Genomic DNA, 110,339 nt, shown 5'->3' on the forward strand with positions numbered 1-110,339 from the left:
GGCCCTCCGCCCAGGCGGCCGCGGCGGCGTCCGGGGCCGCCTGGGCGACCCCGTTGGAGCCGCTGCCCGCCGCCGTCCCGGCCGCGCTCGCGCCGTACTACGCGCAACACCTGGCCTGGCAGCCCTGCGACAGCGGGTTCGAGTGCACCACGTTCCGGGTGCCGCTGGACTACGACCACCCGGGGGACGGCGACCTCACCCTGGCGGCCGCCCGCGCGGCGGCGGAAGCCGCCTCCTCCGCTTCCCCTTCCGCCTCCCCGGGCGCGCGGCTCGGCTCCCTGCTGCTCAATCCGGGCGGGCCCGGCGGCTCGGCGATCGAGTACCTGGAGGCCGCCGCTCGGACGTACGACCACGGGGTGCGCGCCCGGTACGACCTGGTCGGCCTCGACCCGCGCGGGGTGGGCCGCAGCAGCCCCGTCAGCTGCCTGAGCGGCGACCGGATGGACGCCTACACCGCCGTCGACCTGACCCCCGGCGACCAGCACGGGATCGACGCGCTGATCGCGGCCGACAAGGAGTTCGCCGAGGGCTGCCGGAAGCAGGCCGGGGCGGCGCTCGGCCACCTCGGCACCGTCGAGGGCGCCCGCGACATGGACGTGCTGCGCGCCCTGCTCGGCGACGAGAAGCTGAACTACGTCGGCAAGTCCTACGGCACCTTCCTCGGTGCCACCTACGCCGGGCTGTTCCCGAGCCGGGCCGGACGGCTGGTGCTGGACGGCGCGATGGACCCGGCGCTCGACTCCGCCACCGGCAACCGCACCCAGGCGGGCGGCTTCGAGACCGCCTGGGCCGCCTTCGCCCGGGACTGCGCCACGCGCGAGGACTGCCCGCTCGGCCGCACCGAGCAGCAGGTCGGCGAGCAGCTCACCGCCCTGCTGGAGGGCGTCCGCGCCGCCGCGTTGTCCACCACCGAGAGCGGCCGTCGGCTCACCGGGTCCCAGGCGACCACCGGCGTCATCCAGGCCATGTACGCCGACTTCCTCTGGCCCAAGCTGCGCGCCGCGCTCGCCGACGCCACGGCGGGCGACGGCACCGGTCTGCTGAAGCTCTCCGACGACTACTACGGGCGCGAGGCGGACGGCTCGTACCCCAACCTGATGTTCGCCAACACCGCGGTGAACTGCCTCGACCTGCCCGCCCCGTTCCGCGGGCCGGAGGACGTCCAGCGGGCCGTGCCGGAGTTCGAACGGGTCTCGCCGCACTTCGGGCGCGACATGGCCTGGATGGCCCTGACCTGCACGTACTGGCCGGTCCGGGCCACCGGTACGGCGCACACCATCCGCGCGGCCGGCGCCGCCCCGATCGTCGTCATCGGCACCACCCGCGACCCGGCCACCCCGTACGCCTGGGCCCGGTCGCTGGCCGACCAGCTGGAGTCAGGCCGCCTGCTCACCTTCGACGGCGACGGCCACACCGCGTACGGCCGGCACAGCACCTGCGTGGACGGAGCGGTGAACCGCTTCCTGCTGACCGGGGAGGCCCCGGAACAGGGCAAGCGCTGCGACCGGTAGGGCGTGCCCGGAGCCGGGAGACCGACAGGTGGTTCTCACTTCAACCGATTACCGGTACGACGTTACGATGAGCGCCCCCTGCCACCCTCCCCTGCACCGGAGCTCATCGTGCTCGGAGTCAACGACCTGGCGACGTACGTCCTCGGCGCCCTCGTCATCATCCTGCTGCCCGGCCCCAACTCCCTGTACGTGCTGTCCGTCGCGGCCCGCAAGGGCATCCGCACCGGCTACCGAGCCGCGGCCGGCGTCTTCATCGGCGACCTCACCCTGATCAGCCTCACCTCGCTGGGCGCGGCCTCCCTGCTCAAGGCCAACCCGGCCGTCTTCGCCGTGGTCAAGTTCGGCGGCGCCGCCTACCTGCTCTGGATCGGCTACGGCATGCTCCGCGCCGCCCGCCAACTCTGGCGCGACCGCCGCGCCGCGGCCGACCCCACCGCCGAAGCCGCCCCCGAATCCACCGAGAACCCCTTCCGCCGGGCCCTGGTGATCAGCCTCCTCAACCCGAAGGCCATCCTCTTCCTGCTCTCCTTCTTCACCCAGTTCGTCGACCCCGCCTACGGAGAGCCCGCCCTCTCCTTCGCCCTCCTCGGCGGCATCCTCCAGACCTTCAGCTTCCTCTACCTCTCCCTCCTCATCTTCGCGGGCACCACCCTCGCCACCGCCTTCAGCCGCCGCAAGCGCCTCTCCGCCACCCTCACCAGCGGCGTCGCCGTCCTCTTCGCCGGCTTCGCCGCCAAACTCGCCGTCTCCTCCGCCTGACCACCGCCCCCGGATACCGGGTACGGATCACCCGCGAACCTGTGTAGACTGGCCCGCGTTGCCGCCACACACGGCAGCGGTGCCGCCTTAGCTCAGTTGGCCAGAGCAACGCACTCGTAATGCGTAGGTCGCGGGTTCGAATCCCGCAGGCGGCTCAGTGAAGGCCCAGGTCATCTAGCCCATGACCTGGGCCTTTTGCCGTTCCGTGACCTTCGCTGGTTGGTATGCGTGAGCTGGAAGGGGTCCATGATCGCTCCCGGTGGACAATCGGTGGACAACCGTGCAGCGGGCGTGCAAGCCGGTGGACAGGGGGCTCGCCTCCGTCACCGTTGCGATGTGCGGCCTGTTGTGGAGGGTCTACAGATCCGGTGGTCATGTCAGCAAATCAACCAGGTGCCCAAACTGCCGAGTGTGTCGACCAGTGCGCCGGTTCGGGGGAGCAGCAACCTTCTGGGCGCCAAATTGGGCGTGCGCCCGGTTTCACCCCCGCTTCAGCGTCCTCTCGCACTCGCGGCACCGCCTGTCCTCTAGCTCTGGCGGGTACCACGGTTCCCCGTAGGCGGCCCGGTAGTGCGAGTGCACCAGGGGATCGGTGGAGATCCCGCACAGCGTGGCTGGCAACGGGTCATCTGGCACGTCGGGATCGCTCGCGGCGGCATGGACGCCCCGGACGAAAGCGGGGTCCGGATCGTCGGCCTCGAACCCCTCCACGACCTCCAGCAGCACCAGCAGGCCCATACCTCGACCGTGCACCCGCCGCCGGTACGGCGCACCCCGGAACCTCGCCCACCTCGCCCAGTCAGCCATCGCCGCTTACGGTCGGGACCATGACCTGGTCCGACTTCGTGGAGAAGATCGCGCTGGAGCGGGACACCCTCCACCGCGCGACGCCACTGATCCCTGCTTCGTCCACCGGAGAGTCGCGCGGCATCCTCGATGTTGCTGCGGACCGGATTGAAGCCTTCGTCGGGGCTCAGGACGCATCGCTGACGCCAGAGAAATGTGTCGTCCTCCTCGGCATCCGCCCCCTGCTGTTCGGGACCGCCTGGAAGGTCATCGACATCTTCCTCGAAGAGGTCTTCACAGTGGCCGGCGAGGAACCGGACCAGGGCCGGGGCTTCACGATCAAGAAGAAGCGCAGGCTCGCACGGAACGGCATCGAGCCGCCGGACTTCCTGCCGAAGGATGTCTGGAAGGCGATCGGGCACACCTACGACCAGACAGCCGAGTACCGCGACAGCCTGGTCCACCGGAAGGCATACACGGACGACTCGGGTGCCCTCATCGGGCATGAGAGGGGCGGAGCGGAGCTCCAGCCCGTGAGCACCGATGAGCAGGATGCGTTTGTTCATGTCGCGCTCCGCTTGGTAGAGGCTGCGGAACGACAGGAGTCCGAAGCCCGCACTGACGGGGACCTCCGTGCCCGTCTGGATGACTTGAAGGGCATCCACAAGCAGGAGATCCTCGGCGGCGTGACGTTGAAGCGCGTCCCCGAGCTGATCGTCCTCCTCCCCGCTGGTCAGGGGGGCGGCTATGTCTTCGACGTGCCGTACGTCCGGCGGCGGTCGCCTTGGAGCGCGGAGCGGTACTGCGATCTCGTGGTTCAGTTCCACGACCGACCAGGGGTCAACCTGCGGGGCCGGCTGGAGGACGCACCAGACCAGCAGGTTTCGATCGACCCTGACCAGCCGCCAGAATGGCTGAGCTGAGCTTCCGAGACCTCATCGGCTCCGCGGGCTACCTATGGACCCTGACCGCGGCCCGCGCCTTTTCCAGAACGGTGACCTGGTTCGATCCGATCCAGCCCGGGTGCTCTGTCAGGTGGTGAACAGAGTGTCTTGGTAGCCGGGGTTTGCTTGGGCGCGGTGTCCGGGCAGACCGCCCCCCTCGTCGGCGAGGGCTTGCTGTTGGGCTAGATGGCCGGGTAGGGGGACGCGCGTCTCCGAGGCTGGGCATAGAACGAGTTGGCGGCGCTGCTGCTTGTGGTCGGTGATTGCGCCGAGGCCGATAGCATCCACCGGCACGACGGCGACGGACCTGCCGCAGGAGGGGCAGTCGATCCGGGGCATTCTCATAGGCAGATGATCCCGCAAGGGAGTGACAGCGCGAGGGCCCGAGACCAAGAGAAGCCGACGGCTGGACGCCCGCGAGAGGTCGAGGTCCCGATCAGGCTGGTGTGCTCGATCGTGTAGTCTTAGCTCAGACTTCAGAGCTTGGCGCTGGTTTCGGCCGGCGCCGGACTTTCGGTGGTCATAGCGAGAGGGAAACGCCCGGTTACATTCCGAACCCGGAAGCTAAGCCTTTCAGCGCCGATGGTACTGCAGAGGGGACTCTGTGGGAGAGTAGGACGTCGCCGAAATCCTTTTCAGCCCGCCCGGCACTCGAACGAGTGCCGGGCGGGCTGCTTTGCATAATGCACTATCAGGCTACGCTTTCAGCTCGCCGACTCGTTCCATTCGAGGAGGCCCTTCTCCTCGTTTGCGAACCATGCGAACGAGCCACTGGCGAGCCGAGGGAGGCACTTCTTTGCTTCTGAGCCAGTGCGCGACTCAAATGCCGTGAGAAAGCGACACTTCTCGGGGGGAAGGCCAACCTCGGCTGCCCAGGCCAGGATGTCGGCCTTTCGTTTGTCATGCACTGGGCCGTCCGTGGCAACTACCTCGACGAACCAGAATTCACCACGAGCCGGATCGGTGTCGGCGATAACGCAGTCGGGAAGAAGGATCTTGGGGTCTATCTCCATGCCGAGCTGTGCAAGGACCTCGGCGTCCGCAATATCGACTTTCTTGCCGGACTGTGAAATGAACAGAACGCTTGGCTCCGAGAGATACCGCTTTGTGAAACTCTCGATGACACCCTTGAGGATCTCGTTGCTCTTCCCCTTGAGGAGGTCCCGGGTGCCGGCACCTGGCATCTTGACGGGGATACTGGTGCTGTATTGGGACTTCTTCCGATTGAAGAGCGCTCGTGTCAGCCCGGCCTTGGATAGGTTCTTGTTCTGCCACTCGACGATCGCATCGTCAAGGGCTTGCCCCTCAAGCGCTGGGTCGAGGAGAGCGGCGAACTCGGTAGTGAATGTGTACCTTGGGGATGAGGCCGTCGTATCCACCCCGGGCGTTTCTATCACGGCGCCGTTTTCGCCCAGGATGCTAAGCGTGTCATCTCGAATCGACTCGCGGGTGTTTGCCTTATACCAGCTCTTCCCGCGCTCGAATTCCTCGGATTCGCAGTACTGGTCTACCGAGTCCTCTTTTTTGAGGGCGGCATGGTAGTAGCCAAGACGCTGAGAATCTTCCCGCCGTTCTGCCACCGCGTCGCTCATCCAAACAACGGTCGATGGCCGAATGGGGTTCTTTCCGTTGATGGCGCCGACATACATCATGACGAAGGCAGTCGCGGAGGCCGCAGGATTCGCCGTGTGCGTGCTGCCCGTCAGTGATGAGGGGACGATTTTCTCAAGGCGCTCCTGGTAGTCCTTCCTTGTGGGGAGGAGGGCAGGCAAGGGCGGCGGCGTGGCGTCGGGACTGGTCACGAAGACAGACCATATACGCCCTCGATAGCTGCATGCAGGTCTTCAGCAGAAAGCGCTGACCACCCCTGGAGCACGGAGGCGCTTGGAAGTGGAAGTGCGTTCAGTTCGTAGGCCGAGACAGCAACGGAGCCTGTGAGGCACCGATAGAGGCGGTCAACAGCTTCGGAGTCGAGGAGCGCGGTCAGCAAGGCCGGCGTCAACGGGCTGTCGTCCTGGCTCGCCGTCAGCACGTTTACGTGGTTCTCGACGGCCACTCGGCCGCCCCAGCGGGCCAGGGCCTCCTGGTCCAAGGCAGCAGCTAGCAGCCGACGTGGCTGTTCAGGGGCAGTCGTTCGCTGGACCAAGACGGCGGGGCGGTCCAGCACGAGGACGGCCTCGTCCTTCGGCCGGAGGGCCACGTAACGGAGATCATCACGATTGGGGTCCTGGTGCAGTTCACCGCCGTCCAGGTCACCAGCCCAGACGATCTTGATTGACGTGGCCTTGGGCTTGCTCGACAGCTGATCCTTGTGCCGGTTCCAGACCAGCGGGCCAGTTGAGACAGTCCAGTGATAGTCCGCCAAACGGTGCGGCATCGTCTGCGCTGCCTTGATGAGGGAGTGGTCCTTGGGATCGCGCGGCAGAAGCCACGGTCCGTCGCCCTGGTCCGGCAGCCGTCCCTTGCCGACGCTCTCCCGTGTAACGGAGCCGTTGACGGTCAGGCGCTCGCAGGTGGCTTCGTTCTTCGCACTGTTCCGCTGGAACGTGGCGAGCACGGTCTCCTGAAGGACGCCCGTGGAGAACACGCCGGTTCGATCCGTGACGTGCGTCAGGTGCGTCAGCGGAGCCGTGGTGGACAGGTAGGCGCGAAGACGCTGGAAGTACGAGCCACCGAGCCAGCCGGCGGGGACCAGAGCGGACATCACACCGCCCGGAGCTAGGCACTCTGCGGCGGCAGCCATGAAGAGGCCATAGCGGTTTGCATGCCCGTAAAGGACGTGACTCCACCTCTTGCGGTCCGCATCGGTGAGGCGGACGCGGCCATACGGGGGGTTGAGGATGCAGACCTGTACCGGGCGTGGCGGCGGCGTCAGCCCGTCCCCGACTCCGATCAGCGCGGGCAGGGTGCTCCGCCGAGCTGCTGGGAGTTGCGCCCAGGCGGGAAGGAGCTCGGCTGCCAGGATGGCGTTGCCAAGCCAGACGGCAGCGGCGTCCAGGTCACGACCGCCTATTGCGGAAGTGACCTCGCGGAGGACTTCGGCAGGAGAACGGTCTGCCTGCGCAGCCAGCCAGTCACGGAGAGCTGGTAGCAGCAGCATCCCGGCTCCGCTCGCAGGATCCCAAACGAGACCAGCGGGCGTCTCGCCCAGGGTCGCGACGGCTTGGTCATAAAGCGCCGTGGCCAGCGTCGGCGGGGTGTAATGCCGCCCATCGGCGGTCCGGACAGAGCTGTCGAGAGCCGTGACGTAGGCGTTGGCAAGGGTCTCCGGCGAAGCGTCGAGGAGGTCTTCCCGCGGGGCGATGCCGATCAAGAGACTCTGGTCGAAGCCAGATTGCTCGACTGCCTCTTCGAGTCGTAGAGCACGGGTCGCTCTGAGCCGTACGGCTGCCGCGCGTCGTTCCCACCAGGCTGGCACGGTGGCGAGCACCTGCAGCGCCTTCGGGGACAGGTCTTTGGTGCCGTTCGCTTCCATCACTGCGCGTTGGGCACGATTCGTCCTGGCCGCCGGAACCGGTGCTGCCTCGACGTCAGTCACCTGAGAGATCCTCCCGCTGTCGTTGCTTGATCGTTGCTGCTCGGCTCGGCCTGCCGAGCTGCTCAGGTGTCCAGCCGCAGGCCGCCGACCCGCCGTTTCTCCGGAGCGACCCGTTTCGGTACCTTGCGAGGATGCCACATCCGCCTCTTCGGGATGAGATGGTCTGCGCCTTCGCATGTCTGCGTCGACGGACCAGTGGGTTGGAAGAGAAGTGAGCAGCGTCCACCCTGTCTGGTGGATGGACGCCGCTGTGCGGTGACCAGGCGCCGCTATGCCGACTGCTCGTCGCTTGCTGGCTCAGCGGCCTTCCGCGGAGGCGCGAGCCTCGGGAGACGTAGATCACCGTTGTCGGAGACCACCGCCAGCGTCGGGCGGCGGCTGTGGGGGACAAGCTGGACGACCTTCTCGGCTGCGTCCTTCGCCAGGTCGTCGAGGACGGTCTGGTACGTGTCGCGGGTGATCCGGGTGTCCGAGTGGCCGAGGGTCTCGGATACGACCTTGATGTCGACCCCGGCGGCGAGCATGAGCGTCGCGGCGACGTGGCGGAGGTCGTGCAGGCGGATCGGAGGCAGGCCGGCGGCTTCGACAAGGCGCTCGAACAAGTCGGACATCTTGCCCGGGTGGATGATCGAGCCGTCCTCGTTGGTGAAGACGCGGCCGGTGTCCTGCCAGGCGTCACCCCACTCCAGCTTCTCCTGCTGCTGACGTTCCCACTGGAGGTCGAGGAGCTGGTCGGTCTCGTCGTCGAGCGCGAGCCAGCGGACGCCGGAGCTGGTCTTCGGTGCGCCTTCGTAGACGTCCCAGCCGTCCTGGATGAGCTGGGTCGCGACGGCGATGGCCTTCGCCGCCTTGTTGCGGTCCTCCCAGCGGAGGCCGCAGGTCTCGCCTCGCCGGGTGCCTCGGAAGGCGATGGTTCGGTAGTAGAGGTAGAAGCGGTGCTCGGCGATGAAGTCGAGGAAGTCGGCGGTCTGATCCGGCGTCCAGACCATGACGGGGCTCGGCTTCTCGCCCGTCTCCTTCCACCGAGCGATCCGCTCGGCGGTCCAGACGAGGGCCTTCGGCTTGGTGCCGGGCAGCAGCTCGACGTGTGCCGCCGGGTTGAACGGCGGCATCTCCTGCTGAGCGATGGCCACGTTGATCGCCGCGCGCAGGGTGTCCCGGATGTGGGGCTGGGTGTTGAGGCCGGTGGGGCGTCGGAAGGGCGGCATCTGGTCGAGCTGGGCCTTCAACCACTTGCGCCGGGCCCGGTTCTCCGCGCCCTTCCACGGAGTGGCGTCCAGCTCGGCCTTGACCGCACGGCGCTGCTCGTTCTGCTCTTGGACCTCGATGTTCCGCTCGTTGATGTCGTCGAACATCTTGCTGACGTGGTGGACGCGGAGCTTGTCGAGCCGGACATGGCCGAGGTGGGGCTTGAGGTGGTTGCGGATATCGCAGTCGTAGCGCTTCCAGCCGCCCCGGCTGAGCCGCTTGCGGCCTTCGAGCCAGGTGTCGAGCCACTCCGCTACGGTGATCTTGGTGTTGAGAGGCTGGCCCGTGGCGATCCGGCGGCGGACCTCGTCGTAGTCCGGGACCGGCGCCTTCTCCTTGAGGCAGTTCTCCAGCAGGTCGCTCAGCTGGAGTTTGGCCCAGGCGTCGTCCTCTTCGGGTATCGCGAGGAGGGCGCGGACCTTGTCGAGCTCTTCCTGCGCCTTGGTGGAGCTCTCGAAGCCACCCCGGCGGAATCGGCGACGGCGGCCTTCCTGGTCGGGCTCCAGCTCCTGGAAGACCGTCCAGACGCCGTGGCGGCGGGACGATTTGAGCTTGGGGCAGGCGGCCCCGTACTCCTTGCCGGTACCGGGATCAACGCACCGGCACCGGCGGGAGATCGTGCCGTTCTTCACTCTCTGTCCTCTACGTGTGCTTTGTCCTCGGCCTGATCGACGACCGCCAGGTCGCCGGGGAGGGCGGGCGGGACGAGACCCCGTTCACGCATCCGCTCCCGGAAGGAGGCCAGCTCCTTGCGGTCGGCGTCCGCGTACTCCTCATAACCAGCGGCCAGCTCCAGAAGGGCGGCCTTGCGATCCGGGGCTGGTGTCGTGCTGGCCGCCCGGCGCCGGTCCGTCGCCAGCGAAGCGGATGCTCTGGCAGCGGCTACGAGGTCGGCGTGCGCCCGGAAGGTGTCCAGCACTTCGCGAGCGCTTCCTGGTGGCGCCGGGTCTGCGGTCGGCGTCTCCCCGGTGAACCAGGCGAGCGCGTCCCAGGTGGGCACCTCCCGGTCGGGCAACGGCTCGACCGTCTCGGCTGTACCCAGGGGGAACAGCAGGGTGATCGGGGGCGCGCCGAGCACGTCCGCCAAGACCAGGAAATCCGTGAGCGTGATACTGGTCCGGCGGCCCGATTCCAGGTTCTTGATCGTCTGGTCGGTGATATCCGGCAGGCCGCGTTTGGCGCAGCCCTCCGCGACAGCCGCCATGGTGAGGCCGGCCGCCTTGCGTGCCTCACGCAGGGAGCGCACGACCTGGGCGGTGAACGCCGCCGGCCAAGAGTCTGAGGTCATGCATGCACTTTACGGTCCAGAAAAGTGCTGCCGCAACTCCGTGATACAACGATTCGCGTCACAGCAGCACGAACATCGACTAGGAGAGCGTCGTGGCCGCACCTTCCTCTGGTGGCATGACCGCCGACGAACTGCTCGCACTTCCGGTGGCCATCGACCTCGACACCGCCAACCGGGCACTCGGGATCGGCCGCTCTACCGGTTACGGGCTGGCCAAGGCAGGGGAGTACCCGGTCACGGTTCTGCGGTTGGGCAGTGCCTACCGGGTAGTGACGTCTGAGCTTCTGAAGCTGCTCGGCATGGAACGCCGCCCCGACGCCCCGGCTGCGGCCGGCGCCGGGGCGGGACACGAGCTCTGCGCGTAGGTGGCGAACGCCTCCGGGGCCTCGAACTCGCCGACCTCTACCGACTTCGTTGACCTCCCGGTCCCGGACCGGGCGTTGGATGTGGGGCTGAATGAGGGGTCAGGCGCTGGCGGTGGTCGGGGTGGCCTGGTGGGGCAGGCGGTCGCCGAGGTCGTACTGAGCGGCCTGGAGGAGATAGGACTCGCGGTAGCGCGTGGCTGGCTCATGGGTCATCAGCTCGGAGTGGCTCCCCTGTTCTACGAGGCGGCCGTGGTCGAGGACGAAGATGCGGTCGGCCTTGGCGGTGGCGCCGAGGCGGTGGGTGATGAGGACGACGGTGACGCCGAGGGCGGTGAGCTGACGGATCTGCTCGAACGCCTCGACCTCGGTTTCCGGGTCCATCGCGGACGTCGGCTCGTCGACCACCACGAGGGCGGGAAGCCGACCATGGGCATCCGACGTGGTCAGGCGCAGGCGGGTGCGGGCGAGGGCTACCTTCTGCCACTGGCCGCCCGAGAGGCCGACTCCGCCCTCGAAGCCCTTGGCGACGAGGGTGTCCCAGCCGCGTGGCAACTCCTCGATCACCGGGTGAAGGTCGGCGTAGTCGGCGGCGGCCTCCAGCTGTTGCTGCTCGCAGGAGACTTCGGGGCGGCCGAGGAGCAGGTTGGCGCGCAGGGTGAAGGACCAGCGCTGGAAACTTTGGGCGAGCAGGGCGACGCTGCTGAAGAGCTGGTCGCGGTCGGCGGTCGCGGTGTCGATGCCGTCCCACCGGACGCGGCCGTGGTGCGGCTGGTAGACCCCACACAGGATGTTGGCCAAAGTGGACTTGCCCGAACCGTTGGCGCCGACCAGCGCGATGACCTTGCCCCGGGGGATCGTCAGGGTGACCTTGTCCAGCGCCGGGGTGTCGCGGCCATCGTAGGTGAAGGACACGTCCTCGACGGTGATCGTCTCGGGTCGCTCGGGCAGCGGTGTGCCGCCGGTGGGGATCGCCCGGCGGTGGCCCTCGCGGCGCAGCTGGTCGAGGTCGCGGACGAACAGCGACTCCTCATACAGCTGGTTGATCTGGGAGACGAGGCCGCCGATGCTCGCCGAGCCGGTGCGGATAGCCACCACGGCGGTCCCGGCGGCAGCGAGCGGGATCGCACCGCTCATGACGAGCGAGCCCAGCAAGGCGAAGGCGCAGACGGTGGCGGCGCCGGCCAGCGCTGCGGAGAGCAGGTCCGTGCGGGCCCGAGCCCCGGCGAGGCGGCCCTGCTCCTGCTCGGCGGCACGGGCCATCTGCTCGTAGTGGTGGAGGATGAACGGCCCGCACGCGTGCACCCGAAGCTCGGCCGCGGAGTACGGGCGGATCAGCATGTCCGCCAGAGCGCTGCTGGCCCGGGAGTGCTGGAGCCAGGCCCGCCTGGAAGCGTAGTGGCGCCGGGCGGTCCGCACAGCACCCCAGCCGCGCGGAGCGGTGATCAGCAGCAGCATCGGCAGCAGGGCGGGGTGGAGGACGGACAGGACGCCGGCTGCGGAGACGAGGCCGAAGGTGGCGGTGAGGACGGAGGTGGCCTGGCCGATGATGCGCTGCAGGGACATCGCGCCCCAGCGAGCGCTGTCCACCTCGGCGAGGAACTCCGGGTCCTCGATCGCCTCCAGCTCGGAGCGGCCGACGATGCCCAGGAACTCGATCGTGGCCTGGCGGAAGACCGCCGGTTCCAGCCGTCCACCGGCCCAGCCCGAGGCCGCGGACAGCACCGACGACAGGCCCGCGACCAATCCGACCGCCACGATCGCCGGCATAGCGGCCCGCAGCACGTCGGCGACATCTCCTGGGGCGAGCAGTGCGGTCAGAGCATGGTTGGTGGCGATCAGCGCGAAGGCCGCGGCTAGGCCACGCAGGACCTCAGCGCCGACCAGGGTCAGCAGCGCCGCGCGGTCGGCCTGCCACGCCATCCGCCCGGCCAGGCGCAGGAAGTGCGGCATCTGCCGCGCCACCGCCCAGAACGCCACCTCGCCGCTGGCCATCTCGTGCTTGGCCCAGCCGTAGTCGTAGCGCATCGGCCCGCCGAACAACAGCTGCTCACTGTCCGGCACCGGGTCCGTCGATGTCTTGGGTGCGCTGGTCACATACTCCCTTTCTCAGAGGGGGAACGCGGTGGTTGGGCGCCAGTGCCGTCAGGGGCTGGTGTAGCCGTGGGGCGACCGGTGCGGACCGGGCCGGGCGGGCTGGCCGGCACTATGCCGGGCGGGCGCACTCGCCCGGCATAGTGCCTGCGGGCGCCGGTCACGTCTCGACGAGCTGCCGTTGTCCGGAGGCGGGGTCGAATCCGTGGGTGGAGAACGCGGGCCCGCCGGCCAGGTACGCCTCCACCGCGGCCTTGGAGGTTGGGAACATCGGGCTCGGCAGGACGGCGGTGGCGGGGTGCCAGCGCACCTCCAGGTGCTTGTCCGGCTCGACGTTGGCCAACTCGCCCGTGAACTCACTGGTGGCGAAGACGAACAGCACGAACCCGCCGCGCCCGTCCCAGCCCTCCTTGGCCTGGATGGTGTGCACCAGACGCAGGTCGCACGGCCGGGCGATGAGCCCGGCTTCCTCACGCAGTTCCCGGGCGGCGGCGTCGGGGATCTCCTCCCCAGGGTCGACCTTCCCGCCGGGGATTGACCACGCGGGTCCGGGGGTGAAACTGCGCTTGCCGTAGAGGAGGGTGGCGATCCGGTCGGTGTTCAAATCGTGGGCGATGACGCAGACCGACAGCCTGCTCGTCTCGTGCATCAGGGGTGCTCCTGGTTGAAGTGGGACGGGTCAATGGCGCGGACACGGCGGTCGAGCGACTGCTTCTAGGTGTCGCGCGCGGGCAACTCCGAGAGCGCGGTCTCGCGCATGATGCGGTCGACCGTGTCGCGGAGCGTGCTGTCGCTGCCGATGACGGTCTCGATGCCGCCGGGAAGAACGTCGTGCTCGCGGTACCAGTCGCGCAGTTCCCGCTCGGTGACGGCAGACAGGTACTCGCGATCGGCCTTCGAGGCGTGCCGGACTAGCGTCTCGTCGATCGGGATGTCGAGGTAGTAGCAGCGGGTGACGCCGCGATGGTCTCCCACCAGGCGCTGGAGCATCTCGCCGTAGTGATCGGCGTACAGGATGCCTTCGATGACGACGTGGTAGCCGGCGCCCAGCGCGTACCGTGCCACGGTGTCGATCAGACCGATGTTCGCGCCGCCGGGCCGGTCCCGCTCGCGCAGCACGACGCGGCGGAGGTTGTCCTGCGCGACCACGGCCAAGCCCCGACCGAACCGGTCACGGATGCCCGCAGCCACTGACGACTTGCCCGACGCCGAGTTACCCCGAACGACCACGAGCCGGGTCTCCGCGCTCCCGGCAGGCACCCCGGCCCCCGGGAACCCCGGGTGGCTCGTGGCGCTCATGCCGACCATCCGACGACGGACAGCGGGCGGCCGGCGGTGATCTGCGCGAGCGCGTCCGCGGTGTAACCGACGATCGGATCCGGAAGCCCGTCCAGCGGCCAGAAGCGGAGGGCGGCGCACTTGTCCGGTTCGCGGTTGGTGATCGTGCCGGTGTACGCGCGCGGGGCGAAGAACAGCTGGAGGCGTCCGGCACCGTCGTCGGCGTCGAGGTGGTGGAGGGTGTGGACCAGGTCGAGGTCCTCCTCCCGGATGGTGATGCCGAGTTCCTCGTCGGCCTCGCGAGCCATGCCAGCCAGGACGGACTCTCCCGCTTCGAGGTGGCCAGCCGGAGCGTGCCAATGCTGGGAGGCGAAGGTGGTGTTGGCACGCTGTCCGAGCAGCACCCGGCCGTTCTCGATCAGGACCAGGTGCACTCCCACAACCAGCGTGTGCGGCACGGGACGTCTCCTTCCAGGGGGCAGGGAACTGGCGCGGGGAGTGCGGCCGGTTCAGGGCATGGCGAAGCTGCGATCAAACTGGTGATCGTTCGTCGTACGTGAGTGCGTAGGCAGGTGTCCCACCGTAGGCGGCCCGGCTGGGCCGCGTCGGCGTGTCGCAGCAGAAGCCACACGATCCGGTGAACAGCCCCAACTCGTCATACTGGTAGGGCGGTTGCTGGTCGAACATGGCAGTGTGCCACGGGGTACTGACAATCGCGCCGTACTCGGCGGGAGACAGGCGTTCACACCTCCGCCAGCGCGGGGATCGGGCTCTGAGGCACGCGATGTCGCGGGTGCTTCCGAGGCTCTCGTACTGCCCGAGGCTCGCGGTGTACGCGGCGTCCGGGTGGCCGAGCGTTCGACGGCCTGCCCGAGGAGGTCGGCGGCGTAGGTCGAGTGCGCCAATCTGAGGAAGGCCCGGGCCCCGGCCACGTTCAGCCGACGCACCTCGCTGCTGCCCACTACGCCACCACGGCTGCGGGGAGCGCCTGGTCGACGACGGCGCGCGGCCTCGGCGGCGCCGGGCACCGGGCTTGCGGTCGGGTGGCCAGGCGGACAGCCGTGTCCGCCAGGCTCCAGTGGGAGAAGCCCTGCGGGTAGTTCCCGAGCTGTCGGCGGGCGAGGGGGTCGTACTCCTCGGCGAGGAGCCCGAGATCGCTGCGCAGGGTGAGCAGCCGGCCGAACAGCTCGCGGGCTTCGGCGTGCCGGCCGATGACGGCAAGGCTCTCGGCTAGCCAGAACGAGCAGGCGAGGAAGGCGCCCTCGTGGCCGGCGAGCCCGTCAACGTTGCCGGCATCCTCTCGAGTGGCGTAGCGCAGCACCAACCCGTGCTCGGTGAGTTCGCGCTGGACGGCCTCGACGGTGCGGATGACGCGCTTGTCGTCCGGCGGCAGGAAGCCGACCAGCGGCAGGAGCAGCAGGGAGGCATCGAGGGCCCAGCTGCCGTAGGACTGGGTGAAGGTGTCGGTCTCGGAGTTGAAGCCGCGCGTGCACACGTCGGTGTGGATCTCCGAGCGCAGGCGGGCGAGCCGGACGAGGACAGCAGGGTCGATGGCGCTCCGGCGTTCCAGCAGCCGCAGCGTCCGGTCCACGGCTACCCAACACATGACCTTGGAGTGGGTGAAGTGCCGTGCCGGGCCACGGATTTCCCAGATGCCCTCGTCAGGCTCCCGCCAGCGCTGCTCCAGCTGTCCGACGAGCGCCAGGAGCAGGGCGTCGCACTTCGGGGACGGTGGGAGGCCGGCGTCCTCGGCGAGCAGCAGAGTGTCGGCGAGTTCGCCGTAGACGTCGAGCTGGAGCTGGTCGGCGGCGCCGTTGCCGATGCGTACTGGCCGGGAGCCGTCGTAGCCGGGCAGGTGGTCCAGGGTCTCCTCGTCGAGGTCGGCGTCGCCGTTGACGCGGTAGATTGGCTGGAGACGCTCGGGGTTGACGGTGTCGACCAGCCAGTTGCGCCACTGGCGGGCCTCGTCGAGGAAGCCGAGTCGCAGCAGCGCGGCGATGGTCAGCGCGCTGTCGCGCAGCCAGACGTAGCGGTAGTCCCAGTTCCGTTCGCCACCGAGCTGCTCGGGCAGGGAGGTGGTGGGCGCGGCGATGACACCGCCGCCTGGGTGGCAGAGCGCCTTGAGGGTGAGGGCGGAGCGCACCACCGCCTCGCGGTCCGAGCCGCGGTGGGAGCAGCTGGCTGCCCACTGCTCCCAGAACTCCGCGGTGGCGTCGAGCTCGGCGAAGGCGTCGGGCGGAACAGGCGCGGGACGGTGAGAGGGAGTCCAGGTGAGGGCGAGTACGACGATCTGGCCGGCGTGGACGGTGAATTCGGCCCGGCACACGCCCCGCCCGTTGGCGGTGTGCTGGGGGCCGTCGAGCCAGTACGAGTCCGGGTGGGCGGCCACCCACAGCCGCGAGCCTCCGCGGGTGATCCGCTCGACGCGTGGCCTGGTGGCGCCGTAGCCGGGACGGGGGCGGAACATGCTGGCGACGTGGACCGTGCCGCTGATGCCTTCGACGATGCGGATGATCTGGGGCTCCGCGTGGTCGCTGACCGTGGGCGCTGGCATGAAGTCGGTGACGGCCACCGTACCGGAGGAGGTGTCCCACTCCTGGCGCAGGACCAGGGAGTTGCCCACGTAGTGGCGGCGGTCGGCCGCCGGGGGCGGTGTGCCGTCGTAGACGGCCGGGCCGACGCGCCACAGGCCGTGATCGGCGGTGCCGAGCAGCGAGGCGAACACCGCCGGCGAATCGAAGCCGGGTAGGCAGGCCCAGTTGATGGAGCCGTCCGGGCGGACCAGAGCGGCGGACGCGGTGTTGCCGAGGAGCGCGTGGTCCTCGATTCGGGAAGGGGCGGTGGTGGCGCGCATGAGGTCCTGACGTGGGTGGGTGGTCAGCGGTGAGCGGGGGCAGGGGCCGCGAGCGCGGCGAGGGCGGCGGCGACGGTGTCGGCGAGGGTGTCGGCCACCGGCAACCACGGCATGAGGCTCGCGAGTAGCACGCGGTTGGCCCGCTGGACGGGATCGGCCGGGTCGCAGCCGACGACCACCGTCCCGCCGTACGGGGAGAACAGACCGGCCTCGTAGCAGTCGTGTACGCGCACGTGCCCGATCGGGTTCCAGAACAGGACGACGTCGGTGCGCCGGATGTTGCGGTCCTGCCAGCCGAACGGCTGCCACGCGAGGTAGGGGTCGGTGGCCGGGTTGCGTGACGGTCGGGGGTTGAGCACCGTTCCGTCGAAGCCTGCGGTCGCGAACAGGTGGACCGCGTTGCTCTGCCAGTCCGGGCAGCCAACGGTTGCTCCGGCGAGGAACACCGCTGGGCGGCCGTTTGGCTCGTACGGGTGCGGTGCCTCGACGTATCGAAGGTTCACCGGGCGCCGCCGGAGGGAGTAGGTCCGTGGAGGACGGTGGGGGTGATCATCTGTTCTCTGAGCTCGAAGGGGTGCGGCCCTGGCCCGAACGGCCGCCATGGGTTGCTGCGGTTGTGCTGTTCAGCCGGACCGGCGGCGGTCGCCAGGACGATCCGGGTCGTTCGGGGGCGGCGCGCGGTGGCCCACCAAGCGGTCGGCCACGCCGAGGGTGCACAGGGCGACGACGGCGAAGATGCCCAGGTAGAGCGGCTGCCTGAAGGCGGCGCGGTGCTCCAGCAGGTAGATGGCGCCGCCTCCAACCAGAACGCCGAGCAGGAAGCAGAGCGCGGCGAGCCCGATTCGCCTGATGCCTCGGTGAGCGCTCACGGGGCCACCGCCTGCGGTTCTGCGGTGGGAAGGAGTGGGCTGGCCGGCCAGGCAGGGTCGATGCAGTTCAGCCAGACGAGCTGGGCAAGGACGCCGACGACGACGGCCTGGGGCTGGGAGTCGACGTTCAACTGGCTGAGCAGGCTCTTGGAGTAGGTGCGCATCGTGCTCGGCGCGATGCCGAAGTCGGCGGTCAGCTCGGGCGTGCTGCGCCCGCCCGCCCAGCCGCGCAGGATCTGCAACAACCGCGGGGCCAGCTGGGGGTTGATGGTCAGCGCCCCGCTGGGGTGCAGTGGCTGGGTGACGATCCGGTGGGCGGTGGCCCAGGCGGCGAGGTGCAGCACGGTGCGGGTACCGGTGGTGACGAGCACCGTCTCGATTGCGCTGCGTACGTCGTCCGGTTGCAGCTTCGTGTCGGGGTCGGCGGCGATCTGGTCGTGTCTGGCGCCGGCGGCGACCAGGACGATCAGCCGGCGCTCGGAGGCGGTGAGGGCGGGCAGGGGGCCGATGGCCACGGCGTAGTCTCCAGCGGGATGGTGCGGGCGGGTCACAGTTGCTGAGGGATCGGCACGGCGGGGGCAGCGAGGTGGAACAGCAGCCTCGGACCGAGCCGCTCGGCCTGGCCGGTGCCGATGACCAGGACGAGGTCGCCCTCGGTGGTCATCTCGAAGATCCGCTGCTCCGGGGCGGGTTCGCACGGCCCGAGGCGGATGCGGTGGACCGCGCCCTGTCCGAGCTTGTGATGTGCGGCCTGCTCGACGGCATCCAGCGGGTCGGGTTCGGCGTTCTCGGTCAGCGGGGTGCTGACCGGCAGCAGCACCGCGTGATCGGCGTCGCCGAGGGCGGCGCCGATTTCGACGGCGTGCGCGCCGGTGCGGGCGATGCCGTCCGGTTCCAGAACGACGACCAGCGAACCCTCGGTGAGCATCCGCGCGGCCGTGACGTCCTGCGCGATCTCGCGCGGGTGCCGGGCACGGGAGTCCACGACAGTGATGCCGTCCTGAGCGCCGAGCACAGCCAACGACCGCTCGGCCCCGCGGAAGCTGCCGGCGCGCTGGGCGACGGCCTGCGGGTCCTCCCCGGCGACGAGGGCGGTGGCGATGGCTCCGCACACCGCCAGGGCGTGGTGTCGGCCGGCGATCGGCACGGTGAACTGGTGCCGCTCACCCCGGTAGTGGAGGGTCAGGAGGTACTCGGTGCCCAGCCAGCGGGGCGGGAGGACCCACACGTCGGCGCTCTCCTCCAGACCGACCGTCACCACGGTGGGGCCGGGACGATCGCTGAGCCGCTCGTGCACGATCTTGACGCCCTTGTCCCACAGCGGCAGCACCACCGTGGCGGAATCACGCGCGAGGGCGGTGGCGGCGTCCAGAGCCTCGAGGGTGTCCGCGAAGTGCGGGGCGTTCATCGCGGCGGTGGTGATCAGCGCCACGGTTGGGGTCACCCTGTGGACGGGCTGCGGGCCGTGCGGGAGGCGGCTCCGGGAGGCCGCCTCGTGCGTGCCGGCGTCCGGGCACAGGTCCACGACCAGGCGTCGCCCCTGGATGCCCTGTCCGGGAACACCGCCATGGGTCGGAGTGGTGAGAATCCAGGAGGTGCGGCCGTCGTCGAGGACTGTAGCCAGGGCCGCTGCCGCGGTGGCGGTGTCGTGGCTGCCGTAGACGGCCACCAGCGGCTCGCCATATTCCCCGGTCAGAGTGGCGAGGGCGAGCGCGCGCGTGAGGACTGGCAGCCCCAGAGCCTGGGCTTGGTTGAGTTCCGGGAACGGGCCCATCGTGCCGGACCACACCACGGCGGTTCGGTCGGACTGGACGTGCTCGGCGTCGAAGCCAACGGCGACCTTCACGCCGGCCGTGCGCAGCCGGGCGGCGGCCGGGCTGTCCTGCTCGGCGTGGGTGATGCTGGCGGTGATGTCCAGCTGGCGCGTGGCCAGCCACAGCGCGAGGCCCTCCATGCCGGGGGCGGTGGCGTTGACCAGGTGGGCCCGGGTCAGCAGATCGGCCCCGGTGGGCCGCGGGCTCGTATGGGTTGCGGGGCGGGTAGTGGTGTCCATAGGAAGGGCTTCCTCGGCAGGGTCGGGGACAGAGGAGTGGGGGTTGGAACCGGGCCGGTCGCGGGTCTCGGGGGTTTGGCGCCGCGACCGGCCCGGGGCTCATGCCTGGGTGAGACCGCGCTCCAGCTCGACATCGCTCACGGCGGCGGCGTGGTGGTCCAGGTCCAGGCGGGCGACGGCGGCCAGGTGGGCGACGACGTGCTCGTCGAGCAGCTCGCTGGCCAGCGGGCTGGTCTCGAACGCGGCAACGGCCTCGGCCAGTGACTGCGGTACGGGCTCGGCCTCGCGGTCCAGGTAGGCGTCGCCGCGGGTGGCGGCAGGGGGCTTGAGTCCGGCTTCGATGCCGTGCCGGATTCCGGCCAGGACCGCAGCCAGCGCCAGGTAGGGGTTGGCGTCGGCACCGGGCAACCGCACCTCCAGGCGCAGGCTGCGGCCGTGACCGACCACCCGAACCGCGCACGACCTGTTGTCCCGCCCCCAGGTGAGGCGGGTGGGGGCGAAGGAGTGGTCCCGCAGGCGCTTGTAGCTGTTCACGTACGGCGCCCACAGCGGGCCGAGGGCGGGAAGGGCCGTCAGGAGTCCGGCCACTGCCTGCTCACCCAGCTCCGACAGGCCGCTGCCGTACTCGGGGCCGGCCAGCAGGACCGGCTGGTCGTCGACGTCGTGCAGTGAGACGTGCAGGTGCATTCCGCTGCCGATCCCGCCCGGCAGGGCCGCCATGAATGACGCCGTCATGCCCTGCTCGTCCGCGACGGCTTTCGCGGCGTGCTTGAACAGCACGTGCTGCTCGCACGCTGTCGTCACCACCCTGTAGGGGAAGGTGACTTCGACCTGGCCCGGCGCGCCCTCGCCTTTCACGGCCTCGACGGGAAGGCCGGCGTCGGCGAGGCCCTGCCGCAGGCGCCTGCTGAACTCCCTTACCGGCAGCGGCTGGTCGAGGGCGTAGTCGCGGTTGTCCCAGACGGCGGGGCGAAGTCCGCAGAAGCCGGCCGCCGCCGCGTCCCGGGCGGTGCGCTCGAAGAGGACAAACTCCGTCTCCACCCCTACCTTCGCCGTCAGCCCGAGCCCGGCCAGGCGCTGCTCCTGCTCGGCGAGCACGGTGACCGGGGAGAGCGGGTGCGGCAGGCCCACGCTGATCGGCTCCGCGAGCACCAGGGCGGTGGACGGCAGCCAGGGCAGGACGCGTGCGTGCTGGTTGTCGGGCAGCAGCGCGACGTCCCCGAACCCGGACTTCCAGGAGAACGACCCGCTGCTCGGAGCCGTCATCCCCAAGTCGGTACCGAGCACGTACCCGCACATCTCCGGCGAGAGCTCACCCGAGCGCAGCCGCTGGACCAGCGAGGCCGCGTCGAACTCCTTGCCCTTGAGGCGGCCCTGCACGTCGACGGCCGCGAGCAGCACCGTCGTGATGCCGAAGGCATTCACCAACTGGTGCAGCGGCCTGATCGGCGAGGCCGCCACCGGAGAGTTGCCGGCGGTGCGGTACCGGGCGGCCCGCATCGTCGCCGTACGGCCCGGGCGTCGGCGGCCGGTCACACGACCTCCTCGGTCAGTTCGACCAACTCGGCCGACTGCTGGACCGGAGGCGCATACGAGCGCCCCGCCTTGAGCCACCACGCCCAGGCCAGCAGCAGCACCACCGCCAAGGCCACCGGCGCGTAGTTGAAGGTGTCGACCGTCACCGGCGAGGACTGTGGCAGGCACACCAGCACGCTCACCACGGCCACCCAGCCGACCGCGATCCACCCGATCACCGGCCCCCGGCGGCCCAGGTTCCACGGGCCGGGCTTGAAACGGCGGCCCTTGCGCAGCCGGAGGTAGACCGGCACCGCGTACGCCGGCGTCATCCCCACCACGTTGACCGCGGTCACCGCGCCGTATGCGGTCGCGCTGTACAACGACGGCAGCGCGAGCACGAGCGCCGCCCCGAGCGACAGCCACACCCCGGCCACCGGCGTCCCGGTGCGCTCCGACACCCGGCTCCACAGAACCGATCCGGGAAGCGCTCCGTCCCGGGAGAACGCGAACACCATCCTCGAGGCCGCCGCCGTCTCCGCGTTGCCGCAGAACACCTGCGCCACGATCACCACGGCCAGGAGCACCTTCGCCCCGGTCGTCCCGAGCGCGTCGATGAAGATCTGCGCGGGCGGCACGCCGGTGGACGAGTTGAGGACGCCGTCGTAGTCCTGGACGGCGAACAACATGCCGGCCAGCAGGACGGCGCCAGCGATCCAGCTCACCCAGATCGAGCGGACGATCCCGCGGGGCGCCGACACCGACGCCTTGGTGGTCTCCTCGCTCATGTGCGCGGAGGCGTCGTAGCCCGAGAAGGTGTACTGGGCGAGCAACAGCCCAACCGCGCTCACGTAGATCGGGTTGCTCCAACCGGTGTTGTTGACGAAGTGCCCGACCACCCAGCTGACGTCCCGGTGTTGGGCGGGCACGAGCGCGAGCGCTCCGACGATCAGCACCACACCGCCGATGTGCCACCACACCGAGATGCCGTTGAGCACCGACACCAGCCGGACGCTGCGCAGGTTCAGCACCGCGTGGAGCAGCAGTATCGCGGCGAAGATCCCGAACAGCCCGGCAGGCGTCGGCGAGTACCCGAACTGCATGTTGAGGAAGGCGCCGACGAAGCTCGCCGCACCGTAGTCGATGCCGCAGATGCCACCCACCAGTCCGAGCAGGTTGAGCCAGCCGGTCATCCAGCCCCACCGGGGGCCGCCGAGCTGGTGGGCCATGAAGTACAGCGCCCCACTGGTCGGGTAGGCGCTGGTGACCTCGGCGAGGGCGAGGCCGACGAACATGACCAGGCCACCGACGCCGATCCAGCCCCAGATGATCACCGCCGGTCCGCCGGTGTTCAGACCGAACGCGAGCATCGTCATGCATCCGGACAGGATGCTGATGACGGAGAAGGAGCTGGCGAAGTTGCCGAACTCACCTATTCTCCGCCGGAGTTTGGGCTGGTAGCCGAGTTGGCGCAGCCGTTCCTCGTCGGTCGGTGGTGCGGCCTGGGCGCGGGACATCGGGACAACCTCCATGCGGAAATCGAGTGATGGGAACGGGAGTGGCTGGGGTCAGGCCAGCGCGGTCGCGCGGCCGGCAAGAGCCTGGTCCCTGGCGATCAGCAGCAGGGCCTCCGCCTGCTCGCGGGAGTCGGCGACGTAGGTCCACGGCGCCTTGGACGCGAACTGGCCGAGTGCGCTGAACACCTCGACGGCGGCAGCCATCTGGGCCGATGCCCACAGCGCGTGGGCGAGGTAGCTGAGATCGACGACCGGCCACGTCCCCGGTTCCGCCACGGACCAGCTCTCGTAGGCGCGCTGAGCACGGGAGAAGTGGGGCTCCCGAAGCCACTGCCGCAGCACGACTGCGTTGCGTGTCGGCTCGTTGCGGTAGTAGTCGACCGATAGGTACAGCGGCAGGGCGGCAAGCGGTGATCCGGCCGGCGCCATCGACAGGACGACGTTCACGAAGTCGGCCGCCGCAGGCCGGTAGAGCCGCTGCCAGTAGCGAAGCATGCGGTGGTGGGCCTCCCGATTGCCAGGATCACGCGTGAGTGCTTCGTCGAGCAGCCCCCACGGCCCGGCCGGGAGCATCGGATCTGACGAGCCCCGCTGGTGCTCGGGGCGGACCTTGGATCGGTCCAGCACCGCGAGCGCTAGGAGACACACCCACGGCACAGGGTCAGCGGGCACAGCCTGAGCAGCGGCCCAGCACGACTCCCGCGCCTCCTGCTCCAAGGGCTCGGCCCTCGGCGAGCGGGCCTCGGCTGCTGCCAAGGCGTGCTCGACCATCACCCGAGTCCGCAGGATGGCAAGCGCCGGGTCGTCCGGCTCCTCGCGCCCCCAGTCGGCAAGCACCGTCGACCGGGCCGCGACCAGCGCCAACACCTGCGTACGAGAGGTCCGCAGGCCGACGTTCTGCGTCGAGGCCAGCAACCGCTGCGTCGATAACCAGCGTCCGGCCCGTAGGTCGTCCACCGCGGTCCGGAGCGCGTCGTCGAACCCGGCAGGGTGATAAGCCGGCCTGGGCTGTGCACCGGCATTGAGCGCGGGTGGCATGACCTGTTCCCCCTTCATGGTCCGCCGAGACTTCAATCCGCTTGCCGCCTGCGGGAGCCCGAGCACGTCAGCGTCAAGCTCGGTGGACAGCTGAGCGCAGCCGGCGGTCGGGAAGACGAGCGAGAAGTGACTCGCTCACTTCGCGGACTGCGATTAAGTGATCGGCCACCTACTGTCGCGTCCTGGCCGAAACAGCGCTACGACACCCGGGTGTCATCTGACGCCTTGCGTAGCCATCACCCTGTCATCGGGGTGTCATCTCGTCAGATACAGCTCTGAGAAGCGCTCTTGTCGGGTATGGCTGGACCAGGTCCTCCGCGCACAGGTGGCGGCTGGGCCGGCGTCGAGACCATAGGGGGCGGAGGCATGCGGAATGGCGAGTAAGACGCTACTGGGTGCTCTGGTTGAGAAGGCGGGATGGGAATTCCCGGACTTCCACAGGGAACTGAAAAGCGCCGGCAACGAACTGGCCCGCACCCTCAAGGACCCACGGTTTCGCGACCTGGACATGTCGGAGGCGACGTACCGGCGATGGGTCGCCGGGACGGTGAGTCGGCCGACCTCCGTCTTCACCCAGACGATCCAGCACCTGTTCGACAGGACGATCGCCGACCTCCTCGCACCGCCGAGTGAGGGAGATCCTGCGGCAATATCCCAGCAAGACCTCGAAAGAGAACTCGCGATGACCGCACGCGAAGCATCCGACCACGCCGCTTCCGTGGCGTCCGCCTTCCTCTCAGACCTGTCCATTGACCAGGTCCAGGACGACGTTCGCCACCTCGCCCGCACCTACAACAACCGGTCACCCTTCGAGGTGCTCCGTGAAGGCCGGCAGCTTCGGACGAATGCCGAAGGTCTTCTGGACCGCACCCACATCCCCGAGCAGAGGCAGCTGCTGCTGATCGCGATCGGCCAGACGACGGCGCTGCTGTCCCTGGCCGCCTTCGGACTCGGCTCCCTTGGCGAGGCCAGCCGGCTGGCCCGTTCCGCGGGCATGTACGCCGAGGTCACCCGCTTCACCCCGCTGGCCGCGTTCGCGGCCGGCACGCTCGGCATGTTCGCCTACTGGGAAGGGCGGCCGGGTGAGGCGATCCGCTTCATCCGGCAGGCGCAGTCGTTCCCCGGTGTCGGTACGGCCGGCCAAGCACGCATCGCTTCGATCGAGGCCAGAGCTTACGGGCACCTCGGCGACCAGCGCAGGGCCGCAGCGGCGGTCGCGCGCTTCCTCGACGTGGACACCGTCGAACGAGACGACCTCCACGACGATGTGGCCGGCGAGTTCCTACACGGTCCGGACCGGCTCGCCCGGTCGCACGGCACCACGTTCGTGCTCCTGCGTGATGGCGCCAGCGCACTGGAGCACACCCGGCGGGTGCTGGAGCTGCAAGCCAGCCTGCCTGTTGGGCAGAGGATTCCCCGGATCGACGCCGAAGCCAGGACGGACCTCGCCGCAGCGTTGATCCTCAACGGTGAGGTGGAGGAAGCAGCCGAAGTCCTCAAGCCCATCGCGGACCTTGCACCCGACCGGCGCGCCAAGGGCCTCGTCGAGCGGGTCGTCCACGTCGGCAAGCTGCTCACCACCGAGTCCGTCCGGACGTCACCGGTCGCTGCCGCCCTTCGAGAGGGACTGGAGGAGTACACCCGAGTCGCGGCCCCGCGACAGTTCGGGGGCGCCGCCGCGCGGCTGGCCATCGAGTAGCACATCACAACCGCGACGGACGGGGCGACCGATACCATGGCGGTCGGCCCGTCCGTCGCATCCTGCTCAGCGAAGAGATCCGGCAGCCGCCAGAATCGCCTGTTCCCGGTCCGCGTCGATTCCGAGAGCGGCTGCCCGCGCGTGCGGGACCGGGGCATTGCCGGCTTGGAGCCACTCCCAGGTGTCCCGGACCGTCTCCTCCAACGGGCGGCACCGGAACCCGGCCGCGTACGCCGGGCCGGAGTCGACCAGCCAGACGCCCTTGCCCGTCCGCCACAGCGGCACTTCCGTCCACTGCCGGACACCGTGCTCCAGCAGCACCTCATCCGGCACCCACCGCAGTTCGCCCTGACCGCCCGTCACCGCGAGACAGGCCCCCAGGAAATCGCCCATCGTGTCCCGGCCGATCGGCGCAGTGGCATTGAAGACGCCCCCGCCGGGCCGTTCAGCGAGATCGAGGGCAAAGCGGGCGACATCGCGGACATCGACCGGCTGGATGCCTTTGCTCGCAGACCCGGGCGCCAGGATCTGCCCGCCTCGCTCCGCCCGCCGCAGCCACCACGGGAGCCGCCCGACATACTCGCGCGGGCCGAGGATCACGCCAGGGCGAACCAGCCAGGACCGCTGTGCACCGAAGGTCTCAACAACCGCCCGCTCGGTGCCGGCCTTCTGCCGCCCATAGTGCAGGTTGGGGCCTCGCCAGCCCTCCGGGTTCCTGCCGTACTCGCGGTCGGCGTCGGCAGGACCGTCCAGCACCGGATCGCCCACCTCGAGCGGGTGGTCCGGCCATCCCGCGTACACCGACACCGTCGAGATGTAGACGTAGCGCTCGGTGGCGCTCTCCAGCGCCCTCGCCCCAGCGAGCACCACGTTCGGCGGTTGCTCGGCAGCCGACGTGTCGATCACTGCATCCCACGGACCCTGCGCGGCCAGCCGGGCCAGATCCTCGACCGACGTGCGGTCGCCTATGACGTGCCGCACGCCGGGCAGGAGCGTGCCGGATCGCCCTCGGTTGAACGTCGTCACGCCCCAGCCGCGCCCCAGTGCCTCCTCAATCACGGCCGTGCCCAGAAACCAGCCTCCGCCGATCACCAAGATGTCCATGCCCGGAATCCTGCCCAGGACGGGGGCCCGTTGGCCACCCCGTCGTAGTGGCGAAGCCGAGACGCCGCAGCTCGTGGCCGTGATCGTGGTGAAGATGACACCCCGATGACACTTGCGTGCGAATCAACCCGCGAGATGACAGCTGGACGACATGGCCCTGCCACGCCCAGCTCGGAACACTGGGGCACTCAGCCGCTGCGACACCTTCCGGTCCCTGGAACGGCCGAGCAGCGCCAGGAGGAGAGGAGATCCGATGGAGAGCATCGCATCCGCGGTCCAGCCGGAGGAGGAGGGCGGCCTGCTGGTCGGCGTCCGCAACATCCGGGCCGCGCGTTCGCGGGCCGACGTGCCGTCCGACAACACGGGCGGCAAGTCCGACCAGAACGACACCTGAGAGACCGCCCACGATGCATGAGACCGCCTCGTGGGCGGTGCGCCTGGGTGGGGACCAGTTCCTCACCCAGGCGCTCCACCGCTCCTACGCCGTGATCCCCGCGGGGGGCGCCGACACCGCTCCCCTCTTGTCCTGGGACGATCTGAACACCATCCTCGCCACTCACCGCATCGACCCGCCGCGGCTGCGGCTATCGATGGACGGGCAGACCGTTCCTGTCGGCCGGTACTCGACCCCGGCGGCCAATCGCCGTGGGGTGACCTGGAATCGGCTGCACCCCGCGCAGCTCCACGCTCAGCTCGCCGAGGGTGCCTCGCTCGTGGTGGACGCGATCGACGAGATCCACCCGCCGATCCGCACCGTTGCCGAAGCGTTGGAACGCTTCATCGGCACGCCCGTGCAGACCAACCTCTACGCTTCCTGGACGGAGAAGGAGGGTTTCGGTCGGCACTGGGACGATCACGACGTGGTCGTGGTCCAGCAGTACGGGGCGAAGCGCTGGCGGCTGTGGGAGCCGACCCGGCAGGCCCCGACCTTCCGCGACGTGGATTCCCCGGAGGAACCCGAGGGCGAGCCGGTCGCGGACGTCGTCCTTCACCCGGGCGACGTCCTGTACCTGCCGCGTGGCTGGTGGCACAGCGTCACTGCTGACCAGGGCAGCGAGTCGCTGCACCTCACCTTCGGACTCGTCGCCCAGACCGGCGCCACGCTCCTGGGCTGGCTGGTGGACGAGCTGCACGAGAGCCCCGCCGTGCGGAAGGACGTGCCGCTCCACGCCGGAGCAGACGAGAAGGCCGCCTACCTGGCCGATCTCAGGGCTGCGGTGCTTACCGCGCTCTCGGACCCTGACCTGATCGACCGCTGGGCCACGGCCTCCGGTACCACCCACTTCGGCCGACCGACCCCGTCCCTGCCCTTCGTGGACGCCCTCCCTGCAGACCCGGAGATCAAGGTGCGGATCACCGCCCCTCGCTCCGAACTCACCAGCGACCCCACCGCCCGGACCGTCACCCTGTCCGCCGCCGGAACCGCATGGGACTTCTCCGAGCGGGTCGAGCCCGCCCTGCAAACCCTGCTGACCGGAGACCCGGTCAGCATCGGGGAACTCGCCGAAGCCGCCGGCCTGGAGGTCAAGGACGTAGCCAGCGTCCTCACCGTCCTCGTCCAGGGCCAGGCCCTCGCCGTGGTCGGGGTCGGCCGGTGAGCCCGGAGCTCGGCCTGGGGACCTACCGGGTGCGCGCCGCCGGCGAAGCGGCGCGCACCGCCCTCACGGCCGGGGCGAAGTGGATCGACACCGCCCCCAACTACGGCCACGGCCGAGCACACCACGACCTGGCCCCGGTGCTCGCCGAGCACTCGACTGCCAAGGTGACGACGAAGACCGGCTTCTACCCGGACGGCCGCCACAGCATCGCCCCTGTGGACGTCCGCGCCCAGACCGAGGAATCGCTCGCGGCCCTCGGTCGTGCGGACATTGTCTTCGTTCACAACCCCGAACGGTCCGACCACGACCGGCAGCAGCTGCACCACAACCTCCGCGCCGCGTTCGCCGTGCTGGAGGAGTTCGCGCAGGCCGGCCGCATCGGGGGGTACGGCGTCGCCACCTGGGCTGGCTTCGCCAACCAGGCGTTCACCGTCGCCGAACTGATCGCTCTGGCTGGCGAAGCAGCCGGGTCGGCGAACCACCACCTCGCTGGTGTCCAGCTGCCGGTCAGCCTCGTCATGGCCGAGCCGATCGCCCAGGCCCTCGACGGAGCCGGGCCGCTCGTCCACGCGCGCGACGCCGGGATTACGACGTTCGCCTCCGCGCCCTTGCACGGCGGTGAACTGCCGGGCCTGATGACACCCGAACTGGTGAACCTCATCCAGCCGGGATCGACCCCGCACAGCGCCGCGTTGCAGCTCATCGGTGCCTGCCCTGCGCTGGACGTCGTCCTCACCTCGACCAGCACCCTCCAGCACTGGGAGGATGCCCGGGACGCTCTCGCCCAGCCGATCCCCGACGCACGACTCAGGACGGTGCTCGATGTCCTTTCAGCCGGATGACGACACCCGGCACGACCTGACGGGAGCGCACCAGAAGGCCGCCGGATTCCTCGGCCTGGTGTGCACCGGACCGCCGGTTTTCGGCACCTCCGGAACCACTGTCGGCCGCCGGGCCGAGAACGTCTGGCTTCGGGTCTCCAGAAGCAGCCGCCGCAGGGCACCCCGGCCGACCGGCCAGGGCGCCCTCGGCGCTGAGCAGCTCGTCCCTGCCTCCGTCCCGCGCCCCCGGCTCCACGACACCCTCGACTGGACCGAGGCCGGCTGGTTCTACCAGGCCGACGTCTTCGACCTGGTAGGTTCCGCGGTCTCCTCGACCCCGGACCTCCGCGATGACCCCGGCCTGGACGATGGCTGGTGGACCGGGCTGCGGAACGCGCTGGCTGCCATTGCGGAAGCGCCGGGCACGAAGATCACTCTGCGCCAGGCGTGGGTCGAAGAGGTCTTCCCGAAGTATCTCGGCATCCCGGCCCCGGGCGAGGTCGAGCGGACCACCGGGCACGGTGATCTCCAGTGGGCCAACCTGACCGCCCGGCCGCTCATGATCCTCGACTGGGAGCGCTGGGGCCTGGTGCCGGTCGGCTACGACCCTGCGGTCCTGTGGGTCAGCAGCCTCCTCGTGCCCGAGGCCGCCGACCGCATCCGTACGGAGTTCGCCGACAGCCTCGACACCCCGGCCGGACGCGTCGGTCAGCTCATCGCTATTGCGGAGATGCTCCAGGCCGTTGACCGTGGGTACTACCCGGAACTCGCCCCTCTGCTCGCTGACCGGGCACGTGAGCTGACCGGTGTCACCCCACCGCAGGGCACCGCCGCTGGCCTCGTCCGGTAGACCATGGACCTCCGGCAGGAGCCCGTCGATCACGTCCTGGACCAGGTGGAGCAGCGCCTCGGCACGAGGTTGGACCGGCGCAGCGTGGTGCGCAAGCGCCGGACGCTCGGAGCCGGCACCGACCGAGGCAGCTGGGTCAGGGTCGAGCGCCGCCCCTGGGCGCGAGCGCGGGAACAGGGCTGGGGCGGATTCGAAGCCGCAGCGGTGTTGGCTGGCGTGGCGATGCCACGCTGGTACGGGTCGACGACATGGCAGGACCCGGACGACCGGGCGATTTGGCACGTGGACGAGACCTCGCTGCTGCCCGAGCTCCCGGTCGGGGCCGCGGTGGTGACCGTCGACCCGGAGCTGTCCGATGGGTGGTGGTGCTCGTTGAACGCCTCGCTGGCAGTGCTGGCCGCTCAGCACACGGCCCGGGTAGCGGCCCCGGACACCGAACAGATCACGCAGCGGCTGGTCGACGACACGATCAAGGCCGCCTTCCCCGGAGCGCACGAAACTCGGGTGGAGCAGTGGTGTCCTGCTCACGCCGACCTGAACTGGGCGAACGTCACCGGCCCTGGTGAGTTCTGCATGTTCGACTGGGAGGACTGGGGAATGGCGCCACGCGGACTCGACTCGGCGTCGTTGCACGCCGCCTCCCTCGCCGTACCTGCGCTTGCGGACCGGGTACGCAGGGAGCGCCGGGCAGACCTTGAGAGCCGGGACGGGATGGTGATGCAGCTGTTCGTGCTGGCGAAGATCGTCGGACCACATGCCGGTCCGAACGACCCGCGAACGGGGCCGGCGCACCGGGAGGCCGCGCGGCTGATCCACGCTCTTCAAGGGGACTGAACGTCACCCTGCCAACGTCAGCGAGCTGAGAAGGAGCACGCATGGACCCCAACACGCGCCGTCCGGCCGGCCGCGACGCCGAGGACATCGCGAGCGCGAAGGAACGAGGCTGGAGCGATCTGGCACCCATCGACGACGCGTACCAGGCCGGCGAGATCACGGCCACCGAGTGGCACGCCGCCGTCCTGGGCGTCATCGAACCGGCCTACCTCAACGGCGACAACCCGCGGGCCCAGTCCGGCCACAGCGGCGACGAAACCCGCTGGCGAGAAGCCCGCAGCCTGCTCGTCAACCTGCTCCCGCCCCACGGTGGGACGTTCCTCGACATCGGATGCGCCAACGGCCACCTGATGGAGAGCCTGACCGACTGGGCGGCCGAAGTCGGGATCATCATCGAGCCCTACGGGGTGGAGATCTCCACCGCCCTCGCCGGCCTCGCCCGAACCCGCTGCCCGAAGTGGGCGCGTCGAATCTGGACCGCCAACGCGATGGGCTGGAAGCCTCCGCATCGCTTCGACGCCGTCCGCACCGGCGTGGACTACGTGCCGGCGGACCTGCGTGGAGCGTACGTAGCCCATCTGCTTGACCATGTCGTCGCCCCGGGCGGCCGATTGATCATCGGCGTCTACAACGAGGAACGAGACCAAGCCACAACGGCAAACCTGCTGCGGTCCTGCGGCTACACCCCGGCCGGTACCACCACACGAGACCACCGGCACCCGAAGATCCAGTACAAGGGTCTGTGGCTGGCCAACGCTTGAGTAAGCGCATCGCTGCCGGCGCGCGTCACCCCGTCACAGGGCACCGAACCCGGCCTCGTCTGGTAGACCATGGACCTCCGGCAGGAGCCGGTCCATCAGAAGGTCAGCGCCTTCCGCCCACCTCCCAGCGACCGCCGCATCGCGTTGACCAGTCGCGTCTGCGCCTGAGCCACCTCCGTGCTGGCCGCCCGGAACTCCTCTTCGCCGAGCGGAGGACGGGCCGGATCGGCTTCTCCCACGACGCGGTCCAAGAAGCGGTCTACCGACTGACCAAAGCTGTCGACCTCTCCCGCAACCTCTGCGGGAGCGATCAAGCTGACCCGCGTCAGAGCGGCGCTCCACTCGGCCCAGTCGTAGTCCCAGCCTCGACGGTCGGTGCGTGCGCGCTTGATCTCCATCGTGAACTTGGCATAGTGGCTGAGGAGTTCCTGGTAAGCAACCAGCTGCTGATCCCGCAAGCACTGATGGCCCCTGCCCCGTCTGGTGATGATCCCGCCTACCAGCACTCCCACGGTCGCCGAGGCCGCTCCCGTAACGGTCGTGATCAGCGCTTCCAGCAAAGCCACCCCAACCCCGTGCCCAGCAACTACCGTTCGATCCGCGATCGGAACATAGCACTGTCGGCGGTCGACAGAGCATGCGATGACATCGGTGGCTGGCAGACGCCTTTGAATCACGCCCTAGCGTGCTCCGTGCCGTGCAGAAACAGCTGAGGGCCGGGTCGTCCCGGATCGACGGGCTGTTCGGCTACACCTCGGCGGATGTCGTGAGGTTCTCCACGCGGTGACGGCCTCGTCGACTCACGTGACGGGCGAGCTGAGCGCGGCTCACCAGTCGAGGGGCTTGCGCTCATAGAAGAGACCGCCGGTGGGGCCGTCGTCGGGGAGGGTGGCGAGCCAGACTGGGGTGTCGGCCGCCTCTTCGGGGGTGCGGTCGGTTTCGCCGTAGGCCATGCGGGTGTTGGTACGGCCGGGGGAGGCGGCGTTGACGAGGATGCCGGTGCCGGTGAGTTCGGCGGCGAGGATCTGGGTGAGCGCGTTGAGACCGGCCTTGGAGACGCGGTAACTCACGTTCCCGGCACCCATGTTGCTCTGGGAACCGAGGTGGCTGGTGATGTTGACGATCCGGCCGTAGCCGTTCTTTCGCATCTCCGGTACGGCGGCTGCGGCGAGGCGCCAGGCACCAAGCAGGTTGGTGTCGATGGTCGCGCGGACCCGTTCGAAGTCGGGTGCGGAGGCGGCCTGGCCGCGGTCGACGGCAACGGCGGCGTTGTTGACGAGTACGTCGAGGCGTCCGAGCGGGGCGGCTGTGTCGGCGACGGCGCGGGCGACGCTCGCCGGGTCGGTGACGTCCAGTTCGTGGGAGTGCACGAAGAGCCCCTTGCTGGCGAGGGCGGCCTCGGCCTCGCGACCGGCGAGGCGGTCGCGCACGCCGAGGACGACGTGCATGCCATGTTCAGCGAGTCGGGCGGCGATGGCGAGTCCGAGGCCACGGTTTCCGCCGGAGACGAGGGCGACTCGCTGGTCGCGGTGTGTGGTCATGCGGACAGTGTGGCGAGCAGTTGGTCGAGCCGCTGGACTTTCGGGTGCTTCCTGGCCATTGGGAGTTCGGCTCGGGCCGCGAGCGCTCGAGCCGTGTTGCGCTGGGATGGGGCGTCGGCGGCTAACTCGAGAGCAGTTTCCAGGAGATGGACGGCGTGGTCGGCGTGGCCGAGGGCGATGTGGGTGCGGGCGCTCTGGATCGTGTAGGTGGCCAGGTCGCGTGCCTTGGAGGAGGGCATGAGGTCCAGCGCGGTGGTGAAGTAGGTCTCGGCGTGCCAGGGGAGGCGTAGGTCCGCGTAGCAGGTGGCGGTTTGGGCATAGAAGTCCGCTGTGTCGAAGTAGCCAGTCCAGGCCGGGTCGTCGTCCGTGGTGGCGGAGCGGGCCATCAGGGTTTCGGCTTCGGATAGCAGGCGTTCGCAGGCGGCTCGGTTGTTGCAGGCGGCTTCGGCGCGGGCCTGTCGCAGCAGGAGCATGGCCCGGGTTCTGGGGGTGACGTCACCGGCGCCTTCGACGGCGGCGCTTGCGAGCGCGAGCGCGGCGCCGGTGAGGCCGTGGTCGTAGCACTGGAGGCTGAGCGATTTGAGGATGTTGGCGCCCAACGCTCGGTCATCGGCGGCGTGGGCGGCTCGCAGTCCGGTGGTCCAGTAGCGCTGGGCGGCGCTATCGAGTCCGGCGTCGAAGCTGGCGAAGCCGGCGAGGCGGGCGAGCTCGGCGTCGAGGCGAAGAAGGCGTTGGCCGACCTTCTCGGTGTACGACGACTCCTTGAGGAGGTTGGTGACCGTGGCCAGCTCGGTGTGGAGGAGGCGTCGGGCCCGTTGACCGCCGAGGGCGGCCTCCAGTCGTCGCAGGCGGGGGAGCCCGCCCTCCAGGTCTTCGAGGAGCCGCTCGTCGACCTTGCCGCCGGCCAGCGCGGCAGCCAGGGCGCCAGGCTCCTGGGTAAGCCACTGGTTGGCGAGAAGGGTGAGCGCCTGTCCGCCGAGCTTCATGAATCCGCGCCGGTCGGGCATCGCGTGCTCCAGAGTGTCGTCCAGTGCATCGAGCGTCCCCGCCGCGGTCCAGGGGAAATCCGTGCGAACCGGCCCACCGTCCGGCAGCCACCCCGGCCACCCGAGCCGGTGCACCTCCCGCAGCGGCACGCCGAGCGCCGCCGCCAGGGCCTCCTGGCTCTCGGCGTCCGGCTCGACCCCCCAGTTCTCCCACTTCCACGCCTTGCGCCGATCGGACGACCGCTTGGTGGATTTGGCGACGATGTCGACGACGTCCTGGAAGGTCCAGCCCTGCTCGTCCCGGACCACGCTGAGCGGGTGGACCAGCCGTATGTCTGCGCGTAAGCCGTTTGATCGGCCCATCAGCAACCCCCCGATGTGTTCACCGGATTGTAGCCATTTGGCGACTGTGTGCTGATGTTTCTCGTGGGGCGGCTGGGGTCGGAATACGACACGAAGACGACAAAAGCGCTCTTCACAAGGGGAGTTGAGCGGGAGTTAGCTAGTGCTCCCCCTGAAGGGTGCCCGGCCGCTGGTCTGCGGCGGGGCACCCGGGGTGCAGCCGGGGACCGCCTCATGACCCGGCCGCGCAGCGAGAAGACGTCACGTGGACGGACCACTCGCACCGATCGCCGAGAGCACGGCACGCCAGCCGTGCTCGCACCTGCTCACCTGCACACCGATCCGTCCGCCGTGCGCCGTCGCGCCGCCGGGCGAGGCCGACGTGCCCAACCACTTGAGGAGCCTCATGTCCCGAAGGACCGCCGTCGTGACTGGCGGGGCCGGCTTCATCGGCTCCCACCTGTGCGATGTGCTGACCCGCACCGGGTTCGCCGTCGTCTGCGTGGACAACTTCCTGACCGGCAGCCGCAACAACATCGAGCACCTGCGCGGCACGGAGCACTTCGAGCTGATCGAGCAGGACGTCAACGACAAGCTGGCCATCGCCGCCGAGGTGGACGTGGTCTACCACCTGGCCTCCCCGGCCTCCCCCGCCGACTATCTGCGCCATCCCATCCCGACCCTGTCAGTTGGCTCCATCGGCACGCTGAACGCGCTGGAGCTGGCCAAGGAACGCGGCGCCCGGTTTGTCCTCGCCTCCACCTCCGAGGTGTACGGCGACCCCCACCAGCACCCGCAGACCGAGTCGTACTGGGGCAACGTCAACCCGATCGGCCCGCGCAGCGTCTACGACGAGGCCAAGCGCTTCGCCGAGGCCGCCACCGCCGCCTACCGCCGCGAGTACGGCACCAACACCGCGATCACGCGGATCTTCAACACCTACGGCCCCCGGATGCGCACCGACGACGGCCGCGCCGTGCCGGCCTTCGTCACCCGGGCGCTGGCCGGGCAGCCCCTACAGGTCGCCGGGGACGGCAGCCAGAGCCGCTCGCTGTGCTACGTCGACGACACCGTGGCGGGGCTGCTGGCCGTCGCCGAGAGCAGCCACCCGGGGCCGGTCAACCTGGGCACCGAGGACGAGCGCACCGTGCTGGACATCGCCCAGCTCGTCCTCGGCCTCACCGGCTCCACCGCCGGGATCGAGTTCGTCGATCTGCCGCAGGACGATCCTGTGCGCCGGCGCCCCGACACCACCGTGGCCCGCGAGGCGTTCGGGTGGGAGCCCCGAACCACGGCCGAGGACGGCCTGGCCGCCACCATCGCCTGGTTCACCCGCCAGCTGACCTCCGGAGCGGTGCGATGAGCGCCCCGGCGGCCACCAGGCTCGACCGACTGCGGACGCGCGGATTCACGGTGGTCCCCGCCGTTGTCACCGACGTGCTGCTGGAGCGGCTGCGTGCGGAGGCCGACGCCCTGGTGGCCTCCTTCGAGGACGGCCACCGAGCGGAGGACTTCTGGCACTTCACCCGCGAGGGCGAGAGCGCCCCGGTGCTCTACCGCGTCCACAACCTCCAGCGTCAGCTCGGCGCCCCGCTCGCGGCCGGCCTGTTCGCCACCGGCCCGCTCCACCACCTCGCCGAGACGCTGCTCGGCCGCCCGGCCACGGCCCGGGTCATCGCGATGATCGTCAAGATGCCGCACGTGGCCGCCGCCGTGCCCTGGCACCGCGACCGCACCGACGCCGCCCCAGGCACCGCGATCAATCTGAGCCTGTTCCTGGACGACTCGGACGCCGACAACGGCTGCCTGGAGTTCGTCCCCGGCAGCCACCGCCTCGACGACGACGCGGACATCGAGCAGGTCCGCGACGCCGGGCCGGTCCTGCCGGTTGCCGCGAAGGCTGGCGACGTCGCTGCGCACGACGTACGGGTCGTCCACGCGTCGCGCCCCAACTCCTCAGCCCGGCCCCGCCGCAGCATCGTCATCGAATTCGTCCCCGCCGACATGGAGTCACCGTGACCAGCCCCGCACCTGCCCACCGCCCGAAGGTCGCCACCATCACGGTCGGCACCAACGAGTCCCGGTGGCTGCCCGCCTGCCTGTCCACCCTGCTCGCCAGCCACACTCCCGACCTCGAGCTCACCGTCTGGTACATCGACAACGCCTCCACCGACTGCAGCACCGCGCTCGTGCGCGACAACCACCCACAGGCGCGGATCATCCAGAACGACAGCAACCTCGGCTTCGCCCAGGCCAACAACGTCGGCATGCGCGCGGCGCTGGCGGACGGCGCCGACTACGTCTTCCTCGTCAACCCGGACACCCGCACCCCGCCGGACCTGATCCAGCAGCTGACCGCCTTCATGGAGCGCTGGCCCGAGTACGGCATCTGTGGCCCCATGCAGTACACCTACAGGGAAGACGGGCCGGTCGTCCTGGACGAGTACAACGACTGGTCGCGCACCGCCGTGCGCTGCGGGGAGGCGGACGGCTTCGCCGCAGACCGGCCCGGCCGCCCCTCACCGGCCGGACCCGCCGCAGGCCGCGCCCCCGACACGCTGGAACATGCCTACGTCCAGGGCGCCGCGTTCTTCGTCCGCGCTGAACTCCTGCGTTCCGTTGGGCTGTTCGACCGCGTGTTCCACACCTACTACGAGGAGACCGACCTGTGCCGCCGGGCCCGCTGGGCGGGCTGGCGCGTCGCGCTCAACCTCGGCCTCGGCATTCAGCACTTCGGTGGCGGCGGGACCGGAGCGAGTACCTACCGCCGGGTGCAGATGCGCCGCAACCGGTACTACTTCCTCCTCACCGACATCACCTGGAGCTGGCCGGCCGCGGTGAGCCTGGCCGGGCGGTGGCTGCGCGAGGACCTGCTCGGCCGCTCCGTAGGTGGTACCACCACCCCGGTGCGCGGGTGGGTGGAGACGGCAGCCGCCGCCTGGTGGCTGCTGCGCCTCGCCCCGACCATCGCCCGTCGCCGCCGGGCCCACCGCCGCCTGCGCTCTGCCCGCCCGGCCGCCCGCACCGGCAAGGGGGCACCGTGACCAGGCTGCTGATCGCCGGGGACTTCCACTGGCAGGCCGGGTCGGCCCACATGATCGCCGAGTACGTGACGGCCGCGCCCGCGCTCGACTGCGAGGTCGCCCTCGCTGGTCCCCTGTGCCGGCTGGACGAGCAGGTCCCCCTGCTGCTGCCGGTCGTCGACGACCTCTACTGGGGTACCCACCTCGTCCTGGTCTTCGAAGGGCGTCAGTTCCTCGACGAGAAGCGCCTGGAGCTGTGCGAGCGCTTCCCCCGCGAGCGCCGGATCGTCCTCGACCCGGACGCCCACTGGGGTGAGCACACCATGCTCGGCGTCGACGACTCCGCCGGAACCTACGGCCACGAGCAGTGGCAGCAGCTGTACCGGCACCTCAGCGACCTCGTCCTCCAGCCCCGACTGGGCCCCCTTCCTGACGGCGCCCGGTTCTTCCCCTACTTCGGGATGCCCAAGCCGGTACGCCGACCCGAGCACGCCCCCGCGCAACTGCCCTACGAGATGCAGTACGTCGGCGCGAACTGGTGGCGCTGGGACGCCCTGGCCCGTCTCGTCGGAGCCGCCCGGACGGCCCGCCCACCGCTGGCGCGCCTGCGGGTGGCTGGCCGCTGGTGGACCGGCGACCCCCACCCCGACCACCCCGCCGCCACTGCCAACCAGCCCGGATGGCTGGCCGAACGCGGGGTCCACGTCACCGGCCCCGTTCCCTTCGGCACGGTCCTGACCCAGATGGCCAAGGCCGAGATCACCCCGGTCCTGGCTCGCCCCCTGCTCGCCCGTCAACACCTGCTCACCCCCCGCATGTTCGAGACCATCGCAGCTGGCACCATGCCCGCCCTGCCGCCCGAACTCGCCTACACCACCGATCTCTACGGCGAGAACATCGCTCCCTTCCTCCTCGGCGACCACCCCGCCGAGGACCTTGCCCGGCTGCTGCGCGACGCCACTGCCAACCGCCGCCGCCTGGGCCGCGTCCAGGACGACCTGCGCCGCCGCTTCAACTACCGGCGCGTCCTGGGCCAACTCCTCGCCTTCACCAACTAGCCGGGAGGACCAACGTGCCCAACATCCTGATCACCGGGATCACCAGCTGCGAGAGCCGCGGAGTCGAGGCGCTTGCCCGCTCACTCGCCACCGAACTGACCACGGCACCGGACACCACCGTCACCGTGCTCACCCAGACCCCCGACCTCGACGCCGAAGCGCTCAGGGGCACCGGAGCCAATTGCACCGCCGACCCGTTCGTCGTCTCCCGCTCCTGGGCCACGATGCGCCCGGTCGAGACCGAGCCGAACCGCCGCGCCCGCGCGCAGCGCCTCCTCCAGCACGCCGACCTGGTCCTCGCCACGGGCGGCGACCTACACACCTCCGACTACGGCGTCTCCACCTCCTATCTCGCGGTCCTCGACCGCGCCCAGCAGCTCGGCGTCCCCACCGCGATGATCGGCCAGTCCATCGGCCCCTTCACCGACCCCGCCGAGACCGCGGCGTTCACTGCCACCGCCAATGGGCTCGACCTGCTGACCGTCCGCGAGACCACCAGCATGAGCTACCTCACCGACCAACTTGGCCTCCCCGCAGCGCGGGTGGTGCTGTCCGCCGACCCCGCCTTCCTCCTCCAGCCCTCCTCCCCGCAGCGCGCCGAGCAACTGCTCGCCGACGTCGGCCTGGCAGGCCACCAGCCGTACGTGTGCCTGGTGCCGAGCCGCGGCGTCACCCGCTACAGCACCATCAGCGACGCCGACCACTTGGTGGCGCTGACCTGCCTCGCCGACACCCTGTGGCGCGTACGCCGCCGACCGCTGGTGCTCGTCCCGCACTGCCATGACTCCCGAGCGCACAACGACGACCGCATCCTGGCCCGGCAGATCGCCGACCGCCTACCCGGCACGCCTGTGCACGTGCTGGACCGCGACGGCACCGGGGCCGGCGAGTACAAGGCCGTGCTCGCCGGAGCCGAACTGGTCGTCTCCGAGCGCCTGCACGCCTCGATCGGCGCCCTGTCCAGCGGTACCCCCGCCGTCGCCATCGGCCACAGCCCGAAGTTCCATGGCGTCCTCGCCGACACGTACGGATCCGCCATCTCCGTCACGGACATCCACCGCGACGTCGCCGCGTTCACCACCGACCCGGCCGCCGCTGAGCAGCTAGCCCTCCTGGACACCGACAAGCTCCGCGACCACCTCGCCACCCGGCTCCCGGCAATCACGGCACTCGCCGCCGCCGACCTCGCCCGCGTGCGCGCCCTCCTCAAGTCCTGACCCCGCCAACCCGATCGGAGCACCACATGGCCCTTCACCTGGTCACCGGTGGCGCCGGATTCATCGGCTCCCACCTCACCGACCGCCTCCTGGCCGCCGGACACGACGTCGTGGTCCTCGACAACCTCGACGGCGGCAAGCGCGAGAACGTCCCCCGCGGCGCCACCCTCGTCACCGGGTCCATCGCCGACCGCACCGCCGTCGACGAGCTCTTCGCCAGCCACACCTTCGACAGCGTCTTCCACCTGGCCGCGTTCGCTGCCGAGGGCATCAGCCACGCCGTCAAGGCGCACAACTACGAGGTCAACGTCCTGGGCAGCATCCACCTGATCAACGCCGCCCTGCGCACCAGCGTCCGGTACTTCTCCTACGCCTCCTCCGTCGCCGTCTACGGCACCGGCCGTGTCCCCATGCACGAGGACGACCACCCGCAGCCCGCCGACAGCTACGGCAACGCCAAGCTCACCATCGAGCGCGAGCTCGCCATCACCGCCCACCTCCAAGGGCTGCCGTTCACCGCCCTGCGGATGCACAACGTCTACGGCGAGCGGCAGAACATGGCCGACCCCCTGCGCAACGCGGTGGCGATCTTCCTCAACCAGATCATGCGCGGCGAGCCGATCACCGTCTACGGCGACGGCAGCCAGCGCCGCTCCTTCACCTACGTCCACGACATCGTCGGCTGCTTCCTCGACGCCGCCGACACGCCTCGTCACTGGAACCGGGCGATCAACGTCGGCAGCCAACAGCCCTGTACCGTCCTGGAGATGGCACACGCAGCGCGCACGGCGATGGGCGTCCCGGACCACCCGATCCTCCACCTGGCCACCCGCGAGGAAGTCCACGCCGCCTACACCAGCAGCGAACTCGCTCGCCTGCTGCTCGGCGGTTGGAAGGACACCCCACTGACCGAGGGTCTGGCCGTCACCGCCGCCTGGGCCAGGAATCACGGCCCCGTCAACCCCCGCAGCACGCTCACCCTCGAAGTCGGTGCCGACACCCAGCCCGAGTGGTACACCAACGCCACAGCCACCTCCGGAGAGGACACCCAGCCGTGAACCGGACCATTACCCTGCCCCCGGCCGAGACCATCGCCACGGACGTCGGCGGTGTCCTCTACTACGACGAGCCGTTCGAACTCGCTTGGCTGCAAGGCGTCCTGGAACGCGCCGGCGAAGACGACCCGACGCTGACCATCGAGCGCTTCACCGCCGAGATGCGCCGCTTCTACCTCCACAAGGCCGGCACCTCCGCCGGTCCCGGCCTCTTCACCCCGGCCGGCGCCCACAGCTGGAACCAGGTCCGCCGCACCTGGCACGACCACGTCCAGCTGATCCCCGGCTCCTTCGACGCCTTCGATGCCCTGTATTCGGACCGCCCCGTGTGCATCGTGGCCAACCAGCCGCCCGAGTGCGAGGAGGTCCTGCGCGACACCGGAGTAGCCGACAGCCTGGCGCTGATCGCCCTCGACTCCACGGTCGGCGTCGCCAAGCCCGACCCCGGGCTCCTCCGCTGGGCGATGGACCGGCTCGGATGGCAGCCCGCCACCACCCTGATGGTCGGCGACCGCCCCGACCACGACGCCGCGCCCGCCCAGCAACTCGGCGTCCCCGCCGCCCTCGTCGCCCCGCCCACCGGCTGGACCGCCCCGCCCGGCACCGACCCGGCTCTCGTCACCGCCTACACGGCCGTACGGGCCGAACGCCTGGAGAGCCACCAGCACCCCGCCGCGGAGCACAGCCTCCACCTGCTGGACCTCGCCGACCTTGCCGAGCAGCTCACCGGTCGGCGGCGCCCCACCACGAAGGAGCCCAGCAGGTGACCTTGCCTCTGACCCTGGCGGTCTGCAGTAACCGCCCCAGGCAGTTGCGGGCCGCCCTCCTCCGGCTCGATCACGTCCTCGGCCCCGACGACCGGCTCCTGGCCGTCGTCGACACCACCGTGGACGCCGCCACCGCGCACTCGCTCACCCAGACCACCACCCGAGCGGCGCTGCTGTTCAACCGCGCCACGATCGGTCTGTCCTACAGCCGCAACCTCGTGCTGAAAGAGGCGCCGACCCGGCACGTCGTGTTCCTCGACGACGACATCGTCCCCTCCGTCGCCGCGATCGACGACCTTCGCGCTGAAATGGAAGCGGGAGCCCACGTGGCCGGCACCCGGATCACCGCCGACCTCCAGGGCCAGCGGGCGCCCTGGTGGCTGACTAACGGTCAGCTGCACTACCTCGGCTCCCATCACCCCGCCCGGGCCGCCAGCATTTGGGGCGGCTGCTTCGCTCTCGACCGCGATCACGCCCGCCTGCTCGGAGTCGCCTTCGACGACCACCTCGGCCGCGTCGGTACCAGCCTCGCCTCCGCCGAGGACACCACGTTCGTCCGCCGGCTCGCGGCCCTGGGTGCCACTGCTACCGTCCTCGACACCACGCAGGTCCATCACCTGATACCCGCCCAACGGCTCCGGCCCGGATACCTCACCCGCCGCGCCTATTGGCAAGGCCGCAGCGAGGTTCGCCGGGGCACCGCCCGAGGTGGCCTGCACAAGGAGTGGAACCGCAACCGCTCCGGCGGCCGGGGCGTCCGGAGCGCCGCCCTCGCCCTCCTCTACACCACGGCGGTGCTGACCGGTATCGGCCGCGAACTCCTCGACCAGGCCGGGAGGCACTCGTGAAGATCGCCATGCTCAACCCGCCCCACCGGTACGGACAGGACACCACCCAGTGGATCACCATCCCGCCGCAGGGCTACGGCGGCATCCAGTGGGTGGTCGCGACCCTCATCGACGGGCTCCTCGAAGCCGGGTGCCAGATCCTCCTCGTCGGCGCCCCCGGCACCACCCCCCGGCCGGGTCTGGCCGTCTCTGACGCCACCACCTTCGACACCACCCTGGCCGCACTCAGCGAGTTCCGCCCGGACGTCGTGCACGATCACACCAACGGCCAGTTGCTGCCCGCCGAGCCGTCCTGGCCGGCAGTGCGCACCCATCACCTCAATGGCGTGCCCGAGCACCGGGCGAACGGCGTCTACCTCTCCCACGCCCAGCGCCGCGCCGCCGGGTCCGCGGATGCGCCCATCATCCGGCTCCCGGTCAACCCCGACCGCTGCACCTACCGCGAGAAGAAGGACGACTTCCTGCTGTTTCTCGGTCGGGTCTCCGCCCACAAGGGCGCGCGGGACGCCGCGGCCTTCGCCCAGGCCGCCGGCCTCCCGCTGAAACTCGCCGGACCGGCCTGGGAGCCGGACTACCTGCACGGCATCCTCACCGACTACCCCGGCGCCGTGGAGTACATCGGAGAGGTCGGAGGGAGCCACCGTACCGAACTCCTCGCCGCAGCCCGGGCTCTGCTCGTCCTCTCCCAGCCCTTCGGCGGCCCCTTCGGAGGCGAGTGGATCGAGCCCGGGGCCACCGTCGTCGCCGAGGCCGCCGCCAGCGGAACCCCAGTCATCGCCACCGATAACGGGTGCCTCGCCGAGATCGCCCCGCACGTCGGCATCGCCCTACCGGTCGAGCAGACGCCCACCGGCGAGGAGGCCGCCAAGATCCTTGCCAGCCTCCCGGCCCCGGAACAGCTTCGCGCCACCGCGGTCGAGCGTTGGGGCCACCACGTGGTCGTCGCGAAGTACCTGGAGGTCTACCGCCGTGCCGCCGCAGGCGGCACCTGGAACTGACCCGAGATCAGCGCGAACGCTTCCCGGACGCGATCCGCTGCCGGGAAGCCTCGTACAGCACTGCGGTCGCAGCGTTCGCAGCGTTCAGCGAGCTTGCCGCCCCCGTCATCGGGATGCTCACCGTGAAGTCGCACAGCTCCCGCCACGTGCTGGACAGACCGGTCGTCTCGTTGCCCACCAGCAGAAGCACCGGCTGGGTCAGGTCGAAGTCGAAGACATCGGCGTCGCCCTTCTCGTCTGTGCCCACCAAGACCAGCGGGTGGCCGGCGGCGCGCTGGTGCTCCACCCAGGCCATCACCTCGTTCGGCCCCGGCACCCGGACGGACGGCAGCGAGAACAGGCTGCCCGTGGTTGCCCGTACGGCCTTCGGGTCGTAGACGTCGGCAGCATGGCCCGAAACGATCATCCCGTGCGCGCCGAAGGCGTCCGCTGACCGGATGATGCTCCCGATGTTGCCCGGCGTGGTCGGCCGGTCGAAGAGGACACCGAGGAAGTCCGGCCCGACCTCGATCCGGCCCAGGTCGTCCGCCGGCATGCCGACTACCGCGATCACCTCGGGCGCGCCCTCGGTCTTCTCGCCCAGCTCCGCCAGCAGCTCCGGCGCCATCACGATCCGCTCGGCCCGGGTCGTCCGAAGCAACTCCTGCGCCCAGCCCGACAGCTTCCGCCGGTCGTCGTAGAGCAGCGCGGTGATCGGCCAGCCATACTCCACGGCCAGCGAGATCGGCCGAACCCCCTGGACCAGGAACTCGTGCAGCTGGCTCCGCTTCTTCCGGTTGGTGAGCAGCGCTTCCCACTGCTGGAACCGGGCGTTGCGAGAGGTGATCCGCTGAACCGCTGGCACCTGTCCTCCAAGGTGAGCCGACTTCCACGATGCGTTCCGACCATGGCGGAGTCCGCACCAGCGCAGCTCGCAAGCCTACACCGGCACCATGCGTCAGCCCGTTTCAGTTACCGCCGAGGCAGCTGCACCTTGGCACCTTCGGCGACCCCGCCACCGGCGGCGCTGGTAGGGCCCCCGAAAGATCAACTACGGCGCCGCTGCCCAGTTTCGATCTTGGAATCAGTTACGAGAATCACTATTGCGCTTGGGTGACGTTCACAACACACCAGTCCGGATGTATCACACTTCTCTCCTTGTACGATTAAGCGTGGCCGCCGATCGACCGGCCGCCGCGCACCTCAAACACAGGCTCCTGGCTACTAGCGCCTCGCGTACGAGTATCGGGATGGGGCTGGCGGTGAACACCAGTGGCATTTCAATGGAGCGACTATGCGTTGGCGCAGAGACCCTTCACGGCGCGCACTTGTGAAGGAATGCGAGAAACTGCTCGCCGACCTCCCTACCCCCGCTCCTTTCAGTGTCGAGGCGCTGGTGCGAAATATGGAGGGAGCGTTGGGTCGCCAGATTCGGCTAGTGCCACTGGATGACCCCAATGGGGGACTGGGCACTGCATGTGGTCTCCGAGTCAAAGCGCCGGAGTTCACAATCATTCTCTATCGTCGCCGCTCAAGCCGAAATCAAACCGAGCACATCATCCTCCATGAGCTCGCGCACGAATGGCTGGACCACGGGACCACCCTGACGGCCGCCGAGGTTGAGCGATACGTCCCTGAACGTATCCGCCAGGAAGTGATCCGCCGTTTCCCGTCGACTCTGGTCCAGGGGCGCGTAGATTTTGACAGCCCCGAGGAGAAGCAGGCCGAGCTTTCGGCTTCACTGATAAAGCGGCTGGCGCGCCGTCAGCCGATCGCGGGAGATGACATGGTCAGTCTCCTGGAATCCTCGCTCGCCCACCCAGTTGCTCCGCCGCGGTTCAGACGTTAGCCGCGATTGTACAGCGACCGCCGAGGCGAAAATTACGGCCCCACGACTCACCACGCATCAAACAGTCCACCTGCTGGCAATTAAGGCTGCCGTCAGCCGACCTCCCGGGCGGCAAAAAGACGTAGCCTGCACAGATAACCACTGGTTACATGTTCGACTACTCTAAGTACCTGACTGCGATAGTGATGACCGCAATCGCCGTATGGCGATTCCCTGCAGTTCGCTATGGCGACTTTCACCGCCGGGCGCTCTGGGGCGGCTATGCAGGATTCGCTGTAGCCCTTTGGCTCTATACGCCGGCAGTAATGGATGCCGTAGATCGCATTCCAGTGGTGGACCTGGACGCCCTGCTGAGACACTTCGCCAGCACTGCAGCGACCATCGCAGCCCTGACCTACGTCGCCACCAGCTACGGGAAGAGCACGGAGGCAGCTGTGCCCCGTCACGTAGCAGTCTCCCGCTGGATCGCTCGCGCATCCTATAAAGCGGGGGCTGTAGGCGTCACCCTGCTCACGGTTCTATTTTTCACCGTGGTGGACCGAAGGGTGCAAAGCCAAGATTTCCTCATCGACCACGCTGGACAGTGGGGAGTCGCGGTCTACATGACCGTATTCTACTTCTTTCCGCTTGTCACGGCCGCGGTTTGCGGTTACCAGTGGACGAGGGCGGCGCGACAGGCTGAGTGCACGAGCATGCGAATCGGGCTGGGCTTGATGGGGGTCGCGATGTGGATGGGGTTGGTTCATTCACTGGCCCGTCCCGGCCTGCTGTGGGTCGCGGTGGCCTTCCCTTTGAGCCCCTCAGCAGTGCGGTTTGCCGTAGACGCCGAATCGATATGGATGGATCTGCTTTTCCTGATCGTCGCGGTTGGCGCGAGCATTCCCACCACCCGTGCGGTGGCGGCACGGTGGAAGACGTGGCGGACCCTGAACAGGATCTATCCGCTCTGGTTCGACCTGGCGGAGGCGTTTCCGGGGACGAGCCTGTATCCACCGGGGAGGCGCCTCACGGAACTCTTGCAGCGCGTCCCCATCGACGTCCGCCTCGACCGGTGGACCCAGGATATTGCCGACGCATGTGAGCGGCTTCGCTACTACGCTCCACGAGATCTGGTATTCGCGGCAGAGGATGTTACCGCCTCGCATTCCAATCCCGAACCAGCTGCAGAGGCGTACTGGATTAAGGCCGCGCTCAAGGCCGTTGACGCAACACCAGCAAGGGTAGACGCCTCAGCCCCACTGCGAGAGAAGCCCTTCGTTGATACTGAAAGTGAAGCGGCGTGGCTCGCACGCGTCAGCGCGGCCTATTCGGATATTTCCGAGGATCAGGCGCAGGAGCTTCTCGTGTACGCGGCAAGAGTGGAGTTCGAAGCGGATCAGTCGCCCGTTTGATGCATGCCGCAGATTTATTCCCTGGGGTGGCCCCCGTATCGGCGCGCTGGGTCGGGACGTGGCGATCTTGATAGCGAGCCAGCGAGTGAGATTTAGCACGATCCGCTGCGCGGGCTGATTTGGTACCGTGGGTTTTGCGGACTGATAGGTCTTGATCCGCCCGTAGGTGCACCCTGGCCTGCGACGCACAGTTGCTGTCGTCACCATATGTAGCCGGGGTCGTGACGCCTTCCTCTCTGGATGGGCGTCCGAATTCTCAGCAATCAATGGAGTTCCCGCATGTCCAACCGCACTGGCCTCATCCTCGATTTCGGCGGAGTGCTCACCACCCCGCTCCTGCCCGCCGTGCTGGCGTTCGAGCAGCGAGAGGGCCTTCCGCAGGGCGCCTGCCTCACGGCCCTGTACAAGGACGAGACGGGCGTCCGGATCACCTCCGACCTGGAGCGCGGCGCGGTGAGCCAGACCGAGTGGAACGAGTTCGCCGGCAAGATGTTGGGCGTCCCGAGCGACAACCTGATGGGCCGCATCTTCGGTGACCTTCGCCCCGAGCCGCGGCTGATCAACGCGGCTGCTGCGGCGAGGCGCGCGGGGATCAAGGTGGGCATCCTGTCCAACAGTGTGGGACTCGCCCCCTGGGACCTGTACGACGGCTACGAGCTTGAGCGGCTGTACGACGTCGTGGTGATCTCTGAGCAGCACCTGATGCGCAAGCCCGACCCGGCGCTCTTCGAGATCACGCTCAAGCTCATGGACCTGCCGGCCGAGCAGTGCATCTTCGTCGACGACACCGAAGCGTACGTGCAGGCAGCGGAGCAGCTCGGCCTCGCAGGGGTGCACAACCAGGACCCCACGCGGACGGTCGCCACTCTCTCCGACCTGCTCGGCGTGGACCTTACCGCGTAGTAGGCCGGCGCCTCGGAGGCCCGAGGCCAAGAACAGCGAAGGGACTGCTACTCTCCCCTGCCGGGGCAGAGCCGCAGTCCCTTCGCTGCTTGTCAGCGCTGGTGCCGCAGCAGCATCGATCGCCGTGTTGGAACGCGCCGCCCGGATGATGATCGGGCGGCATGTTCGTTTCCGGGACCAGCCCGTTGTCCGCGTACTGCTGCAGGGCTCAGCGGGGTCGCGCCCGTTGGTCGGCATGGCGAGGCGGGAGCCCGACCGAGGTACCGGAGGGCGCCGACGGCGCACGCGCGTGGGGGGTGCTCCGGGGTCGCCCGGCGTGGGCGGGTGCAGCTCGGCGTCAGTCCCCGTCTTGCACCTCGGGCAGCTTGTGCTTCAGCTCCCCGACGAGATTGTTGATCGTGGCCATCATCTCGGTGGACAGGCCCCCGCCGTTACCGCGTGCAGCCAGACCGAGGATCTGCCCCCGTTGGATCGAGCTGAGGAAGCGGAGCGCCTCCAGGAATTCACGGGCCTCCGCGCTGACTTCGGCATCGTCCTGGAAGAGGGCGACGTCGACCTGTAGCGCCTCGGCCAGGCCCGCGCGCACTACGTCGGAAGCGTCGGTCGTGGCGCCCGTGCGGAGGGCGACGATGTCCTCGACTACAACGAGTGTCTCGCCCGCGTGAGCATTCACGGCGCGCGCGAGATCCTCGTCGGAAGGTGCCTCCTGGTCCGCGTACCCGTGCTGCAGGAGATAGTTGATCTTCTCTCCGATGGTGCGGGGGGCCGACGCCTGCTCGTCACGGGAGGCCGCGGGGCGAATTCCGAACGAGCAGTCCTGGGCGGCCAGCAACTCCTTCTCGGTCACCCCATATGCCTCTGCGAGCGGTAGCACGTAGGCGTCCTTCAGCCGGCGCCGACCGCCCTCCGCGTTGCTCACTGGCACGCGACTCGTGCCGATGATCGCAGCGGCCTGCGCCACGCTGAGGCCGGCATCGCATCGCAGAAGCTGCAAGTCCGCAGGGCCGTCGTGGGGGAAAAGAACATCGAGCGGCTGATCGAGCGCCTCTGCAATCGCAGGGAGCTTCTCGCCCTTGGGGTGGTCCTCGCCGTTCTCCCATCGCGCCACGGTGGGGCCGCTGGCGCCCACCTTGGCACCCAACCCACCCTGGCTAAGGTCCTTGCCCCGCCGGACAGCACGTACGCGCTGGCCGTCGAATTGACGTGGCACATGAACTCCAGCAGGGGGACGATCGGGCAGGTCGGGGCGGTGTTGAGACCACTGTAGTCCAGGCTTGATACATCTGCACAACTAACGTACGTTTCTGTATCGCACCGCCGGAGGGGCTCCGCCTCTTCATGGTGCCAGCCTCTGGCGACCCGTGTGCATGCTGCCTTGTTGCGGCCACCTGCGCAACGGGCCGTTGGATTCGGTATCCAGGCGGCGCCGACCGGTCGTGGAACGACTCCCGATGCCGGCCGTCGCGAGCCCTGTCCGACCCGTAGCGCTCTGCGGCGTAAGGGATGGACTTGCCGCAGGTGTCTACGTATGTTCGTCGTCCCCGCAGGGCGGCGCCCAAGGGGACGGAACGAGCAGAGGGGGAAAGCGGTGCCGCAGAGGGCGAGCCCTGCACGAATCAGGGCGAAATGAGACCGGCGTCCGGGAGCTACCAACTCCTGGACGCCGGGCCGGCATCCCGAAGGGTGCCGAATCACAACTCGCGAGCGGCGGGACTTCTTTTGCACGAGAGACCGCCGCGCGCGCTCCTACGAATCCAGGAGTATCGCATGCCCAGCCTTTCAGGGGAAGCCCGCTACGCCGCGCCCAGCGCGAGCCAGCAGCGGCTTGGCGTCCAGCTCGCGGACATGATCCCCGGCGCGGTCAGCGTCCACGTCAGCCTCGCCGACCCCAAGCGCCAGTGGCCCCACCCCTATACGGTGGCGATCGACGAGCACGGCGAGCAGCTCGAGCTGAGCCGCACCACCACCAAGGTCGCGGCCCGCTGGGTGCAGCGGACCTGGCCGGAGGCGGACTGGACGCGCCCGCACAGTCTCGACCTCGCCACCGGGCAGCTCGCTGTCACCGCGGTCCGGGGCCGCTGACATGGCTCGCATTCGATCGGTCAAGCCGGAGACCTGGGTCTCCGAGACGCTGGCCGAGGTGTCGATCCCGGCCATGGTCACCTTTCTCGGGATGACCAACCACGCCGACGACCACGGCCGCCACCGCGACAACGCGGCGATCGTCTACGGCCTCGTCTGGCCGATGCGCGAGGAGATCAGCCGCGCAGACGTCGAGGACCACCTGCAGCAACTCGCCACTGCTGGAGCGGTCTGCCGATACACCGGCTGCGACGGACGGCGGTACTTCCACTACCCGACCTGGCGCAACCACCAGAAGATCGACAAGCCGTCGCTCAGCCGTCTGCCGGCCTGCCCGCACTGCGAGCCGGAGCGGTGCGGCGTCTGCAAGGGCCCCTGCATCCAGCAGGCCGCCCTCGCCGCCGCCCCGGTAACGGCAGCCGAGGCCGCCGCGAACGCTCCCCGAGTGTTCGCCGAAACTTCGGCGAACACTCGGGCCGCCCTCCAGCAGCCGAACGAGCCCATCCCGGCGTTCGCCGCGCTGACGGTTCTCGCCGCCGCCGGAGCAGTCGCCCCGGCGATCGACGCCGAGCCGCAGCCGGTCCCGGCCTCACAGAAAACCGCAGGTCAGGCGGCCTTTGGCGAAGCCTCCCCGAAGGCTCGCCGAAGCCTCCCGGAGCCCTCGGCGCCTGGATCTAGGATCTTGGATCCTGGATCTTCTTTCCCTACGGGGCGCCAGGCGCCCGACGCGGACACCGTCTCGGCAGGCCAGCTGGTCGGCGAGTACGTCGCCGCCTGCGCCGAGCGACCGCCGGGCAGCGTGATCGGCCACCTCGGCAAGGTCGTCAAGACCCTGCTGGACGAGGGCATCGCCGCCGACCACGTCCGCGCCGGGCTGCGGCGCTTCGCCGAGATCCAGGGCCACCCCTCCCGGCTGCCGAGCCTGGTCAACGACGCCATGAACGCACGAGGCGCCGGTTTGGCGCGGCCGGGATTCCGGCCTAACGTGCCCGCTCACCAGGCGTGGACCAACCCGGTCGACGCTGCCACCGCCTACGCCGAGGAGCTGTGATGCGCACCCACCGCGACCCGCAGACCCTCGCCGACGCCCCCTCGGTGCTCGACCGAATGGCCCGCATCCTCGCCGCCCGGGGCATCGACCAGGCCACGGTCGACGCCCTGCCGGACGAGCCGGAGCCCTACTCGGCGGAGGCGGCGCTGTCGGCCGGGCTGCCGCCGCGCTACCGCGACGCGCTCGCCACGCACCCGCAGGTCCTGGCCTGGGTGCGCCAGGTCGCCGCCCAGGCCACCGCCCCGAGCCTCGGTGCCCGCCGCCAGGTCGCCACCGGCCCCAGCCTGCTGATGGCTGGAGTCGTCGGCGCAGGCAAGACTCACGAGGCGTACGGCGCGGTCCGCGCCCTCGTGCAGGCCGGCATCGGCGTGCGCTGGCGCGCCACCACCGCCGCCGACCTGTACGCCGAGCTTCGGCCCAGCTCGGACACCGACGCCGAGCGGGTCCTCGCCGCCTACAGCCGGGTGCCGCTGCTGATCCTCGACGACCTCGGCGCCGCCAAGTCGAGCGAGTTCGTCGAAGAGCAGACGTACCGGCTGATCAACCGCCGGTACAACCACTGCCTGCCGACCCTGATCACCACGAACCTGCAGATCAGGGACCTCAAGGCCCACCTCGGTGATCGCGTCACCTCCCGGCTCGCTCAGATGACCACCCGGGTCGAGTTCGAGCTGGTCGACCGCAGACGCCTCCAGCGCGCCGCCTGACAGCCGCCGCACCGGCCGCCCCCGGCGAGCCGCCCCAACTTCACCGACCCAGCGCCCTCTCCGCCGACGCCGACCCCGCGCGCGGAGAGCGATCGGAGCAACCCCTCATGACCACCACGACCAGCCCTGCCCGCCACCGCTCGCTCGGCGACCACACCTGGCAGGACCAGGCCGTCTGCACCCCGACCGAGTACAACCCCGTCGACCCAGAGACCTTCTTCCCCGGGCCGGAGGAAGCCGACAAGATCGCCACCGCCAAGGCGCTGTGCGCCCAGTGCCCGGTCGCCCGCGTCTGCCTGGACGCCGCCCTGGAGACGGGCGACACCCACGGCATCCGGGGCGGCTATACCGAGGAGGAGCGCGAACCCCTGCACGCCAAGATCAACGACCGCCTCGACTACAGCCGCGTCAACGCCACCCTGGCCGGGCGCGACATCTCCCTCACGAAGGCCGAGCGCCGCGCGGTCGTCCTCGCCGGGTACCGCCAGGGCGTCCCCGTCGACCGCCTTGCCTGGCTCCTCAAGATCAGCCCGGAGCACGCCCTCAAGCTCTACCGCGAGACCCGCCGCGCGATCCGCCACCGCCAGATCGCCGAGGAAGCCACCCGCGCCGCCTCGGCAGCCCACGGCACTACCAGCACCGCGCAGCTGACCTGCGCCGACTTCGGGACGGCCGCATGAGCACCACCACCGCGACCACCCCGACGACCGCCCACGTCACCGCCTGGGACCGGGCCGTCGTCATCGCCCTCGGCGCCTCCGGCTGCGCGCTGAGCTTCTCCGCCCTCCAGCAGATGGCCGTCGCCATCCACGTCCGGGGCTTCCTCACCTACCTCTTCCCGATCATCGTCGACGGCTTCATCGCCTACGGGGTCCGCGCGCTGCTGGTCCTGCGCACCGCACCGCTGAGGGCCCGGATCTACGTGTGGACGCTCTTCGGCGCGGCCACCGGGACGAGCCTGTGGGCCAACGCCCTGCACGCAGTCCGGCTGAACGAGCAGAACACGACCGCCGGCCTCCGGCTGGGCGACACGGTGGTCGCGGTGCTGTCCACCATCGCTCCCCTCGCCCTGGCCGGGGCCGTCCACCTCTACATCCTCATCGCCCGAGGACCGGTCAGCCCCACCGACCGGGACGGTCGCGCTGACCGACCGGCCGAGACTGACCGGGGTCAGGTCACCCCGGACCCCGGCCAGGTCACCACCGAGGAGACCGGACTGACCGAGCGGCCGGTGGCACTGACCGCCGGTCAGGACAGCGCCGGTCACCCCGCCCCCAGTCAGCCGGTCAGCCGCCCGGTCACCGCCACGGTCAGCCGCCCGGTCACCGACCTGACCCCGCAGCCGCAGCTGACCCCGGTCAGCGCGGTCAGCCTGACCAAGCCCTCTGACCTGGGCGGTCACCTGGACACCGACCGGCCGGTCACTGACCGACCGCCAGTCGAGCCGCCGGTCACCGCCCCGCCGGTCAGCCCCACCAAGGCCACCGGACAGCCGGTCAAGCCGCCGGTCACTGCTCCGCCGGTCACTGACCGGGACGCTGACCGCCGCCCTGACCTGGACACCGAGGACCTGCTGAAGATCGCACGGCAGGCGGTCAGCCAGGAGGACAAGCTGACCCGCAAGGTGGTCGCCCAGGCGATCCGCGGTCAGCAGATCCCCCTCTCCTCCGACACCCTGACCCAGCTGATGGCCCAGCTCCGCGAGCAGCACGGTCAGCCGGTCACCGCTGACCGGAACTGACCGACACCCGAGCGCCGGGGTGACCGACGAGGTCACCCCGGCGGTCACCCGCCCGCATCACCGCCGAACGGGAGCACCCCACCATGCGCACCATCCCCGCCACCTGGGCCGAGGCGGACTCCTGGCTCGCCGTCCTCACCCAGCGCGGCCACGTCCACCGCGTCGAAACCAGCCCGGACGGCGTCCGCAGCGTCCAGCGCGGCCGGCACTCCCGCCCCTGGACCCTCCACCACCCCGTCCTCGCCCTCGACTTCGTCGAAGACCTCCTCCTCGAAATCCGCCAGCGCGACAGCGAGGCCAGCCGGTGACCGCCTCCGACCAGGACGGCACCACGAAGGCACCGGAGAGTGACCATGATCAGGCTCCTGGCGGAGCAAGTTGTGGGGTAAGGAGTCCTTACCCCGCCCCCGCCCCGGAGGGGGCGGAGGCTCCCCGGTCGGCGGCAGACCCAGGGGGGCCTGCCGCCGACCGGGGAGTCGGCCCAGGGGTGCCGACGAAGGGGGAGAAGCAGCAGACCCCGCCGACCGCCGAAGCCGTCCGCGTCGCGCCGCGCCGCCGCCTGCGCCAGAGCGTGCCGCGTACCAACCGCATCTGCCCTCGATTCAGCGACGCCGAGTGGTCACTCCTCCAGCGCGCCGCCGCCCGAGCCGAACTCGCCCCCGGCGGCTACACCGCTGCCGCCGCCGTGGCCGCCGCCGCCAGCACCGACCCCAGCGCCGCGGTCGCCGACTACCGGCGCGGCATCCAGGAACTCATGGAGTCCAACCGCCAGCTCGGCGCCGTGGGCAACAACCTCAACCAGCTGGCCCACTTCGTGAACGCCGGCGGCCAGCCGGGCGCCGAGCTGCGGCAGCTCCTGGCCCGCGTCGAAGCCTCCATCGACGCGGTCGACGAGGCCGTCGACTGGCTGGTCCGCCGGTGATCCCCAAGATCCGCACCGGCACCGACCGCTCCTTCCCCCTCGTGGACTACCTCTTTGGACCCGGCAAGCACGAGGAGCACACCAACCAGCACCTCGTCGCCTCCTGGAACAACTTCGCGCCGGACCCGGGCCCCAACCCGGAGCGGCACCAGGTCGCCAAGCTCGCCAACCAGCTCGACCAGCCGGTCAAGGCCCTCGGCAAGCTGGCACCGGCCAACAAGATCTGGCACTGCTCACTGCGTACCGCACCCGGTGACCGCCACCTCGATGACGCCGAGTGGGCCGCCATCGCCCGCCGCATCGTCCACGCCACCGGCATCGCGCCCGAGGGAGACATCGCCGCCTGCCGCTGGGTCGCCGTGCGCCACGCCGAGGACCACATCCACATCGCCGCCACGCTGGTCCGCCAGGACGGCCGCCTGGCTGCCCTGAGCTTCGACAAGCGCAAGGCCCAGGCCGAAGCCCGCCTCATAGAGAAGGAGTACGGCCTGCGACAGCTCAACCCGGGCGACGGCACCGCCGCGAAGAACCCGACCAGCCAGGAACAGTGGAAGGCCGAGCGCACCGGCCGTACCGAGACCCCGCGCGAGAGCCTGCGCGAAGCCGTCCGCCAGGCCGTCGCGGGAGCCGCCGGAGAGGAGGAGTTCTTCACCCGGCTGCGCGAGGCCGGCCTTCGCGTGAAGCTGCGCAACGCCCCCTCCGGCGACGTCCTCGGCTACAGCGTCGCCCTGCCCGGCGACCGTAACCGCGACGGCGAGCCGATCTGGTTCCCCGGCAGCACCCTGGCCCCCGACCTCTCCCTCCCGCGCATCCGCCGCCGCCTGGACACCGCGCCCGCCACCGCCACCCCGGAGACGGACAACCGCCCGACCCACTCCGGCCGTTCCACTCCCGCGCGCCGCCGCCGAGAAGCTGCCGGCACCGCCGAGCGCGCCGCCGCGGTCCTCGACCAGGACGACGACGAAGCCGCCGCCCACCTCGTCGGCGCCGGTGAACTCCTCGACGCCCTCGCCCAGACCTCCCCGGCCGCCACCCGCACCGAACTGCGATACGCCGCCCGCGCCTTCGAACGCGCCACCCGCAGCCACGTCCGCGCCGAGAACGCCGACATCCGCGCCCTGCGCTCGGCCGCCCGCGGAATAGTCCACGCCGGCAGTGCGCTCGGACGTGGAGAGGACGGCGGCACCACCGCTATGGTCTTGTCCACGCTCGTCCTGGTCGCTCTGGCCGCAGCCCGCTGGCACTCCGCGAGGGGCCACGCCCAGCAGGCCGCCGCCTCCCGCCAGGCCGCCCAGCACCTGCGCACCGCCTACCAGCAGGCCGCAGCCACCCCCATGCGCACCATGCGTGAGATCGGCCGCGCCCTCCCGGAAGGCGAGCGCCGCCGCCACGACACCACCATCCGAACCGTCCTCGGCAGTGCCGGCACCCAGCAGGGCCCGGCCCGCGAGCACGACGCCCTGGCCGCCGTCCTCGCAGAAGCCGAGAAGGCCGGCCACGACCCCAAGGCCCTCCTGGAGAAGGCCGTCGATCGCCGGGAGCTGGAAACCGCCCGCAACACCACCGACGTCCTCGTCTGGCGCATCCGCCGCCTCGCCGACCTGCCCGCCAACCCCGAACGCCCCCGCACTCGTACGACCGCCGGCACCCGGGCCCGGACCGCTCCGGCCCAGGCGCGCACCACCCAGCCGGCACCGGCCCAGCCCGTGACCGACCCGCGCCGCCCGGCACCACGCCGCTGACCCGGCAACCCTGCGGGCAGCCGTCCCGAAACCCCTCGACACCCGGTTCCACCGGGTGTTACGCAAGTATCCGAGCACCGCGAACGGAGAGCACGTGACCAGAACCGAGCACACCACCACCGCTCCGACCCCGATCGCCACCCCGGTCCCGGTCGGCTCCGACCCGCTCCGGCAGCTGGCGTACGAGACCCAGACCCCCAGCGGCCCGGAAGCTGTCAGGGGCATCCTGCACCCGGCCGAACTGGCCCTGCGCGGTATACCGGTGACGTGCTCCGCCTGCCGGGCCCGCCGGGACTGGCTGCTGCTCAACCAGGGCCGCGACGTGTGGGTGTGCTGCCGCTGCGGCAACGACTGGCTGGAGCCGGAGATCACGCGCAAGGACTTCGACGCCCTGATCGCCGACCCGACCTGGACCCGCCACCCGTCGACCGGTGCCGGGCGGGTGGCCCTGGGCTTCGACGGCATCTTCGCCGGCATCTACCTCGACGCTTAGAGCGGACAGCAGAAAGGACCGCCACCAGTATCGGTGGCGGTCCTCATCGTTGCTGGTCAGCGCTTCTAGCCGGGAGGCGCTGCGGGCGGGGGGAGTTGGCTGGAGACGGTCAGTCGGCGAAGACTGAGCCGTACGGCGGCCGGGCGCAGGCCGAGATGGTCGGCGAGGGCCTCGGGGTCAAGGGCAGGGTTCTGCCGGAGCCGCTCGAGGACGGCGTGGTCGGTCCGGTGCTCGGTGCCTCGGACGGTGCGGTAGGCGGCCAGCGCGCCGCCGCCGAGGGCGAACAGTCCAACGGCGCACACCGCGTAGGCGTCGGCCAGCGCGGCCGGGACAGCAGCGGCGGCGCCCAGGGCAGCGAGGGTGCAGCAGGCGATGAGCGGGCCGGGGCGGTGGATCGGGCGATCGGTCACCGGGTGGTGGTCTCCTGTGGCTTGTCCGGTCACGGGCGCGGTTGGATCGGGCCCCGGAAGTCGCAGCCGGGGCAGGCGTCTTCGCCCTCGATGTGGCCCTCGTACCAGCCGTGGACGGCTGCGTGCAGGATCGCCTGCTCGATGCTGGCCTCGCCGGAGTTCACGGCGTTGACGGCGTTGGCGACGATCAGGGCGAGCACGGCGGAGTCGGGCGCGGGGAACGGGGGCGAGGGCATCGCAGAGGTGGGCACGGTGGACTCCATCAGCTGCTGGTGTCGGTGGCCGGGTTGTCGAGGAGGTCGCTTCGGTGGCCCTGGCCGACCGGCTTCCAGCTCTGGAAGGTGGAGGGCTTCCAGCGGGGCCGGTCGGAGATGCTGGTGTCGTCGGGGGCGGGGAGTGTGCCTCGGTTCTTGCGGTTGCGGGCGGCGCCGACGCTGATGCCCAGGTGCGCGGCGACCTCGGCGTAGCCCCAGAGCTGCTGGTCGTCGGCCATGTGTGTCCTTCCTCGGTGGTTCGGTGACGAGCGTACGCGCCGCCGGTCGGGCGGGCGTACGGCGAGGCCGCCCCGGTCTGGTCGGCACGGGGCGGCCTTGTGCGGTGGTGCTCAGGAGTCGGCGAGGCGGTTGGCGAGTTCGAGGGCGGCGGTGGCGACGGAGAGGGCGGAGCACAGGCCGGTGACCTCGTGCAGCGTGGGGCGTACCAGGCGGGGCCAGTCGTCGGGGGCGGCGGGCCAGGTGGCGAGGTGGACGTCGCCGGTGGCGAGGCCGAGGCGGGCGGTGACGTCCCAGCCGGCCTCGGGCGCCTTCTCCCAGCGCAGCAGGATGCGGCCGAAGGGGAGCCGGGGCGAGGTGGCCGGGAGCCAGAGGGCCTCGACCGGCTGGTCGGGGGCGGTGGGGACGTGGCGGACGAGCGCTCCGCTGGCCCACGGCGGCATCGGGTGCAGTGCGAAGCGGTCGAGCGGCTGCGGGCGGGCGACGCGACGGGTGGTGGGGATGGGGGTCTCCTTCGGGCGAGTGTGGTTCAGGGCCAGGCGAGGTGGTCGCGGACGGCGGGCGGGAGGTAGCCCTCCTGGCCGTCCTCTCCGATGTAGGCGGTGCCGTTGTGGACGACGACGTCCGCGCCGACGTAGTGGGCGAAGGAGAAGTCGGGGTTGACAGCGAGGCGGACCTGGAGGGTCGGGTCGAGGTTCTGGAGCTGGGCGATCAGGTGGGCGACGGTGAAGTGCTGGGGCATTGCGGGTCTCCGAGCAGAGATGGGGTGGTGGGCGCGGGCGGCGGTTACGGGAGGTCGAGGCGGAGCAGCTCGCGCAGGACGGCCGGGCCGTTCGAGGCGGGCTTGGGGTGGGTGGCGAGGTGTCGTCTGCGGGATTCGTTGACGTAGCCCTTGCCGGAGTTCTTGAACTCCCAGTCGCCGCAGGTGCAGACGGCCTGGGAGTAGGAGCGGCCGGGGCAGTCGGGGTGGAGCGGCTTGCCGGAGCTGGTGTGCTTGTGTTCGGGCGGGCAGAGACTGCGGTCGGCGTGGTGGTTGGTCAGCGGGGCGCGGTGGGCTGCCATCAGGTCCTCGTGGTCGGTGGGGCGGTCAACTCGGGAGAGGGGAGTGCCGTGCCGTGCAGGTCGCGGCGGGGGCGGATCAGGACGAGGTCGTCGGCGGGCCACGGGTCGCAGGTGTTCCAGGGTTGGCCGGTGGTGAGGACGACGGTGCCGTCAGGACCGTGGACTTCGGGGAGGCCGCAGACGCCGCAGCCGCAGGTGGGGTCGTAGGGCTCCGGGCAAGCCCGGTACGGGCCGGCGGCGAAGTAGCCGGTCCGGTGGAGTCGTCGGGGTCGCGCGGCTTCGAAGGCGGAGACGATCAGGTCTCCGGAGCGGACTTGGTCGGCGCGGACGATCCGCAGGTGAACGCTGGCGAGGATGCCGTGGCTGGCCTGGTGCTCGGTGGTCGCGGAGACGACCACCGGGTGGAAGTCGGCGTGGTGGGTGCTCGTGGGCCTCTCCCTGCTGGTCGGCGGTTCATCCCGGGCGATGCGGCCCGGCGAGGTTGGTTCAGTCGGCAAACCGGTAGGAACGCATCGGCAGGGATTCGCCCTCGGCTTCGAGCACCACGAGGCCGTCAGCGGCCAGGCGGTCGAGCGATCTGGCGACCGTGCGGTCGGCCAGGTCGAGCGCGTTGCCGATCTGGCGCACGCGGGCGCCGTCCGGCACCTTGGCGAGGTGGGCGATGACCTTCCGGTCGCGGCGCAGGCCCAGCTCGTGGATGTCGTCGAAGGCGCTCAGCAAGCCGCTGACGGTCACGCAGAGGCTGAGGGCGAAGGCGGCGGAGCCCGGTTGGACGGAGAAGGCGTTGAGCGCTCCGAGCGCGGCGATGGCCGGGCCGGGGATACGAGTTGGGTCGATGGTGAGCTTCACGTGCGGATTCCATTCGTCGGAACGGGAGTTGCGGGAGGGGGCCGGGGAAGGGCCCGCCGCTGCGGCGGGTGCCCGGGGGCGGGTGCCCGGGGGCGGGCGCGCGGAGGGCCCCGTGCCGTGCTGAAGGCGAGGGGTCAGCTGGCCAGGGTGAGGGAACTGCTGGCGGGGGCGGCAGTTTCGGTGTCGAGACTGACGATGCGCGGGCCGGTCGAGATGCTGGCCTGGCGGGTGGCGAGCCAGAGGGCGACCGAGTCGGCGCAAGCGGCGCAGTCGTCCGCGAGGGAGAGGCTCCCGTCGCCGACGTAGACGTCCACCACGTCCTCCTCGTCGGCATCGAAGGGCGAGGTCGGCTCGGGGTAGAAGCAGGCGAGCCAGGCGGAGTGGAACTCGGCGGGGCGCGCGATCTGGCCGTCATCGTCGGTGACCAGGATTTCCCCACCGGGGACCAGCAGAGACAGGGCGAAGTAGCCGCCGCCGGTGTGGACGGGCTCGAAGGCGAGGCCGCGCTGCCGCAGGGACTGGTAGACCGGACGTCCGGCGACGGGGCTCTCACCGTGGGGCAGTTCGTCGGTGAGGGCGGACTCGATGGTGCGGACGAAGGACAACGCGTGCTCTCCTGTGGTGGGTTGGTCGGTTGGACAGTGCCGCCGGGGATGGCCTGTTACGGACGCTGGCGGGGGATGCGGAGGGGGCTCGGAAGGATCTCGCCGCAGTGGGTCTCGATCAGCTCGCGCACCAGGGCGACCGGGACGTGCAGGTACACGGACTCGGTGGGGTCGCCCTCGTTCTCGGCGGGTTCGAGGTATTCGCGCCAGCGGTCCCACGGTTCGGGGCGCTGGGTCGGGAAGCCGACCTCCAGCGTCAGGGCGGGCAGCAGGAACACGTCGGCGGGGTCGGGGGCGAGCACCGAGAGGCAGAAGCCGTCCGCGCAGGCGATGTGCGGGTCGGCCAGGGCGAAGCCGAGCGCGTTGCGCTCGGTGCCGTTGGCGATGAGGTGATCCAGGCGGGGTGTGGGCAACACGTCCTCCGGGGGCAGGGGTTGGCCGAGGTCAGCGGGTGGGGTTGGCGATGAGCGCGGCGAGGAATCCGGCGACGGCCTCGGAGGGCGTGTCGATGCCGAACTCCTGGGTCCACGGCGTGGCGTCGGCGCCAGTGGGCTGGACCTGGATGCGCCAGACGATGCCGCGTTGCCAGGCGCCGGGGTCTTCTGGCAGCCAGCCGACGTACACCCGACCGTCCGGGCTGGTGCAGTGGACGTTCGCCTCCGGTGTGTCGACCATCGGCCAGCCGAGGCCACTGAGGAGGGCGAGCACGGGCTCCGCGCAGTGGTCGGAGGAGAGCCAGGAGCGGTCGTGGGCGGCGGTGCGGACGGGGGCGGGAAGGAGGCTGCTGGGGGTGTTCACGGGGGCCGGTCCCTTCGTTGACCTGCGGTTTCGGCGACATGAGTACTTTGACATGCAGCGTCCCGAAGTTCGTAGTCGTTATCCGCGATCGGACTCTGCCGTGGGCGAACTGGAAGGGAATGGATCGGGGCACCCGGGTGCTGAACCAGGGTTACGGCGCGAGGCCGTACGGGGTGAGCGGGGGCGAAGGCGTTGGTGGCGAGCAGAGGTCGGGACATGGCGGCGCTGGAGCGCAAGGTCCGCAGCGCGGGGCGGGCTTGGACGATGGGCGACGTCACGGTGATCGGCGAGGGCCAGTGGGCCGTGCGCACCGTGAGCCGCGCCGAGCGGCAGCAGGACGACGCGGTGGCGGCGCGGCTGGCGGACGGGCGGCGGGTCGAGCTGACCGTGGAGGAGCTGGCCCGCGCGGTGGGCGCCACGGATCCGGGTGCCCACCGCGACCGCGAGGCGAACTGACCGGCGGCTAAAGCCGGTTCGCCACGGGCCGGGCCGCAGTGGCGGCGGCCGGCGGGGCGGGCTGATCCGCGGGCAGCCCCAGGGGACGGGGTGCCTGCGAGGTGCGGGCGGTCGCGGCCCGCACCCGCGCGGCGTCCGGGCCGCCTTCGGCCTTGAGAGCGAGTTCGCGGGCGTCGATGACGTGGCTGATGGCCTGCAAGGCGGTGTTGCTCTCGGCGTAGGCCGTGCGCAGTGCGCTCGCGGACTGGGTGATCCGGTCGAGGTCGTAGAAGGCCGGGACGTGACCTTGCCGGGTGAGCGCGTGCAGCCGTCCCTGGTGCACGACAGCGGCGTTGGAGACGACGACGAGGTGGGAGCGCGTGTGCATCGCTGTGCGCAGCAGCGGGTCCTCGACGGGCGTGCGGACCGAAGCCTTCTCCAATTCGGCGATCGGCCGGCCCCAGGCTTTCTCGATCATCGAGTCGGCGTGGTCAAGGGCGGTCGGGTCGGACACGGTGTTCTCCAAAGGGGCTTGCTCAGTGGCCTGTCGGGTGGCGGCGGCCTGCTGCTGGGCGTAGAGCTGGACGGCGTGGTCGTTGCTGCTGGCGCCGAGCTTGCGGCGGGCTCGGGCGGCTCGGGAGTGGACGGTGGAGGCGCGGGTGCCCTGTCGGCGTGCGATCTCGGCGATGGTGTAGCCCTCGGTCAGGTAGCGCAGGGTGCTTGTCTCGACGGGGGCGAGGGGCAGGCCGAGTAGGGGCGTGCTCAACGGGCTCTCCTTCGGGGAGTTGTGGCGGCGCGGTCTGGAATCCGCCTGGCATTCAATGGACTTGGGCATGGCTTGCTCCTCCGTGCGGGTCAGCGGGCTTGGCCGGCGCGCACGGGCTTCGGGTGCGCCGGAGGACGGGTTGAGGTGGTGTGGGCGAGTACGGAGGTGGCTGCCCGGGGGACGGAGAGCGAGCGGGAGGTGGCCGCCCTGACGCGCGCGACCTCCAGCGGGCTCGGCGCGGTGGGCGCGGCGACGGCGCTCACGGGCAGGCGCGCAAGCTGGTCGCGCCGCAGGTGCCGGTGGACCGGCGACGGGTCGAAGGCGGCGGTGGTGAGCGTGTCCAGAAGGGGAGCGGGCAGGTGCGAGGAGGCGCTGGCGTACCAGCGGCGACTGGGCGGGCCGGCCTCGAAGAGCCAGCGTTCGGTGGTCTCGTCCATCTCCTCGGCGTGCCGCAGGAAGCCGGGGCGCGTCGAGCGGGTGACGAGCTGATCGGGGCTCTGGAGGACGACGGGGTCCACCCACTGTCCGGCCGCCCGGTGCGGGGCGGGTCGGCCGGCGCCGAGGTAGGCGTCGGGGCCGCGTGTGTAGGCATCGGCGAGGGCGGTGGTGAAGTCCTGGACGATCTCGGTGGGCACCCGGTCGTCGAAGGTGACCAGCCACTGAGGGACGGTCGGCTCCGGCCCGGCGCTGATCTTCCAGAGCGTGGAGTCCGGCCCCTCGGGCAGGAACGCCAGGCGGGCGGTCAGGTCCGGTGCGGTGACATAGGTGTTGCCTAGGTCGTCATTGGTGGCCGCCCACCCGGCCTTGATCAACGGGGTGATGGCCTCGGTGACGTCGGCCTTGGTGTCCGCGAGGTAGCGCGGCCAGACGCGGTACTCGCGGGGCTTTTCGGGGGTGTACGGCATGGGAGTTCTCCGGGGGTCAGCGCCGACGTGCTCCGCCGGGAACCGGCAGTGCGGCGGGCGGGACGGCGGGGCCCTGCGGCGGGCAGCTGTGCGGGCGCCGGGTAGGGGTCGGGGCGCGGCGGGCGGTGACGTGGGGCAGGTGGCGGGCGGGGACGGCGCCCAGGGGCCGCTCGACGGGATGGGAGGAGCTGAAGGCGAGGGCGGCGCGCACGAGCGGGTAGAAGGGCACGCCGATGCTGAAGTCCGCATGCCAGGAGGGGTGTTGCGGCTCACCGGCGATCATGCTCCACGACGGCGGGACGAGGCCGGCGATCTCCGAGTCGGCGGGCTGGTGTCCGACGCGGTGCCGGTAGAGCGCGGTCCCGTCCGGCGCGACCTGGTCGTGGAAGCCCCTCGGCCCGGGGTCGGGCTGCCAGCCGCGGTCGGCGAGAACGGACGCGGGCGTGCAGTCCAGGTGGTGGGGTCCGCCGAGCAGGTAGTCGCGGTGCCCGCTGCGCAGGCCGTCGACGAGGACGGCAGTGAAGGCGGCAGTGATCTCGGCGGGCGTGCCGGGTCCGAACACCGCACGCCACAGCGTCTCCGAGCCGGAGACGGTGTAGCCGTGGACGCTCCACGTGCCCGGGTTCTCGGGCGGGCCGGAACTGGTGAAGACGGTGGTGCGGCAGGGACTGGTGAAGAGGGCACCCCCGTCCGCTGTACGGGCGCGGCTCCAGCCGGGTGCCGAGGCCAGTTGGCCGGTGACAAGCCGCTGGTCGCCGGGACCGGCGAGACGAAGCGGACGAACAAGAAAGGGGACGGAGGACACGGGCAGGCTCCTGAACGTGGCGGGGAGCGGGCCCGCACACAGCCGTTGGCGGGGCAGCGTGCGGACCCGGGGCGCTGGGGACAGGGGGCCGTTCTGCGGCGGGAGGTCACGGCGTTCACCGGCCGCGCGAGGGGGAGGCGGCCTGCGTGAGGCCGGCGGGGACACGCAGCTGCGGCACCGGAGCGTGGCTGAACAGCGCGGAGGGGGCGGGGCTGCGGCGCAGTGCGGCAGCGGTCCGTACAGATTGCGCGGGGGAACCCAGAGTGCGCTCGGCGGCCGGCACCGCGCGGGGAGCGGCGGCGGTGTGCCGGTGGTCCCACTGCTGGAGCGCGGTGTAGACGGGGCCGAGCGCCCGTCCGGCATCGGTGAGGATGTAGGGGGCGCCGTGCCGGTTGTCGGTGCGGGCGACCAGGCCGTCCGCCTGCATGCGGTTCAGCCGGACCGCCGCGAACTGCGGCGGGGAGTCGAGCCGTTCGGCCAAGTGGGTCAGACGCAGGCTTCCGTGCTCCGAGAGCAGACGGACGGTCTCGGTGGTGTCCGCCAGCTGCAGGCGGTGCAGGGCGTCCTCGACCCGGTCGTACCGCCCCTGCGGGGTGCGGTCGATGTGGTCGGAGGACCACTGCGCGAGAGCGCGGTAGACGGGGCCGAGCGTGCGGGCCGCCGACGAGAGCCGGTAGGGGGCGGTGCGGTCGAACTCACCGTCGCGGGCCACCAGACCGGCGGCGGACATCGTGGCCAGACGCTTGCTGACGTACGACTGGGACAGCGCCGGGAAGTGCCGCGTGACGTCGGAAACGCGCATCTCCGGGCCGTACTTGGCGATCGTGTGCACGACGTGGGTGGTCCACCGTGGGGTGAGACGGCGAAGGGCGGCCTCGGTGCGCTGTGCGTCGGTGGTGCTCATCGGGGTGGACGACTGTATGGACATGGCCGGGAGTTCCTTGTTCAACGGGTGCGGGAGGAGAGGGAGGGGTGGGCTGCTGCCGGGGGCGCTGCCTGGGCGGGGCCGGTCGCGGGCGTCACGACGGGGCCGGAGGGGGTGCGGGCCAGAGCGGCGGCGACGCGCTGGTCAGCGGTGCGCGAGGCATCCAGGAGGGCCTGTCCGGCGGGTGTCAGCGAGAGCAGCTGACCGGGCCGGTAGGACGAGGTGCTGGTATCGGCGACCACGAGGTCCTCGGCCATCAGCGCCTCGACGGTGTGCGCCCAGACCGATGGCGCCACGTCACTGCCATCGGACGTGAACGTGTAGCCGTAGACAGCGCTCTTGCAGAGCCGCAGACGACCACGGTCGATGGCCGCCAGCGCCTCGAACTCCCGGGTCCGGGGGTCGTACCTCGACGGTGTACCAGGAAGGTCGGGCTCGGCGGCCGGCACCGGGGAGGCGGTGACCGCCGCGCGCTTGACGGCAAGAGGACTCTGCGGACCCGCCAGGCCCGCCTCGGTGCACCGCTCGTAGGCGCTGACCACATCCGAGAGCTGCTCGAACGCCGCGCCCCGCCGAGCGGCGAGCAGCTCGACCTGAAGGCCGGCGGACTGCATGACTCCATTGACCCCGCGCATCGAGGCGTGATCGCCCCGGGCGATCGGCGCCAGACGCTCGGTCACCTGCTGGGCCTTGGCGGTGAGGTCCTGGTGGAGCCGGTCGACTTCGCGGGCGCAGGACGCCACCATGAACGCGAGGCGGGTGAGAGGGCTGTCGCCGGGGTGGCGCGCGTACAGCTCCCAGGGGTTCTCGACACCGAGCTGGTCGAAGACCAGGTGCGCGCCGGGGTTCTTCAGCGGGTCGTGGGGGTTCATCCGGCCGTCTCCATCCGGGCAAGGAGGGAGCGGACCAGGGTGGGCAGGCTGTCGGGGCCTTCGCCGCCGAGGCGAACGAAGCTGACCTCCTCGTCCAGGAGGCGGCGGGCATCCTCGGCCAGGGCGATGATGATCTCCGTGCACGCGTCCGTGAACTCCGTGGAGGCGAGCAGGGCCTGGCCCAGGATCTGCAGGTAGCGGCCGGGCGGGAGGGCGGCCTCGGTAGCGAGGGCGGTGATGGCCTGCTGGTCCTGCGGGGCGTAGGCCGACAGGTCGAAGTCCGGGACCTCGGCCGGTGCCGTGGTCGCGGCGTCGGACTGCAGGCCGGCCTCGACGGTCAAGCGGTCGACGGCCTGGGTGAGGTCGGCGAGCGATTCGGTCAGCCAGCCCAGGGCGGAGGCGTAGGAGGCGAGGGCGAACAGGGCGGCGGGGGTGGTCGGCAGCCGCTCCTCCAGCAGGTCCTCTAGCCGGAAAGCGAGTGCCGTGATCACCTTCGGCCCGGCGGTGAGCGGCCCGAGGACGGGGTGGAGGTGAGAGCGCGAGCGCGGCGTGGCGTGCTCGGCGGTGACGATGCCGGTGACGGCCTCGGCGGCCTCGGCGAGCCATGCGGCGAGGTCGGTGTGCGTGGGGGCGTGAGTGGTCATCAGCGGGCCTTTCGGAGGGCAGCGCCGGGGGCGAAGCCGGGGGATGCGGTGGTGTAGGTGGGTGCGCCAGCAGTTCCCGGTGCGGGGCGAACGGATCGGGCGCGGGCGGCGCGGACGCGGGCTTCCTGCTGCTGCCGGATCTGGGCTTCCCGGGCCGGATCCAGGCCGGGCGGGAGGTTGAGGCCGGTGCGGCCCAGGCGGTTCTGGGCGGAGCGGTAGACCTGGTAGTCGAGCCGGGGGCCTGCGGCGATGAGGTGGACCTCGCGCCGGTGCTGGGACTCGGGCGCGGCGTCGCGAAACTGGACGACCAGACGGTGACTGGCCCACTGGTCGCCGACGCCGAGGTAGATCTTGTGGCAGCCCTCTAGCCGGCCTTCCAAGCGGGTGGCGACGCGTTCGCCGTGGACGAGGTCCTGCAGGTGCAGCAGGGCCTGGTCGCGGATGGGCTCAGGGAGTTGGCGCAGGTCGGCGAGGGCGTCGGGGTGGGCGGAGAAGGCGAACTTGGCGCGGCTCACAGCGACCGCCCTCGATCGGGCTGGGTGACGGCGGCGGCTGCGGGCGCGGCGGCCAGGACGTCGGCGGCGGTGACGGCCGGGGCCGTGGTGCTGCGGGCGAGCGCGGCGCTGGTGCGCAGGGCCTCGGCGTCGCGGCGGTACTCGGGCGGCTCGGGCAGCGGGGTCGAGCGGTGCTCCAGCCAGTCGTCGGCGGCGGCGTGGTCGGCGAAGGCCCCCTCGCGCACCGTGTAGGTGAACTGGTCGGGCTGAAGCGTCTCCAGGAACAGGCGGACGGGCAGCTCGCTGGCCTCGCGGTCGACGGCGACGCTCCAGCCCTCGGTGTCGGAGTCGTCGATCACCTGGTAGTCGGCGACGTTGAGACTGTCGCCTGCGCGCCGGATGCGGTCCTCGACCCGGACGGACAGCTCGTCGGCGGGGCGGGGGACGTCGAAGACCGGTGCGACCTTGTCCGGCGGGCAGCCGCGGTTGACCAGCCAGTTCTGCGCGAACGCGAAGGTGGCGTGCCCTTCCCGGTGCATGCTGAACATGCCTCGGCTGCTGTCGCGGTCGACGTCGAAGGAGACGATGTTGGCCTTGTTGGGGTAGTCCCAGGTCGCCGTCTTGTCGAAGGCGATGATGAAGCTGCGCTCGCCCACGTCGTGGTGGGAGATGAGCTGGAAGTCCTTCTCCCAGGGGTAGTTGTACGCATGGCCGGGGGACTCGTCGGCGGGCTTGAGGCCGTCGAGGCGGAAGTCGAGGGTGTTCATGCGGCGAGTCCCAGCTGGTCGGGGGTGGTCAGGACGCGGTGGGCCAGCCGGGAGGGGCTGGTGGTACAGGCGGCGAACGGGCCGTCCGGAGCGCGGAGCTGGAGCAGGGCGTGGTCCAGGTGGTCGCGGTGCCAGGTCGAGGGGCCGCTCTGGCCGGCCTCGGCGGCGGTCAGCTGCTGCCACGCGAGCCAGAGCGCGTGGAGGCGGGCGACGGCCTCCGGGTGCTCGTGCCACTGCGCGCACCACGGTCGGGTGGAGCCGATCTCCCGGCCGTAGACGGGCAGCAGGATGTGGGTGACCCAGAAGGAGAGTTCGGCCAGTTCGGCGGCGTACTGGGCGCCGCCCATCGCGAGGATGAACAGCGAGGGGGCACCGGCGGGTTCGCCCTCGGGCGCGGTGTCCGGCTCGGCCGCGCCGGACGCGGTCTCTTCGTCGGCTTCGGAGCCGAGGCGGTCGAGGATCACGCCGTGCTGGCGGACCTCGGCCATGGTGCGGTTCAACGCGCTGACGAGGTCGTCGAGGTCCTCGTCGGGGATACGGATCGGCTCGGGCTCGGGGGTGCCCGGCATCGGGTCGGACTCGGACATGGCACATCCAGGGGGTTCGGACGGACGGGGAGGGAGGGGGCGGCTGGTCTTCTTCGGGTCATGGCAGGGCTCCGGTGAAGCGGTTGGTGAGGAGATGGTCCGCAGGATCGGCGGTTTGGTACGGCCGCCGATCCGTGCTAGGCGCAGGCCAGTTGGGCGCCGTGGTTCTGGACGAGGCGCAGGCCGAGGGCGACGGCGTCGGTGAGGGTGTCGGTCAGCGGGTGGCCGGCGGCGGCGAGCTTGGCGGGGTGGTGCAGCCCGCCGGTGTGCAGCACCGCGTGCGCGCCGTTGGCGTGGGCGGCATCCGCGTCGTCAACGGCGTCGCCGACCAGCAGCACCCGGTGTGCCTGTTCGGTGAGGCCGAGGGCTTCGAGGTGGGCGGTGAGCGGTGCGGCCTTGGTGCCGCCGGAGGGCCCGGTGCGGCCCTCGATCCGGGTGAAGAAGTGGCCGATGCCGGCTTCCTCGACCTCGCGCACGAGGGTGTCGTGCGGGCACAGCGACAGCAGCGACTGGGTGTGGCCGGCCTCGCGCAGCGCGGCCATCAGCTCGATCGCGCCGTCGCGCACGCGCACCGGCTGGGCGCGCAGGTGGTCCAGGAAGGCGTTGTCGCTGGAGAGCCACTCCTGCTCGGTGATGGTGCGGCCGAGCAGGCGGGCGTAGAAGTTGGGGATCGGCACGGTGTGCTTGGCCCGGTAGGTCTCCCGGTCGACCGCCTCGCTGCCGAGGGCGGGCAGGGTCGCGTTCAGCGCGGAGACGTGGTCGTCGAGGTCGTCCTTGACCGTCCCGTTCCAGTCCCACACAACGTGCATGCGGGTGAGGGGAGTTGCGGCGGCGAAGAAGGTAGAGGTGTTCACGGCGGTGTCCTTCGGGATGAGCTTCGTGGTCAGGCAGAGAGGCGGTCGTTGAAGCGGTGGAGCAGCCACAGCGCGCAGGCGGCCCCGGCGAGCGGGACGGCGGCGACGAGCAGCGGGCCGGCGGCGAGGGAGGTCAGGGCCGTGCCGGCGGCCTGGCCGACGCCGATGCAGGCGATCAGCCAGGCGAACGCCTCGGTCGATTCGCCTTCGGGGGCGAGGCGGTCGACGGTGAGGAACGCGGCGGTCAGCAGCGGTGCGAGGAAGGTGCCGGGCAGCACGGCGCCCAGGACGGCGACGGCGGGAGCGGGGTCGGGCAGCAGCGGCAGCCATCCGGCCGCGAAGCCGACCGAGGCGGCGACCAGGTGCCGGGCGGGGGCGCCGGGCCAGGCGTGGCGGCCATAGGCGAGGCCGCCGAGCATGCTGCCGATGGACAGCGCGGCCGGCATCACCCCGGCCAGCCACCCGGCGTGGTGGCGCTCGGCGGCGGACAGCGCCAGGACGTTGACCGCGCCGAGGGCGACACCGGTGCCGATCAGCGAGGCGAACAGCACCCGAAGCCCCGGCACGCGCAGCGGACCCGTCCAGTGCACCGCTTCGGTGAACTCCCCCGGCGTCCAGGTGCGGGACGGCTGGGAGGTGACAACCAGGCAGGTGCCGAGCAGGCCGAGGGCCGCGGTCGCTACCAGCGCGGTGGTCGCTCCGGCACCGGCCGCGAAGCCGGTGGCCAGCAGCGGACCCGCGACGAACACCAAGCCCTGGGTGCTGCTGTCCAGCGAGAGCGCGGTGCGCTGGCGTCCGGCGTCCGGCAGGAGCACCGGCCACAGAGCCCGAAGACCGGCCTCCAGCGGAGGCGTCGCCAGCCCCGCCACCAGCACGGTGAGCGCGGCGAGCACCGGGTGGCGCACCGGACCGGTGCACGGCAGCAGCAGGAACGCCGTACTGGCGGCGGCCGTGGCGGCGACGAGGACCCGGGTCTGGCCGTGGCGGTCGACCAGGCGCCCGAGCAGCGGCTGCCCGAGCGCGGAGGCCAGGCCGTACAGGGCGCCGAGGGCTCCGGCCTCGGCGAGCGGGCCGTGCTCGGCGCGCACCAGCAGCAGGATCGCGATCGGCGCCATGCCGGTGGGAAGGCGGCCGATCAGGGTGCCGGCCAGTAGGCGGGCGACGTACGGCGTACCCAGGACAGCGCGGTATCCGCTGTCCTGGGTGGGGCCGCAGGCGGTGGTGGTGCTCAAGGAGAAGGTCCTTCGGTCGTACGGCCGGCGGCGCGCGGGCGCGCCGGACCGGGGCATGCGCAGGCATGACAGCCCCCTCGGGTCGGTGCGGCTGCGGGGAGAAGAGTCCGCGGATTCCGGGATTTGGTACGGCCGGGAAAAAGAGGTAGAAGCCCCTCACTCGGCACGGCAGCGGGCACAGCGCCGGAAAGGAGGAGCCAGCAACTCCAATGCCCGCTTAGCCTGTTGGGGAACGACGCCGTTGCCGAGCGCGGTGAGCTGGGCCGGGCGGCCGAGCCCGGGGGTGGCTGTCACCCAGCCCGCCTCAAGCCCTTGCATCCACTCGACGAACTCCGCCCGGAGCTTGCCGCCCTCGTCGGTGGCCGCCGGCGCCGGGCGGGTGAGCGTCTCCCATCGGGCGACGGCTCCGGCGTACGGTCCCCACCGTCCGGGGTCGAGCCGCCCTGCGGCCACAGCGGCAGCACTACCGCCGTCGAGACCGGCGAGGCCCGGCGCCGGGAGCGTGAGGCCGGGTTCCGGGGCGAGGAGGGCCGCAGCGAGGCTGCTGCCGAGGGCAGGGTCAGGTCCCCGCCGCCGTGCCGCTGGTTCGGCGAGCCCTTGATCCCGTCCGACGCCTTCGGAGTGGGCAGCAGCCACTCCACCTCGTCCGCCAGGTTCGGGCCGTGGCCGCCGCGCTTCCTCTTCTCCGGGTGCTGGCTGCCGCCGTTGGAGCCGATGTTGCTTGTCGGGGTCTTGAGCAACGCCGTGGTCGGCGGGCCAGGCGGTGAGGAAGACCCTGGCTCGGTGGTGGGGTGCACCGACGTCGGAGGCGCGAAGCACGAGCCACTTCGCGTCGTACCGAAGCTCGGCCAGGGTGCCCAGTACGGCGCCAAGTGCCCGCAGATCAGGCTGGGTTGGGTCGTCTCCCAGACACCACGGGCAGCGTTCCACGTCGCCACCGGAGCTGGCGACAGCGGGGGAGGTGAGCAGTCCTCGTACATTCTCGACCACCAGGAGGTGCGGGCGCAGGGCCTCGACAGCGCGAGCCACGTGCAGCCAAAGACCGGATCGGGTTTCGGAGTTGAGCCCGGCGCGGCGGCCGGCGACCGAGACGTCTTTGACAGGGGAAACCCGCCGTGAGGACGCACACCCCCGGGACGGTCGACCAGTCGATGCTGGTGATGTCGCCCAGGTTCGGCACGCCGGGCCAGTGGCGGGCGAGGATCGCGGACGGGCCGGGCTCGGTCTCAGCGTGCCAGGCCAGACGGCCGCCGAGCGCGGCTTGGACGCCGAGGTCGAGCCCGCCATACCCGCTGCACAACGACCCGATCAACGGGCCGCCTGCGGTGTCCGGGACCATGGCCGTCACCGCCGGCCTCGGGGAGAGGGAGGAGTCGCGGTGGGCGTGGGCGTGGTCGGGGCGGGCGACAGGACGGGGAAGGTGCTGCCGGACCGGGCCAGCGCGGCCCTTTCCCGCTGGGACGTCGGACCCAGCTCCCCCGTGGCGGTCTCGGCGAAGAGTGCGGCCAAGTCCGGTGCCGGCATCGGGCGCCTGCCAGTCAGGTGGTGGGCGCTGTCGAACATCATGTCGACGGCACGGTCGATTCCCGCCCGCGCGTTGGCGAGGAGGCGGGAGACCTCGGTGGCGGCCTGCCGCTCGAAGGCGCTGGCGGTCTCCGGAGCCCGTACACGGGCGTCGGCGAGACGGCTCGCCACCTCCACTGCCCGCGTGAGATCCAGGCTGACCTGGGCCAGGACTGTCCCTACGGAACTCCACTCCCGAGCCAGGACGGCAGAGCGGGGACTGGAACGGGGATCCTGCGAGTGGAAGCTCGCCTCACTGATGGCCGCGTGATGGTGGTACTCCACGCGCTCCACGGCCTCGGCGAGATCGCAGCCGGTGACCTCGCGGCCGTTGCCGTAGGCGTTGGAGAAGGAGTACGGATGCCGTGCGCTGGCACGGACGAGCTCGGTCGCGGCCGACTCCAGCCGGACAGCGTAGTCGTGGGCGTCCTCGTCAAGCATGGTCAGGTCCTGGGGTGAAGGTCGAAGGGGCGGCGGAACGGTTCACCGGGCGCGGGCCGGAGCGCGCTGGGCCGCCACCGCAACAGCGGTCGCGATCGGCGCCGGAGATGCTGTCGAAGCGCCGGGGGAGCGGGCGAGGGCGGCTCGCTGGACCTTGACTGCGGGCGGCGGGGAGACGGCCGAGGCGGCGGTCCGCAGGGTTTGGGCGGCTTCGGCGAGGTCGTCGCGTGCCGTCTCGACGGCGAGCTCGATCAGCTGCCCGGCATCGGTGTGAGCGTCCTCGTAGCCCGGCTCACCGCGCTTGCCGGCCGTTCGGGCGACGAAGGCGAGCTGCTGGGCCACGGTGCCGAGGGCGGAGGCGGCCTGGGCGACGCTGCCGATGGCGTTGGCGAACGCCTCGGCCGCGTGCGTGGTGTGCTCCTGCGGCGCGGAAGCGTCCGCACGGAACAGGTACTCGTCGCCCAGCTCGGCGATGAGGCCGCCGAGTTCGGTGGTCTGCCGGGCCACGCCGATGGGGTCGGGCAGGCGGAACGGGGCGCTGACCTGGGGCAGTTTTTCGCGTTGGGCGTCGATCACGGTCGCGGTGGCGTGCAGCAGCAGTGCCTCCGATATCGGGCTGTTCACGAGGTGCTCCGGAGGTGGTGGGAGGGCGAGGTGCGGACAGGTGACGTGGTCGTGGCGCCAGTCCCGGACGTGGCGGCGGCGGGCGGGGTGGTCCTCGGAGCGAGGCGCTGCTGGGGACTTCGGGACAGCGCCGCGCGCACCCGGGCCGCAGGATCGGGGCGTTGTGCTGGGCCAGCGCTCTCGGCTGTCGGGGAAGGTTGCCCGTTGGCCGTACGCCAGCGGGCACGCACCTCGTCGAGCGGGCCGAGGGCATGCAGGGCCTGTCCGATGAGACGGCCCGGCGCCATCGCCTCGGCTTCGGCCAACGCCTTGATGGTGGTGGCGGCTCCGGCAGCAGTGCGCACGACGGAGGCACGGATGACCTGGTCGCCCAGCCACTCGGCCGAACCCGCCCCCGGGCCACCGAAGAGACTGTCGACCTGTTCGCGCGAGAGCGTGCCATCGACCAGCAGGCCGCGCCGCTGGACCTCCCACAGGGCGGTCACCTCGTCGATCGGCTCGCCTCGGTGGTGGAGAGCGCCGAGGCAGCGGTAGACCTGGCCGTTGCCGGCGTCGGCGAAGTCGCCGGGCCGTAGCCAGTCGTACACCTCGGCCATCGCTGCGGGCTGGTGGACGAGGACGGCCAGGAGGAACTGCTCGTCCTCGGTCTCCTTGGGCCCGACCGGTGACGCCGCCGTGCTCGCGCCAGGACCGGGCGGCGGGACGGGACGAGGCTCGGTGCCCCAGCGGCGGGCGAGGTCGCCGAGCACGCCGGTGAGGGCATCGGCGTGGTGCAGGACGCCCTCGACCTGGTGCTGCTCGGCATCGATGTGGGCGACGTGTTCCAGACGGACGGCGTGCTCAAGCACCATGCGGTGGATGGACCCTTCGAGCACCATGCGGCCGTACACCGGGGCGTTCTGCGGGCGCGGGCATGCGGCGATCAGGGTGAACGGGTACGAGGCGTTCAACCCGCGCACCTGGCGGCTCGCCTCGGCGACCGTGTCGGTCACCCACGAGAGCGGTACTGTCCCGTCAGCCTCCCGCACCGGACGCTGATCGTTGCTCAGGGTCAGCATCGCGGCGAACAGGGCTCGGTGAGCCGGACGGTAGAAGTCGGCGGGTGTCAGCCAGGCCAGCGTGTCGAGCTGGGCAGGGTCGAGGAGGACCGCGCCGAGAAGGGCTTGCTCGCCCTTGAGCAGTGCGTCCATCACCGCCGCTTCCCCTTCCGCTTCTTCCGGGTGCCGGCCTGCTTGTCCCGCAGCCGGTCGACCTCGCGGTCGGCGGCGGCCATCGCGGTGGCGAAGCGGTCCAGCTCACCGGTGAAGACGGGGTCGGTGGTCAGGATCGAGCCGGTGCCGGTGATCAGCCACCACTGGCCGCCCCGGCGGACGACCGGCGCCCCGGCGAGGGGAGCCGAACGGCGGAGGGCGGCAGGCGAGTTGGTGTCGGACATGAAGAGACCTTCCGGAGTCGAGGCGGAGGCGGGGTAAGCGGCCGGGGGCGGCGCCGGCCGGAGAAGAGGCGGCTTCCCGGTCGGCGCCGCCGGTGGGGTGGGTCAGGCCGAGAGGGTGAAGTCGTCGCGGCTGGCGGCAGCCTTCGCGATGGCGCGTTCGGTGATGGCCTTGGTGGCGCGGGCGGAGGCCGGGCCGATCTCCTTGGCGGAGCGCTCCTTGTACCAGGGCTTGAGGTCGAGCATCGCCACCCGCATGCCGGTCGCGAAGAGCAGGATCTTGCCCTTGGGCAGGGCGCGGATCTCGTCGGGCGGCAGGATGCGCTCGGTGCGCATCGACACCGAAGTCGACTTGCCGCTGCCGGAGTCGGACACGGAGACGGTCTGCACCTCGTGCTCGCCGATCTGCCGGGAAAGCCGGTCCGCGAAGTCAGCGTCATCGATCCCGCTGCCGATGACCTTGACGGTGGCCGCCGACCAGAGGGCGTCCATGCCGGCCTCACCCCAGCAGCGCTGGCCCTGGCGGTAGGACTGCAGGATGGTGATCGGGATGACGCCCCGGCTGCCCAAGTGGGAGTACAGGTCCGGGAGGTCCGAGATTTTGCAGACGTTGGCGGCCTCGTCGAGGACGCACAGCGCGGGCGGGTCGAGCCGGCCTCCGGAGCGTTCGGCGACGATGACGGCCGCGCGCATCACCGCGTCGGCCGCAGCCGCGATGATCGCGCTGGCGGAGCCGCCGCCGTCCTTGCTCAGCAGGAACAGTGTGTCGCGGGAGGAAGCGAAGGCGAACGGCTTGAACTCCGGCAGACCCTCGGTGGGGGTGACCCAGGCGGCGATCTCCGGGTCCAGCAGGCAGCTCGCGTACTGGCGCGCCGTCTCGTAAATACCGTCCCTCGTCTCCGTGGCACCCGTGACGGTGCCCTGGAGCTGGGCGGCGACCGCGTGGTGGTCGGCATCGGTGAGCAGGTCGACGGGGGTGCGGTCGGAGGGCGAGGCGAGCCAGGCCAGCACGTCCGTGATCGGGCGCCGGTGGCTCGCGGCGGCCAGGAACAGCGACCCGAGGGTGTTGCTCGCCGCGGTCGACCAGAAGTCGGAGCCGCTGGACTCGTCCACGCTCGCGGTCACGAAGTGCCCGGCCAGACGCTTGGCGCCGGCGAGGTCGCGGGCGTCCGCGAGGATGTCCCACCACATCTCGCGCGGGTGGTGCGCGATCTGCTGCGGGTCCATGGTCCAGACCTTGCCGACCTTCGCACGGGCGTCAACGCAGGTGGTGTACGCGTCGCTGGCGGCCTTGTTCGAGGTCAGCAGCACCGGTCCGGGGGCGGCGAGGATCGCCGGGATCGCGATGCCGCTCGTCTTGCCGGAGCGGGGCGCCATGATGGCGACCATCACGTCCTCCCACGAGGCGCGGACCTCGGCCCGGCCGGGGGAGAGCGTGCCGATCAGGATGCCGCGGTCGTTCGGCTCGACCTCTTTTACACTCCCGGTCGTTCAGGCTCGGGCGCAGGCTGCGGGCCTTGGCGGTGATCTCCTTGTCCAGGAGCGGCGCTATGTCCGCCTTGCGGGCCATGCCGCTCTTCGCGCCAGCGCGGCGGCGCAGCCACAGCACCAGGACGGTGACGGTGATGGCGATGGTGAGGGCGCCGGGGACGATGCGGGCGCCGACCAGGACGGAGGTCGGGTCGAGGTGGGGCCACAGCCGGTCGGGGTGAAGGAGGGCGTCGGCGACGTGGAACGGCGCCCAAGGGCCGGACCCCACGATGTAGTTGGTGAGGTTGCCGGTCAGCCAGGCGAGGGAGCCGAAGGCGATGGCGGCGCCGACGACGGCGAACAGGAGGTAGAGGAGCGCGTCCGTGCCGGTGGAGGTCGACGGTGCGCCGGTGCGCGGGGCGGGCAAGGGAGAGTCCAGGTGGGTGCGAGCGGGCGGTGGGCGGGGCGCGCTCGGCTCTCGAACGGATCGTCACGGGGTGCCTTTCTTCGGGCGAGGGGCGAGGGAACGTTTCAGCGGGTGCGGCTGCTCGGTCGCTCGGACGCCGGCGTCGGCGGGGCCGGTGGCTGCTGCACGGTGGCGGTCACGCGCGTTGCGGGGGAGGTGGCGAGGGCTGCTGCGCGCCGCAGCTCGGCGGCGGGGTTGTCCCGGCCGTCGATGGTGACGACCAACTCCGGCTCGATGGCGACCCGGTGCTGCTGGACGCCAAGCAGGTAGGCCGCGCCGGACGCGGCGGTCAGCTGGTCGGCGCGGGGCCGCTCCGGCGGGAGGCTGTAGGAGGCGGGGTTGCCAGGGTCGGGTGGGGCGGTGAAGCCGAACTGGCGCAGGGTGCGGTCGATGAGGCCAGGGGCGTCGGTGCGGCAGTCAGCCCAGATCCGGTCGTCTCCGCCGCGGTAGATCTCGACGTCGGTGCCGTAGGTGTCGGCGAGGTTTCCCATGGTGGTCGGTCCTCTCGGTGCTGCTGTCAGCGGGTACGGCGCGGTTGCGCGGCCGGGGCCGTGGTCGGCGTGGCGGTGGGCTCGGGGGTGGTGGACGGCTGGGGCACGCGCCGGGGAGAGCCGGCGACGGCTGCCTGACGGCGCTGGGCCTCCGACGTGGGCGGCGGCACGCTGCCCATGACGTCGTGCAGTAGTTCGCGGGTCCGCAGCACCGGCATGGTCTCCGAGTGGCCTGAGCGGCTCGGCTCGGCGGGGCAGTCGGGGATCCTCGCGGTGGCGGTCTCCAGGTCCTCCCGGACGGTGAGGAGCGCCTGGTGCGCGGTGGCCAGCCGCGCCCACGTGTCGTAGGACAGGTTGTAGCCGGGGGAGGCGAAGTCCACCCTGGCGCGGGCCCAGTCGGCCCCGGCCGCGACCAGCTCGGTCAGCTGCGTCAGCGGGCCGACCAGGGCGCTGGTCGTCTCCTCGAAGATCGCCGCCACGTCACCGGGGCTCGCGTCCTCCTCGAGCCGGACGACCATGCCCGGCAGGGAGCGGGGGTCGGCGCCGGGCGGCGGGATGTAGCGGACCTGGAGCGGCTGGTCGGCTGTGAGGGTCTGCTGGTCGCGGTGGGCCAGGCGGATGTTGTGCTGCATGGCGGCGCCGACCGCTTCTCCGATCGACGAGTAGTGCTCGGGCACCAGGGCTCCCAGGAAGTAGTGACGTGCAGGAACGTTTCAGCGGGTGCGGCCGGCGGGAACTGCCGCTGCGGCCGGTACGGGTGTCCGCCAGGCGGCGGGCAGGTCCGAGGCGTTGGCGGCGGCTGGGGCGGTGGTGCTGCGGGCGAGAGCGGCGCGGGTACGCAGGTCGTCGGCACGGCCCGCCGTGTCGGACACGGCGCGCTGCACCTCGTCGACGGCCCCGGCCAGTTCGGCCTGGGCGGTGACCAACTGGTCGGACGCGAAGCCGAACCGGTCGGAGAGCGCGAACTGGTCGGGGTCGAGTTCGGTGATCTGCTCGGAGGCGATCTCCAGGGCCTCCTGGAGACGCACCAGCATCCCGTCGTCCGGGTCGAGCAGCTCGTCGAGCACCCCGGCGAGTTCCGCGAAGTCCTTGGCGCCGCGCAGCTCATCGGTGAGATTCAGGATCTGCTGACCTGCGGTGCTGAGCTGCTCGGTCTCGAGCTTGGGGTCGAGGTCGACGGTGTAGCGGGCGGCGCGCAGCATCTCGGTGGCGTGGGTGGCGATGGAGGCCCGGTTCGCGGGGTCGGTGGTGGTGGGCAGCCGGTGGCGGCGGCCGTGCCAGTCGTCGATCTGCTTGAACCCGGCGTGGCGGAGCAGGGTGGCCGACAGGTCGTCGCTGGCGCCGGTGGCGACGACGCTACCGCTGGGCTCGGCGCTGATGGTGATGGAGGGCATCCGGTGGTCCTTGGCGGTGGTGACGGTACGGGTGAGGTGGCCGAGTTCGGCGGCGATGCGGGTGCACTCGGCCTGCACGTGGAAGGGGTCGCGGTAGGTGTTGTGGATGTATCCGTCCTCGCGCACGACGGTGGCGACGACGTGCACCGACCGGTTGCCGTTGCGGATCGCCGCCCACCGGCAGCCGTCCGGGTCGCCAGCGGGGGCGAGCCCGGTCGCGGAGACGAGACGCCGGGCGACATCGGCCCACTGGGCGTCGCTCAGGTCCGGGTGACGCGGGTCGGAGCGCACGGAGCACATCCACACGGGGCGCGCGGGTGCCCGGGAGCCGATCCGCAGGGCGGGGGCGTCCAGCACGCCGCCGCCGAGGACCTCCTGCGGGTCACCGAACAGAGGCAGTTGCTTATCGGCGCCCCGGTAGTCGGCGCCGATCAGCCGGGGACGCAGCCGGTTGCCCGGCTCGTCCAGGCCGTACAGGGCGGGAATCAGCGCGGCCGTGGTGGTTGCGCGCTGCAGGTGGGCGATCACGGCGTCCCCTTCTCGGACGGGCGGCGGGGCCCGGCGAGCGGGCTGACGAGGACAGAATCCGCAGGATCGGAGGTTTGGCCCGGCCGGAGATCGGTGGTAGAAGCCGCGCTCGGGCCGGGCCGTCCAACAGTCCTAGCCGAGCCGTTTCGACGAGTTGATCTTGTGGTCAGCAGCGAAGCGCTCGCAGGCGTACTGGGCGAATCGCTGGTCGTTGTGCAGCCGGGCCCAGCTGCCGTCCTGGCGGATGACGGTGGCGACGATGTCGAGCCTGTCGGCGGTGGAGCGCACAGCCAGCCAGCGGCAGGAGTTGGGATCGTTCTGCGGCTGGATGCCGGTGGCATTGAGCACCTGCAGCAGCAGGTCCCACCAGTGATCCTCGCTGAGGCCGGACTGGGTGGTGCTGCGTATCGAGCAGTGCCAGGTCAGGCGCGGGGAGGGGGTGTGGCCGGTGCGGGGCTTGCGGAGTGCCCGCGGTTCGTCCAGCAGCGCCGCCAGGTCCCGCAGGTCGTAGACCTCCTGATCGGGTGGACCGGGCGACCACGTAGCGAACAGGCTCGGCTCGAAGTCGGGGTCGTCGTTGAGCGCGTCCAACGCGTTCAGCAGATCGAGGGTGCTCTCGGTGCGCCGGACGGTGCACTGCAGCGGGTAGGTAGCCATGGAGGTGTGTTCCGAATCGTTCTACGGCGGTGGGAGTTGGGGCCGGTGCCCTGCTCCGGGCAGCGCGCCGGCAGGTCACATGAAGGGGTTCTCGGTCGGCCGGTCGGCGTCCACGGCGGCCTCCAGCAGCTCCTCCAGGTCGCCCGGTCCGGAGGTGCGCTGGTCGATCCACCAGCCGGCGCGGGTGATCGTGCGGGCCCGGTCCTCGATCCGCTCCCACTCGGGCTCCGGCATGCCGGAGTCGACGACGAGCGCGGCGTACGCGGCGGCGAGGACCTGGTGGCGGCAGCGCACGCCCCAGGCGATCCCCTTCTCGGTGCCCTCCAGCGGCGGCATCCGGAACTGCTCGGACCAGGCTTCCGACTCCGCCTGCTCGGCGGACCGCTTGGCCTGCAGCCACGCAGCCTTCTCGGCCTCGTCGCCGTCCTTCGCGGCGCGCCAGCAGTCGGTGCACTCCTGCTTGGCGAGCCAGTCGGCGAAGCCGGCCCGGCGGTCGGCCGGACGGTCACCAAGATCCCTGGCCGCCTGGTGCCCGCACGAGTGGGTGATCTGCCAGACCTTCTTCACAGCCATGTGCTCTTCTCCTTGGTAGGGGTGGGGGTTGGGGTGGTCAGCGGGAACGGGCGAAGGCGATGCGCGGGTCGACCGCCGCCGGCGGCGGGATCACGGCGACAGCGGTCGACACGGCGGTGGTTGCCTTGAGCGAAGCCTCGTTGGCGCGGAACTTGTGCGTGGTGAAAGCCTGCTGGGCCGGTGCACGGCGGGCGGCGAGGTCCTCGGCCAGACGCGGCTGGACCGCAACCTGCAGGTCGCCTGCGCGGTGCATGGCGGCGGTGGCGGAGGCCATGCGCTCCAGCGACTCGCCCCGGTCGACGGTGACCGGCAGTGTGTAGACGTCGAGCACGTGGTTGAACCGCCAGCCGTGGGCTTCGAGGATCTGACCACCGCGCTCGACCGCGTTGACGGTGTCGTCAGTGGCAGCGACGACACCGAGCTGCGGATGCTCGGCGAAGGCGACGTCCGGACCGGTGTCCGGCACCGGTTCGGTCGCGGGCAGCCGGGCGTGGGCCTGTTCCCGCGTGCCGGTCTTCTCGTTGGGGGCGAGTGCCATGTCGGTGTCGACCTGGTAGCCGGCGCCGGTGAGGAGCTTGGCGGCCCAGGCGGCGCGCTCGCGGGGTTCGCGGTGCTGGCCGGTGAGCGTGAAGAGCTTCGGGTTGCCGGGTAGTTGCTGGAAGTCGAGGCGCTCCAGGAACCAGTGGGCGGCGGCGTTCTGGGTGGGCAGGGAGGCGACGATGCCGTGTGTCGGGTGGTGCCCGATGGCGACGTCGGGCAGCTGGGTGGGTGCGGCGGTAGGCACGGTGGGGCTCCGCGGTGCTGGTTCGGACGGTGGACCGGCGGTTGGGGCGCGGTCTGCAGAGGCGGGGCATGGCGGTCTTCCTTCCGGGACAGGGGTTCAGCGGCGCGGCCCGGCGGCGCGGACGGCGGAGACGGGGGAGGCGAGGACCGCTTCGGCCGGGTGGCCGGTGAGGGTTCGCGTGGAGGCGGGGGAGGTGGCGAGCGCGGCGAGCACCCGGGCGTCGAGGCCAGCGGCCGTGACCTGGGCTGCGGACCGGGGTCGCCCGGGGTGGGCGGTGTGCCGGTCGGCGAGGTCGCCTCGCATCGCCCGGATCTCCCGCACGTAGCCGTCCGCCTGGTCCGCGATGTAGCGCAGGCGGGCCGCGTAGTGCGGATCGGAGGCGCCGCCCAGCCCCTCCCACCAGGAGGCGGTCTGGTGGAGTGCGCCGACGACCTGGTCGAGGACGCCGTCACCGGGTGCGGTCAGCTCGCTCAGCGCCTCGACCGCATCCCGGGTGTGGCCGGCCTCGGCGATGGTCTTGCTGACCTGAGCCAGCGACCGGGCCGGGGGCAGCGCCGGCGGAAGGCTGTGGTCGATCAGGTCCGCCGGGCAGGTGAAGCCGTAGTCGGCGGAGCGCAGGAAGTCGACGGCCCGTGTGACGGTGACCCGGCGCTCGCCGGGGTCGACCATGGCGGCGGGAAGCCGGTGGTGGGTCTCATGGATGCGGACGACGGGGATGAACCCGGCGCGGTGGAGTGCGGACTCGGCGCCTTCGCGTACGGCCTGGACCTGCTGGCGGGACGGCACGCCGAGGCCGTCGAGATGCTCGTCGACGGCGGCGAGCAGCTTGGGCACGCTCCCCCCGTTGCGGGCGTCGGGCCCGTCCAGCCTGCTGTCGTAGACGACTTCGAACAGATCCGGGTCGTCGGGGCTGGAGTGATGAGTCGCCAGCCAGTCCGGCAGGGCATCGTCCGCATGGCCGGACTGCTCCGGCGAGATCACGAGGCGGCTGCCGTCAGGCAGACCCGCGTCAACGATGTAGTCGTCCGCCCCGAAGTCGACTCCGGTCTCAAGGCCCCGCTGCGCGAGGGGACGGGTGACAGGGAGATAGCGCCGGGCCGGACCGGTGGCGTTACGGTCGGTCAGGGTGTCCGGGCCGTAGATGTGAGCGGTGACACCGAAGGCGTTCTCGGTGAACAGGACGGTCAGATCAGAGGGTTGCATGGCGTGCTCCTGGGGGTGCGCGCCCCGGGGCGCTGGAGGTGGGGCGCTGATGATGCCGGGGACCGGGGACTTGGTCCGACTGCGAAGCGGTGGTAGGCGGTCACCGCGTGCGGCGGGGTGTGCCGAGAACCGGCGGGAGGGGCGGAGCAGGCGCCACCGCGAAGTCGCCTCGGGGATGGCCGGTGCGGGCGAGCGCGGCCTTGACCTGCTGCTCGCGGTCCGGCACGGGCAGGGCGGCCCTGGGAGCGACGTGCGCGGCGAGCGCGGGAAGCGGGCCGTCCCTGAGCGGTGCGGCGGCCTGCCACGCCTCCTGGTTGCGCAGGTCTTCGCCGCGGTCGAGGACCTGCTGGGCCTTGGGGTGCCCGGGGAGGATGCAGTCCATGGCGTCCTGCCAGCCCTCCCGGATCTCCTGGAGCCGCCCGAGTGCCCTCTCGGATTCGCCGAGCCGTCGCAGGGCGGGGCCGGTGGCGGGGTCGAGGTGGTCCTCGACGCGGGCAGTTGCCCGTATGCCGGCCACGAGGTGCGGGCCCTGGCCGGTGAGCGTGGTGATGTAGCGCCAGGCGGCTCGGTTGCGGCCGGCCTCGGATTCGAAGGAGCCGGCCTCCCCACGGCGGCTCCAAGGCATGTCGGTTCCGGGGATGTAGGCGGTGCTCAGTCGCTGCAGGCCCTCGGCGGCGAAGGTGAAGGCGTTCGTCCGCGCCTGCCAGGCGGCCTGCCGGTAGCCGGGCGCGAGGCGGTCCCGGACATCGGCCGCCACCGTGGCCGGCGTCGCGTCGGTGGGGGAACACGATGCGGGCCGGGGGCTTCATGCCGCCGAGGAGGCTGTCGGGATCGTCGTCGGGCCGGGCAGCGCGGACCACCAGCTCGTGGCCGGGGCGTGGCCTCACGGCGAGGAACCGCTCACCGCCGGGGCCCGCGAGGAGCAGGGCGGTGTGCGGAGGCGAGACGCTGTCCCAGGGCGCTGGACCTCCGCCCCAGAGCCGCTCGCGCAGTTCGACGAGATCCCGGCCGGGGTTGAGGGGACAGGGCTGGACGGACCACCCGGGCAGGAGCACGTGACCGCTCGGCGGCCAGCGGCGGAACGGGCACGGGGCGGCGGGGCCGGTCGGGCAGTGCCCGGCCGTCCTCGTCGAAGTACACCCGTACGTACGTCTCCTCGCCGAGTTCGGTGTCGACGCGGGCGTCGCAGGGCTTGAACACGGCGGAGGAGGACACCCACTGTGCGCCGTCGCGCTGGGTGGAGGTCAGGACGGGGTGCCAGTTGGCGTGAAGGGCGGGGCGCTGGTCGGGGCGGGCGGCGACCAGCTGCTCGAACTCCGTGAAGTCGGCCGCCATAAGATGGGCGTGGTCGAGGTAGGACACAACGTCGTTGGTAGACACTCGGGTTCAGGATTCCTGAAGTCGGGCCGGTCAAGCGGCCATGCGGAAGTCGGTGTCGCACAGCTGCTTCTCCCTGGAGTGGAGGAGGTGCTGCACGATGAAGCTCAGGCTGGCGACCTTCCACAGGCCCCGGCCGCGAGTGAGGGCGGCAATGGCCTGGGCCTCGACGCCGGTGAGGCCGAGCAGGGCCATGGCGGCGGGGATCTGGTCCGGTTCCTGGCGGTAGATGATCCGGGTGCTGCAGTCAGCCAGGAGTCCCTCCGCGAGGACGCGCCCGCGCGATCCGGCGTCGCCTGCGGACAGCAGATCCGAAAGGCGGTGCAGGATCAGCAGGTTGGCGATGCCCAAGCCTCGGGACAGCTTCCACTGCTGCTGCATCCGTTCCAGCAGGCCGACGTGCCGCATGATCCGCCACGCCTCGTCGTAGATCACCCACCGGCGACCGCCGGCGGGGTCCGCGAGGGCGGACTCCATCCACGCGCTCGCACACGTCATGGCCAGCACCAGGGCCGTGTCGTCGCCGCTGCTGCCGAGCCGGGAGAGGTCGATCGAGAGCATCGGTGCGTCCGGGTCGAACGTCACGGTGGACGGCGCGTCGAACATGCCGGACAAGTCGCCGTGGACCAGGCGGCGCAGAGCGTGGGCGAGGTCGTCGATGGCGTGGCCGAGGCTGCCGGCCTGGTCGCCGAGGGCGGCATCCAGGCGCTCAGGTCGGCCGAGAGCCTGGGCGATATCGCCGAGCAGCGGCACCGTGCCCGTCGCCTCGGCGTCGGCGACGGCCAGATCGAGCGCGACGTCCAGGCCCGTGTGCTCCATCGGCAGCAGATCGCGCTTGAGCACGGTGGCCGCGAGGCTGGCCAGCAGCAGGAGCCTGCGCTTGCGGACCTCGCTGGTCCAGTCCTCCTCGCTCACCCCGTCCGGACGCTGCGGCGCGTCCAGCGGGTTCAACTTCCCAGGCAGGCCAGGGCCGAGCGCGATCGTCTGGCCGCCGAGGGCCTCGGCCAGGCCCGACCACTCACCCTTCGGGTCGGACGGGATGTAGATCTTGTATCCGTGAGCGATGGCACGGGTCGCGATGGACTTGGCGAGCGCGCTCTTGCCCATGCCGATGATGCCGCACAGGATCCCGTTCGGGTTCGTGAACCCCTCTATTCGGCCGGAGTTGTAGAGGGCGAAGGGGTCGTAGCAGAACGAGCCTTCGGCGTGCAGGTCTCGGCCGATGAAGATCCCTTCGGCGCCGAGGCCGGCCTCCGCGAGGAAGGGGTAGGCCCCGCCGGCGACGGCGGTGGTCATGCGGTGCTTGGGAAGGCGGAGCTTGCCGCCACGGGCGGAAGCGGGACCGGGGCGGCCGGAGACCGGGTAGACGGGCCGCAGTTCGGGGTCGGTGCTCTCGCGCTCGCGCCGCACGGTGGGGAGGGTGGCGAGGCGGGCCTTGGTGCGGGCTTCGGCGAACCCGGCACGGGCGGAGCGCCGGTCGGCTCGGCTGGTCTTGCGCGGGACGAACAGGTGGGAGGCGGTGGCGCGGTTCCTGGGCATGATCACGGATTCCGGGGTGCAGGTCAGCGGCGGACGAGGCCGGTGAACGGGGCGTGCAGGTCGGCAGGGGTGGTGCGGCGGCGCACCAGCTGCGCGGTCTCCTGGTGGCGGCGGCAGATGCTCAGCTCCGGCGCGCCCTCGGGAAGGCGGGCGCGGCACGCGTCGGGGCCGGGGACCTCTCCGCTGCCGGGCCGGGGTGAGGCGTGGTAGGCGGCGTGGAGGTGGTCGGCGGCCTGCCACAGGCGGGTGCGGGCGGCCTTGAGGTGGTCGCCCTCGGCTGGCAGCAGCGGGGAGGTGCGCTGGGCGTGGGCGTCAAGGAGGCCGTGGAGCGAGACCAAGTGCTCGTGCAGGCAGTCGAGTTCGGCGCGGGAGGCGACCAGCGGGCCGGTCGGGACGTTGAGCGCGCGGTGGAAGTCGATCGCGGCGGTCGCGTACGGGACGAAGTCCTGCGCGACGGGGGTGGTGGCCGGCATCAGGGTGCTCTTTCAGAGGGAGGGCGGGCCGGCATCAAGCGGCGAGGGCGAACGGCAGTGCGGAGGCGGTGAACGCCTCGGCCTGCTGCCAGGTGAGCGGGCGAAGATCGAGCTGGGCGCCCACGGCCGCGGTCTCCACCACGGCGCAGGCGGAGCGCAGTTCGTCCTCCGTATCGGCGGAGACGGTCAGCAGCCCGGTGAGGGCCACGTCGGCATGGCCGGCGATCAGCTGCCGCTCGCGATCCTGGATGTCCTGGTACTCCACCGAGTCGGCCTCGCTGGCCACCTGGCCCTTGCGGGCACGCTCGGCCGAGTCCGCGATCACCGACGCCTTCTTGCGGCGGACATCGCGCATTGCCGAGTCCAGGTCCTTCGGCTCGTAGGCCAAGGAGACGGTGCGGCGAACACCGGAGGCGAACATGAGCTGGTGCAGGAAGCCGGGGTTGACCTGCGTCCTGGGCCAGTTCTCCACCCAGTAGGTGGTGTGGTGGGCGGAGTCGGTCGAGATGTGGTCGGCCTTCTCCACCACGACCACCGGGCCGGCGGCGGCGGGGTCGGCGGCCGGGCGCCCGTCCTCGGACCAGCGGTCCAGCGCGGCACGGGACTTCGGGTCGTAGGCGGTACGGGCGACGGCGGCGATCTCTTCGGCGTTGAGCCAGCCGGTCGGGTTGAGGCCGGCGGTGCGGGCGGACTGCTCGAACGCGGAGGTGAGCTGGGCCAGGACCGCGAAGCCGCCGGTCAGGCCGCCACCGGCCTGGTTGATCAGCCGTCGCGCCGCCTTGAAGTCCATGGCCACGGCGACGTACGCCTCGTGAGGGACGGCCGCCGGACCGGCGCCCCGGATCAGCTCCCCGTACAGCTCGCCCGCGAGCGGCGCGTCGGGGTGGCCGTGCTCCTCCCAGTAACGGCGAAGCGCGTCGCCGGTGTCCGGGACGGTCCGCTCCACCACCTGGATACGGGCGACCTGGCCGGTGCGGGCGAGCGCCGCGAGAGCACGCCCCCAGCCGTTGACGTTGGCGCTCTGGGTGCCGGGGTCGAGGAGAGCGTAGGCGCGGCTGCTGACCTTGACGATCGCGGTGAGGGTGCCGGCGTGCGGGTCGTGGACGGCGCCGTAGCGGCGGTCCGGGGCGGTGACCACGCGCAGGCTGGCCGCGCTTCCGGGCAGGTGGAGCAGACCCTCGCGCACCGGGCGAGACGAGGGGCGGACGAGCCAGACCAGCTGTCCGCGCAGCCGCCGCAGGCCGTAGCGGGCGGCGATCGGTGCCCAGTCGGCGAGGGTGCGGCCCCGGTAGCGGATGAACACCAGGGCGGCGACAGCGGCCCACAGGGGTATGAGCTGCAGGGCGCCGGTGACGCCCCGGGTGGTGAGCACGGCAAGCAGCAGCAGGCCGGTGGTGGCGCAGGCGATCAGCTGCGGCGCGCTCAGGCCGAGCAGGATGCCGCGCTTGGAGCGGTGGGGGAACTTGACGGACGCAGGGGTGGCGTCGGGCGTCGAAGAGGACATCGGGATTCCAGAGGGAGTGAGCATGCGGGCGGCGGGCGGGGACGCGGTGCTCTTCTGGACGTCATCGCAGGGCTCCTTCCGGGGGCTCGGAGGCGGGGCCCGGGGTGGGCGGCGGGCTGCCGCCCACCCCGGGTGTGGGGTGCCGGTCAGGAACCGGGCGGGGTGGGCCGGTTCGGGAAGACGAACCGGGCCGGTGCTCCGGCCGGGGGCGGTCCGGAGGCTGCCGGTGCGGGCGGTGCCGGGACCGAGGGGGCCGGACTCGGCGCCGAGGGCGCGGGTGCAGCCGGGGTCGTCGACAGCTCCGGAGCAGCCGGAGTGGCAGGCTGGGCTGCGGCTCCGTCCTGGCCGCCGCCGGACGACGGCTGCCCACCACCTGAGCCGGGTGCGGCCCGGCTGATCAGGGCCGGGATGCCGGGCCGGGTGACCAGGGCGCGCCCGCGGTCGCCGGCTGCGGCCGGGTCCTCGCCGAAGCGAAACTTCGTCGGCTGCTGCGCGGGGCCGGCGTCGATGCCTTCCTTGCTGATACGCCCGGTCGGGTCGATGCCGGAGGAGGCACCGCCGCCGTCCATCCCGGGGACCTTGCCGGGGCCCTGCGGGGCCGGGACACCGGTGCCCATCTGCATCGCGAGGCCGGCGGCGGTCTTCGCCGCCCCGGCCGCCACCGCGACACCGGCGACGCCGGTGCGGTGCATGTCGTCGTGGCCCGAGCCATCGGTCGCCCAGTGGATGAACTTGTAGCAGGCGTACGGGCACAGCAGCACGAGCACCATGATCACGACACCGGCCATGGCGTCGGAGAGGGCGCTCATCCCGTCCTTGGCGTTCGAGTTGCCGATCGCGGAGATGCCGGTGATGAACACGATGGTCATCAGGAGCTTCGACGCCACCAGGGTGGCGGTGGCCTCGATCCAGCCGCGCCGCCAGCGCTGCGCGACCTCCCAGCCTCCGCCGGCACCGGCGAAGCTCGCGAGGACGACCAGGACCAGGATGCCGACCTTGCGGGCGACCATCGTGCCCCAGTAGAGGAACGCGCCGATCGCGCACCCGATGGCCACCAGGGATGGGATCGTCCAGCCGAGCCCGTACATGGCGCCGAGTTCGGAGACCTTGATGATCCGCCGGATCGCGTCCTCCAACGTGGTTCCGGCGGCCTTGAACAGGCTGTCGGACAGCGCGTCGACGACCGTCACCGCAACCGAGGTGAAGGAGATCGCGCAGAAGGAGAACAGGACGCCGGTCATGGTGCCCCAGGCCGCGCGGGCCAGCGCCCGGTCGTCGCGGCGCCAGGCGGCGAGGATCAGCTGCGCGCAGAACGTGCCGACCGTGAGGATCAGGCCGATCGGCAGGATCAGCTCGTAGTTCTGCCGGAACCAACCGGCGTTGAGGTCGATGCCGGTGGTCTGGTTGACCGCCTTCGAGGCGAGGTTGACGGCGCTGGTCGCCAGCTCCGTCATCGACTTGGTGATCCACGCACCGATGCCGTCAGTGATGCTCTTGCCCGGATCGGAGACGAAGTTGATCGCGTCGACCGCGTCGCAGACCTGGCTGATCATGGGGACGTCGCAGACACCCATGGGGGAACCTCCTTCCTGGGGTTAGGGCGAGACGGTCGGCAGCACGCCGACCAGAGAGCAGGGACGGTCGGGGCGGCACTGGACGGCGAGGGTGGACGAGCGGTCCTCGGCCCCGCCCTGCGGGGCACCGTTCCAGGAGATCGACTGCTTGCCGGTGACGGTGACGGCGTAGATGTACGCCTGCTTGATCGCCCCCGGATCGGCCTGCAGCGCCCTGGTGAACGTGTCCGGGAAGTGCGCCTCGTCCGCGGTCGCGGTGGCGAGCTGGCCGGAGTCGGCCATCCGTCCCCACAGCAGCGGCGAGGGCACCAGGCGGTCCACCGAGCTGGCGTCCGCGTAATTCCCCTCGGCCGTCAGCCACCGGTGGAGGCCGGCCACCAGCTCCGGCTGCGAGTACGAGCGGGTGTCGTACGACCACAGCGCCACCGCCGCAGCCTTCGCGTAGGCGATCGGATCGTGCGTCGATGGCGGCGCCGGAACCGACCCGGCACCACCCGTAGGCGATGCCGACGGTGAAGCGCTGGCGGATGAGGGCGAACTGGCCACCGGGGAGACAGGGTTGGGTGCGGGGCGGGTGCCGCGGGTGAAGAAGGCGAGCGCGCCGGCCAGGACGACGAGGGCCACCAGGACCACGAGGCCGAGCAGCGCCCGGCGGCGCACGCGCGATGCGCCGCCGGACACGCCTTCACGAGTGAAGGAACGATTCTGCATCAGTGGACCTGGCCGCCAAGGCCCGAGAAGAAGGCCACGATTCCGTTCGCCGCACCGATCAACAGAGCGGCGCCCGCGCTGACCAGTACGCCCTTCTTGCCGTTGGCCTCGGCCTGGTGGCCGCCGGAGTGGTGACCCCAGGCCCAGACGCCGGCGCTGACAGCGAGCGCCCCGACGATCGCGATGATGCCGAAGAGGTTGAGCGAGCCCATCACCTGCTTGAGCACCGAAAGGCCGGGCAGGCCGCCCTCGTTCGGGGTGATGCCGGGGTCGAAGGCGAGCTGCGTGGCTGCGTCCGCGAGAAACATGGGAACTCCAGTTCGAATATGGGCATGCGAAGGCAGCCCGGGAGGGGAGGAGAGGGAGGGGGAGAAGTGCCGGTCAGACGACGCGGCGGGCCGCGAGGATCTCCGGTCGCCATTCGGCGAGCGTCGAGATCTTGACCACGTCACCCGTGTGCGGGGCCTGCACGACGAGCCCCGAGCCGATGAACATCCCGACGTGTTCCGGCACGGCGGCGGTGCCCCGGGTGAAGAGCAGGTCACCGGGCTTGAGGGCGTCCGCCGAGACGGCCGTGCCCTGCTTGACCTGGTCGTAGGTGGTCCGCTCCAGGGAGACGCCGGCGGCCTTGTAGGCCATCTGCATCAGCGAGGAGCAGTCGCATCGGCCCATGGGGTCCGGCCCGTGCGAGTTCTCGCACGTCCCGCCCCACTGGTACGGGGTGCCCAGTTGGCCGAGCGCCCACCTGATTGCCGTCTGGACCTGCTGGGGGGCGTCGGTCGGAATCGTGTACCCGGCCGGGAGCGAGCCCGCCGGGATGGTCCCGAAGTTGGTGCCGTCGCCGCCCGTCGAGGTTCCGCAGCCGCCGGTGCTCGGCGAGGGGCTCGCGGTGGCCGTGCCCGAAGGAGTCGGCGCCAGTGTCGGGCTCCCCCCGGGCGGCGGGGCGGTGCCGGTGGGGGAGAGCAGCGGCTCGATCGCCTTCTGCAGGGCGGTCGCCAGGGGCTCCCACTTGGCGTAGGCGTCCGGATAGCCCGAGCGCTGCACCGCCTGGGCGGCCTGGGTGACGGTCATCGACTGCCAACCGCTGACCTGGTTGAGCGCCTCGTAGAACTTCGTCGAGGCGTACACCGGCTGCATGATCTGCGCCGGTGTGCCCCAGCCCTGCGAGGGCCGCTGCTGGAACAGGCCCAGCGAATCGCGGTCCCCGTAGTTGATGTTCCGAAGTCCGCTCTCCTGGAGGGCTGTTGCCAGGGCGACGATCTGCCCGCGGACGGGGATGTGCATCGCCACACCGGTGGCCTGGATCGTCTTGGCGTTCGGGATCTGCTCGTCCGGCTTGTCCAGGCCGGCCACGTTCGGCGCCGACAGCGGGCTCGAGCCCTTGAGTATCGACTCCACCTGAGCCGCGACGGCGGAACTGTCCACAGCCTGTGTACCGCCGCCGGTCGGACAGGCGGACGCCGACGCGTTGCCCGCGCCGACGATCACCACCGGCAGGGCCAGCATCAGCGGGCCGAAGGCGAGGACGCCGAGGAGTGTGCCAGCGGTCTTCTTCACGGCCGCCGCCGATCGCCGAAGCGGTACAGGGCAGTTGGCGGGGGACGATGAGGGCACGGGTGTGCCAGGGCATGCTGCATCGCAGCGGCTCCTTGCGGGATTCGTAGGAGGGCGCGGTGCCGGACTCTCGTGCGAAGAAGTCACCGGCACCGCGCCGGTTGTGAAACCGCCCTCGCTCAGGGCGGGCCCGGGTCAGGGGAGTTGGTAGCTCCCGGACGCCGGTCTCGGGTCACGCGCGGCAGCCAGCCGCGCTCGTAATCTCAGCCGGAACACGAAGGCGCTCCTCGGAATCGGGGGAAGGAAGGTGCCGCCCCGGCGTTACTCCGCGAGACAGAGCAACACAGGGCAGCACAGGGCAACACGCCCCGGGACCAGGCCCGTTCGGCCTGCTGCCCGGTTGGCATGGCGAGACAGTAGACGCGAAAGTCGGCCGCACCAAACGACCCCCGACCAGGCCCCCACCTGCGTCGCCGCTCGTTAGGTCCGGCCGCCGATCGCCGCTACCTTCCTCGACATCCCCGCTCCCGGCGGCTGCCGCCGGGCGCCGCCCGGAGCGGGCCCAACCACGCCCTGAAGGAAGAACCCATGAGCTACAAGCTGCACCGAGGCGACGCTCTCACCGTCCTGAAGTCCCTGCCCGACGAGAGCGTCAACGCGGTGATCACCGACCCGCCGTACAACTCGGGCGGCCGGACCAGTTCCGAGCGAACCAGCCGTGACGCCCGCGCCAAGTACGTGACCAGCAACAGCGCCCACGACCTGAAGACGTTCCCCGGCGAGAACCGCGACCAGCGCTCCTACCGGTCCTGGCTCACCGAGCTGCTGACCGAGGCGTACCGGGCGAGCACCGAGCACTCGGTGGCGATGGTCTTCTCCGACTGGCGACAGGAGCCCACCACCAGCGACGCGCTGCAGATGGCCGGGTGGACGTGGCAGGGCACCATCCCCTGGATCAAGCCCGCCAGCCGTCCGCGTAAGGGCGGCTTCAAGCAGAGCGCGGAGTTCATCATCTGGGGCGTCAAGGGCAACCTCGACAACAGCCGGGACCTCTACCTGCCCGGCCACTTCATCGCGAGCCAGCCCCGCAAGGACCGGGTCCACATCACCCAGAAGCCGCTGGAGATCATGCAGCAGCTCGTCCAGATCTGCCCCGAGAACGGCGTGGTCCTCGACCCGTTCACCGGCAGCGGCTCGACCGGCGTCGCCGCCCTACGCGAAGGCCGGCGATTCGTCGGTGCCGAACTCTCGCCGCACTACGCCGACGTCGCCGAACAGCGCCTGCGCGCCGAACTGACGCAGGACGACTTCGTCCTCGCCGGACCGGAGGCGTGATCGTGAGACCGCCGAACGGCCGGCACCGACCGACCTGCAGACACAGAAGGGCGGCCGGAGCATGAAGCTCCAGCCGCCCTCGCCGTTCCGTCAGGCCGCCTGAACCGCCCGCTCGATCAGCGGTCCCGCCTTCTTGAGGTCGGCCGCCGAGGCGATCCGCACCTCCAGGTCCCCGGTGCCCAGGTGCCCGATCCCGCGCATGTCGCGCGTGAAGCCCTCCTCCAGCTCCACCGTGTCCGGGTCCAGCCGCAGGTACACCAGGATCACCCGGCGCGAAACCGAAGGCCGGAAGATCACGCTCGCCACGTTCTGCAGCCGCCGGTAAGCGATGTAGTGCTTGAGAACGACGGTCTCCACCTCGCCCGACGCGGTGAGCACCTCGTCCAGCTCGCCGTACAGATCCCGGAGACACTCCGGTACGTCGCCGACGACCGGCAGCTCGGCAGCCTCGGCGGCAGCCGCCGGCACCGAAGGCGTGGTCGATCTGCGCGAGGCTGCGAGGCTGACGGCGGCGGAGACCGGCTCGACCCGCTGCAGGCTCAGCAGCCCGCCGTCGAAGACCCGGTAACGGACCAGCTCGATCGGCCACTGCCGACCCAGGTCACCAACGGCAACCCGGTCATGGTGCGAGAACCCGGCCGCGATGCACAACGCCCGGGGCGAACGCCAGTCGACGGACTCGGCCGCCTCCGACCCCAGCTTCTCCCGGACGAGCGCCTCGAACTCGTGGCGGCTGCTCTTCACCCACGTGAGGTACGAGACCGCCTGCGACACGACCCCGCTGTCGTTGCCCTTCTTGAACTCGATCACGACCGGCACGCCGTTCTCGTCCAGGCCCAGCGAGTCCACCCGACCCCGATGCCACGGACCGGTCGGGTACTCCGACGCCAGGAACCGGATGCCGAGCATCGCCTCCATGCTCGCCTCCACCCGGCGCTGCAACTGCACCTCCAGCGCCACCGTCGAGCTGCGCAGCTCCACGTCCCGGCCGTCCGCCCCGAGCCGGAACACCTTGAGATCGCTCACCCAGCCCCCTTCGCACGATCGTACGAAGGAGCCAATCGAAAACAGCACTCCCGTATTCCGGATCTGATGCGTCAAAGGTGGGCCGCCCGGCCGAGGCGTGACAGTTCAGGGCACTGGAAGCCGGCTCCGCGCGTTAGCCGCTCGAAGCCCTCGTGACTGCGGTGGCTGGTGCAAACAGCTGAGGAGATGGCGAGTTGGCATCGCAGGTGGCGACGAAGACAGGTGGACAGCTTCGGTTCCAGACCGTGGCCGCAGACGGGCGCAGGTCGTCCTCATGGACGGTCTTCGCCAACTCCGGAAGCTCGGACGTGTACATCGCCGCCCGCCCCATCGCGGGACGGATCAAGGTGAGCCTCCACGAATCAGGCAAGTGGCGGCATGCCTTCCTGAGCGACGCGGCTGCGTCCGGGGTCCTTGCGGCTGGCGAGGACCGAGCCTTCGACAAGTTTGAACCCTCGGGCGAGCCCATGGCGCCGGGCTGGACACTCGGGTACACGATCGTCATGCCTGAGTCGGAACTCCAGACCTACCCAGCCGAGACGAAGAAGATCACGTTGCTCCCGGCTGCCGGGCCCGGCCACGGTGTCGCCGTCATGGTGCTGCTCGGGGAAGCGTCGGCTCCGCCTGTGAAGTGGGACACGGCGCTGACCGAGGTCGGCCGGATTCCGCTCGCGAATGGGGGCCAGGTCCTTCTGCTGGCGCAACCAGTGGCGGTGCCGGAGTCCTGGGTGCCGGCGATGGAACAGGCGCGGGCTGAGGCGAAGCAGCAGGCGGAGGCCAACGGAGTGAACCTTGCAGCGACCCTGCCGGTGGTGGCCTTGATCATGGCGGGGGAAGACGGGAGCCGCCTCACGGTTGAGGTCTCAGCCTGGCCCTTCGAGACTGTGCCGTGTAGCTGAGAAGCTTGGTCGCTCAGGGGTTCGGGGTGCTTGTAGGGAAGGAACAACCCTGCAAATCGCCCCGTCCAGCCCCACGGGGGGACCCCCGGTGGACAGCCGGTGGACGGACGCCTTTGGACGGTGCAACATGGGGCAGCAGGGGTCAACCTGCCGCACATGCTTTGATCAGGCAAAACGTCACGAGACGGCACGGGGCGACACCACGCAACATGAACCCTCATGGTCTCGTAATGCGTAGGTCGCGGGTTCGAATCCCGCAGGCGGCTCTGTGAAGGCCCAGGTCAGAGATTTCTGACCTGGGCCTTTTTGCGTGCCCCCGGGGGCGGGGGTTACTGGTCGAGGTAGGTGAGGACGGCCAGGATGCGGCGGTTGGCGGTGTCGGTGGGGTGGAGGCCGAGCTTGGTGAAGATGTTGGTGATGTGCTTGGCGACGGCCTTCTCGGTGATGAAGAGGGATTGGGCGATGCCGGTGTTGGAGCGGCCCTGGGCGAGGGATTCGAGGACTTCGCGTTCGCGGGGAGTGAGGGTGGAGAGGGCGGTGTCGCGGTCCTTGCGGACCAGGAGTTGGGTGACGACCTGGGGGTCCATGGCGGTGCCGCCGGCGGCGACGCGGTGGATGGCGTCGAGGAACTGGGTGCCGTTGGTGACGCGGTCCTTGAGCAGGTAGCCGACGGCGTGGCCGCCGGTGGCGAGGAGTTCGCGGGCGTAGAGGGGTTCGACGTACTGGGAGAGGAGCAGGACGGGGAGGTCGGGGGTGGTGCGGCGGGCAGTGAGGGCGGCGCGCAGGCCCTCGTCGGTGAAGGTCGGCGGCAGCCGGACGTCGACGATCGAGACGTCCGGCCGCTGCTCGGTGAGGGCCCGGAGGAGGTCGGGGCCGTTGTCCACGGCGGCCACCACCTCGTGGCCGTGGGCCTGGAGGAGGCGGATCAGGCCGTCCCGGAGGAGGAAGTGGTCTTCGGCGAGGACAATGCGCACGGAAGCTCCAGGGTCACCGTGGTCGGACCGTCGGGGGGACTGCTGACGGCGACGACCCCGTCGAAGGTGGCGAGCCGCCGTTCGACGCCGCGCAGGCCGGTGCCGCGGCGGGCGTCCGCGCCGCCCCGCCCGTTGTCGGAGACGGTGATGCGCAGTACGCCGCGATCGTAGCGGAGTTCGATTCCGGCGCGGCCGGCGTCGGAGTGCTTGACGACGTTGGTGAGGAGCTCCGAGACGGCGAAGTAGGCGGCGGACTCGACGGGCATCTCGGGGCGGCCGGGGAGGTCCGCCGAGACCTCGGTGGGGACCGGGCAGACCATGGCCAACGCCCGTACCGCGTCGGTGAGTCCGCGGTCGGCGAGGACCGGCGGGTGGATGCCGCGGACCAGGTCGCGGAGCTCCTCCAGGGCCTTCGCGGAGGACTGGCGGGCCTCGACCAGCAGGGCGCGGACGGCCTTCGGGTCGGTCTCCAGGAGGTGTTCGGCGGCGTCCAGGGTCATGCCCATCGCGACCAGTCGGGCCTGGGCGCCGTCGTGCAGGTCGCGCTCGATCCGGCGGATCTCGGCCATCCGGGTGTCGACGGCGGTGCTGCGGGTGGCGGTCAGGTGGGCGATCCGGCCGGCCAGCAGCTCCTGCTCGCCCGGGGCGAGCATCGAGCGGATGTGGCGGGCGTGCCGGCGGACCGTGCGGGGCGCGAGCCAGAGTGCGAGCGGGAATTGGAGCAGTCCGAGGACGCCGGCGAGGACGGCGGTGGCGGTGCCCTCGATCGGGATGAACTGGTACCAGAGGCCGTCCCACTCGGTGGACAGCTGGACGCCGAAGAAGGCCAGGAAGACGCCCCAGAGGCCGTTGAGCAGGACGGCGACCGGCAGGAAGGCGAGCAGGCTGCCGACGAACGGCTCGGCGAAGACCCAGCAGAACTCCCGACGGGTCTGCGGGTCGCGGGTGATCCAGCGGTAGCGGGCGAGGATGCCGGAGGCCCACTCGGGCACCGGCGGCAGCGGGCCGGGCGGTCCGGGGAACCGGACGTCGGACCACTCGGCGGCCAGGGCGCGCTGACGGTCGGCCAGGTCGCGCACCCCGGCCATGGCGCGGGGGACCAGGCCGAGGCCCGGCCCGACGAGGGAGATCGCGCACGTGACGCCGAGGGAGTGGACGAGGGCGAGGGCGGAGAGCCGACTGAGGGTCAGGGACCGCCGGAGGGCGGTGAGTCCGGTGGACACCGAGAAGCCCGTGGCCCTGTTCGGTGTGGTGCCCTCCTCGCTCGGCGCCGGGCCTTCCCCGTTGTGCATCGTGCTGTTCACGGACGCGATCCCCTCCCGGTGGTGCCGTTGTGCGGCCCGGTCGCGCCGGCCCGTGAGGCCATTCTGACGACTGCGGGGAGGCCTTGTCGGTGGGAGAAACTCCCCCTTTGGTCATACGGGATATCTGCCGAACGGCAGATGGCAGAAGCCCGCGGACCGGCCAGGCTTACGAGCGTGCTCATGTGCCCCAGGAAACGCGCCCGGAGCGGCGCATCCGACCCCGACCGCAAAGAGGACGACGTGGACCGACGTACGAGAACCGGATACGGGCCGGTCGTTCTCGTGGTGGCCGCGCTGCTGTCGCTCGCCGGCTGCGCCGACGCGATGGACGCCGCGCCCGAGGACAGGACCTTCGAGTTCGCCGCCCAAAGGCTGAACGTCGTGTCGCACGGTGCCCCCGCCGACCTCGTCGCGGTCGACCGGAAGGACGTCAAGGTCACCCGCTGGTTCGAGACCAGCGGCAAGGTCGGCAGCGCCAAGGCCTCCTGGGAGCTGAAGGACGGGGTCCTCGACCTCCGGGCGGGGTGCTCGGGGATCGCCAACTGCGACACGAAGTACCGGGTCGAGGTGCCCAAGGGCGTGGCGGTCCTGCGGGACGGGCGCGAGACGGAGCTCAAGGGGTGAAGGCGATGACTCCTGGCGGAGGGACGGGGAACATGCTCGAACTGGTTGATGTCATCAAGGTCTACAAGGGCGGCAAGCGGGCCGTCGACGGCGTCACGATGCGCCTCGGGCCGGGAATGGTCGGGCTGTTGGGGCCGAACGGCGCCGGGAAGTCGTCGCTGATGCGCATCGTGGCGACGGTCACCCGGCCCACGGGCGGGCAGGTCCGGTACCAGGGCGCCGACGTGGTGGCCGAGCCGGACCGGTTGCGCCGGGAACTCGGATACCTGCCAAAGGACTTCGGGGTCTACCCGAACCTGACCTCGCGGGAGTTCCTGTCCTACCTGGCGGCCGCCAAGGGGATCGGAGCCCGTTCCGCCCGGGCCCGGATCGACGAGCTGATCCAGCTGGTCAACCTGACCGAGGCGGTCAGGCGCCCGCTCGGCACCTACTCGGGCGGCATGCTCCGCCGGGTCGGCATCGCGCAGGCCCTGCTGGCCGACCCCAGGGTGATCGTGGTCGACGAGCCGACCGCCGGCCTGGACCCGGAGGAGCGGGTGCGCTTCCGCAACCTGCTCAGCGAACTCGCGGCGGAGCGGGTCGTGATGCTCTCGACCCACATCGTCTCCGACGTCGAGTCGGTGGCCTCCGACATCGCCGTGGTCGCGAACGGCCGGCTGCTGCGCCGGGGCGCGCCCGACGAGCTGCTCCGGGAGATCGACGGGCAGGTCTGGGAGGCGGTGGTCGCACCGGCGGACCTCCTGGAGGTCCAGGCCCGCCACGTGGTCAGCCGGATGGTGCGGACGGGGAACGGCGTGCGGGTGCGGCTGCTCGCCGCCGAGCCGCCGCGGCCCGACGCGGTCCGGGTCGTGCCGGATCTGGAGGACGCCTACCTGGGCGTCATCCATCGGCCGGGCGGCTCGGCCCGGACCGAGCAGCGGGCGGTGCGGCGATGAGCGCGACGGGGACGGTGACGGGTCCGGCGGTCGGGTCGGCTTCGGGGTCGGGGTCGGGGTCGGGGTCGGGGCTCGGGTCGGCGTTGGCCAAGCTGGCGGTCGGCGACTTCCGGGACCGGGTGCGCCGACCGGTGTACGCGGTGACGCTGCTCGCCGCGGTCGGGCTCGGCTACCTGGCCGTACCGGACGCCGGCGGCCACTGGACGGTCATGGACGTGGGCGGCCACCGGGGCATCTACAACAGCGCCTACGTCGGCGCGGTCACGGCCCTGGCCGGTGCGCTCTGGCTCACCTTCGGCGGCTTCTACGTGGTGCGCAGCGGCATCGCGCGGGACGAGGCGAGCGGGGTCGGCCAGGTCCTCGCCGCCACCCCGCTGCGCAACTCCCGCTACCTCCTGGCCAAGTTCCTGAGCAACCTGCTGGTGCTCGCCTCCATGGTCGGCGTGCTGGCCGTCACCGCGCTGCTGATGCAGCTCGCCCGCGGCGAGGACCGCGCGGTCGACCCGATAGCCCTGGTGGTGCCGTTCCTGCTGCTCGCGCTGCCCCTGATGGCGCTCACCGCGGCGGCGGCGCTGCTGTTCGAGACGGTGCCGCTGCTGCGGGGCGGCTTCGGGAACGTCGTCTGGTTCGTGCTGGCCATGGTGCTCGCGCTCGGCGGGCAGTCGGCCTCCGCGCCGCTGGACGGCCTCGGCGTGCACCAGGTCGCGCGGTCGATGGGCGCGGCGCTGGAGGCCCGGCACGAGTCGGTCGGCGACGGCGGGTTCAGCCTCGGGCTGACCAAGGTCGACAAGCCGCTGGGCACCTTCCTCTGGGACGGCTTCGACCCGTCCGCCGGGTTCGTCCTCGGGCGGCTGGCCCTGGTGCTGCTGGCGATCGGCCTGGCGCTGCTGCCGGCCCTGTGGTTCGGCAGGTTCGATCCGGCGCGTGCCTCCGGCGGTGCGACCGGGGGCGCGGCTGCCGCCGGGGCCGGGGCCGGGGCCGGGGCCGTCGCGGAGGTGGTGGCCGGGGAGTCGTCCGGGGCCGAGGGGACGGAGACGGCGGGGGCGCGCTGGCCGACCGTACCGGACACCCGGCTACGGACCGAACCGCAGTGGACCGAACCGCAGCGGACCGCCCTGCCGCAGGCCGAAGCGCGGCGGGCCGGGGCGTTCGGGCGGCTGCTGGCGGGGGAGGCCCGGATCCTGGTGCAGGGCGTCTCCCGCTGGTGGTGGCTGGTCGCCGCCGGGCTGACGGTGGCCGGGTTCGTGCTGCCGATGGACGCCGTCACCGGCCTGCTCCTGCCCCTGGCGTGGCTGTGGCCGGTCCTGATCTGGTCCCGGCTCGGCAGTCAGCAGGTCGAGAACGGTCTGGAGGTGCTGCTCGGGGCCTACCCGTCGGCCCGGCGCAGGCTGCTCGCCGAATGGGCGTCCGGGCTGGTGCTCACCGCGGTGACGGGTGCCGCCCCGCTGATACGCATGCTGGCGGCGGGCGACGGTGCGGGGACGGCCAGTTGGCTCGGAGGCGCGCTGTTCGTCCCCTCGCTGGCCATGGCGCTCGGGGTGGTGAGCCGGAGCCACCGGCTCTTCCAGGTGGTCTACCTGCCGCTCTGGTGGGTCCTCGTCAACAACGTCGCCGCCGTCGACTTCATGGGGGCCGTGCGCGTGAACGGCAGCCCGGGCGGTCCGGGGCCGCTGCTGGTCGGGGCGCTGTCCGCGGCCATGCTCGCGGTGGTGTTCCTGGTCGGCGCCGCCCGACGGAACGTCAAGGGCTGACCGGAGACGGGCGCCCGGGCCGTCGGCGGACGGTCCGGGCTGTCCTCGGGCTTCGGGGCACACCCAGGGGTGTCGCCCGTCTGCCCGTCGTCTCCTTCTCGCCGTCTCCTGCGCGCCGTCTCCTGCGCGCCGTCTACTACTCGTCGTCGCCGAGGTCGCCCGCGAGGTCACCCGTGAGGTCGCCGTCCGGGGTGCCGCTGATCGCGTAGCCCTGCCGGCGCGCCTCGTAGCAGGCCACCGTCGCGGCCGCCGAGACGTTCAGCGAGCCGACCCGGCCCAGCTGCGGCACGAACACGACCTGGTCGCAGAGCGCCAGTGCCTCGGGGGTGATCCCGCGGTCCTCGTGCCCGAGCATGAAGGCCACCGCCGGGGTCAGCTCGGCGGCGAACATCGGCACCGCCTCGTCCGCCAGCTCCAGGCCGACGACCTTGAAGCCGTCCGCCTTGGCCGCCGCGACCGCCTCGGCGATGGTCGGGAAGTGCTCCACCTTCAGGTACTTGTCGGTGCCCATCGCGGCCTTCTGCGCGCCGGAGGAGCGCACCGACGGGGTGTCCCCGACCAGGTACAGCTTCTCGGCGCCCATCGCCGCGCCGGTGCGGACCACCGAGCCGACGTTGAACGGCGACTGGAGGTTCTCCAGGATCATCGCGAGCCGGAACTCGTTGCTGCGCCGCCACGAGCGGTGCAGACGCTTCAGTTCGGTCCCGCGCAGCTGCTTCACGTCGTCGTACCTCGTCCACTCTCGGAGCCCTCGCCCACCTCGGGGCGGGGCCGCGCTTCCAGAATCCGGCACCCGTTGACCGACGTGACCCGACTGGTCGGGTAGCCCTGCTCGTTCAGCCACTTCTGGAGCGAGTCCGAGCCCAGGTGCTTCTGCACCACCAGGAACGCCGAGCCGTCCGGGGTCAGCCGGTCGAGCCAGTGCGTGAGCAGGCGGCGCAGCGCGGCCTTGCCGATCCGGATCGGAGGGTTGGAGTAGATGGTGGCGAAGCGGACGTCCTCGGGGACGTCGTCGGGCAGGGAGGCCTGGACGTTGCCGAGCCCCAGCGCCTCGGCGTTCAGCCGGACCAGCTCCAGGGCGCGCTCGTTGACGTCCACCGCCCAGACCGGGAGGCGCTTGCGGCGGCTCGCCCAGGTCAGCGCGATCGGACCGTAGCCGCAGCCGATGTCCAGGATCGGGCCGCGCACCCGCGGCTGCGGGGCGTGCTCCAGCAGGATCCGGGTGCACGGGTCGAGCCGGGTGCGGGAGAACACCCCGGTGTCGGTGGTCAGTTCCAGGGTGAGGTCCGGCAGGGAGACCGTGATCGGCCGGCGGTCGCTGGCGACCTCGGGTGCACCGGTGAAGTAGTGCGAGCCGGACATGATTTCCCCGTCGTTCGTATGGGCCTCGGGGCCACCGGGTGGGTGTGGGTTAGCCCTTTGTACGGCACCGATCGTACCCCCGGTGGCCCGGACGGCGTTCCGGCCGCCGCCCGGGACGCGGCTCGGGAACGATGGTGCGGACGACGGTGCGGACGGCCGTGCGGCGCGGACGGTGGGCGCGGTCAGGCGGCGCCGGGGGTCTTGCGGGTGGCCACGTTGATGCGGTTCCAGGCGTTGATGGTGAAGCAGACCGATATCAGCTGCGCCAGCTCGGCCTCCGTGAAGTGTGCGGCGGCCCGGGCGTACACCGCGTCCGAGACGCCGCCGTCGATCCGGGCGACCTCCTCGGCCAGGGCCAGGGCGGCCCGCTCGCGCTCGGTGTACACCCCGGCGGGGGCGTCCGGCCAGACCGGCAGCAGGTAGATCCGCTCGTCGGTCTCGCCGGCCTTGCGGGCGTCCTTGGCGTGCATGTCCAGGCAGTACGCGCAGCCGTTCAGCTGGGAGGTGCGCATCTGGACGAGCTCGACCAGGGCCGGGTCGAGGCCCTCGCGGGCGGCGGCGTCCAGGGCGATCATCGCGCGGAACACCTTGGGGGCGGTGCGGGCGTAGTCGAGGCGGGCGGTGCCCGCGAGGGCCTCGGTGGTCCGGGTGGTCCGGGCGGTCCGGGTGGTCCGGGTGGCTTCGGTGGCCCGGGTGCTCTCGTTCGTCGTCATGGCTACGACCCTAGGAGCGGAATGCACCCGTCCTCTGGGTCATTCACGATGCTGTTTCGTGGGTCAATCAGGCCGGTCGGCCGGGGGTCCGCCGGAGTCCCGGCAACGCCGGAGCGTCGTCGGCGCGTCGCGTCCCGGCGCCGGGCGGCGGATACTGCGAGTACGCCAGCCGGGCCCGTGAAGGCCTCCGAATGCCCGTGAAGGCCTCCGAACAGTGAGGACGGATGCCATGCCGCAGGAACAGCACGAGGAATACCTGATCGACGAGACCGCCGAGACCGTCGAGCCCGACGAGCCGGCACCCGAGGGCGACACGTACGACGAGGTGGCCGAACGCCGGGCCGTCGGCGCGGACCCGGCGACCAACGTCGCGGACGTCGTGGAACAGACCCAGCCGGTCCGGCACGACGAGGAGGAGTACCGGGAGTAGCGGGTTCCCCGGGAGCGGAGCGGGAGCAGAGGGCCCGGAGCGGCTACAGGGCCCGGCGCCGTTGCAGCCAGGCCAGGGCCGCCCAGCCCGGCAGCACCGGCAGGATCAGCGTCAGCAGGCGGAACAGCGCCACCGCGGCCAGCTCGCCGCCCGGCTCCATCGACGTGGTCTGCTGGAGCAGCGTGAGCAGCATCCCGTCCACCGCACCGGCCCCGCCCGGGGTCGGCGCCGCGCTGCCCACCGCGTTGCCCACCAGGAACACCACCGCGACCGCGGCGAAGGACGGCTCCCGGCCGATCGCCCGGACACAGCAGTACAGGCAGGTGATCAGGCAGATCGACACCAGCAGCTGCCCGGTCACCCCCACCGCCAGTTTGGACGGGCTGCGCAGCAGGTCCAGCAGGCGCGGCACCACCTCGGCCGTCAGCGGCCGCAGCCGCGTCGCCAGCCACCGCCGGGCCGCCGGGATCGCCGACACCACCGCGAGCAGCGCCGCCGCCCCCGCCAACCCGCCGACCACCGCGGGCAGCGCGTCCAGCTCGGAGCTGCCCGGGACGAAGTCCAGGAGGTAGACGAAGGCGCCGAGCTGCAACAGGTGCAGCACCAGCCCGATCAGGTTCCCGACGCCGACGCTGGACAGCGCCTGCGCGGTCGGGATCCCGGCCCGCTGCAACAGGCGGGTGTTCAGCGCGATCCCGCCGACGCCGCCGGGCGACACCAGCTTCACGAACGACCCGGCCACCTGCGCCAGTACCGCGTTGCGGAAGTCCAGCCGTTCCGGGACGAAGCCCACGAAGCCCATCGCCGCCGCGACGTGGCTGGCCGCCGCCGCGGCCAGCGCCAGCAGCAGCCACCAGGGATCGGCGTCCGCCAGCGCGGAGACCGGGTTGTCCTCCGCCGCGAACAGCTGCGGGATCAGCAGCCAGCCGGCCACCACCCCGCCCACGACGACCAGCAGGGTCCGCGGCCGCAGCCGCTCCAGCCGCACCGGACGGCCCACCACCCGCGGGCGGGTGCGCAGGACCTCGGCGCGGATCTCGTCGAGCAGGCCGCTGGGGGTGGGGGTGTGGTGCTCGGGGGCGGGCTCGGTGGTGGTGGCCTCCGGGGGCGCCGGGGAAGCGGTGGTGGCGACGGGCCCGTCGCCGCCGGTGGGGGAGCCGGCCTCGGCCGCAACGTCGACACCGGGAGCACCGCCCGACGGCTCGGCGGCCCGGGCGCCGGTGTGCTTCGCGTGCTGCTTGAGGGCGCGGCGGGTGGTGTGGGTGAGGGCGATGGGCTGGAGCAGGGGGAGCGCGGCGCCGACGGGGTCGGGGCCGAGGACGGCGGTGGCCGTACGGACGGAGCGGGCGGCGCCGGCGCGCAGGGCGAGGGTGGTGAGGAGCTGGGCGAGGTCGCAGTGGAGGACGAGTTCGGTGGCGGCGATGTCGCCGTCGGCGAAGTCGACCAGGTGCACCGCGCCCGAGTCGTCGATCAGCAGGGAGGAGGGGACGAGCGCGCGGTGGGCGATCTCGCGGCGCTGGAGCAGGGCGAGCTGCCGCCAGGCGTCGGTGAGCAGCTCGTCGGTGATCTCCTCGTCGGGGAGCTCGTCCAGGGTGCGCCCGGCCAGCCGCTCGTACGCGATGAGGGCGGTGTCCTGGCCGATGCCGGCGGTGGCGGCGATGCGGCGGGTGCGGACGCCGGCCGCGAGGGCCGCGTACGCGACCAGGGCCTCGTGCTCCAGCCCGGTGCGGGGGGAGCGCAGGACGCGCGGGTCGGGGGCGGTGCGCAGCCGCAGCCGGCGCCAGGCGCGCTGGACGGCGGCGGCGGTGACGGCCTGCCGGTCGAGGAGCTGGACGTCGAGGTCGGGGCGGTCGTCGGCCTGTCGGACCAGGTAGCGGTCGGGGCCGGCCGGCTGGGCCTCGACCGGGCGCAGGCCGCTGTCGCGCAGGGCGCGCAGGACCTCGCCGGGCCGGGGGCAGGGGTCGGGGGTGCCGACCGCGTACAGGGTGCCGTGGGCGCCGGTCCAGCCGATCAGCACCCCGAGCAGGAGCGCGGTGGGGGTGGCGTACCCGCCGGTCAGTCCGGCGAGGCCGGAGAGGGCGAGGACGGTCCAGGGCAGGCGGCGTTCCCGGCTGCCGGAGGCGGTCATGAAGGCGAGGACCGGCGCGAGGTAGCCGTAGACGGGCTCGGTGTGCCCGAGTCCGCCGTCGGGCAGCGCGTGGGTGAGCGCGGTGAGCAGCGAGAGCGGGGCGAGGTCGTCGGCCCACAGGTCCAGGCCGAGGGTGGCGCCGTACGCGAGGACGGCGGCGAGCAGTCCGTCGGAGACCTGCTGGACGGCGCGCCGCCGGTCGGGGCCCAGCAGCCGGCGGATGGCGAGGCCCACCGGGAGCAGCAGGACGGCGGCAGTGGTGAGCCCGCCGGCCAGGCTCGCCAGCGGGCGCGGCACCAGCGCGGCCGCCTCGGCGACGTCGGCGGCGATGCCGCCGGTGGTGGCGCGGGCGTAGTCGGCGAGCAGCAGGGTGAGGGCGATGGCGAACAGGCCGCCGATCAGCCGGATCAGGGCGACGGGCTGCCGGACCCGGTCGGTGGCGGGCAGCGGGCGGGCCCGGAACCGGCCGGGTCCGGGGCCGGTCTGCTCGGGTATCCGGGCGGTGGCCGTTCCGGTGCCGCCGTCGGCCGGTACCCCGGTCCGTTCGTCGCCGCCGTCGGCCGGTGCGCCGGTCCGTTCGTCGTCGCGGGCGCTGTCACCGCTGCCGCGTTTCCGCCGCGCGGGCGCACCGCCCGGGTCGCCCCCGCCGGTGTCGCCGTCCGTTCTCCCCGTCACGATCGCCACGGATGGCATGCTCCCATGCCACCCGTGGGCGAGGAGTGGGGATTGCGCAGTGCCGGTACGACGGGGCCTTAGGCCTGGCGGGTCGGCAGGACGACCAGGTGGCGCAGGTTGACGTGCCGGGGGCGGCTGACGGTGTACGCGATGAGGTCGGCGACGTCCTCGGCCGCGAGGGCCGGGATGGCGTCGAACATGCCGCCGAGCTGTTCGCGCAGCACCGGGTTGTCGATGTGCCCGGCGAGTTCGGTGTCGGTCAGTCCGGGCTCGATCGCGCTGACCCGGACGTCGCGCGGGCCGAACTCGCTGCGCAGGGCGGCGGACAGCTGGGTGAGCGCGGCCTTGGTGGCCCCGTACACCGCGTAGTCGGGGAAGACCACGTGCGAGGCGATCGAGGAGACGTTGACCAGGTCGGCGGTGCGGCCTTCGGCGGCGGCTGCGGTGAGGTCGGAGCCGAAGGCGCGGACGATCCGCAGCGCGCCGGTGAGGTTGGTGTCCACCATGCGGGTCCACTCGTCGATCCGGCCGTCGGCGAGCGGGTTGGGCAGCATCACCCCGGCGTTGTTGACCACCAGGTCGACCGGGCCGTAGGCGTCGTGGACGGCCTTCGCGGCGGCGTCCACCGAGGCCTGGTCGGTGACGTCGGCGGTGACGGCGAGGGCCTGCCCGCCCGCGGCGGCGATCTCCTCGGCGAGGGAGTCCAGCCGCTCGGTGCGGCGGGCGAGCAGGGCGACCCGGGCGCCGGAGGCGGCGAGCAGCCGGGCGGTGGCGGCGCCCATGCCGCTGGCGGCTCCGGTGACGACGGCGGTGCGGGCGGCGAGGGACGGGTGGCTCATCGGGGGCTCCAGAGGGTTCGGCCGGGCTGACGCCGACCACTCTGCGCGGGCCGCGACCGGCTACCCAGGGGTGCGTTCCTCCCGGGCACCGCCTTCCTGGGACGGGCCTACCTGGGACGGGCCATCCCGGGACCGGCGAGCCTGGGAAAACCGGTGCCACCCTCGGGACACCCCTCCGGGACTACCCTGCCCGGCATGGAGAACACCCTGGGGGACTTCCTCCGCTCGCGCCGGGCTCGCATCCTGCCGGAGGAGGTGGGCCTGCCCTCGCACGGCCGCCGCCGGGTGCGGGGCCTGCGCCGGGAGGAGGTGGCGCAGCTCGCGGGCGTCAGCGTCGACTACTACGTCCGGCTGGAGCAGGGCCGGGGCGGCAGCGCCTCGGACGCCGTGCTGGACGCGGTGGCCCGGGTGCTGCGGCTGGACGGGGTGGAGGCCGCGCACCTGCGCTCGCTGGTCCGTCCGCCCAAGGCGCCGGCCGCCTTCGCCGCCCGGGTGCGGGGGCGGCAGCGGGTCCGGCCGGGGACGCGGCTGCTGCTGGACCTGATGACCGGGGTGCCGGCCTTCGTGCTGGGCCGCCGGATGGACGTGCTGGCGTGGAACGCGCTGGGCGACGCGGTGAACGGTTTCTCCACGCGTTCCGACGCCGGCCCGGACGGCCTGCCCAACCAGGCCCGGCACGCCTTCCTCGACCCGTCCGCCCGGGAGTACTACGGGCAGTGGGACGCGGTCGCCGCTGAGACCGTCGCCTTCCTGCGCCGGGACGCCGGACTGCACCCGGAGGACCCGGAGCTGGCCGCCCTGGTGGGCGAACTGTCGCTGCGCAGCGCGGAGTTCGTCCGGCTCTGGGCGGACCACCTGGTGCGGGAGAAGACCCACGGGGTCAAGCAGGTGAACCACCCGCTGGTCGGCGGACTCGACTTCGGCTACGAGACCCTGGGCGTCAACGGCTCGCCGGAGCAGCTGCTGGTCGTCTACACCGCCCCGGCGGACTCGCCCACCGCCCAGAAGCTGGCCCTGCTGGCGAGTTGGACGGCTCCGGGAGCGGTGGCCGGGGGCGCGGGAGCGGTGACCGAGGGTGCGGGAGCGGACGGGGCGGCCGCCGAGGGGGCGGAAGCGCCCTGAGCGGGCGATCCGCGCCGGGGCGGCATAGCCTTTCAGTCATGAGCGCCTGCGAAGACCTCGCTCTGGCTCCTCAGGACATCGAGCCCCGGCCGCCCGCCGACGGTTGCGCCGACTGCCTGGCGCAGGGCCGCCGGGACTGGGTGCACCTGCGGATCTGCCTGGACTGCGGTCACATCGGCTGCTGCGACTTCTCGCCGCAGCGGCACGCGACCGCGCACTTCCACAACTCCTCCCACCCGGTGATCCGCTCGTACGAGCCGGGGGAGGACTGGCGCTGGTGCTTCGTCCACGAGGTCATGGGCTGAGGCGGCCGGCCCCGGACGGCGCCTCCACCTGCCCCCGCGCGTACGGCGCCCACCCCTGCCCCCGTAGCGGCAGATCGGCTTCTCCGCGGTGGCACGGGCCCGCAACCCGGATAAAATCCGGACATAACGCCCGTGCGGCCCCTCCGGCCGGCATCCGTCCGGCCCGGAGGCCGACGAAGGGAGGCCGACGATGACCAAGCGAACGCCCGGCAGCACCGCCAAGCTCCGCCAGGGCACCCAGGACCTGCTGGAGCGCCGGGGCATGGCGAGCCCGCCCACCAGGCTCGCGCCGGAGCCGAGCGCCGGCTCGATGTCCTACGCCGCCGCCGGGTACGGCGTCGGCGAGGCCTTCCGGCACGGCGGCCGGGACGCGGCAGGCGCGACGGCGCACGCGGCCCCGGCGATGCACGCCGAGCTCAAGGGGCACCGGCACCGTGGCGCGGAGAAGCACTCCGCCCACTGAGTCGCGACGCGTGCGGGGGCGGGTGGCCGGATCGCGGCCGCCCGCCCCCGCCGCGTGATCCCCCTGCGCATGTCCCCGACGCCCGCCCCCGACGCCCGACCCCGACCCGCGATCCCTTGATCCCTGACGCGTGGTCAGGGATGCGCTCGGGGAAGGTTCGGGGCCGTTCCCGGATGTCGCGGCCCGAGGCCGTCCCGAAGACTCTCTCCTGTCCGAGTGCCCGAGCCGCCGTCGGCCGGGCGGGCCGCCGACCAGGGCGGTCCGACTCCCGCCGGGCGAGCCGCCGTTGGAGAGACTCCCCATGAACAGCCCTGCCCGTACCGGTCGTTGGTCCGTCCTCGTGGCGACCGGCGCGCTGCTCGCCGCCGCCACCGTCGGCGTCGCCACGATCGGCGCCGCGACCCCGGCCCTGGCCGCGGCTGCCTCCCCGGCCGCCTCCCCGACTACCTCCCCGGCCACCTCTCCGAGTGCCGTCGACACCACCGCCTCCGCCACGGCCCGCCCCGGTCCGCTGGACCGGGAGTCGCTCGCCGAGACCCTCCACTCGCTGCCCGCCGGCGTCACCGGTGCGCTGGTCCGGGTCGGCGGCCAGGACGCCCGGTGGCGCGGCACCTCGGGGGAGGACGTGCCGGCGAACGCCCGGTTCCGGATCGGCAGCGTCACCAAGGTGTTCACCGCGACGGTGCTGCTCCAGCTCGCCGGCGAGGGCAGGGTCGACCTGGACGGCACCGTCCAGCAGTACCTGCCCGGACTGCTGCCGGCCGACTACCCGCCGGTCACCGTACGGCAGTTGCTCAACCACACCAGCGGCCTGCCCGGGGGCGGCGGGATGACCTCCGGGGACGGCAGCACGGCGTGGTTCGCCGCGCACAAGGCGGTCTCCTACAGCCCGCAGCAGGTGGTGGCGGACATGCTCACCCAGCCGAGGAGCTTCGAGCCCGGCGCCGCCCAGCAGTACAACGGCAACAACTACTTCGTCGCCGCACTGGTGATCGAGAAGGTCACCGGAGACGACTACGCCGACCAGGTGCGGCGGCGCATCACCGGCCCGCTCGGCCTGCACGCCACCTACGTCCCGGCCGCCGACGACCTGACCATCCGCGGCCCGCACGCCACCGGCTACGTGGACGTCCGGAACGCCGACGGCAGCACCGCCCGGGTGGACGTCACCGAGCAGAGCCCGTACCCGTGGGCCGAGGGCGGCATGATCTCCTCCGCAGCCGACCTGGAGCGGTTCTTCGAGGCGCTCTACCGCGGCCGGCTGCTGCGGCCCGCCCAGCAGGCCGAGGTGTTCGCCGTCCCGGACCTGCCGAACGACCACAACAAGAACTGCGAGATCGGCCCGACCGCCGGGCACGCCTGCTACAGCACGGCCGGCCTGCTGCGCACCGTCCTGCCGAACGGCACCGAGGTCTGGGGCAAGAACGGCTCCCGGCCCGGCTACACCACCGGCGTCTTCGCCACCCGCGACTTCTCCCGCAGCGTGGTCATCGGGCTCAACCCGACCGGCATCACCGGCGAGGAGTTCCCCACCCTGTGGAAGCTGGTGACCACCGGTTTCGGCTCCGGCCAGGCGTACGGGCAGCACTGAGCCCCGCTGCTCCCGGGCGTCCGGAGCGGCCGAACCCGGTCGCGAGCGCCGCTGTCAGTGGGGTGCGCTACGTTCGTCGCGTTCACCAGGGCACACGGCAGGACGACGGGGGCGGGCGCACGATGGCCGACGTGATCACGGAGGAGCCGGTCGAGCTCCAACTGGAGCGGTACCGCACCGAGCTGACCGGCTACTGCTACCGCATGCTCGGCTCGGTCTTCGAGGCCGAGGATGCGGTGCAGGAGACCCTGGTCCGCGCCTGGCGCGGGCACCGGGGCTTCGAGGGGCGGGCCGCGCTGCGCTCCTGGCTGTACCGAATAGCCACCAACGTCTGCCTGGACGCGCTGAACGGCCGCAACGGCCGGGCCCGGCCGATGGACCTGGCCGGCCCGGTCACGGTGGCCGCCGCGCACGGCACCCAGCTGCCCGAGGTGACGTGGATCGGTCCGGCGCCGGACGGCCGGGTGCTGCCCGAGACGGGGGATCCGGCCGAGGTGGCCGCCCAGCGGGAGTCGGTGAAGCTGGCCTTCGTCGCCGTGCTCCAGCGGCTCGCGCCCCGGCAGCGGGCGGTGCTGATCCTGCGCGAGGTGCTCGGCTGGAAGGCCGCCGAGGTGGCCGAACTGCTCGGCGTCACGGTGGCCTCGGTCAACAGCGCGCTCCAGCGCGCCCGGGCGGTGCTCGCCACCGACGCCCCGGCGGTCCGGCCGGCCCCCGCGCTGGACGAGGACCACCGCGCGCTGCTGGACCGCTACGTCCGCGCCTTCGAGGCGTACGACATGGACGGCCTCGCCGCGCTGCTGCACGAGGACGTCACGCTCAACATGCCGCCGTTCTCGATGTGGCTGCGCGGGCAGGAGGAGATCCGCGACTGGATGCTGGGCCCCGGGCACGGCTGCCGCGGTTCCCGGCTGCTCCCGGTGACGGCCAACGGCGCCCGGGCCTTCGGCCAGTACCGGCCGAGCCCGGCGGGCGGGTACGAACCGTGGTCGCTGATCACGCTGGAGGTGTCAGGGGGCCGGATCACCGGGGTCACCAACTTCCTGGACACCGAGGCGCTCTTCCCGCTCTTCGGCCTCCCGCCCCGGCTGGCGGCCGAGTAGCTCCACCAGGGCCGCGTCGTTCAGCGGGTCGTCGCCCATCGGGTTGTCGCCCAGCGGGTCGTCGTCGATCGGGGTGCCGTTCAGCGGGTCGGCGGCCAGTGGACCGTCCGGCCCCGGGAACAGCGCCGCGAGCCCGCTGAACACGAGCAGCTCCCGCAGCGGGCCGCTCGCGTTCAGCAGCACCACGCCCACCCGGTGCCGGGCGGCGGCCAGCCGGAGCCGGGCGAGGGCGTCGACGAGGGCGAGGTCGGGGGCGGTCAGCGCGCCCAGGTCACAGGTCAGTACGGCGTCGTACGGTGTGGTCCTCATGCGGGTTGGACCGTCGCGGCGCCGCCGACTCATCGGTCCGGGGGCGAATCCGCCGCTCGGGTCCGGTGTCCGGTGGCAGAGTGGGACGACCGAACCGCCCTGCCCCAGGAGAAGCACCGTGACGGCTGAGCCCTTGAAGTCCCGTGAGGAATGGCTGGCGTCCCTGCCCCGGATCTACGCGGCGGCGGGCTGCCTGCTGCGGGACGAGTCCGGCCGGATCCTGATCGTGAAGGCCGGGTACCGCGAGCACTGGCAGTTCCCGGGCGGCACGATCGACCTCGGCGAGGGCCCGGTCGAGTGCGCCGTGCGGGAGCTGGAGGAGGAGACCGGGATCGTCCAGGAGGCGGGCGACCTGCTGGCCATCTCCTGGACCCACGCCTCGGCCGAACTCGACCACCCCGCCCAGCACTTCATGTTCGACTTCGGCACCGTCCCGGACGGCACCCCCGTGACCGTCCCGGCCGGTGAGCTGGACGACTACCGCTGGGCCGCCGTCGAGGAGGCGCTGGACCTGCTCGGCCCGGCCCGTTCGGCCCGGCTGCGCGCGGCGCTGGAGGCGGCGGCCGACGGCCGGGTCCG

At 71.4% G+C, this 110,339-nt stretch carries 120 protein-coding genes, 1 tRNA gene, 1 rRNA gene and 2 pseudogenes (2 of these 124 running past the window's edge); 47 read left to right on the forward strand and 77 right to left on the reverse strand.

Features of this window, described 5'->3' with window-relative positions; translation table 11 throughout:
• The 3 genes from ACWDD9_RS09385 to ACWDD9_RS09395 all read left to right on the forward strand — a co-directional run.
• Positions 1–1,511: the 3' portion of an alpha/beta hydrolase gene (locus tag ACWDD9_RS09385; protein ID WP_449811215.1), read on the forward strand. Its footprint begins 154 nt before the window's first position; the window shows 1,511 of its 1,665 coding nt (coding positions 155–1,665); its start codon lies beyond the left edge, outside the window; the stop codon is at positions 1,509–1,511.
• Positions 1,512–1,619: 108 nt separating this feature from the next.
• A complete protein-coding gene (gene leuE, locus ACWDD9_RS09390) occupies positions 1,620–2,270 on the forward strand; it encodes a leucine efflux protein LeuE (protein ID WP_449811216.1) in 651 nt (216 codons plus the stop codon).
• Between the two features lie 81 nt (positions 2,271–2,351).
• Positions 2,352–2,425: transfer RNA gene (locus ACWDD9_RS09395), tRNA-Thr, on the forward strand.
• 325 nt (positions 2,426–2,750) lie between these two features.
• Here the strand turns inward: ACWDD9_RS09395 and ACWDD9_RS09400 are convergent.
• Positions 2,751–3,008, reverse strand: coding sequence for a hypothetical protein (locus ACWDD9_RS09400; RefSeq protein ID WP_449811217.1), 258 nt, complete (start codon positions 3,006–3,008; stop codon positions 2,751–2,753).
• 89 nt (positions 3,009–3,097) lie between these two features.
• On the opposite strand from ACWDD9_RS09400, the gene ACWDD9_RS09405 reads away from it, so the two are divergent.
• Positions 3,098–3,979, forward strand: coding sequence for a hypothetical protein (locus ACWDD9_RS09405; RefSeq protein WP_449811218.1), 882 nt, complete (start codon positions 3,098–3,100; stop codon positions 3,977–3,979).
• 533 nt (positions 3,980–4,512) lie between these two features.
• Positions 4,513–4,629, forward strand: a 5S ribosomal RNA gene (rrf, locus tag ACWDD9_RS09410).
• A 75-nt stretch (positions 4,630–4,704) separates the two neighbouring features.
• Here the strand turns inward: rrf and ACWDD9_RS09415 are convergent.
• The 4 genes from ACWDD9_RS09415 to ACWDD9_RS09430 form a co-directional block, all read right to left on the reverse strand.
• The gene (locus tag ACWDD9_RS09415) at positions 4,705–5,802 is read right to left on the reverse strand and encodes a BsuBI/PstI family type II restriction endonuclease (protein WP_449811219.1); all 1,098 of its coding nucleotides are present in this window, start codon (positions 5,800–5,802) and stop codon (positions 4,705–4,707) included.
• Positions 5,799–7,538, reverse strand: coding sequence for an Eco57I restriction-modification methylase domain-containing protein (locus tag ACWDD9_RS09420; RefSeq protein WP_449811220.1), 1,740 nt, complete (start codon positions 7,536–7,538; stop codon positions 5,799–5,801). Before ACWDD9_RS09420 ends, ACWDD9_RS09415 begins: the two co-directional genes overlap by 4 nt.
• Positions 7,539–7,807: 269 nt before the next feature.
• The gene (locus ACWDD9_RS09425; RefSeq protein WP_449811221.1) at positions 7,808–9,418 is read right to left on the reverse strand and encodes a tyrosine-type recombinase/integrase; all 1,611 of its coding nucleotides are present in this window, start codon (positions 9,416–9,418) and stop codon (positions 7,808–7,810) included.
• Entirely contained in the window at positions 9,415–10,074 is a 660-nt protein-coding gene (locus tag ACWDD9_RS09430) for a helix-turn-helix domain-containing protein (RefSeq protein WP_449811222.1), read from the reverse strand. The genes ACWDD9_RS09425 and ACWDD9_RS09430 overlap by 4 nt, the downstream gene beginning before the upstream one ends.
• A 116-nt stretch (positions 10,075–10,190) precedes the next feature.
• Here ACWDD9_RS09430 and ACWDD9_RS09435 point away from each other — a divergent pair, with 116 nt between their 5' ends.
• Positions 10,191–10,439: a hypothetical protein gene (locus ACWDD9_RS09435; protein WP_449811223.1), complete on the forward strand. Its 249-nt coding sequence runs from the start codon at positions 10,191–10,193 to the stop codon at positions 10,437–10,439.
• 99 nt (positions 10,440–10,538) lie between these two features.
• On the opposite strand, the gene ACWDD9_RS09440 is transcribed toward ACWDD9_RS09435, so the two are convergent.
• The 12 genes from ACWDD9_RS09440 to ACWDD9_RS09495 form a co-directional block, all read right to left on the reverse strand.
• A complete protein-coding gene (locus tag ACWDD9_RS09440; RefSeq protein WP_449811224.1) occupies positions 10,539–12,533 on the reverse strand; it encodes an ABC transporter ATP-binding protein in 1,995 nt (664 codons plus the stop codon).
• A 157-nt stretch (positions 12,534–12,690) separates the two neighbouring features.
• A complete protein-coding gene (locus ACWDD9_RS09445) occupies positions 12,691–13,179 on the reverse strand; it encodes an NUDIX domain-containing protein (protein WP_449811225.1) in 489 nt (162 codons plus the stop codon).
• Positions 13,180–13,244: 65 nt separating this feature from the next.
• Positions 13,245–13,829, reverse strand: coding sequence for an AAA family ATPase (locus tag ACWDD9_RS09450; protein ID WP_449811226.1), 585 nt, complete (start codon positions 13,827–13,829; stop codon positions 13,245–13,247).
• Entirely contained in the window at positions 13,826–14,266 is a 441-nt protein-coding gene (locus ACWDD9_RS09455) for an NUDIX hydrolase (protein ID WP_449811227.1), read from the reverse strand. The genes ACWDD9_RS09450 and ACWDD9_RS09455 overlap by 4 nt, the downstream gene beginning before the upstream one ends.
• 503 nt (positions 14,267–14,769) lie before the next feature.
• Positions 14,770–16,662 carry a glycoside hydrolase family 15 protein gene (locus ACWDD9_RS09460; RefSeq protein WP_449811228.1) on the reverse strand — a complete coding sequence of 631 codons (1,893 nt, stop codon included), beginning with the start codon at positions 16,660–16,662 and terminating at the stop codon, positions 14,770–14,772.
• Positions 16,663–16,685: 23 nt separating this feature from the next.
• Entirely contained in the window at positions 16,686–17,165 is a 480-nt protein-coding gene (locus ACWDD9_RS09465) for a hypothetical protein (RefSeq protein ID WP_449811229.1), read from the reverse strand.
• Positions 17,166–17,285: 120 nt separating this feature from the next.
• A complete protein-coding gene (locus tag ACWDD9_RS09470; protein ID WP_449811230.1) occupies positions 17,286–17,531 on the reverse strand; it encodes a hypothetical protein in 246 nt (81 codons plus the stop codon).
• On the reverse strand, positions 17,528–18,046 hold the full coding sequence (locus ACWDD9_RS09475) for a helix-turn-helix transcriptional regulator (protein ID WP_449811231.1): 519 nt from the start codon (positions 18,044–18,046) through the stop codon (positions 17,528–17,530). Before ACWDD9_RS09475 ends, ACWDD9_RS09470 begins: the two co-directional genes overlap by 4 nt.
• Before the next feature lie 32 nt (positions 18,047–18,078).
• Entirely contained in the window at positions 18,079–19,584 is a 1,506-nt protein-coding gene (locus ACWDD9_RS09480) for a glutamate ligase domain-containing protein (protein WP_449811232.1), read from the reverse strand.
• A 99-nt stretch (positions 19,585–19,683) separates the two neighbouring features.
• Positions 19,684–21,120, reverse strand: coding sequence for a glutamine synthetase family protein (locus tag ACWDD9_RS09485; protein WP_449811233.1), 1,437 nt, complete (start codon positions 21,118–21,120; stop codon positions 19,684–19,686).
• Positions 21,117–22,616, reverse strand: coding sequence for an amino acid permease (locus tag ACWDD9_RS09490; RefSeq protein ID WP_449811234.1), 1,500 nt, complete (start codon positions 22,614–22,616; stop codon positions 21,117–21,119). The genes ACWDD9_RS09485 and ACWDD9_RS09490 overlap by 4 nt, the downstream gene beginning before the upstream one ends.
• Before the next feature lie 51 nt (positions 22,617–22,667).
• The gene (locus ACWDD9_RS09495; RefSeq protein ID WP_449811235.1) at positions 22,668–23,654 is read right to left on the reverse strand and encodes a hypothetical protein; all 987 of its coding nucleotides are present in this window, start codon (positions 23,652–23,654) and stop codon (positions 22,668–22,670) included.
• A gap of 373 nt (positions 23,655–24,027) precedes the next feature.
• Between ACWDD9_RS09495 and ACWDD9_RS09500 the strand changes: the two genes are divergently transcribed.
• Positions 24,028–25,353 carry a DNA-binding protein gene (locus tag ACWDD9_RS09500; RefSeq protein ID WP_449811236.1) on the forward strand — a complete coding sequence of 442 codons (1,326 nt, stop codon included), beginning with the start codon at positions 24,028–24,030 and terminating at the stop codon, positions 25,351–25,353.
• 66 nt (positions 25,354–25,419) lie between these two features.
• On the opposite strand, the gene ACWDD9_RS09505 is transcribed toward ACWDD9_RS09500, so the two are convergent.
• Positions 25,420–26,457, reverse strand: coding sequence for an NAD-dependent epimerase/dehydratase family protein (locus ACWDD9_RS09505; protein WP_449811237.1), 1,038 nt, complete (start codon positions 26,455–26,457; stop codon positions 25,420–25,422).
• Positions 26,458–26,710: 253 nt separating this feature from the next.
• Here ACWDD9_RS09505 and ACWDD9_RS09510 point away from each other — a divergent pair, with 253 nt between their 5' ends.
• Genes ACWDD9_RS09510 through ACWDD9_RS09535 form a run of 6 tightly spaced genes read left to right on the forward strand, consistent with a single transcriptional unit; the run spans position 26,711 to position 31,321 of the window.
• Positions 26,711–26,851 carry a hypothetical protein gene (locus ACWDD9_RS09510; RefSeq protein WP_449811238.1) on the forward strand — a complete coding sequence of 47 codons (141 nt, stop codon included), beginning with the start codon at positions 26,711–26,713 and terminating at the stop codon, positions 26,849–26,851.
• Between the two features lie 13 nt (positions 26,852–26,864).
• Entirely contained in the window at positions 26,865–28,055 is a 1,191-nt protein-coding gene (locus tag ACWDD9_RS09515; protein ID WP_449811239.1) for a cupin domain-containing protein, read from the forward strand.
• A gap of 29 nt (positions 28,056–28,084) precedes the next feature.
• Positions 28,085–28,897, forward strand: coding sequence for an aldo/keto reductase (locus ACWDD9_RS09520; protein WP_449811240.1), 813 nt, complete (start codon positions 28,085–28,087; stop codon positions 28,895–28,897).
• Entirely contained in the window at positions 28,878–29,726 is an 849-nt protein-coding gene (locus tag ACWDD9_RS09525) for a hypothetical protein (protein ID WP_449811241.1), read from the forward strand. Before ACWDD9_RS09520 ends, ACWDD9_RS09525 begins: the two co-directional genes overlap by 20 nt.
• A gap of 3 nt (positions 29,727–29,729) precedes the next feature.
• On the forward strand, positions 29,730–30,560 hold the full coding sequence (locus ACWDD9_RS09530) for a hypothetical protein (RefSeq protein ID WP_449811242.1): 831 nt from the start codon (positions 29,730–29,732) through the stop codon (positions 30,558–30,560).
• Between the two features lie 41 nt (positions 30,561–30,601).
• On the forward strand, positions 30,602–31,321 hold the full coding sequence (locus ACWDD9_RS09535; protein ID WP_449811243.1) for a class I SAM-dependent methyltransferase: 720 nt from the start codon (positions 30,602–30,604) through the stop codon (positions 31,319–31,321).
• A 95-nt stretch (positions 31,322–31,416) separates the two neighbouring features.
• On the opposite strand, the gene ACWDD9_RS09540 is transcribed toward ACWDD9_RS09535, so the two are convergent.
• The 3 genes from ACWDD9_RS09540 to ACWDD9_RS09550 all read right to left on the reverse strand — a co-directional run bounded on the left by ACWDD9_RS09540 (position 31,417) and on the right by ACWDD9_RS09550 (position 34,157).
• Positions 31,417–31,887 carry a hypothetical protein gene (locus tag ACWDD9_RS09540; RefSeq protein WP_449811244.1) on the reverse strand — a complete coding sequence of 157 codons (471 nt, stop codon included), beginning with the start codon at positions 31,885–31,887 and terminating at the stop codon, positions 31,417–31,419.
• Between the two features lie 261 nt (positions 31,888–32,148).
• Positions 32,149–32,862, reverse strand: a complete 714-nt coding sequence (locus tag ACWDD9_RS09545) for an SDR family NAD(P)-dependent oxidoreductase (protein WP_449811245.1) — start codon at positions 32,860–32,862, stop codon at positions 32,149–32,151.
• Positions 32,859–34,157: a hypothetical protein gene (locus ACWDD9_RS09550; RefSeq protein WP_449811246.1), complete on the reverse strand. Its 1,299-nt coding sequence runs from the start codon at positions 34,155–34,157 to the stop codon at positions 32,859–32,861. The genes ACWDD9_RS09545 and ACWDD9_RS09550 overlap by 4 nt, the downstream gene beginning before the upstream one ends.
• Positions 34,158–34,596: 439 nt before the next feature.
• Here ACWDD9_RS09550 and ACWDD9_RS09555 point away from each other — a divergent pair, with 439 nt between their 5' ends.
• From ACWDD9_RS09555 to ACWDD9_RS09595, 9 genes are read left to right on the forward strand one after another with little or no spacing between them, the layout of a single operon-like run.
• Positions 34,597–35,553: a UDP-glucuronic acid decarboxylase family protein gene (locus ACWDD9_RS09555; protein ID WP_449811247.1), complete on the forward strand. Its 957-nt coding sequence runs from the start codon at positions 34,597–34,599 to the stop codon at positions 35,551–35,553.
• Entirely contained in the window at positions 35,550–36,209 is a 660-nt protein-coding gene (locus tag ACWDD9_RS09560; RefSeq protein WP_449811249.1) for a phytanoyl-CoA dioxygenase family protein, read from the forward strand. Before ACWDD9_RS09555 ends, ACWDD9_RS09560 begins: the two co-directional genes overlap by 4 nt.
• Positions 36,206–37,234: a glycosyltransferase family 2 protein gene (locus ACWDD9_RS09565; RefSeq protein ID WP_449811250.1), complete on the forward strand. Its 1,029-nt coding sequence runs from the start codon at positions 36,206–36,208 to the stop codon at positions 37,232–37,234. Before ACWDD9_RS09560 ends, ACWDD9_RS09565 begins: the two co-directional genes overlap by 4 nt.
• Positions 37,231–38,271 carry a glycosyltransferase family protein gene (locus tag ACWDD9_RS09570; protein WP_449811251.1) on the forward strand — a complete coding sequence of 347 codons (1,041 nt, stop codon included), beginning with the start codon at positions 37,231–37,233 and terminating at the stop codon, positions 38,269–38,271. The genes ACWDD9_RS09565 and ACWDD9_RS09570 overlap by 4 nt, the downstream gene beginning before the upstream one ends.
• 14 nt (positions 38,272–38,285) lie before the next feature.
• The gene (locus ACWDD9_RS09575; protein WP_449811252.1) at positions 38,286–39,488 is read left to right on the forward strand and encodes a polysaccharide pyruvyl transferase family protein; all 1,203 of its coding nucleotides are present in this window, start codon (positions 38,286–38,288) and stop codon (positions 39,486–39,488) included.
• 26 nt (positions 39,489–39,514) lie between these two features.
• Positions 39,515–40,546 (forward strand): NAD-dependent epimerase/dehydratase family protein, encoded by a 1,032-nt coding sequence (locus tag ACWDD9_RS09580; protein ID WP_449811253.1) that lies wholly within the window; start codon positions 39,515–39,517, stop codon positions 40,544–40,546.
• Complete coding sequence (locus ACWDD9_RS09585) at positions 40,543–41,310, forward strand: HAD family hydrolase (protein ID WP_449811254.1); 768 nt, start codon at positions 40,543–40,545, stop codon at positions 41,308–41,310. The genes ACWDD9_RS09580 and ACWDD9_RS09585 overlap by 4 nt, the downstream gene beginning before the upstream one ends.
• Positions 41,307–42,158, forward strand: coding sequence for a glycosyltransferase family 2 protein (locus ACWDD9_RS09590; RefSeq protein WP_449811255.1), 852 nt, complete (start codon positions 41,307–41,309; stop codon positions 42,156–42,158). The genes ACWDD9_RS09585 and ACWDD9_RS09590 overlap by 4 nt, the downstream gene beginning before the upstream one ends.
• On the forward strand, positions 42,155–43,156 hold the full coding sequence (locus ACWDD9_RS09595; protein WP_449811256.1) for a glycosyltransferase: 1,002 nt from the start codon (positions 42,155–42,157) through the stop codon (positions 43,154–43,156). Before ACWDD9_RS09590 ends, ACWDD9_RS09595 begins: the two co-directional genes overlap by 4 nt.
• Before the next feature lie 7 nt (positions 43,157–43,163).
• Here ACWDD9_RS09595 and ACWDD9_RS09600 read toward each other — a convergent pair whose 3' ends face one another.
• The gene (locus ACWDD9_RS09600) at positions 43,164–44,000 is read right to left on the reverse strand and encodes a TrmH family RNA methyltransferase (protein WP_449811257.1); all 837 of its coding nucleotides are present in this window, start codon (positions 43,998–44,000) and stop codon (positions 43,164–43,166) included.
• Between the two features lie 573 nt (positions 44,001–44,573).
• On the opposite strand from ACWDD9_RS09600, the gene ACWDD9_RS09605 reads away from it, so the two are divergent.
• The 3 genes from ACWDD9_RS09605 (at position 44,574) to ACWDD9_RS09615 (ending at position 47,278) form a co-directional block, all read left to right on the forward strand.
• Positions 44,574–44,984 carry a hypothetical protein gene (locus tag ACWDD9_RS09605; protein ID WP_387710220.1) on the forward strand — a complete coding sequence of 137 codons (411 nt, stop codon included), beginning with the start codon at positions 44,574–44,576 and terminating at the stop codon, positions 44,982–44,984.
• A 149-nt stretch (positions 44,985–45,133) separates the two neighbouring features.
• Complete coding sequence (locus tag ACWDD9_RS09610; RefSeq protein WP_449811258.1) at positions 45,134–46,375, forward strand: MAB_1171c family putative transporter; 1,242 nt, start codon at positions 45,134–45,136, stop codon at positions 46,373–46,375.
• Positions 46,376–46,654: 279 nt separating this feature from the next.
• Positions 46,655–47,278 (forward strand): HAD-IA family hydrolase, encoded by a 624-nt coding sequence (locus tag ACWDD9_RS09615; RefSeq protein WP_387710216.1) that lies wholly within the window; start codon positions 46,655–46,657, stop codon positions 47,276–47,278.
• Between the two features lie 337 nt (positions 47,279–47,615).
• On the opposite strand, the gene ACWDD9_RS09620 is transcribed toward ACWDD9_RS09615, so the two are convergent.
• Positions 47,616–48,488: a helix-turn-helix domain-containing protein gene (locus ACWDD9_RS09620; RefSeq protein ID WP_449811259.1), complete on the reverse strand. Its 873-nt coding sequence runs from the start codon at positions 48,486–48,488 to the stop codon at positions 47,616–47,618.
• Positions 48,489–49,045: 557 nt separating this feature from the next.
• On the opposite strand from ACWDD9_RS09620, the gene ACWDD9_RS09625 reads away from it, so the two are divergent.
• The 9 genes from ACWDD9_RS09625 to ACWDD9_RS09665 all read left to right on the forward strand — a co-directional run bounded on the left by ACWDD9_RS09625 (position 49,046) and on the right by ACWDD9_RS09665 (position 56,016).
• Positions 49,046–49,360 carry a transcriptional regulator gene (locus ACWDD9_RS09625; RefSeq protein WP_449811260.1) on the forward strand — a complete coding sequence of 105 codons (315 nt, stop codon included), beginning with the start codon at positions 49,046–49,048 and terminating at the stop codon, positions 49,358–49,360.
• Between the two features lies 1 nt (position 49,361).
• A complete protein-coding gene (locus ACWDD9_RS09630) occupies positions 49,362–50,411 on the forward strand; it encodes a hypothetical protein (RefSeq protein WP_449811261.1) in 1,050 nt (349 codons plus the stop codon).
• Positions 50,411–51,118, forward strand: coding sequence for an ATP-binding protein (locus ACWDD9_RS09635; RefSeq protein WP_449811262.1), 708 nt, complete (start codon positions 50,411–50,413; stop codon positions 51,116–51,118). Before ACWDD9_RS09630 ends, ACWDD9_RS09635 begins: the two co-directional genes overlap by 1 nt.
• Before the next feature lie 107 nt (positions 51,119–51,225).
• A complete protein-coding gene (locus ACWDD9_RS09640; protein ID WP_387710206.1) occupies positions 51,226–51,798 on the forward strand; it encodes a WhiB family transcriptional regulator in 573 nt (190 codons plus the stop codon).
• Complete coding sequence (locus tag ACWDD9_RS09645; protein WP_449811263.1) at positions 51,795–52,859, forward strand: DUF2637 domain-containing protein; 1,065 nt, start codon at positions 51,795–51,797, stop codon at positions 52,857–52,859. The genes ACWDD9_RS09640 and ACWDD9_RS09645 overlap by 4 nt, the downstream gene beginning before the upstream one ends.
• 83 nt (positions 52,860–52,942) lie before the next feature.
• Positions 52,943–53,167: a hypothetical protein gene (locus tag ACWDD9_RS09650; protein WP_449811264.1), complete on the forward strand. Its 225-nt coding sequence runs from the start codon at positions 52,943–52,945 to the stop codon at positions 53,165–53,167.
• Positions 53,168–53,346: 179 nt separating this feature from the next.
• Positions 53,347–53,781, forward strand: coding sequence for a MobC family plasmid mobilization relaxosome protein (locus ACWDD9_RS09655; protein ID WP_051811551.1), 435 nt, complete (start codon positions 53,347–53,349; stop codon positions 53,779–53,781).
• The gene (locus tag ACWDD9_RS09660; protein WP_449811265.1) at positions 53,778–55,523 is read left to right on the forward strand and encodes a relaxase/mobilization nuclease domain-containing protein; all 1,746 of its coding nucleotides are present in this window, start codon (positions 53,778–53,780) and stop codon (positions 55,521–55,523) included. The genes ACWDD9_RS09655 and ACWDD9_RS09660 overlap by 4 nt, the downstream gene beginning before the upstream one ends.
• 94 nt (positions 55,524–55,617) lie before the next feature.
• The gene (locus ACWDD9_RS09665) at positions 55,618–56,016 is read left to right on the forward strand and encodes a hypothetical protein (protein WP_449811266.1); all 399 of its coding nucleotides are present in this window, start codon (positions 55,618–55,620) and stop codon (positions 56,014–56,016) included.
• A gap of 65 nt (positions 56,017–56,081) precedes the next feature.
• On the opposite strand, the gene ACWDD9_RS09670 is transcribed toward ACWDD9_RS09665, so the two are convergent.
• The 11 genes from ACWDD9_RS09670 to ACWDD9_RS09720 form a co-directional block, all read right to left on the reverse strand.
• Positions 56,082–56,426: a winged helix-turn-helix domain-containing protein gene (locus tag ACWDD9_RS09670; RefSeq protein ID WP_449811267.1), complete on the reverse strand. Its 345-nt coding sequence runs from the start codon at positions 56,424–56,426 to the stop codon at positions 56,082–56,084.
• 29 nt (positions 56,427–56,455) lie between these two features.
• Entirely contained in the window at positions 56,456–56,677 is a 222-nt protein-coding gene (locus ACWDD9_RS09675; protein ID WP_449811268.1) for a hypothetical protein, read from the reverse strand.
• 11 nt (positions 56,678–56,688) lie between these two features.
• Positions 56,689–56,919, reverse strand: a complete 231-nt coding sequence (locus ACWDD9_RS09680) for a MarR family transcriptional regulator (protein WP_033817811.1) — start codon at positions 56,917–56,919, stop codon at positions 56,689–56,691.
• A 111-nt stretch (positions 56,920–57,030) separates the two neighbouring features.
• Complete coding sequence (locus tag ACWDD9_RS09685) at positions 57,031–57,360, reverse strand: hypothetical protein (protein ID WP_033817812.1); 330 nt, start codon at positions 57,358–57,360, stop codon at positions 57,031–57,033.
• 86 nt (positions 57,361–57,446) lie between these two features.
• Positions 57,447–57,659 carry a hypothetical protein gene (locus ACWDD9_RS09690; RefSeq protein WP_033817813.1) on the reverse strand — a complete coding sequence of 71 codons (213 nt, stop codon included), beginning with the start codon at positions 57,657–57,659 and terminating at the stop codon, positions 57,447–57,449.
• 44 nt (positions 57,660–57,703) lie between these two features.
• Entirely contained in the window at positions 57,704–57,979 is a 276-nt protein-coding gene (locus ACWDD9_RS09695; RefSeq protein ID WP_033817814.1) for a hypothetical protein, read from the reverse strand.
• Positions 57,979–58,476, reverse strand: a complete 498-nt coding sequence (locus ACWDD9_RS09700) for a hypothetical protein (RefSeq protein WP_449811269.1) — start codon at positions 58,474–58,476, stop codon at positions 57,979–57,981. The genes ACWDD9_RS09695 and ACWDD9_RS09700 overlap by 1 nt, the downstream gene beginning before the upstream one ends.
• Complete coding sequence (locus tag ACWDD9_RS09705; RefSeq protein WP_449811270.1) at positions 58,466–58,828, reverse strand: hypothetical protein; 363 nt, start codon at positions 58,826–58,828, stop codon at positions 58,466–58,468. The genes ACWDD9_RS09700 and ACWDD9_RS09705 overlap by 11 nt, the downstream gene beginning before the upstream one ends.
• Before the next feature lie 134 nt (positions 58,829–58,962).
• A complete protein-coding gene (locus tag ACWDD9_RS09710; protein ID WP_449811271.1) occupies positions 58,963–59,433 on the reverse strand; it encodes a hypothetical protein in 471 nt (156 codons plus the stop codon).
• Positions 59,434–59,489: 56 nt separating this feature from the next.
• Entirely contained in the window at positions 59,490–59,846 is a 357-nt protein-coding gene (locus tag ACWDD9_RS09715; RefSeq protein WP_449811272.1) for a hypothetical protein, read from the reverse strand.
• 31 nt (positions 59,847–59,877) lie between these two features.
• Positions 59,878–60,231, reverse strand: a complete 354-nt coding sequence (locus ACWDD9_RS09720) for a DUF317 domain-containing protein (protein ID WP_449811273.1) — start codon at positions 60,229–60,231, stop codon at positions 59,878–59,880.
• Between the two features lie 216 nt (positions 60,232–60,447).
• Here ACWDD9_RS09720 and ACWDD9_RS09725 point away from each other — a divergent pair, with 216 nt between their 5' ends.
• A complete protein-coding gene (locus ACWDD9_RS09725; protein WP_449811274.1) occupies positions 60,448–60,687 on the forward strand; it encodes a hypothetical protein in 240 nt (79 codons plus the stop codon).
• Positions 60,688–60,694: 7 nt separating this feature from the next.
• Here ACWDD9_RS09725 and ACWDD9_RS09730 read toward each other — a convergent pair whose 3' ends face one another.
• The 34 genes and pseudogenes from ACWDD9_RS09730 to ACWDD9_RS09895 all read right to left on the reverse strand — a co-directional run bounded on the left by ACWDD9_RS09730 (position 60,695) and on the right by ACWDD9_RS09895 (position 89,827).
• Entirely contained in the window at positions 60,695–61,432 is a 738-nt protein-coding gene (locus ACWDD9_RS09730) for a sigma factor-like helix-turn-helix DNA-binding protein (RefSeq protein WP_158515482.1), read from the reverse strand.
• 89 nt (positions 61,433–61,521) lie between these two features.
• Positions 61,522–62,337 (reverse strand): DUF317 domain-containing protein, encoded by an 816-nt coding sequence (locus ACWDD9_RS09735; RefSeq protein WP_033819840.1) that lies wholly within the window; start codon positions 62,335–62,337, stop codon positions 61,522–61,524.
• Between the two features lie 16 nt (positions 62,338–62,353).
• Positions 62,354–63,142: a DUF317 domain-containing protein gene (locus ACWDD9_RS09740; protein WP_449811275.1), complete on the reverse strand. Its 789-nt coding sequence runs from the start codon at positions 63,140–63,142 to the stop codon at positions 62,354–62,356.
• A 115-nt stretch (positions 63,143–63,257) separates the two neighbouring features.
• Positions 63,258–64,070: a winged helix-turn-helix transcriptional regulator gene (locus tag ACWDD9_RS09745; RefSeq protein ID WP_449811276.1), complete on the reverse strand. Its 813-nt coding sequence runs from the start codon at positions 64,068–64,070 to the stop codon at positions 63,258–63,260.
• A 17-nt stretch (positions 64,071–64,087) separates the two neighbouring features.
• Entirely contained in the window at positions 64,088–64,939 is an 852-nt protein-coding gene (locus ACWDD9_RS09750) for a hypothetical protein (RefSeq protein WP_449811277.1), read from the reverse strand.
• On the reverse strand, positions 64,936–65,583 hold the full coding sequence (locus tag ACWDD9_RS09755; protein WP_449811278.1) for a hypothetical protein: 648 nt from the start codon (positions 65,581–65,583) through the stop codon (positions 64,936–64,938). Before ACWDD9_RS09755 ends, ACWDD9_RS09750 begins: the two co-directional genes overlap by 4 nt.
• Entirely contained in the window at positions 65,583–66,098 is a 516-nt protein-coding gene (locus ACWDD9_RS09760) for a hypothetical protein (protein ID WP_449811279.1), read from the reverse strand. The genes ACWDD9_RS09755 and ACWDD9_RS09760 overlap by 1 nt, the downstream gene beginning before the upstream one ends.
• Positions 66,095–66,844, reverse strand: coding sequence for a glycosyl hydrolase (locus tag ACWDD9_RS09765; protein ID WP_449811280.1), 750 nt, complete (start codon positions 66,842–66,844; stop codon positions 66,095–66,097). The genes ACWDD9_RS09760 and ACWDD9_RS09765 overlap by 4 nt, the downstream gene beginning before the upstream one ends.
• Entirely contained in the window at positions 66,841–67,431 is a 591-nt protein-coding gene (locus ACWDD9_RS09770; protein ID WP_051812156.1) for a DUF4913 domain-containing protein, read from the reverse strand. Before ACWDD9_RS09770 ends, ACWDD9_RS09765 begins: the two co-directional genes overlap by 4 nt.
• A 137-nt stretch (positions 67,432–67,568) precedes the next feature.
• Complete coding sequence (locus tag ACWDD9_RS09775) at positions 67,569–68,285, reverse strand: HAD family hydrolase (protein WP_449811281.1); 717 nt, start codon at positions 68,283–68,285, stop codon at positions 67,569–67,571.
• 29 nt (positions 68,286–68,314) lie between these two features.
• Positions 68,315–69,517: an MFS transporter gene (locus ACWDD9_RS09780; protein ID WP_449811282.1), complete on the reverse strand. Its 1,203-nt coding sequence runs from the start codon at positions 69,515–69,517 to the stop codon at positions 68,315–68,317.
• Positions 69,518–69,673: 156 nt separating this feature from the next.
• Positions 69,674–70,747: a DNA cytosine methyltransferase gene (locus ACWDD9_RS09785; RefSeq protein WP_449811369.1), complete on the reverse strand. Its 1,074-nt coding sequence runs from the start codon at positions 70,745–70,747 to the stop codon at positions 69,674–69,676.
• Positions 70,674–70,856: pseudogene (locus ACWDD9_RS09790) on the reverse strand (DNA cytosine methyltransferase); the annotation flags it as partial. The pseudogene ACWDD9_RS09790 and the gene ACWDD9_RS09785, both read right to left, overlap by 74 nt.
• A gap of 5 nt (positions 70,857–70,861) precedes the next feature.
• A complete protein-coding gene (locus ACWDD9_RS09795; RefSeq protein ID WP_449811283.1) occupies positions 70,862–71,521 on the reverse strand; it encodes a hypothetical protein in 660 nt (219 codons plus the stop codon).
• A 42-nt stretch (positions 71,522–71,563) separates the two neighbouring features.
• Positions 71,564–72,145, reverse strand: a complete 582-nt coding sequence (locus tag ACWDD9_RS09800) for a hypothetical protein (protein WP_449811284.1) — start codon at positions 72,143–72,145, stop codon at positions 71,564–71,566.
• The gene (locus tag ACWDD9_RS09805; RefSeq protein ID WP_449811370.1) at positions 72,142–73,335 is read right to left on the reverse strand and encodes a DnaB-like helicase N-terminal domain-containing protein; all 1,194 of its coding nucleotides are present in this window, start codon (positions 73,333–73,335) and stop codon (positions 72,142–72,144) included. The genes ACWDD9_RS09800 and ACWDD9_RS09805 overlap by 4 nt, the downstream gene beginning before the upstream one ends.
• Positions 73,335–73,580 (reverse strand): hypothetical protein, encoded by a 246-nt coding sequence (locus ACWDD9_RS09810; protein ID WP_033819831.1) that lies wholly within the window; start codon positions 73,578–73,580, stop codon positions 73,335–73,337. Before ACWDD9_RS09810 ends, ACWDD9_RS09805 begins: the two co-directional genes overlap by 1 nt.
• Positions 73,581–73,682: 102 nt before the next feature.
• Positions 73,683–75,474, reverse strand: a pseudogene (locus ACWDD9_RS09815) (type IV secretory system conjugative DNA transfer family protein).
• 104 nt (positions 75,475–75,578) lie between these two features.
• Positions 75,579–76,004 (reverse strand): hypothetical protein, encoded by a 426-nt coding sequence (locus ACWDD9_RS09820; RefSeq protein ID WP_033819829.1) that lies wholly within the window; start codon positions 76,002–76,004, stop codon positions 75,579–75,581.
• Positions 76,005–76,030: 26 nt separating this feature from the next.
• On the reverse strand, positions 76,031–76,681 hold the full coding sequence (locus ACWDD9_RS09825; RefSeq protein ID WP_449811285.1) for a hypothetical protein: 651 nt from the start codon (positions 76,679–76,681) through the stop codon (positions 76,031–76,033).
• Positions 76,682–76,717: 36 nt separating this feature from the next.
• Positions 76,718–77,926: a hypothetical protein gene (locus tag ACWDD9_RS09830; protein WP_449811286.1), complete on the reverse strand. Its 1,209-nt coding sequence runs from the start codon at positions 77,924–77,926 to the stop codon at positions 76,718–76,720.
• A gap of 132 nt (positions 77,927–78,058) precedes the next feature.
• A complete protein-coding gene (locus ACWDD9_RS09835; protein ID WP_449811287.1) occupies positions 78,059–78,583 on the reverse strand; it encodes a hypothetical protein in 525 nt (174 codons plus the stop codon).
• A 75-nt stretch (positions 78,584–78,658) separates the two neighbouring features.
• Positions 78,659–79,156 (reverse strand): hypothetical protein, encoded by a 498-nt coding sequence (locus ACWDD9_RS09840; RefSeq protein WP_033819826.1) that lies wholly within the window; start codon positions 79,154–79,156, stop codon positions 78,659–78,661.
• A 37-nt stretch (positions 79,157–79,193) separates the two neighbouring features.
• Positions 79,194–79,940, reverse strand: coding sequence for a hypothetical protein (locus ACWDD9_RS09845; RefSeq protein ID WP_449811288.1), 747 nt, complete (start codon positions 79,938–79,940; stop codon positions 79,194–79,196).
• A gap of 96 nt (positions 79,941–80,036) precedes the next feature.
• The gene (locus ACWDD9_RS09850) at positions 80,037–81,143 is read right to left on the reverse strand and encodes a hypothetical protein (protein WP_449811289.1); all 1,107 of its coding nucleotides are present in this window, start codon (positions 81,141–81,143) and stop codon (positions 80,037–80,039) included.
• 100 nt (positions 81,144–81,243) lie between these two features.
• Positions 81,244–81,900, reverse strand: coding sequence for a hypothetical protein (locus tag ACWDD9_RS09855; protein ID WP_449811290.1), 657 nt, complete (start codon positions 81,898–81,900; stop codon positions 81,244–81,246).
• A 143-nt stretch (positions 81,901–82,043) separates the two neighbouring features.
• Complete coding sequence (locus tag ACWDD9_RS09860) at positions 82,044–82,478, reverse strand: hypothetical protein (RefSeq protein ID WP_449811291.1); 435 nt, start codon at positions 82,476–82,478, stop codon at positions 82,044–82,046.
• Between the two features lie 75 nt (positions 82,479–82,553).
• Entirely contained in the window at positions 82,554–84,059 is a 1,506-nt protein-coding gene (locus ACWDD9_RS09865) for an ATP-binding protein (RefSeq protein WP_449811292.1), read from the reverse strand.
• Between the two features lie 23 nt (positions 84,060–84,082).
• Positions 84,083–84,532, reverse strand: coding sequence for a DUF6238 family protein (locus ACWDD9_RS09870; RefSeq protein WP_033819822.1), 450 nt, complete (start codon positions 84,530–84,532; stop codon positions 84,083–84,085).
• Between the two features lie 34 nt (positions 84,533–84,566).
• Positions 84,567–86,036: an SCO6880 family protein gene (locus ACWDD9_RS09875; RefSeq protein ID WP_033819821.1), complete on the reverse strand. Its 1,470-nt coding sequence runs from the start codon at positions 86,034–86,036 to the stop codon at positions 84,567–84,569.
• Positions 86,037–86,182: 146 nt separating this feature from the next.
• A complete protein-coding gene (locus ACWDD9_RS09880; protein WP_449811293.1) occupies positions 86,183–87,610 on the reverse strand; it encodes an SCO6881 family protein in 1,428 nt (475 codons plus the stop codon).
• Between the two features lie 21 nt (positions 87,611–87,631).
• Positions 87,632–88,321, reverse strand: a complete 690-nt coding sequence (locus tag ACWDD9_RS09885; RefSeq protein WP_449811294.1) for a hypothetical protein — start codon at positions 88,319–88,321, stop codon at positions 87,632–87,634.
• Positions 88,321–88,629, reverse strand: a complete 309-nt coding sequence (locus tag ACWDD9_RS09890; RefSeq protein ID WP_033819819.1) for a DUF6112 family protein — start codon at positions 88,627–88,629, stop codon at positions 88,321–88,323. Before ACWDD9_RS09890 ends, ACWDD9_RS09885 begins: the two co-directional genes overlap by 1 nt.
• Positions 88,630–88,702: 73 nt before the next feature.
• Complete coding sequence (locus tag ACWDD9_RS09895; RefSeq protein ID WP_449811371.1) at positions 88,703–89,827, reverse strand: C40 family peptidase; 1,125 nt, start codon at positions 89,825–89,827, stop codon at positions 88,703–88,705.
• 636 nt (positions 89,828–90,463) lie between these two features.
• Between ACWDD9_RS09895 and ACWDD9_RS09900 the strand changes: the two genes are divergently transcribed.
• Entirely contained in the window at positions 90,464–91,210 is a 747-nt protein-coding gene (locus ACWDD9_RS09900) for a DNA-methyltransferase (RefSeq protein WP_449811295.1), read from the forward strand.
• A gap of 90 nt (positions 91,211–91,300) precedes the next feature.
• Here ACWDD9_RS09900 and ACWDD9_RS09905 read toward each other — a convergent pair whose 3' ends face one another.
• The gene (locus tag ACWDD9_RS09905; RefSeq protein ID WP_449811296.1) at positions 91,301–92,191 is read right to left on the reverse strand and encodes a DUF5655 domain-containing protein; all 891 of its coding nucleotides are present in this window, start codon (positions 92,189–92,191) and stop codon (positions 91,301–91,303) included.
• A 239-nt stretch (positions 92,192–92,430) separates the two neighbouring features.
• On the opposite strand from ACWDD9_RS09905, the gene ACWDD9_RS09910 reads away from it, so the two are divergent.
• Entirely contained in the window at positions 92,431–93,135 is a 705-nt protein-coding gene (locus ACWDD9_RS09910) for a hypothetical protein (protein ID WP_449811297.1), read from the forward strand.
• 329 nt (positions 93,136–93,464) lie between these two features.
• On the opposite strand, the gene ACWDD9_RS09915 is transcribed toward ACWDD9_RS09910, so the two are convergent.
• Positions 93,465–94,109, reverse strand: coding sequence for a LuxR C-terminal-related transcriptional regulator (locus tag ACWDD9_RS09915; protein WP_449811298.1), 645 nt, complete (start codon positions 94,107–94,109; stop codon positions 93,465–93,467).
• On the reverse strand, positions 94,061–95,413 hold the full coding sequence (locus tag ACWDD9_RS09920; RefSeq protein ID WP_234348490.1) for a sensor histidine kinase: 1,353 nt from the start codon (positions 95,411–95,413) through the stop codon (positions 94,061–94,063). Before ACWDD9_RS09920 ends, ACWDD9_RS09915 begins: the two co-directional genes overlap by 49 nt.
• A 240-nt stretch (positions 95,414–95,653) precedes the next feature.
• Here ACWDD9_RS09920 and ACWDD9_RS09925 point away from each other — a divergent pair, with 240 nt between their 5' ends.
• The 3 genes from ACWDD9_RS09925 (at position 95,654) to ACWDD9_RS09935 (ending at position 98,723) form a co-directional block, all read left to right on the forward strand.
• On the forward strand, positions 95,654–96,037 hold the full coding sequence (locus ACWDD9_RS09925) for a hypothetical protein (protein WP_049654416.1): 384 nt from the start codon (positions 95,654–95,656) through the stop codon (positions 96,035–96,037).
• Positions 96,038–96,069: 32 nt separating this feature from the next.
• Positions 96,070–96,972, forward strand: coding sequence for an ABC transporter ATP-binding protein (locus ACWDD9_RS09930; protein WP_449811299.1), 903 nt, complete (start codon positions 96,070–96,072; stop codon positions 96,970–96,972).
• 83 nt (positions 96,973–97,055) lie between these two features.
• Positions 97,056–98,723, forward strand: a complete 1,668-nt coding sequence (locus ACWDD9_RS09935; RefSeq protein ID WP_449811300.1) for a hypothetical protein — start codon at positions 97,056–97,058, stop codon at positions 98,721–98,723.
• 136 nt (positions 98,724–98,859) lie between these two features.
• Here ACWDD9_RS09935 and ACWDD9_RS09940 read toward each other — a convergent pair whose 3' ends face one another.
• The 3 genes from ACWDD9_RS09940 to ACWDD9_RS09950 form a co-directional block, all read right to left on the reverse strand.
• Entirely contained in the window at positions 98,860–99,444 is a 585-nt protein-coding gene (locus ACWDD9_RS09940) for a TrmH family RNA methyltransferase (RefSeq protein WP_449811301.1), read from the reverse strand.
• Positions 99,441–100,085 (reverse strand): class I SAM-dependent methyltransferase, encoded by a 645-nt coding sequence (locus ACWDD9_RS09945; protein WP_049654410.1) that lies wholly within the window; start codon positions 100,083–100,085, stop codon positions 99,441–99,443. Before ACWDD9_RS09945 ends, ACWDD9_RS09940 begins: the two co-directional genes overlap by 4 nt.
• Before the next feature lie 182 nt (positions 100,086–100,267).
• Positions 100,268–100,798 (reverse strand): carboxymuconolactone decarboxylase family protein, encoded by a 531-nt coding sequence (locus tag ACWDD9_RS09950; protein WP_449811302.1) that lies wholly within the window; start codon positions 100,796–100,798, stop codon positions 100,268–100,270.
• A gap of 229 nt (positions 100,799–101,027) precedes the next feature.
• On the opposite strand from ACWDD9_RS09950, the gene ACWDD9_RS09955 reads away from it, so the two are divergent.
• Positions 101,028–101,228: a hypothetical protein gene (locus tag ACWDD9_RS09955; RefSeq protein ID WP_380775683.1), complete on the forward strand. Its 201-nt coding sequence runs from the start codon at positions 101,028–101,030 to the stop codon at positions 101,226–101,228.
• Between the two features lie 43 nt (positions 101,229–101,271).
• Here ACWDD9_RS09955 and ACWDD9_RS09960 read toward each other — a convergent pair whose 3' ends face one another.
• On the reverse strand, positions 101,272–104,040 hold the full coding sequence (locus ACWDD9_RS09960) for a lysylphosphatidylglycerol synthase domain-containing protein (RefSeq protein ID WP_449811303.1): 2,769 nt from the start codon (positions 104,038–104,040) through the stop codon (positions 101,272–101,274).
• A gap of 68 nt (positions 104,041–104,108) precedes the next feature.
• A complete protein-coding gene (locus ACWDD9_RS09965; RefSeq protein WP_049660175.1) occupies positions 104,109–104,870 on the reverse strand; it encodes an SDR family oxidoreductase in 762 nt (253 codons plus the stop codon).
• 195 nt (positions 104,871–105,065) lie between these two features.
• Between ACWDD9_RS09965 and ACWDD9_RS09970 the strand changes: the two genes are divergently transcribed.
• The 5 genes from ACWDD9_RS09970 (at position 105,066) to ACWDD9_RS09990 (ending at position 109,451) form a co-directional block, all read left to right on the forward strand.
• Positions 105,066–105,992, forward strand: coding sequence for a helix-turn-helix transcriptional regulator (locus ACWDD9_RS09970; RefSeq protein WP_449811304.1), 927 nt, complete (start codon positions 105,066–105,068; stop codon positions 105,990–105,992).
• 38 nt (positions 105,993–106,030) lie between these two features.
• A complete protein-coding gene (locus ACWDD9_RS09975; RefSeq protein ID WP_049660172.1) occupies positions 106,031–106,297 on the forward strand; it encodes a UBP-type zinc finger domain-containing protein in 267 nt (88 codons plus the stop codon).
• Between the two features lie 190 nt (positions 106,298–106,487).
• Positions 106,488–106,760: a hypothetical protein gene (locus ACWDD9_RS09980; RefSeq protein WP_049660170.1), complete on the forward strand. Its 273-nt coding sequence runs from the start codon at positions 106,488–106,490 to the stop codon at positions 106,758–106,760.
• 301 nt (positions 106,761–107,061) lie between these two features.
• Positions 107,062–108,351, forward strand: coding sequence for a serine hydrolase domain-containing protein (locus ACWDD9_RS09985; RefSeq protein WP_449811305.1), 1,290 nt, complete (start codon positions 107,062–107,064; stop codon positions 108,349–108,351).
• 122 nt (positions 108,352–108,473) lie between these two features.
• On the forward strand, positions 108,474–109,451 hold the full coding sequence (locus ACWDD9_RS09990; protein WP_449811306.1) for a sigma-70 family RNA polymerase sigma factor: 978 nt from the start codon (positions 108,474–108,476) through the stop codon (positions 109,449–109,451).
• Here ACWDD9_RS09990 and ACWDD9_RS09995 read toward each other — a convergent pair.
• Positions 109,359–109,760, reverse strand: a complete 402-nt coding sequence (locus ACWDD9_RS09995; protein WP_449811307.1) for a hypothetical protein — start codon at positions 109,758–109,760, stop codon at positions 109,359–109,361. The two genes, ACWDD9_RS09990 and ACWDD9_RS09995, sit on opposite strands and share 93 nt — an antisense overlap.
• Before the next feature lie 118 nt (positions 109,761–109,878).
• On the opposite strand from ACWDD9_RS09995, the gene ACWDD9_RS10000 reads away from it, so the two are divergent.
• On the forward strand, positions 109,879–110,339 hold the 5' portion of the coding sequence (locus ACWDD9_RS10000) for an NUDIX domain-containing protein (protein ID WP_380780593.1). 31 nt of this gene lie beyond the right edge of the window; 461 of the gene's 492 nt are visible here — the first part of the coding sequence; the start codon lies at positions 109,879–109,881; its stop codon lies beyond the right edge, outside the window.

This window comes from Kitasatospora sp. NPDC001119, assembly GCF_053598475.1.

Excerpts from the sequence above, each read along its gene's own strand:
- ACWDD9_RS09400 (WP_449811217.1), bottom strand. The coding sequence starts at position 3,008 with ATGGGCCTGCTGGTGCTGCTGGAGGTCGTGGAGGGGTTCGAGGCCGAC.
- ACWDD9_RS09405 (WP_449811218.1), top strand. The coding sequence starts at position 3,098 with ATGACCTGGTCCGACTTCGTGGAGAAGATCGCGCTGGAGCGGGACACC.
- ACWDD9_RS09430 (WP_449811222.1), bottom strand. The coding sequence starts at position 10,074 with ATGACCTCAGACTCTTGGCCGGCGGCGTTCACCGCCCAGGTCGTGCGC.
- ACWDD9_RS09435 (WP_449811223.1), top strand. The coding sequence starts at position 10,191 with ATGACCGCCGACGAACTGCTCGCACTTCCGGTGGCCATCGACCTCGAC.
- ACWDD9_RS09445 (WP_449811225.1), bottom strand. The coding sequence starts at position 13,179 with ATGCACGAGACGAGCAGGCTGTCGGTCTGCGTCATCGCCCACGATTTG.
- ACWDD9_RS09450 (WP_449811226.1), bottom strand. The coding sequence starts at position 13,829 with ATGAGCGCCACGAGCCACCCGGGGTTCCCGGGGGCCGGGGTGCCTGCC.
- ACWDD9_RS09460 (WP_449811228.1), bottom strand. The coding sequence starts at position 16,662 with ATGCGCGCCACCACCGCCCCTTCCCGAATCGAGGACCACGCGCTCCTC.
- ACWDD9_RS09480 (WP_449811232.1), bottom strand. The coding sequence starts at position 19,584 with ATGGACACCACTACCCGCCCCGCAACCCATACGAGCCCGCGGCCCACC.
- ACWDD9_RS09490 (WP_449811234.1), bottom strand. The coding sequence starts at position 22,616 with ATGTCCCGCGCCCAGGCCGCACCACCGACCGACGAGGAACGGCTGCGC.
- ACWDD9_RS09495 (WP_449811235.1), bottom strand. The coding sequence starts at position 23,654 with ATGCCACCCGCGCTCAATGCCGGTGCACAGCCCAGGCCGGCTTATCAC.
- ACWDD9_RS09500 (WP_449811236.1), top strand. The coding sequence starts at position 24,028 with ATGGCGAGTAAGACGCTACTGGGTGCTCTGGTTGAGAAGGCGGGATGG.
- ACWDD9_RS09505 (WP_449811237.1), bottom strand. The coding sequence starts at position 26,457 with ATGGACATCTTGGTGATCGGCGGAGGCTGGTTTCTGGGCACGGCCGTG.
- ACWDD9_RS09510 (WP_449811238.1), top strand. The coding sequence starts at position 26,711 with ATGGAGAGCATCGCATCCGCGGTCCAGCCGGAGGAGGAGGGCGGCCTG.
- ACWDD9_RS09515 (WP_449811239.1), top strand. The coding sequence starts at position 26,865 with ATGCATGAGACCGCCTCGTGGGCGGTGCGCCTGGGTGGGGACCAGTTC.
- ACWDD9_RS09525 (WP_449811241.1), top strand. The coding sequence starts at position 28,878 with ATGTCCTTTCAGCCGGATGACGACACCCGGCACGACCTGACGGGAGCG.
- ACWDD9_RS09530 (WP_449811242.1), top strand. The coding sequence starts at position 29,730 with ATGGACCTCCGGCAGGAGCCCGTCGATCACGTCCTGGACCAGGTGGAG.
- ACWDD9_RS09535 (WP_449811243.1), top strand. The coding sequence starts at position 30,602 with ATGGACCCCAACACGCGCCGTCCGGCCGGCCGCGACGCCGAGGACATC.
- ACWDD9_RS09545 (WP_449811245.1), bottom strand. The coding sequence starts at position 32,862 with ATGACCACACACCGCGACCAGCGAGTCGCCCTCGTCTCCGGCGGAAAC.
- ACWDD9_RS09555 (WP_449811247.1), top strand. The coding sequence starts at position 34,597 with ATGTCCCGAAGGACCGCCGTCGTGACTGGCGGGGCCGGCTTCATCGGC.
- ACWDD9_RS09560 (WP_449811249.1), top strand. The coding sequence starts at position 35,550 with ATGAGCGCCCCGGCGGCCACCAGGCTCGACCGACTGCGGACGCGCGGA.
- ACWDD9_RS09580 (WP_449811253.1), top strand. The coding sequence starts at position 39,515 with ATGGCCCTTCACCTGGTCACCGGTGGCGCCGGATTCATCGGCTCCCAC.
- ACWDD9_RS09610 (WP_449811258.1), top strand. The coding sequence starts at position 45,134 with ATGTTCGACTACTCTAAGTACCTGACTGCGATAGTGATGACCGCAATC.
- ACWDD9_RS09615 (WP_387710216.1), top strand. The coding sequence starts at position 46,655 with ATGTCCAACCGCACTGGCCTCATCCTCGATTTCGGCGGAGTGCTCACC.
- ACWDD9_RS09625 (WP_449811260.1), top strand. The coding sequence starts at position 49,046 with ATGCCCAGCCTTTCAGGGGAAGCCCGCTACGCCGCGCCCAGCGCGAGC.
- ACWDD9_RS09630 (WP_449811261.1), top strand. The coding sequence starts at position 49,362 with ATGGCTCGCATTCGATCGGTCAAGCCGGAGACCTGGGTCTCCGAGACG.
- ACWDD9_RS09635 (WP_449811262.1), top strand. The coding sequence starts at position 50,411 with ATGCGCACCCACCGCGACCCGCAGACCCTCGCCGACGCCCCCTCGGTG.
- ACWDD9_RS09640 (WP_387710206.1), top strand. The coding sequence starts at position 51,226 with ATGACCACCACGACCAGCCCTGCCCGCCACCGCTCGCTCGGCGACCAC.
- ACWDD9_RS09645 (WP_449811263.1), top strand. The coding sequence starts at position 51,795 with ATGAGCACCACCACCGCGACCACCCCGACGACCGCCCACGTCACCGCC.
- ACWDD9_RS09650 (WP_449811264.1), top strand. The coding sequence starts at position 52,943 with ATGCGCACCATCCCCGCCACCTGGGCCGAGGCGGACTCCTGGCTCGCC.
- ACWDD9_RS09680 (WP_033817811.1), bottom strand. The coding sequence starts at position 56,919 with ATGGCCGACGACCAGCAGCTCTGGGGCTACGCCGAGGTCGCCGCGCAC.
- ACWDD9_RS09685 (WP_033817812.1), bottom strand. The coding sequence starts at position 57,360 with ATGCCGCCGTGGGCCAGCGGAGCGCTCGTCCGCCACGTCCCCACCGCC.
- ACWDD9_RS09690 (WP_033817813.1), bottom strand. The coding sequence starts at position 57,659 with ATGCCCCAGCACTTCACCGTCGCCCACCTGATCGCCCAGCTCCAGAAC.
- ACWDD9_RS09695 (WP_033817814.1), bottom strand. The coding sequence starts at position 57,979 with ATGGCAGCCCACCGCGCCCCGCTGACCAACCACCACGCCGACCGCAGT.
- ACWDD9_RS09725 (WP_449811274.1), top strand. The coding sequence starts at position 60,448 with ATGGCGGCGCTGGAGCGCAAGGTCCGCAGCGCGGGGCGGGCTTGGACG.
- ACWDD9_RS09735 (WP_033819840.1), bottom strand. The coding sequence starts at position 62,337 with ATGCCGTACACCCCCGAAAAGCCCCGCGAGTACCGCGTCTGGCCGCGC.
- ACWDD9_RS09745 (WP_449811276.1), bottom strand. The coding sequence starts at position 64,070 with ATGTCCATACAGTCGTCCACCCCGATGAGCACCACCGACGCACAGCGC.
- ACWDD9_RS09750 (WP_449811277.1), bottom strand. The coding sequence starts at position 64,939 with ATGAACCCCCACGACCCGCTGAAGAACCCCGGCGCGCACCTGGTCTTC.
- ACWDD9_RS09755 (WP_449811278.1), bottom strand. The coding sequence starts at position 65,583 with ATGACCACTCACGCCCCCACGCACACCGACCTCGCCGCATGGCTCGCC.
- ACWDD9_RS09765 (WP_449811280.1), bottom strand. The coding sequence starts at position 66,844 with ATGAACACCCTCGACTTCCGCCTCGACGGCCTCAAGCCCGCCGACGAG.
- ACWDD9_RS09770 (WP_051812156.1), bottom strand. The coding sequence starts at position 67,431 with ATGTCCGAGTCCGACCCGATGCCGGGCACCCCCGAGCCCGAGCCGATC.
- ACWDD9_RS09795 (WP_449811283.1), bottom strand. The coding sequence starts at position 71,521 with ATGCTTGACGAGGACGCCCACGACTACGCTGTCCGGCTGGAGTCGGCC.
- ACWDD9_RS09805 (WP_449811370.1), bottom strand. The coding sequence starts at position 73,335 with ATGGACGCACTGCTCAAGGGCGAGCAAGCCCTTCTCGGCGCGGTCCTC.
- ACWDD9_RS09810 (WP_033819831.1), bottom strand. The coding sequence starts at position 73,580 with ATGTCCGACACCAACTCGCCTGCCGCCCTCCGCCGTTCGGCTCCCCTC.
- ACWDD9_RS09820 (WP_033819829.1), bottom strand. The coding sequence starts at position 76,004 with ATGGGAAACCTCGCCGACACCTACGGCACCGACGTCGAGATCTACCGC.
- ACWDD9_RS09835 (WP_449811287.1), bottom strand. The coding sequence starts at position 78,583 with ATGGCTACCTACCCGCTGCAGTGCACCGTCCGGCGCACCGAGAGCACC.
- ACWDD9_RS09840 (WP_033819826.1), bottom strand. The coding sequence starts at position 79,156 with ATGGCTGTGAAGAAGGTCTGGCAGATCACCCACTCGTGCGGGCACCAG.
- ACWDD9_RS09850 (WP_449811289.1), bottom strand. The coding sequence starts at position 81,143 with ATGCAACCCTCTGATCTGACCGTCCTGTTCACCGAGAACGCCTTCGGT.
- ACWDD9_RS09860 (WP_449811291.1), bottom strand. The coding sequence starts at position 82,478 with ATGGCGGCCGACTTCACGGAGTTCGAGCAGCTGGTCGCCGCCCGCCCC.
- ACWDD9_RS09865 (WP_449811292.1), bottom strand. The coding sequence starts at position 84,059 with ATGCCCAGGAACCGCGCCACCGCCTCCCACCTGTTCGTCCCGCGCAAG.
- ACWDD9_RS09870 (WP_033819822.1), bottom strand. The coding sequence starts at position 84,532 with ATGCCGGCCACCACCCCCGTCGCGCAGGACTTCGTCCCGTACGCGACC.
- ACWDD9_RS09875 (WP_033819821.1), bottom strand. The coding sequence starts at position 86,036 with ATGTCCTCTTCGACGCCCGACGCCACCCCTGCGTCCGTCAAGTTCCCC.
- ACWDD9_RS09880 (WP_449811293.1), bottom strand. The coding sequence starts at position 87,610 with ATGGGTGTCTGCGACGTCCCCATGATCAGCCAGGTCTGCGACGCGGTC.
- ACWDD9_RS09885 (WP_449811294.1), bottom strand. The coding sequence starts at position 88,321 with ATGCAGAATCGTTCCTTCACTCGTGAAGGCGTGTCCGGCGGCGCATCG.
- ACWDD9_RS09890 (WP_033819819.1), bottom strand. The coding sequence starts at position 88,629 with ATGTTTCTCGCGGACGCAGCCACGCAGCTCGCCTTCGACCCCGGCATC.
- ACWDD9_RS09895 (WP_449811371.1), bottom strand. The coding sequence starts at position 89,827 with ATGCTGGCCCTGCCGGTGGTGATCGTCGGCGCGGGCAACGCGTCGGCG.
- ACWDD9_RS09900 (WP_449811295.1), top strand. The coding sequence starts at position 90,464 with ATGAGCTACAAGCTGCACCGAGGCGACGCTCTCACCGTCCTGAAGTCC.
- ACWDD9_RS09930 (WP_449811299.1), top strand. The coding sequence starts at position 96,070 with ATGCTCGAACTGGTTGATGTCATCAAGGTCTACAAGGGCGGCAAGCGG.
- ACWDD9_RS09945 (WP_049654410.1), bottom strand. The coding sequence starts at position 100,085 with ATGTCCGGCTCGCACTACTTCACCGGTGCACCCGAGGTCGCCAGCGAC.
- ACWDD9_RS09950 (WP_449811302.1), bottom strand. The coding sequence starts at position 100,798 with ATGACGACGAACGAGAGCACCCGGGCCACCGAAGCCACCCGGACCACC.
- ACWDD9_RS09955 (WP_380775683.1), top strand. The coding sequence starts at position 101,028 with ATGCCGCAGGAACAGCACGAGGAATACCTGATCGACGAGACCGCCGAG.
- ACWDD9_RS09965 (WP_049660175.1), bottom strand. The coding sequence starts at position 104,870 with ATGAGCCACCCGTCCCTCGCCGCCCGCACCGCCGTCGTCACCGGAGCC.
- ACWDD9_RS09970 (WP_449811304.1), top strand. The coding sequence starts at position 105,066 with ATGGAGAACACCCTGGGGGACTTCCTCCGCTCGCGCCGGGCTCGCATC.
- ACWDD9_RS09975 (WP_049660172.1), top strand. The coding sequence starts at position 106,031 with ATGAGCGCCTGCGAAGACCTCGCTCTGGCTCCTCAGGACATCGAGCCC.
- ACWDD9_RS09980 (WP_049660170.1), top strand. The coding sequence starts at position 106,488 with ATGACCAAGCGAACGCCCGGCAGCACCGCCAAGCTCCGCCAGGGCACC.
- ACWDD9_RS09985 (WP_449811305.1), top strand. The coding sequence starts at position 107,062 with ATGAACAGCCCTGCCCGTACCGGTCGTTGGTCCGTCCTCGTGGCGACC.
- ACWDD9_RS09990 (WP_449811306.1), top strand. The coding sequence starts at position 108,474 with ATGGCCGACGTGATCACGGAGGAGCCGGTCGAGCTCCAACTGGAGCGG.
- ACWDD9_RS09995 (WP_449811307.1), bottom strand. The coding sequence starts at position 109,760 with ATGAGGACCACACCGTACGACGCCGTACTGACCTGTGACCTGGGCGCG.